Source organism: Microbacterium sp. K24, assembly GCF_004794465.1.
Lineage (GTDB): Bacteria > Actinomycetota > Actinomycetes > Actinomycetales > Microbacteriaceae > Microbacterium.
In genome coordinates, this window is the sequence record NZ_SSDJ01000156.1 from 1 (window position 1) to 113,237 (window position 113,237).

Annotated in this window: 105 protein-coding genes (1 of these 105 running past the window's edge); 37 read left to right on the top strand and 68 right to left on the bottom strand. The window is 69.6% G+C overall.

Annotated elements, in window-relative coordinates:
• Both DW306_RS20415 and DW306_RS20420 read right to left on the bottom strand, forming a co-directional pair.
• Positions 1-286 (bottom strand): NAD(P)-binding protein (locus DW306_RS20415; protein ID WP_136057411.1); only part of this gene is annotated, 286 nt, incomplete at its 3' end.
• A gap of 25 nt (positions 287-311) precedes the next feature.
• A complete protein-coding gene (locus DW306_RS20420) occupies positions 312-644 on the bottom strand; it encodes a metalloregulator ArsR/SmtB family transcription factor (protein ID WP_136057412.1) in 333 nt (110 codons plus the stop codon).
• A gap of 66 nt (positions 645-710) precedes the next feature.
• Here DW306_RS20420 and DW306_RS20425 point away from each other — a divergent pair, with 66 nt between their 5' ends.
• Positions 711-1,634 (top strand): NAD(P)H-binding protein, encoded by a 924-nt coding sequence (locus tag DW306_RS20425; RefSeq protein ID WP_136057413.1) that lies wholly within the window; start codon positions 711-713, stop codon positions 1,632-1,634.
• On the opposite strand, the gene hemE is transcribed toward DW306_RS20425, so the two are convergent.
• On the bottom strand, positions 1,592-2,617 hold the full coding sequence (gene hemE / locus DW306_RS20430; protein ID WP_136057414.1) for a uroporphyrinogen decarboxylase: 1,026 nt from the start codon (positions 2,615-2,617) through the stop codon (positions 1,592-1,594). The genes DW306_RS20425 and hemE overlap by 43 nt on opposite strands.
• 72 nt (positions 2,618-2,689) lie before the next feature.
• On the opposite strand from hemE, the gene DW306_RS20435 reads away from it, so the two are divergent.
• Together DW306_RS20435 and DW306_RS20440 are read left to right on the top strand one after the other, a co-directional pair.
• Entirely contained in the window at positions 2,690-4,012 is a 1,323-nt protein-coding gene (locus tag DW306_RS20435) for a glutamyl-tRNA reductase (RefSeq protein WP_136057415.1), read from the top strand.
• Positions 4,013-4,039: 27 nt separating this feature from the next.
• Positions 4,040-4,615, top strand: a complete 576-nt coding sequence (locus DW306_RS20440) for an HhH-GPD-type base excision DNA repair protein (protein ID WP_136057416.1) — start codon at positions 4,040-4,042, stop codon at positions 4,613-4,615.
• A gap of 80 nt (positions 4,616-4,695) precedes the next feature.
• Here DW306_RS20440 and DW306_RS20445 read toward each other — a convergent pair whose 3' ends face one another.
• On the bottom strand, positions 4,696-5,847 hold the full coding sequence (locus tag DW306_RS20445; RefSeq protein WP_136057417.1) for an epoxide hydrolase family protein: 1,152 nt from the start codon (positions 5,845-5,847) through the stop codon (positions 4,696-4,698).
• A 69-nt stretch (positions 5,848-5,916) separates the two neighbouring features.
• On the opposite strand from DW306_RS20445, the gene DW306_RS20450 reads away from it, so the two are divergent.
• On the top strand, positions 5,917-6,882 hold the full coding sequence (locus tag DW306_RS20450) for a WYL domain-containing protein (protein ID WP_136057418.1): 966 nt from the start codon (positions 5,917-5,919) through the stop codon (positions 6,880-6,882).
• Between the two features lie 4 nt (positions 6,883-6,886).
• Here DW306_RS20450 and DW306_RS20455 read toward each other — a convergent pair whose 3' ends face one another.
• Together DW306_RS20455 and DW306_RS20460 are read right to left on the bottom strand one after the other, a co-directional pair.
• Positions 6,887-7,369: a hypothetical protein gene (locus tag DW306_RS20455; RefSeq protein ID WP_136057419.1), complete on the bottom strand. Its 483-nt coding sequence runs from the start codon at positions 7,367-7,369 to the stop codon at positions 6,887-6,889.
• 120 nt (positions 7,370-7,489) lie between these two features.
• Positions 7,490-8,875, bottom strand: a complete 1,386-nt coding sequence (locus DW306_RS20460; protein WP_136057420.1) for a glycine--tRNA ligase — start codon at positions 8,873-8,875, stop codon at positions 7,490-7,492.
• Between the two features lie 105 nt (positions 8,876-8,980).
• Here DW306_RS20460 and DW306_RS20465 point away from each other — a divergent pair, with 105 nt between their 5' ends.
• Positions 8,981-10,450, top strand: coding sequence for a peptide MFS transporter (locus DW306_RS20465; protein ID WP_136057421.1), 1,470 nt, complete (start codon positions 8,981-8,983; stop codon positions 10,448-10,450).
• A 9-nt stretch (positions 10,451-10,459) separates the two neighbouring features.
• Here DW306_RS20465 and DW306_RS20470 read toward each other — a convergent pair whose 3' ends face one another.
• From DW306_RS20470 to DW306_RS20480, 3 genes are read right to left on the bottom strand one after another with little or no spacing between them, the layout of a single operon-like run.
• Entirely contained in the window at positions 10,460-11,149 is a 690-nt protein-coding gene (locus DW306_RS20470; RefSeq protein WP_136057422.1) for a GNAT family N-acetyltransferase, read from the bottom strand.
• A gap of 48 nt (positions 11,150-11,197) precedes the next feature.
• A complete protein-coding gene (locus DW306_RS20475) occupies positions 11,198-11,818 on the bottom strand; it encodes a hypothetical protein (RefSeq protein ID WP_136057423.1) in 621 nt (206 codons plus the stop codon).
• The gene (locus DW306_RS20480) at positions 11,815-13,149 is read right to left on the bottom strand and encodes an alpha-hydroxy-acid oxidizing protein (RefSeq protein WP_136057424.1); all 1,335 of its coding nucleotides are present in this window, start codon (positions 13,147-13,149) and stop codon (positions 11,815-11,817) included. The genes DW306_RS20475 and DW306_RS20480 overlap by 4 nt, the downstream gene beginning before the upstream one ends.
• A 122-nt stretch (positions 13,150-13,271) precedes the next feature.
• Between DW306_RS20480 and DW306_RS20485 the strand changes: the two genes are divergently transcribed.
• Positions 13,272-14,651, top strand: a complete 1,380-nt coding sequence (locus DW306_RS20485) for an MFS transporter (RefSeq protein WP_275092162.1) — start codon at positions 13,272-13,274, stop codon at positions 14,649-14,651.
• 12 nt (positions 14,652-14,663) lie between these two features.
• Here the strand turns inward: DW306_RS20485 and DW306_RS20490 are convergent, their stop codons facing one another.
• The 5 genes from DW306_RS20490 to DW306_RS20510 form a co-directional block, all read right to left on the bottom strand.
• A complete protein-coding gene (locus DW306_RS20490; RefSeq protein WP_205814223.1) occupies positions 14,664-14,828 on the bottom strand; it encodes a hypothetical protein in 165 nt (54 codons plus the stop codon).
• Positions 14,797-15,195: a hypothetical protein gene (locus DW306_RS20495; protein WP_136057426.1), complete on the bottom strand. Its 399-nt coding sequence runs from the start codon at positions 15,193-15,195 to the stop codon at positions 14,797-14,799. Before DW306_RS20495 ends, DW306_RS20490 begins: the two co-directional genes overlap by 32 nt.
• Positions 15,196-15,223: 28 nt before the next feature.
• Positions 15,224-16,165 (bottom strand): serine hydrolase, encoded by a 942-nt coding sequence (locus DW306_RS20500; protein WP_136057427.1) that lies wholly within the window; start codon positions 16,163-16,165, stop codon positions 15,224-15,226.
• A gap of 115 nt (positions 16,166-16,280) precedes the next feature.
• On the bottom strand, positions 16,281-18,245 hold the full coding sequence (locus DW306_RS20505; protein ID WP_136057428.1) for a M13-type metalloendopeptidase: 1,965 nt from the start codon (positions 18,243-18,245) through the stop codon (positions 16,281-16,283).
• Positions 18,246-18,270: 25 nt separating this feature from the next.
• On the bottom strand, positions 18,271-18,819 hold the full coding sequence (locus DW306_RS20510) for a DUF1992 domain-containing protein (RefSeq protein WP_240747295.1): 549 nt from the start codon (positions 18,817-18,819) through the stop codon (positions 18,271-18,273).
• 47 nt (positions 18,820-18,866) lie between these two features.
• On the opposite strand from DW306_RS20510, the gene DW306_RS20515 reads away from it, so the two are divergent.
• The gene (locus DW306_RS20515; RefSeq protein WP_136057430.1) at positions 18,867-20,189 is read left to right on the top strand and encodes an MATE family efflux transporter; all 1,323 of its coding nucleotides are present in this window, start codon (positions 18,867-18,869) and stop codon (positions 20,187-20,189) included.
• 135 nt (positions 20,190-20,324) lie between these two features.
• On the opposite strand, the gene DW306_RS20520 is transcribed toward DW306_RS20515, so the two are convergent.
• A complete protein-coding gene (locus DW306_RS20520; protein ID WP_136057431.1) occupies positions 20,325-20,792 on the bottom strand; it encodes a VOC family protein in 468 nt (155 codons plus the stop codon).
• 68 nt (positions 20,793-20,860) lie between these two features.
• Positions 20,861-21,529, bottom strand: coding sequence for an RNA methyltransferase (locus DW306_RS20525; protein ID WP_136057432.1), 669 nt, complete (start codon positions 21,527-21,529; stop codon positions 20,861-20,863).
• A 127-nt stretch (positions 21,530-21,656) separates the two neighbouring features.
• On the opposite strand from DW306_RS20525, the gene DW306_RS20530 reads away from it, so the two are divergent.
• The 3 genes from DW306_RS20530 to DW306_RS20540 are packed head-to-tail and all read left to right on the top strand — an operon-like array spanning position 21,657 to position 23,921.
• Positions 21,657-22,907 (top strand): Nramp family divalent metal transporter, encoded by a 1,251-nt coding sequence (locus DW306_RS20530; RefSeq protein WP_240747296.1) that lies wholly within the window; start codon positions 21,657-21,659, stop codon positions 22,905-22,907.
• 37 nt (positions 22,908-22,944) lie between these two features.
• Positions 22,945-23,244 carry a hypothetical protein gene (locus DW306_RS20535; RefSeq protein ID WP_136057433.1) on the top strand — a complete coding sequence of 100 codons (300 nt, stop codon included), beginning with the start codon at positions 22,945-22,947 and terminating at the stop codon, positions 23,242-23,244.
• 44 nt (positions 23,245-23,288) lie between these two features.
• Positions 23,289-23,921 carry a metal-dependent transcriptional regulator gene (locus tag DW306_RS20540; RefSeq protein ID WP_136057434.1) on the top strand — a complete coding sequence of 211 codons (633 nt, stop codon included), beginning with the start codon at positions 23,289-23,291 and terminating at the stop codon, positions 23,919-23,921.
• 21 nt (positions 23,922-23,942) lie between these two features.
• Here the strand turns inward: DW306_RS20540 and DW306_RS20545 are convergent, their stop codons facing one another.
• Positions 23,943-25,370, bottom strand: coding sequence for a Na+/H+ antiporter NhaC family protein (locus DW306_RS20545; RefSeq protein WP_136057435.1), 1,428 nt, complete (start codon positions 25,368-25,370; stop codon positions 23,943-23,945).
• Between the two features lie 22 nt (positions 25,371-25,392).
• Entirely contained in the window at positions 25,393-27,009 is a 1,617-nt protein-coding gene (locus DW306_RS20550) for an amidohydrolase (protein ID WP_136057436.1), read from the bottom strand.
• 64 nt (positions 27,010-27,073) lie between these two features.
• On the opposite strand from DW306_RS20550, the gene DW306_RS20555 reads away from it, so the two are divergent.
• The 4 genes from DW306_RS20555 to DW306_RS21425 are packed head-to-tail and all read left to right on the top strand — an operon-like array spanning position 27,074 to position 29,322.
• On the top strand, positions 27,074-27,760 hold the full coding sequence (locus tag DW306_RS20555) for a TetR/AcrR family transcriptional regulator (RefSeq protein WP_168429395.1): 687 nt from the start codon (positions 27,074-27,076) through the stop codon (positions 27,758-27,760).
• 9 nt (positions 27,761-27,769) lie between these two features.
• Positions 27,770-28,582: an HAD-IIA family hydrolase gene (locus DW306_RS20560; protein WP_136057438.1), complete on the top strand. Its 813-nt coding sequence runs from the start codon at positions 27,770-27,772 to the stop codon at positions 28,580-28,582.
• 3 nt (positions 28,583-28,585) lie between these two features.
• On the top strand, positions 28,586-29,161 hold the full coding sequence (locus tag DW306_RS20565; RefSeq protein WP_136057439.1) for a YdeI/OmpD-associated family protein: 576 nt from the start codon (positions 28,586-28,588) through the stop codon (positions 29,159-29,161).
• Entirely contained in the window at positions 29,158-29,322 is a 165-nt protein-coding gene (locus DW306_RS21425) for a hypothetical protein (RefSeq protein WP_168429396.1), read from the top strand. Before DW306_RS20565 ends, DW306_RS21425 begins: the two co-directional genes overlap by 4 nt.
• Before the next feature lie 12 nt (positions 29,323-29,334).
• Here DW306_RS21425 and DW306_RS20570 read toward each other — a convergent pair whose 3' ends face one another.
• The 9 genes from DW306_RS20570 to DW306_RS20610 form a co-directional block, all read right to left on the bottom strand.
• Entirely contained in the window at positions 29,335-30,966 is a 1,632-nt protein-coding gene (locus DW306_RS20570) for an ABC transporter ATP-binding protein (protein WP_136057440.1), read from the bottom strand.
• Between the two features lie 7 nt (positions 30,967-30,973).
• A complete protein-coding gene (locus DW306_RS20575; protein WP_136057441.1) occupies positions 30,974-32,071 on the bottom strand; it encodes a serine hydrolase domain-containing protein in 1,098 nt (365 codons plus the stop codon).
• A complete protein-coding gene (locus tag DW306_RS20580) occupies positions 32,068-33,201 on the bottom strand; it encodes a dipeptide epimerase (RefSeq protein ID WP_136057442.1) in 1,134 nt (377 codons plus the stop codon). Before DW306_RS20580 ends, DW306_RS20575 begins: the two co-directional genes overlap by 4 nt.
• Positions 33,198-33,686: a GNAT family N-acetyltransferase gene (locus tag DW306_RS20585; RefSeq protein WP_168429397.1), complete on the bottom strand. Its 489-nt coding sequence runs from the start codon at positions 33,684-33,686 to the stop codon at positions 33,198-33,200. The genes DW306_RS20580 and DW306_RS20585 overlap by 4 nt, the downstream gene beginning before the upstream one ends.
• On the bottom strand, positions 33,683-34,873 hold the full coding sequence (locus DW306_RS20590) for an anhydro-N-acetylmuramic acid kinase (protein ID WP_136057444.1): 1,191 nt from the start codon (positions 34,871-34,873) through the stop codon (positions 33,683-33,685). The genes DW306_RS20585 and DW306_RS20590 overlap by 4 nt, the downstream gene beginning before the upstream one ends.
• The gene (gene murQ / locus DW306_RS20595; RefSeq protein ID WP_136057445.1) at positions 34,873-35,778 is read right to left on the bottom strand and encodes an N-acetylmuramic acid 6-phosphate etherase; all 906 of its coding nucleotides are present in this window, start codon (positions 35,776-35,778) and stop codon (positions 34,873-34,875) included. The genes DW306_RS20590 and murQ overlap by 1 nt, the downstream gene beginning before the upstream one ends.
• The gene (locus tag DW306_RS20600) at positions 35,775-36,662 is read right to left on the bottom strand and encodes an ABC transporter permease (protein ID WP_136057446.1); all 888 of its coding nucleotides are present in this window, start codon (positions 36,660-36,662) and stop codon (positions 35,775-35,777) included. Before DW306_RS20600 ends, murQ begins: the two co-directional genes overlap by 4 nt.
• Positions 36,659-37,630 (bottom strand): ABC transporter permease, encoded by a 972-nt coding sequence (locus DW306_RS20605; RefSeq protein WP_136057447.1) that lies wholly within the window; start codon positions 37,628-37,630, stop codon positions 36,659-36,661. The genes DW306_RS20600 and DW306_RS20605 overlap by 4 nt, the downstream gene beginning before the upstream one ends.
• A gap of 64 nt (positions 37,631-37,694) precedes the next feature.
• Positions 37,695-39,242: an ABC transporter substrate-binding protein gene (locus tag DW306_RS20610; protein WP_136057448.1), complete on the bottom strand. Its 1,548-nt coding sequence runs from the start codon at positions 39,240-39,242 to the stop codon at positions 37,695-37,697.
• Between the two features lie 109 nt (positions 39,243-39,351).
• On the opposite strand from DW306_RS20610, the gene DW306_RS20615 reads away from it, so the two are divergent.
• The 3 genes from DW306_RS20615 to DW306_RS20625 all read left to right on the top strand — a co-directional run bounded on the left by DW306_RS20615 (position 39,352) and on the right by DW306_RS20625 (position 41,830).
• Positions 39,352-40,254 (top strand): MurR/RpiR family transcriptional regulator, encoded by a 903-nt coding sequence (locus tag DW306_RS20615; RefSeq protein ID WP_136057449.1) that lies wholly within the window; start codon positions 39,352-39,354, stop codon positions 40,252-40,254.
• Positions 40,251-41,390: a hypothetical protein gene (locus tag DW306_RS20620; protein ID WP_136057450.1), complete on the top strand. Its 1,140-nt coding sequence runs from the start codon at positions 40,251-40,253 to the stop codon at positions 41,388-41,390. The genes DW306_RS20615 and DW306_RS20620 overlap by 4 nt, the downstream gene beginning before the upstream one ends.
• 137 nt (positions 41,391-41,527) lie before the next feature.
• The gene (locus DW306_RS20625) at positions 41,528-41,830 is read left to right on the top strand and encodes a hypothetical protein (RefSeq protein WP_136057451.1); all 303 of its coding nucleotides are present in this window, start codon (positions 41,528-41,530) and stop codon (positions 41,828-41,830) included.
• A gap of 31 nt (positions 41,831-41,861) precedes the next feature.
• Here DW306_RS20625 and DW306_RS20630 read toward each other — a convergent pair whose 3' ends face one another.
• Both DW306_RS20630 and pyrE read right to left on the bottom strand, forming a co-directional pair.
• Positions 41,862-42,764, bottom strand: a complete 903-nt coding sequence (locus DW306_RS20630; RefSeq protein WP_136057452.1) for an ROK family protein — start codon at positions 42,762-42,764, stop codon at positions 41,862-41,864.
• On the bottom strand, positions 42,761-43,321 hold the full coding sequence (pyrE, locus tag DW306_RS20635) for an orotate phosphoribosyltransferase (protein ID WP_136057453.1): 561 nt from the start codon (positions 43,319-43,321) through the stop codon (positions 42,761-42,763). The genes DW306_RS20630 and pyrE overlap by 4 nt, the downstream gene beginning before the upstream one ends.
• Positions 43,322-43,434: 113 nt before the next feature.
• On the opposite strand from pyrE, the gene DW306_RS20640 reads away from it, so the two are divergent.
• From DW306_RS20640 to DW306_RS20655, 4 genes are read left to right on the top strand one after another with little or no spacing between them, the layout of a single operon-like run.
• Entirely contained in the window at positions 43,435-43,866 is a 432-nt protein-coding gene (locus DW306_RS20640) for a heme-binding protein (RefSeq protein ID WP_136057454.1), read from the top strand.
• Entirely contained in the window at positions 43,863-46,055 is a 2,193-nt protein-coding gene (locus tag DW306_RS20645) for a malate synthase G (RefSeq protein WP_136057455.1), read from the top strand. Before DW306_RS20640 ends, DW306_RS20645 begins: the two co-directional genes overlap by 4 nt.
• 9 nt (positions 46,056-46,064) lie before the next feature.
• The gene (locus tag DW306_RS20650; RefSeq protein WP_136057456.1) at positions 46,065-46,910 is read left to right on the top strand and encodes an exodeoxyribonuclease III; all 846 of its coding nucleotides are present in this window, start codon (positions 46,065-46,067) and stop codon (positions 46,908-46,910) included.
• 9 nt (positions 46,911-46,919) lie between these two features.
• Positions 46,920-47,723, top strand: a complete 804-nt coding sequence (locus DW306_RS20655; RefSeq protein WP_136057457.1) for a Cof-type HAD-IIB family hydrolase — start codon at positions 46,920-46,922, stop codon at positions 47,721-47,723.
• A gap of 59 nt (positions 47,724-47,782) precedes the next feature.
• Here DW306_RS20655 and DW306_RS20660 read toward each other — a convergent pair whose 3' ends face one another.
• The 4 genes from DW306_RS20660 to DW306_RS20675 all read right to left on the bottom strand — a co-directional run bounded on the left by DW306_RS20660 (position 47,783) and on the right by DW306_RS20675 (position 51,394).
• Positions 47,783-49,486: a carboxypeptidase-like regulatory domain-containing protein gene (locus DW306_RS20660; RefSeq protein WP_136057458.1), complete on the bottom strand. Its 1,704-nt coding sequence runs from the start codon at positions 49,484-49,486 to the stop codon at positions 47,783-47,785.
• 149 nt (positions 49,487-49,635) lie between these two features.
• Positions 49,636-50,271 (bottom strand): dihydrofolate reductase family protein, encoded by a 636-nt coding sequence (locus DW306_RS20665; RefSeq protein WP_136057459.1) that lies wholly within the window; start codon positions 50,269-50,271, stop codon positions 49,636-49,638.
• A complete protein-coding gene (locus DW306_RS20670; protein WP_136057460.1) occupies positions 50,268-50,957 on the bottom strand; it encodes a helix-turn-helix domain-containing protein in 690 nt (229 codons plus the stop codon). Before DW306_RS20670 ends, DW306_RS20665 begins: the two co-directional genes overlap by 4 nt.
• Positions 50,957-51,394, bottom strand: coding sequence for a VOC family protein (locus tag DW306_RS20675; protein WP_205814224.1), 438 nt, complete (start codon positions 51,392-51,394; stop codon positions 50,957-50,959). Before DW306_RS20675 ends, DW306_RS20670 begins: the two co-directional genes overlap by 1 nt.
• Before the next feature lie 159 nt (positions 51,395-51,553).
• On the opposite strand from DW306_RS20675, the gene DW306_RS20680 reads away from it, so the two are divergent.
• Genes DW306_RS20680 through DW306_RS20700 form a run of 5 tightly spaced genes read left to right on the top strand, consistent with a single transcriptional unit; the run spans position 51,554 to position 56,793 of the window.
• Positions 51,554-52,822 (top strand): sensor histidine kinase, encoded by a 1,269-nt coding sequence (locus DW306_RS20680; protein ID WP_136057462.1) that lies wholly within the window; start codon positions 51,554-51,556, stop codon positions 52,820-52,822.
• On the top strand, positions 52,819-53,496 hold the full coding sequence (locus DW306_RS20685) for a response regulator transcription factor (RefSeq protein WP_136057463.1): 678 nt from the start codon (positions 52,819-52,821) through the stop codon (positions 53,494-53,496). Before DW306_RS20680 ends, DW306_RS20685 begins: the two co-directional genes overlap by 4 nt.
• A 26-nt stretch (positions 53,497-53,522) precedes the next feature.
• Complete coding sequence (locus tag DW306_RS20690; protein WP_136057464.1) at positions 53,523-54,758, top strand: benzoate/H(+) symporter BenE family transporter; 1,236 nt, start codon at positions 53,523-53,525, stop codon at positions 54,756-54,758.
• Between the two features lie 41 nt (positions 54,759-54,799).
• Positions 54,800-55,693 carry an ATP-binding cassette domain-containing protein gene (locus tag DW306_RS20695; protein ID WP_136057465.1) on the top strand — a complete coding sequence of 298 codons (894 nt, stop codon included), beginning with the start codon at positions 54,800-54,802 and terminating at the stop codon, positions 55,691-55,693.
• Positions 55,690-56,793, top strand: a complete 1,104-nt coding sequence (locus tag DW306_RS20700) for an ABC transporter permease (RefSeq protein WP_136057466.1) — start codon at positions 55,690-55,692, stop codon at positions 56,791-56,793. The genes DW306_RS20695 and DW306_RS20700 overlap by 4 nt, the downstream gene beginning before the upstream one ends.
• Before the next feature lie 103 nt (positions 56,794-56,896).
• On the opposite strand, the gene DW306_RS20705 is transcribed toward DW306_RS20700, so the two are convergent.
• Entirely contained in the window at positions 56,897-60,385 is a 3,489-nt protein-coding gene (locus DW306_RS20705; RefSeq protein WP_136057467.1) for a bifunctional proline dehydrogenase/L-glutamate gamma-semialdehyde dehydrogenase, read from the bottom strand.
• Between the two features lie 133 nt (positions 60,386-60,518).
• On the opposite strand from DW306_RS20705, the gene DW306_RS20710 reads away from it, so the two are divergent.
• On the top strand, positions 60,519-61,427 hold the full coding sequence (locus DW306_RS20710) for a LysR substrate-binding domain-containing protein (protein ID WP_136057468.1): 909 nt from the start codon (positions 60,519-60,521) through the stop codon (positions 61,425-61,427).
• 27 nt (positions 61,428-61,454) lie between these two features.
• On the opposite strand, the gene DW306_RS20715 is transcribed toward DW306_RS20710, so the two are convergent.
• Both DW306_RS20715 and DW306_RS20720 read right to left on the bottom strand, forming a co-directional pair.
• Positions 61,455-63,164 carry an amidohydrolase gene (locus DW306_RS20715; RefSeq protein ID WP_136057469.1) on the bottom strand — a complete coding sequence of 570 codons (1,710 nt, stop codon included), beginning with the start codon at positions 63,162-63,164 and terminating at the stop codon, positions 61,455-61,457.
• Positions 63,161-64,633, bottom strand: a complete 1,473-nt coding sequence (locus tag DW306_RS20720; protein WP_136057470.1) for an APC family permease — start codon at positions 64,631-64,633, stop codon at positions 63,161-63,163. The genes DW306_RS20715 and DW306_RS20720 overlap by 4 nt, the downstream gene beginning before the upstream one ends.
• Before the next feature lie 100 nt (positions 64,634-64,733).
• Between DW306_RS20720 and DW306_RS20725 the strand changes: the two genes are divergently transcribed.
• Both DW306_RS20725 and DW306_RS20730 read left to right on the top strand, forming a co-directional pair.
• A complete protein-coding gene (locus tag DW306_RS20725) occupies positions 64,734-65,345 on the top strand; it encodes a TetR family transcriptional regulator (RefSeq protein ID WP_136057471.1) in 612 nt (203 codons plus the stop codon).
• An 83-nt stretch (positions 65,346-65,428) separates the two neighbouring features.
• Complete coding sequence (locus DW306_RS20730) at positions 65,429-66,016, top strand: nitroreductase family protein (protein ID WP_136057472.1); 588 nt, start codon at positions 65,429-65,431, stop codon at positions 66,014-66,016.
• Positions 66,017-66,089: 73 nt separating this feature from the next.
• On the opposite strand, the gene DW306_RS20735 is transcribed toward DW306_RS20730, so the two are convergent.
• Complete coding sequence (locus DW306_RS20735) at positions 66,090-66,824, bottom strand: FCD domain-containing protein (RefSeq protein WP_136057473.1); 735 nt, start codon at positions 66,822-66,824, stop codon at positions 66,090-66,092.
• Between the two features lie 78 nt (positions 66,825-66,902).
• Here DW306_RS20735 and DW306_RS20740 point away from each other — a divergent pair, with 78 nt between their 5' ends.
• Genes DW306_RS20740 through DW306_RS20755 form a run of 4 tightly spaced genes read left to right on the top strand, consistent with a single transcriptional unit; the run spans position 66,903 to position 71,708 of the window.
• Positions 66,903-67,796 (top strand): proline iminopeptidase-family hydrolase, encoded by an 894-nt coding sequence (locus tag DW306_RS20740; protein WP_136057474.1) that lies wholly within the window; start codon positions 66,903-66,905, stop codon positions 67,794-67,796.
• Between the two features lie 34 nt (positions 67,797-67,830).
• On the top strand, positions 67,831-69,240 hold the full coding sequence (locus tag DW306_RS20745) for an APC family permease (RefSeq protein WP_136057475.1): 1,410 nt from the start codon (positions 67,831-67,833) through the stop codon (positions 69,238-69,240).
• Entirely contained in the window at positions 69,237-70,166 is a 930-nt protein-coding gene (locus DW306_RS20750) for an acetamidase/formamidase family protein (RefSeq protein WP_136057476.1), read from the top strand. The genes DW306_RS20745 and DW306_RS20750 overlap by 4 nt, the downstream gene beginning before the upstream one ends.
• A gap of 30 nt (positions 70,167-70,196) precedes the next feature.
• Positions 70,197-71,708, top strand: coding sequence for an amino acid permease (locus DW306_RS20755; protein ID WP_136057477.1), 1,512 nt, complete (start codon positions 70,197-70,199; stop codon positions 71,706-71,708).
• 4 nt (positions 71,709-71,712) lie between these two features.
• Here the strand turns inward: DW306_RS20755 and DW306_RS20760 are convergent, their stop codons facing one another.
• From DW306_RS20760 to DW306_RS20840, 17 genes are all read right to left on the bottom strand, one after another.
• The gene (locus DW306_RS20760) at positions 71,713-73,176 is read right to left on the bottom strand and encodes a nucleobase:cation symporter-2 family protein (RefSeq protein WP_136057478.1); all 1,464 of its coding nucleotides are present in this window, start codon (positions 73,174-73,176) and stop codon (positions 71,713-71,715) included.
• Positions 73,177-73,241: 65 nt separating this feature from the next.
• Positions 73,242-74,609 carry an 8-oxoguanine deaminase gene (locus tag DW306_RS20765; RefSeq protein ID WP_136057479.1) on the bottom strand — a complete coding sequence of 456 codons (1,368 nt, stop codon included), beginning with the start codon at positions 74,607-74,609 and terminating at the stop codon, positions 73,242-73,244.
• Between the two features lie 233 nt (positions 74,610-74,842).
• Complete coding sequence (locus DW306_RS20770) at positions 74,843-76,942, bottom strand: discoidin domain-containing protein (protein WP_136057480.1); 2,100 nt, start codon at positions 76,940-76,942, stop codon at positions 74,843-74,845.
• Between the two features lie 155 nt (positions 76,943-77,097).
• Positions 77,098-78,012, bottom strand: a complete 915-nt coding sequence (locus DW306_RS20775) for an alpha/beta hydrolase (RefSeq protein ID WP_136057481.1) — start codon at positions 78,010-78,012, stop codon at positions 77,098-77,100.
• A 21-nt stretch (positions 78,013-78,033) separates the two neighbouring features.
• Positions 78,034-79,125: a helix-turn-helix domain-containing protein gene (locus tag DW306_RS20780; protein WP_136057482.1), complete on the bottom strand. Its 1,092-nt coding sequence runs from the start codon at positions 79,123-79,125 to the stop codon at positions 78,034-78,036.
• An 11-nt stretch (positions 79,126-79,136) separates the two neighbouring features.
• Positions 79,137-80,135, bottom strand: a complete 999-nt coding sequence (locus DW306_RS20785) for an ABC transporter permease (protein ID WP_136057483.1) — start codon at positions 80,133-80,135, stop codon at positions 79,137-79,139.
• Positions 80,132-81,643, bottom strand: coding sequence for a sugar ABC transporter ATP-binding protein (locus DW306_RS20790; RefSeq protein WP_136057484.1), 1,512 nt, complete (start codon positions 81,641-81,643; stop codon positions 80,132-80,134). The genes DW306_RS20785 and DW306_RS20790 overlap by 4 nt, the downstream gene beginning before the upstream one ends.
• Positions 81,640-82,638: a sugar ABC transporter substrate-binding protein gene (locus DW306_RS20795; protein ID WP_168429398.1), complete on the bottom strand. Its 999-nt coding sequence runs from the start codon at positions 82,636-82,638 to the stop codon at positions 81,640-81,642. Before DW306_RS20795 ends, DW306_RS20790 begins: the two co-directional genes overlap by 4 nt.
• Before the next feature lie 158 nt (positions 82,639-82,796).
• The gene (locus DW306_RS20800) at positions 82,797-84,959 is read right to left on the bottom strand and encodes an AAA family ATPase (RefSeq protein ID WP_136057486.1); all 2,163 of its coding nucleotides are present in this window, start codon (positions 84,957-84,959) and stop codon (positions 82,797-82,799) included.
• 72 nt (positions 84,960-85,031) lie between these two features.
• On the bottom strand, positions 85,032-86,423 hold the full coding sequence (gene allB / locus DW306_RS20805; RefSeq protein ID WP_136057487.1) for an allantoinase AllB: 1,392 nt from the start codon (positions 86,421-86,423) through the stop codon (positions 85,032-85,034).
• A 48-nt stretch (positions 86,424-86,471) separates the two neighbouring features.
• Positions 86,472-87,623 (bottom strand): glycerate kinase, encoded by a 1,152-nt coding sequence (locus DW306_RS20810; protein WP_136057488.1) that lies wholly within the window; start codon positions 87,621-87,623, stop codon positions 86,472-86,474.
• An 8-nt stretch (positions 87,624-87,631) separates the two neighbouring features.
• Positions 87,632-89,419 (bottom strand): glyoxylate carboligase, encoded by a 1,788-nt coding sequence (gene gcl, locus DW306_RS20815; RefSeq protein ID WP_136057489.1) that lies wholly within the window; start codon positions 89,417-89,419, stop codon positions 87,632-87,634.
• A gap of 50 nt (positions 89,420-89,469) precedes the next feature.
• Positions 89,470-90,348 (bottom strand): 2-hydroxy-3-oxopropionate reductase, encoded by an 879-nt coding sequence (locus tag DW306_RS20820; RefSeq protein WP_136057490.1) that lies wholly within the window; start codon positions 90,346-90,348, stop codon positions 89,470-89,472.
• Positions 90,345-91,145: a TIM barrel protein gene (locus tag DW306_RS20825; RefSeq protein ID WP_136057491.1), complete on the bottom strand. Its 801-nt coding sequence runs from the start codon at positions 91,143-91,145 to the stop codon at positions 90,345-90,347. Before DW306_RS20825 ends, DW306_RS20820 begins: the two co-directional genes overlap by 4 nt.
• A 107-nt stretch (positions 91,146-91,252) precedes the next feature.
• Positions 91,253-92,074: a bifunctional allantoicase/(S)-ureidoglycine aminohydrolase gene (locus tag DW306_RS20830; RefSeq protein WP_136057492.1), complete on the bottom strand. Its 822-nt coding sequence runs from the start codon at positions 92,072-92,074 to the stop codon at positions 91,253-91,255.
• Positions 92,071-93,366 carry an aldolase/citrate lyase family protein gene (locus DW306_RS20835; RefSeq protein WP_240747297.1) on the bottom strand — a complete coding sequence of 432 codons (1,296 nt, stop codon included), beginning with the start codon at positions 93,364-93,366 and terminating at the stop codon, positions 92,071-92,073. Before DW306_RS20835 ends, DW306_RS20830 begins: the two co-directional genes overlap by 4 nt.
• A gap of 5 nt (positions 93,367-93,371) precedes the next feature.
• Positions 93,372-94,778: an NAD-dependent malic enzyme gene (locus tag DW306_RS20840; protein WP_136057493.1), complete on the bottom strand. Its 1,407-nt coding sequence runs from the start codon at positions 94,776-94,778 to the stop codon at positions 93,372-93,374.
• A gap of 144 nt (positions 94,779-94,922) precedes the next feature.
• Here DW306_RS20840 and DW306_RS20845 point away from each other — a divergent pair, with 144 nt between their 5' ends.
• The gene (locus DW306_RS20845) at positions 94,923-95,690 is read left to right on the top strand and encodes an IclR family transcriptional regulator (RefSeq protein ID WP_136057494.1); all 768 of its coding nucleotides are present in this window, start codon (positions 94,923-94,925) and stop codon (positions 95,688-95,690) included.
• Positions 95,691-95,794: 104 nt separating this feature from the next.
• Here the strand turns inward: DW306_RS20845 and aceE are convergent, their stop codons facing one another.
• Positions 95,795-98,518 carry a pyruvate dehydrogenase (acetyl-transferring), homodimeric type gene (gene aceE / locus DW306_RS20850; RefSeq protein WP_136057495.1) on the bottom strand — a complete coding sequence of 908 codons (2,724 nt, stop codon included), beginning with the start codon at positions 98,516-98,518 and terminating at the stop codon, positions 95,795-95,797.
• A gap of 83 nt (positions 98,519-98,601) precedes the next feature.
• Between aceE and DW306_RS20855 the strand changes: the two genes are divergently transcribed.
• A complete protein-coding gene (locus DW306_RS20855) occupies positions 98,602-99,348 on the top strand; it encodes an SDR family oxidoreductase (RefSeq protein ID WP_136057496.1) in 747 nt (248 codons plus the stop codon).
• Between the two features lie 8 nt (positions 99,349-99,356).
• Here DW306_RS20855 and DW306_RS20860 read toward each other — a convergent pair whose 3' ends face one another.
• The 6 genes from DW306_RS20860 to coaBC all read right to left on the bottom strand — a co-directional run bounded on the left by DW306_RS20860 (position 99,357) and on the right by coaBC (position 104,534).
• Positions 99,357-100,778: a nucleobase:cation symporter-2 family protein gene (locus DW306_RS20860; protein ID WP_136057497.1), complete on the bottom strand. Its 1,422-nt coding sequence runs from the start codon at positions 100,776-100,778 to the stop codon at positions 99,357-99,359.
• A 154-nt stretch (positions 100,779-100,932) separates the two neighbouring features.
• Complete coding sequence (pucL, locus tag DW306_RS20865; protein ID WP_136057498.1) at positions 100,933-101,826, bottom strand: factor-independent urate hydroxylase; 894 nt, start codon at positions 101,824-101,826, stop codon at positions 100,933-100,935.
• Between the two features lie 7 nt (positions 101,827-101,833).
• Positions 101,834-102,175, bottom strand: coding sequence for a hydroxyisourate hydrolase (gene uraH / locus DW306_RS20870; protein ID WP_116633739.1), 342 nt, complete (start codon positions 102,173-102,175; stop codon positions 101,834-101,836).
• A complete protein-coding gene (uraD, locus tag DW306_RS20875) occupies positions 102,172-102,675 on the bottom strand; it encodes a 2-oxo-4-hydroxy-4-carboxy-5-ureidoimidazoline decarboxylase (RefSeq protein WP_136057499.1) in 504 nt (167 codons plus the stop codon). The genes uraH and uraD overlap by 4 nt, the downstream gene beginning before the upstream one ends.
• A 142-nt stretch (positions 102,676-102,817) precedes the next feature.
• Positions 102,818-103,285, bottom strand: a complete 468-nt coding sequence (bcp, locus tag DW306_RS20880) for a thioredoxin-dependent thiol peroxidase (RefSeq protein WP_136057500.1) — start codon at positions 103,283-103,285, stop codon at positions 102,818-102,820.
• A 34-nt stretch (positions 103,286-103,319) separates the two neighbouring features.
• Positions 103,320-104,534 carry a bifunctional phosphopantothenoylcysteine decarboxylase/phosphopantothenate--cysteine ligase CoaBC gene (gene coaBC / locus DW306_RS20885; RefSeq protein WP_136057501.1) on the bottom strand — a complete coding sequence of 405 codons (1,215 nt, stop codon included), beginning with the start codon at positions 104,532-104,534 and terminating at the stop codon, positions 103,320-103,322.
• 55 nt (positions 104,535-104,589) lie between these two features.
• Here coaBC and DW306_RS20890 point away from each other — a divergent pair, with 55 nt between their 5' ends.
• Together DW306_RS20890 and DW306_RS21430 are read left to right on the top strand one after the other, a co-directional pair.
• A complete protein-coding gene (locus tag DW306_RS20890; protein WP_205814225.1) occupies positions 104,590-105,288 on the top strand; it encodes an NRDE family protein in 699 nt (232 codons plus the stop codon).
• Positions 105,289-105,400: 112 nt separating this feature from the next.
• Positions 105,401-105,562, top strand: a complete 162-nt coding sequence (locus DW306_RS21430) for a hypothetical protein (RefSeq protein ID WP_168429399.1) — start codon at positions 105,401-105,403, stop codon at positions 105,560-105,562.
• Between the two features lie 49 nt (positions 105,563-105,611).
• Here DW306_RS21430 and DW306_RS20895 read toward each other — a convergent pair whose 3' ends face one another.
• From DW306_RS20895 to DW306_RS20925, 7 genes are all read right to left on the bottom strand, one after another.
• Positions 105,612-105,881 carry a hypothetical protein gene (locus tag DW306_RS20895; protein ID WP_136057503.1) on the bottom strand — a complete coding sequence of 90 codons (270 nt, stop codon included), beginning with the start codon at positions 105,879-105,881 and terminating at the stop codon, positions 105,612-105,614.
• 124 nt (positions 105,882-106,005) lie between these two features.
• Positions 106,006-106,851 (bottom strand): xanthine dehydrogenase accessory protein XdhC, encoded by an 846-nt coding sequence (gene xdhC, locus DW306_RS20900; RefSeq protein WP_136057504.1) that lies wholly within the window; start codon positions 106,849-106,851, stop codon positions 106,006-106,008.
• A 12-nt stretch (positions 106,852-106,863) separates the two neighbouring features.
• Complete coding sequence (xdhB, locus tag DW306_RS20905; RefSeq protein ID WP_136057505.1) at positions 106,864-109,236, bottom strand: xanthine dehydrogenase molybdopterin binding subunit; 2,373 nt, start codon at positions 109,234-109,236, stop codon at positions 106,864-106,866.
• Positions 109,233-110,762: an FAD binding domain-containing protein gene (locus DW306_RS20910; RefSeq protein WP_240747298.1), complete on the bottom strand. Its 1,530-nt coding sequence runs from the start codon at positions 110,760-110,762 to the stop codon at positions 109,233-109,235. Before DW306_RS20910 ends, xdhB begins: the two co-directional genes overlap by 4 nt.
• Positions 110,763-110,797: 35 nt before the next feature.
• Positions 110,798-112,312 (bottom strand): NCS2 family permease, encoded by a 1,515-nt coding sequence (locus DW306_RS20915; protein ID WP_136057506.1) that lies wholly within the window; start codon positions 112,310-112,312, stop codon positions 110,798-110,800.
• 23 nt (positions 112,313-112,335) lie between these two features.
• On the bottom strand, positions 112,336-112,848 hold the full coding sequence (locus DW306_RS20920; RefSeq protein ID WP_223622783.1) for a nucleoside deaminase: 513 nt from the start codon (positions 112,846-112,848) through the stop codon (positions 112,336-112,338).
• A 220-nt stretch (positions 112,849-113,068) separates the two neighbouring features.
• A protein-coding gene (locus tag DW306_RS20925) for a helix-turn-helix domain-containing protein (protein WP_136057507.1) crosses the window boundary here: on the bottom strand, positions 113,069-113,237 show its end. It continues 797 nt past the right edge of the window; the window shows 169 of its 966 coding nt (coding positions 798-966); the start codon falls outside the window, past its right edge; it ends in the stop codon at positions 113,069-113,071.

The following is a 113,237-nucleotide window of genomic DNA, read 5'->3' on the forward strand; positions in this document are numbered from 1 at the left end:
CGACGACCCGGTCGGTGAGGCCGAGCTCCGTCAGCAGCGCGCGCACGTGGCCGCCCCTGGTCGCGAAGCTCTCGGCGCCCGCGTCGACCACTACCCCGCCGAGGTCGGCCCGGCGGATCGCCCCGCCGACGGCCTCCGTCTCTTCGAGCATGGTGACCCGCATGCCGACCTTCGCGCACTCGCGAGCGGCGATCAGGCCCCCGATGCCTCCGCCGATCACCACGACATGCGTGTCGGCGGCGCGGGCGGCGAGAGCGGCGGGTTCGTGGGCGGGGTCGGCGGTCATACCGTCGATTCTCCCATCGCGACGATCAGGCCTCGACGGGCGCGGCGCTCCCGCGGCCGCGCTTGCGCACCTCGCGGAGCACGATCTGCTCGGGGCAGACGGTCGAGAGGAAGTCGCCGACCGAGAGGGCCAGCCGCTCGCCGACCAGCGAGTAGAGGATGCGGTTGGCGTCGCGCCGCTCGGTCACGAGACCCGCCTGGCGGAGAACGCTCAGGTGTCGGGAGATCGTCGGGCCGCTGGCGGAGAACCTCGACGCGATCTCACCGGCTGCGAGCTCGCCATCCTTGAGGTCCTGCAGGATCTGCCGACGGGTGGGGTGCGCGAGGGCGGCGAAGATGTCTGACGCGCTGTCTGCCATGTTTGCAATATAGCACTCCTGCTAGATACTATTTAGCCGAGTAGCTCACAAGCGAGGGAGCGCAGCATGAGGGTGGCGATCACGGGCGGCAGCGGATTCGTCGGACGGAACCTGGCCGCACGCCTCGACGATGCGGTGGTGATCTCGCGTCGCAGCGGCGTCGACATCACCGACGTCGACGCACTCGCCGCCGCGTTCGAGGGCTGCGACGCGGTGGCGCACTGCGCCGGGATCAACCGCGAGATCGGCGATCAGACGTTCCGGCGCGTGCACGTCGACGGCACCGCGGCGGTGGTCGAGGCCGCTCGATGCGCCGGGGTCCGGCGCATCGTCCTGGTGAGCTTCCTGTGCGCTCGACCCGACTGCGGCTCCGGTTATCACGAGTCGAAGTGGGAGGCGGAGGAGATCGTCCGTCGTTCCGGCATCCCGCACACCATCCTCAAGGCCGGGATGATCTACGGTCCCGGCGATCACATGGTCGACCATGTCACCCGGGCCGTGCGGACACTGCCCCTGTTCTGGACCGTCGGCTACCGCGAGCGCACCGCCCGACCCGTCCCGATCGACGACGCGGTCGACGTGCTGGTCGCGGCCCTCGAGGGCCGCATCCCCGAACCGACGGTCGCCGTGATGGGGGTCGACGAGGTCACCCTCGGCGAGGCCATCCGCCGGATCGCCCGCGTCGCCGGACGCCGTCCTGCGTTCCTCCCGGTGCCGACGTGGATCGTGCGCATGCTCGCTCAGGTCACCGAGTGGACGATGGTGGTGCCGCTGGTCGCGAAGGCCCAGGCGCGCATGCTGGCCGAGGGCGTGAGCGAGCCCGCTCCCCCGGCGCCCGAGGTGCCGCTCGAGATCCGCCCCTCGCGCCCGTTCAGTGACGAGCGCATCCGCGCGGCACTCCCCGACGGACGGTTCGGCCTCTCCGATCTGCGGCTCGCGCGACGGATTCAGCGCTCGGCGTGGACGAGTTCGACGATGCGGGTGAGCTGATCGGGATCGGTCTCCGGCGGCACGCCGTGACCGAGGTTGACGATGTGGGCGCGCGCCGCGCGGCCGCGTGCGAGCACGTCGCGCACGTGCGCCTCCAGCACTGGCCAGGGCGCCGAGAGCAGCGCGGGATCGATGTTGCCCTGCAGGGTCACGTCGGGACCGACGATCGCCGCGGCCTCGTCGAGCGGCTGGCGCCAGTCGACTCCGACACCGTCGGCCACGCCGTCGAGGCGCATGTCGGCCAGGAACGGACCGGTGCCGACACCGAAATGGATCGACGGGATGCCGATGCCCTCCAGCGCCGCGTGCGAGTGGGGTGCGACGAACGCCCGGTAGTCGGCCGGGCTCAGCGAGCCCGCCCAGCTGTCGAAGAGCTGCACGACGGATGCTCCGGCGTCACGCTGCGTCTCGAGGAACCGCCGCGAGACGCGGGCGAGCCAGCCGGCGAGACGGTTCCACGAGTCGGGGTCGGCGTGCATCATTGCTCGGGCGCGCAGATGCTCCTTCGACGGGCCGCCCTCGACGAGGTACGCGGCCAGCGTGAACGGTGCACCGGCGAACCCGATGAGCGGGGTGTCTCCGAGCTCGGCGGTGACGAGACGGACCGCCTCGGCGATGGCCGTGCCGTCGAGCGAATCGGGGTCGATGGCGGTGATCCGCTCGACATCGGATGCTGTGCGCACCGGGTTCGCGAACACCGGTCCGCGCCCCGGCTCGATCTCCACATCGACACCGGCGAGCCGCAGCGGGATGACGATGTCGCTGAAGAACACCGCGGCGTCGACGCCGTGACGGCGCACCGGCTGCAGGGTGATCTCGGCCGCGAGGTCCGGAGTGAGGCAGGCGTCGAGCATCCGCGTGCCGACGCGCAGCTCGCGGTACTCGGGCAGTGACCTGCCGGCCTGACGCATGAACCACACCGGGGTGCGATCGGGGCGGATGCCGGCGAGGGCGCGCAGCAGCGGAGCGTCGGAGAGGGCCATGCCTCCATCCTCCCATCCGGTCGTGATGAGCGCGCGGAGACGGCGCCCCGCCGAGGCGGGTAGAATCGTGGGGTGCTGCTGTGTGTCACGGCGAGTCACAAGACCGCCTCCTTCGAATTGCTCGAACGCCTGAGCCGCACCCCCGACGACGTCGCTTCCACGCTCGTGGACATGACGCCGTGCGTGCAGGGTGCGGTCGTTCTGGCGACCTGCAACCGCTTCGAGGCCTACGTCGAGATGGACGAGCCCGTCACCGCCGCCGGCGCCATCGGGGTCGAAGCCGTGATCGAGGCCGTCGAGGCCACCACCGGTGTGGCCGCCGCGGAGTTCGACGGCGCGTACACCGTGCACTCGGGCCGCCGTGTCGCCGAGCACCTGTTCTCGGTCGCGTCCGGTCTGGAATCCGTCGTGTCCGGCGAAGGCGAGATCGCGGGCCAGGTGCGCCGCGCTCTGAAGACGGCCCGCAAGGACGGCACGACCTCCCCCGAGCTCGAGCGGCTCTTCCAGCGCGCGAGCCAGGCGCAGCGCAAGGTCAAGAACGTCACGGCCCTCGGTCGCGCCGGCCGCTCGCTGGTGCGTCTGGCCCTGGAGCTCGCCGACAGCCGCATCGCCGACTGGTCCGCGGAGCGTGTGCTGCTCGTCGGCACGGGCGCCTACGCCGCCGTCACCCTCGCCACCCTGCGCGAGCGCGGTGCCGTCGACATCTCCGTCTACTCCCCTTCGGGCCGCGCCGAGGTGTTCGCCGCGAAGCACGGCATCCGTCCGATCAGCGCGGCCGAGTACGCGCGCACCGCCGCGCACTCCAGCCTGCTCATCACCTGCACGACCGCGACCGAGCCCGTGCTCGGACCGGAGCACCTGCAGCACCCCGTCGGCGTCGCCGCCGTCGGATGCCCGGTTCCCTCGGCCGGCTCGGGATCGCACGCCCAGCAGCTCGTCGTCGACCTCGGCATGCCGCGCAACGTCGACCCGGCCGTCGGCGCTCTCGACGGCGTCGCCCTGCTCGACCTCGAGACGATCCGCTTGCACGCCCCGCTCGAAGAGCTGCAGGCGACGGATGCGGCGCGCAGCGTCGTGCGCGAGGCCGCCGACACGTTCCACGTGGTGGGCGCCCGGCAGAGCGTGACCCCCTCGGTGGTCGCGCTGCGCACGCACATCTTCACGCTGCTCGAATCCGAGATCGCCCGCGCCCGCGCCCGAGGCGACGAAGACGGCCGCGTCGAGCAGGCCCTCCGTCACCTTTCGGGAGTGCTGCTGCACACTCCGACGACGCGCGCGCATGAGCTCGCCGCCGCCGGTCGCGCCGACGAGTTCGCTGCTGCCCTCGGCACGCTCTACGGCATCGTGCCCGCGGCGGAGGCGAACGAACCCGGTACCCAGTCCTCGATCGCGTAACGCCCTCCCCGGTGGGAGACTTGAGGCATGGCCCTTCACATCACCGGAGACACCGCCGCCGACGAGCTGCTCACCGAGAACCCGCTGGCTCTGCTGGTCGGGATGCTGCTGGATCAGCAGGTCCCGATGGAGACCGCGTTCGCCGGCCCGCTCAAGATCGAGCAGCGCACGGGAGCGACGGATGCCGCCGCGATCGCGAGCATGGCCCCGGACGAGTTCCTCGAGGCCTTCAAACAGACACCCGCCGTGCACCGCTTCCCCGGATCGATGGCCACGCGCGTGCAGACGCTGTGCCAGACGCTCGTCGACGACTGGGGCGGGGACGCCAGCGCGCTCTGGACCCAGGGGGATCCGGACGGCGCCGAGGTGCTGAAGCGCCTGAAGACGCTCCCCGGCTTCGGCGAGCAGAAGGCGAAGATCTTCCTCGCCCTCCTCGGCAAGCAGTACGGCTTCACGGGCGCGGGCTGGCGCGAGGCCGCCGGCGCCTACGGTGACGAGGGATCGTTCCGCAGCGTGGCCGACATCGTCTCCCCCGAATCGCTGACGAAGGTCCGCGAGCACAAGAAGGCGATGAAGGCCGCCGCGAAGCAGCCGAAGGCCTGACAGCAACGGCGTGGATCAGAAATGCCGCTCACGACGTCGTGTGAGCGGCATTTCTGATCCACGCGGACTCAGCGATTCGTTCAGCGCAGTCCGGCGAAGAACGTGCGGATGTCGCCGGCGACGAGGTCCGGACGCTCGAGGGCCGCGAAGTGCCCGCCCTCGTCGAAGCGGCTCCAGTGCACGATGTTCGAGTTGTCGCGGTCGGCGAACACCCGGATCGTCTGGAAGTCGTCCTTGAACACCGCGACTCCGGTCGGGGCGGCGTTGATCTGCGGAGCCGCGTCCTCCCCGGCATCCGCCCGGGCGTTCTCGAGGTAGCTGCGGCTCATTCCGGATGCCGCGTTGGCGAACCAGTTCACGCTGACTTCGAGCAGGATCTGCTCGAGCGTGACGAGCGAGGTGCCGTTGCCGAACGAGTTAAACAGCTCGCTGTAAGCGAGGAGTCGGATCGGCGAGTCGCTGATGCCGACCGAGACCGTCTGCGGGCGCGAGGAGTTCATCGTGTTGTAGCCGCCGACCGACTGGAACCACTGCATGTGCTCGAGGCCGGCGTAGTCCTGCGGCTCGAGCCGCTCGAACTCGGACGGGTCGCCCGACGGGAACGAGAACAGCTGCAGCACGTGCAGGCCGAGGAAGCCGTCCGGGTTCAGGAGCCCGAGCTCGCGGGCGACCATGGCGCCGTTGTCGGATCCGTGGATGCCGTAGCTGTCGTAGCCCAGGCCGCGCATGAGCTGGTCGTAGGCCGCGGCGACCTTGGCCGTGTTCCAGCCCGCGGACGAGAGCGGCTGCGAGAACCCGTAGCCGGGGGCATCCGGGATCACCACGTCGAACGCGTCTTCGGCGCGGCCGCCGTGCGCCACCGGGTCGACGAGCCGGTCGATCACGTCGAGGTAGTCGACGGCCGAGCCCGGGTAGGTGTGGGCGAGCAGCAGCGGCGTCGCGCCCTCCTCCGCGGAGCGGACGTGGATGAAGTGGATCGTCTGTCCGTCGATCTCGGTCGTGAAGTGCGGGACCGCGTTGATCCGGTCCTGAGCAGCGGCCCAATCGAACGAGCGCCAGGCCTCGACGGCCTCGCGGAGGTAGGAGTTGGGGGTGCCGGCATCCCAGTCGTCCGTCGGCGACGGCTGCGGCAGGCGGGTGCGGGCGAGGCGATCCTGGAGATCGGCGACCTCGGCGTCGGAGACCGAGACGGTGAAGGGGCGGATGCTGAGGGGAGCGGTTGTGTTGTTCATGTCTTCGACGATACGAGCCTATTAGGTAGGATACGTTCCTAATAAAAGCATTCATTCCGAGGAGTCGTCATGGCCGATCCGACCGCACGCCTGCTCGCTCTGCTCGCGCTCCTCCAGACCGGGCCGGAGCGCTCCGGACGCGACCTCGCCGAGCGCCTCGGGGTCTCGACGCGGACCATCCGGCACGATGTCGATCGGCTGCGCGAACTCGGCTATCCCGTCGATGCCGCGCGCGGAGCCATCGGCGGCTACCGGCTCGGCGCCGGCGGAAAGCTGCCGCCACTGCTCCTCGACGACGACGAGGCCGTCGCGGTCACGGTGGGGCTGCGTGCCGCAGCGGGAATCGCCGGCGTCGAGGAGTCCGGCGCCCGGGCCCTCGCCAAGCTCGAGCAGGTGCTGCCGTCGCACCTGCGTCCCGTGGTCGACGCCCTGAAGTCGACCATCGACCGCGCCCCCGAGAACAACGACACCGACGCTCCCGATCCCGAGGTCGACGCGACCGTGCTGCGCGAGATCGCCGGCGCGATCCGCAACGAGGAGTGGCTGCGGTTCGACTACCAGGACTCGCCCGTGCTCGTGGAGCCGTACCGGCTGCTGACCTGGCACCGACGCTGGTACCTCGTCGGTCGCGATCCGCAGACCGGCGACTGGCACACCTACCGCGTGGATTGGATGGAACTGCGGATGCCGACGCGACGCCGCTTCGAACCGCAGCCGCTTCCCGGTGGGGACTACACCGCGTTCATGATGCGCACGATCGCCGAGAGCGGATGGAAGGTGCACGCGCGTCTGCTCATCGACGCGCCCACGCAGCAGGTGCTCGACCGCATCCATCCCGCGGTGGGTGCGGTCGAGCCGATCGACGAGAACCACTGCGTGCTGGTGACCGGGGCCGACAGCCTCGACACGGTCGCCGCCTACATCGGGATGCTGATGATGGACTTCACCGTCGAATCCCCGCCCGAACTCATTCCCCGACTGCAGGTGCTGTCGGAGCGCTATGCGCGAGCGGTCGCGGGGTCGGCCCGCTCCTGAGCGCTCAGCGGAGCACCTCGACCAGCGCAACCCAGGACACGATGATCGCCGACACGATCGCCAGCAGACATCCGGCCGCGCCGAGGTACAGACCGGCCGGGTGCCCGGCCAAGACCAGCACACCGGCGACGAGGTAGGCGACGATCGGCAGGAATCCGACGAGGTACTTCAGCGGGCGTGCCCGATCGGCGGGGTCCGGATCCGTGGCGATGAGCCGCGTCGCATGCACCTGGAAGACCGAAGCCAGGAGGGTGACCAGAATCGTCAGGGTGCCGAACCAGGCCGCGTCGATCTCGGGCACGAGCCCGAGCGCCGAGACGGTGAGAGCCAGGACCAGCGCCGCGATCCCGGCCAGCAATCGGGCCGTGAGCGTGCGCGATTTGATGATCTCGCCGATGTTCACGCTGGAGGCGACGATCACGAGGCCGACCAGAGCGGCGGTGGCCCCCGCCATGGCGACGTTGAACTCGCTCCACTCCGCGATCATGCCGTCAGCATAGCGGCGACGGCATCCCGCCGACCCGGTGCTTTCGACGCGAACCGGCCCCCTGTAAACGCTCGCAGGGGGCCGGTTCGTACGTAGGGGGGCGGCTCGGCAAGATCCGGGTCAGGCCCCCCGGAGACGCTCCGCCAGGTACGCGTGCAGCTCGTCGATCGAGACACGCTCCTGCGCCATCGTGTCGCGGTCGCGCACGGTGACAGCGTGGTCGTCGAGCGAGTCGAAGTCGACCGTGACGCAGAACGGGGTGCCGATCTCGTCCTGGCGACGGTATCGACGACCGATCGCGCCGGCGTCGTCGAAGTCGACGGCCCACGAGCTGCGCAGCGTGTCGGCCACCTCGCGGGCGAGAGGCGACAGCCGCTCGTTGCGCGAGAGCGGCAGCACCGCGGCCTTGACCGGAGCGATACGCGGGTCGAGCTTGAGCACGGTGCGCACGTCGGTGCCGCCCTTGGCGTTCGGCACCTCCTCCTCGCGGTACGCGTCGACGAGGAAGGCCATCATGGCGCGGGTGAGACCGAACGACGGCTCGATCACGTACGGGGTGTAGCGCTCGCCCGTGGCCTGGTCGAAGTACGTCAGGCTCTGACCCGAGGCCTCGCTGTGGCTGGACAGGTCGTAGTCGGTGCGGTTCGCGACGCCCATGAGCTCGCCCCACTCCTTGCCCGCGAAGCCGAACTTGTACTCGACGTCGATGGTGCCGGCGGAGTAGTGCGCGCGGTCGTCTTCCGGCACGTCGAACTGGCGCATGTTCGCGGGGTCGATGCCGAGATCGATGAACCAGTTCCAGCAGGCCTCCACCCAGTGGTCGAACCACTGCTGCGCCTCGGCGGGCGGGGTGAAGAACTCGATCTCCATCTGCTCGAACTCGCGGGTGCGGAAGATGAAGTTGCCGGGGGTGATCTCGTTGCGGAACGCCTTGCCGACCTGGCCGATGCCGAACGGCGGCTTCTTTCGGCTGGCGGTGAGCACGTTCGAGAAGTTCACGAAGATGCCCTGCGCGGTCTCGGGTCGCAGGTAGTACAGGCCGGACTCGTCGTCGACGACGCCGAGGTAGGTCTTCACCAGGCCGGAGAAGGCCTTGGGCTCGGTGTACTGGCCCTTCGTGCCGCAGTTGGGGCAGGGGATGTCGGCGAGACCGTTCTCGGCCTTGCGGCCCTTGCGCGCCTCGAAGTCCTCGATGAGGTTGTCGGCCCGGAAGCGCTTGTGGCACTGCAGGCACTCGACCAGCGGGTCGGTGAAGGTGGCGACGTGGCCCGACGCCTCCCACACGCGCTTGGGCAGGATGATGCTCGAGTCGAGGCCGACCATGTCGCCCCGGCCGCGCACGAACGTCTGCCACCACTGCCGACGGATGTTCTCCTTGAGCTCGGTACCGAGGGGGCCGTAGTCCCATGCCGACCGCGAACCGCCGTAGATCTCACCGGCCTGGAACACGAACCCGCGGTGGCGGGCGAGGGCGATGACCTTGTCGAGGCGGGACTGTTCGGCCATGGTGGCTCCAATGGTCGGATGCGGGAGAACCCGTGAGCACGGGCACTCTCATTCTATCCGCGGTGCCGCTGGGTCCCTGAGCCTGTCGAAGAGTACGGTCGTGGCATGAGCGCAGCGCAGCCGGCCCCCCGCATCCGCGACGAGGACACCCGCTTCTTCGGACACCCCTGGTCGCTGGTCCACATCTTCGGCGTGGAGATGTGGGAGCGGTTCAGCTTCTACGGCATGCAGGGCATCCTGCTCATCTACCTGTACTACTCGGCGACGCAGGGCGGCCTCGGCATCCCCGAGGCGGTCGCCGGCGGCATCGTGGGCGCCTACGGCGGGTCCGTCTACCTCGCCACGATCCTGGGCGCCTGGCTCGCCGACCGGCTCTTCGGATCGGAGCGGGTGCTGTTCTTCAGTGCCATCGTGATCGTCGCCGGCCATATCGCTCTCGCACTGATTCCCGGCGTGCTCGGCGTCGGCGTCGGACTGGTTCTCGTCGCTCTCGGGTCCGGCGGACTCAAGGCCAACGCGACGTCGGTCGTCGGAACCCTCTACGCCCCGGACGACACGCGTCGCGACGGCGGGTTCTCTCTCTTCTACCTCGGCATCAACCTCGGCGCCTTCCTCGGACCGATCCTCACCGGCATCCTGCAGTCGACCCTCGGCTTCCATTGGGGCTTCGGACTCGCAGCGGTCGGCATGGCCCTCGGCCTGGTGCAGTACTCGTTCGGCCGACGATCGCTTCCCGCCGCCGCCCGCGCCGTTCCCAACCCGCTGCCGGCGTCCCGCTACCGTCTCGTCGTGATCATCGCGATCGCCGCCGTCGCACTGATCGCCGTGCTCGTCCTCATCGGGGTCATCCGCGCGGACAACCTCGCCGTCATCGTCATCGCGGTCACGGTCGTCGCCGCGATCGCCTACTTCGCGGTGATCCTCCGCAGCCCGCGGATCGACGCGACCGAGCGCTCACGCGTCTGGGCGTTCGTGCCGCTGTTCATCACGAGCGTCGCGTTCTGGTCGCTGTACCAGCAGCAGTTCACGGTGCTGACGATCTACTCCGACAAGCGCCTGGACCGCTCGCTCTTCGGCTGGGAGATGCCGGTCTCGTGGGTGCAGTCGATCAACCCGGTCTTCATCATCATCCTGTCGGGCGTCTTCGCCGCCCTCTGGACGAAACTCGGCAAGCGTCAGCCCTCCACCCCGGTGAAGTTCGGCCTCGCCGCGATCATCATGGGATCCGCATTCCTGCTGTTCCTCCCGTTCTCGGGCGGCGGCGAGAACACCACGCCGGTGCTGGCGATCGTGGGCATCCTGTTCGTGTTCACCGTCGCCGAGCTGCTGCTGTCGCCCGTCGGCCTGTCGGCGAGCACGAAGCTCGCTCCGGCCGTGTTCCAGACGCAGATGGTGGCGCTGTTCTTCCTGTCGGTCGCTCTGGGCACCGCGATCTCGGGGCAGCTCGTCGCCTTCTACGACCCCGAGAACGAGGTGCCGTTCTTCTCGATCCTCGGCGCCATCGCGATCGTCGTCGGGATCGGTCTGCTGCTGGCTGTGAAGCCGGTACTGAAGCTCATGCGCGGTGTGCGCTGAGAGCAGCTCCTACGCCGTGAAGAGGTAGCCCCGCTCGACGTCGAAGCCGGCGATGCGGAGGCCGCGTCCGAGCAGTTCCTCCATCTCCCCGCGCAGGCGGGTGCGCCATTCGTGAGAGGCGGCCGGGTCGGTCTCACGCAGGGACTCGATGTCGGCCGGGATCTCGAGGGTCTCGACGACCGTGTCGGATGCCGGGGGCTTCGCGATGTCCGCGAGCGCCCACTCGACGTCGAGCCGGTCGCTCTCGTCGCCCGCGTCGCCGCCGCCGAAGATGCCGTAGCGGTTCACCGAGTACCCGGTCGCGCGGGCTCCCAGCACCGTGAAGAAGAAGTGCGCGTTGCGGGCCACGAGCGGGTCGAACGTCCAGGTGATGCGGCCGACGTCGCGCGAGAACGCCCACTGGCGCTGGTGCTCCTTGAGCTCGCGACCCCAGCCGCGACCGCGGAACTCGGGCAGCAGCGCGGTGATGTGCGAGTGCATCGCGCGCCGGGCCGGTTCGCCGAAGAAGGCGATCGACGCGCCGACCATGCGCTCGTCGTCGCCCTCGCCGTCGAAGAAGCCGACGACGTAGTTGCCCGACTGCTGCAGGGCGCGCAGGGTGCCGGCATCCACCACGCGCTGCGGACCCCGGATGGAGTCGAGCAGGCCCTGCGCGTCGAGGATGAGTTCAACGGTGTCGAGATCGCGGATGGTTCGCACGAACCCAGTCTGCCCCTCCTCGGCCCGTTCGAGGAATCGGACCCGCGATCATCGGTAGGGGAATGCCTCCCCGCCACCCGCGGCGAGCGCCTCGGCGACGATGCGCAGGTGCTCCTGAGCCATCTCCTGCGGCAGGGGAGGAAGGATCTCGTCCCAGAATGCGAGCACGGCTCCTCGACCCTGCATCATGCCCGCAGGACGACCCATCGCCCACATGTGCATGTGCGCCGAACCGTCGTTCCAGCGGCCGAAGTGACAGCGGGCGACGCCCGGGACGCTCTTGACCGCCTGCGACACCCGCTGCATGAGCGGCCCCAGTGGTGCGAGCACCTCGGTCGGAGCGTTCTCGAGCAGCCAATGGTCTCGCGGTGCCACCCCGCCGATGAACGGCAGCCCGCCGACGTCCCACCCCGCTCTCACCTGCCAGAGATCGTCGTGCCAGATCGTGTGCTCGCTCGGACCGCAGTGCCCGCATTCCCGCGGGTCGAGCTCGCCCCCGCGCGGCTTCTCGGGCACGAGCATCGGCTCGAGAGGCCGCATGGTGATCTGCTCGAACGCCCACGGCAATCCGTCCGTGATGGCGGAGGCGTCCAGCGCCTCGCCGATCGGGAGGCGGCGGTGGAAGTCGGTGTCTGCGGGATGCTGTTCGAAGGGGGCCTCGTCGCTCATGCCCCCATGGAATCACGCAGCGCATCCCGATCGAGCTGCGACACCGAGGTCAGGCCCGCCAGGCCGAGTGTGATGTCGAGCTCGGCGAGCACGTTCCGGATGACCTCGCGCACACCGGTCTCGCCCGCGATCCCGAGGCCGTACGCGTACGGTCGGCCGAGGGCGACGATCGTGGCGCCGAGTGCGAGGGCGATCACGGCATCCGCCCCACCCCGCACGCCGGAGTCGAAGATGATCGGCACCCGCCCGGCCACGCGCTCGGCGATCTCGGGGAGCACGGCGAGGGTGGGCACGGACTGGTCGATCTGGCGACCGCCGTGGTTCGAGATCCAGATGCCGTCGATTCCCGCGTCCAGGGCGCTCTGCGCGTCGTCGGGGTGCACGATCCCCTTGAGGATGATCGGCAGGCTCGTCCATTCGCGCGCCTTCGCCAGGTCGCCCCAGGTGAGAGCCGGGGTGGAGAACACGTCGAGGAAGGTCTCGACCGCCGCACGCGGCAGCGGCGAGCGCAGGTTGTCGCGCAGCGAGCCTCCTCCCGTGAGCGGGGCTCCCTTGCGGGCGATCGTGAGAGCCGCCGCCACCGCCTTCGGCGTGACCTTGACGGCCGCGGCATCCGCCTTGGGGGCCGACGCCCGCTCGCGCACGAGCTGCTGGAAGACCGGGTCGCTCGTGTACTGCGCGATCCCCCTGCCTCGCGTGAACGGCAGATACGCGAGATCGAGGTCGCGGGTGCGCCAGCCGAGCAGATGCGTGTCGAGCGTGACCACGATCGCCTCGCAGCCGGATGCCTCGGCGCGGGCGACCAGCGAGCGATTCAGCTCGTCGGACGCCGACCAGTACAGCTGGAACAGGCGGGAGCCGTGCGGCGCGGCATCCGCCACCTGCTCCATCGGGAACGAGGCCTGGTTCGACAGCGTGTACGGCACGCCGACGGATGCCGCCGCTCTCGCCACCGCGAGATCGGCCTCGGCGTGCGCCATCTCCATCACCCCGAGCGGGGCGAGGATGAGGGGCGAAGGGCGCCTCTTCCCGAGGAAGTCCACGCCCAGGTCGCGCTCGGACACGTCGCGCAGGGGCCGCGGCCACACCTGCCAGCGCCCGAACGCGGCGCGATTCGCGGCCATGGTGCGCTCGGCCCCCGCACCTCCCGCGATGTACGCGAAGGCCTCGGCGCTCAGCGCCTTGCGCGCCTGGGACTTCAAGGCGGCGGAGGCGACCGGCACGGCGGGCTTCGTCCCGCTGATGCCGGCGCGGTAGATGTCGGACTGGGTGCGCCGGGAGATGCCGCGGCTGGCGGCGGGATCGTCCGGAGCGACGCTGCTCGTGACCATGTCCACATGTTAGTCAGGGCCGATCGGCCCTCGGGTGTCGGAGGCGCCGATAGCCTGGGTCGGTGGGTGCGAACGAGGACAGGGCCAGAAAGCGTCTCTCGAGAACCCCGCCGAAATGGGCGATCGTGGCCGTCCTCGCCTTCGCCGGGCTCTGCTCGTCGTTCATGTTCACGCTGGTCGTGCCGCTGCAGGCCGAGCTGCCGCAGCTGCTGAACGCCTCCCGCGAGGACACGACCTGGGTCGTCACGATCACGCTGCTGGTCGCCGCCGTCGCGACCCCGATCTCGGGCCGCCTGGGCGACATGTACGGCAAGCGGCGCGTGGTGATCGTGCTGCTGGCCCTGCTGATCGCCGGCTCGCTCGTCGCCGCCCTGTCGGGATCGATCGTCGGCGTCATCATCGGCCGCGCGCTGCAGGGCGCCGTCACCGGCGTGGTCCCGCTCGGCATCGCCATCATGCGCGATGTACTGCCGCCGGAGCGACTCGGAACCGCCGTCGCACTGATGAGCGCCACCATGGGCGTCGGCGGTGCGATCGGGCTCCCGGTCGCCGCGCTGCTCGCCGAGCACGCCGACTGGCACATGCTCTTCTGGCTCGCCGCCGTGCTCGGTGTCGCGGGCCTCCTCCTCGTGCTGGCGGTCGTCCCCGAGGATGTGCTGCGCTTCCCCGGTCGCCTCGATGTGCTCGGCGCCATCGGACTCGCGATCGGCCTCACCGGCATCCTGCTCTTCGTCTCCCGCGGTGCGGAATGGGGCTGGACCGCGCCCCTCACCCTCACCTGCATCATCGGCGGGGTCGTCGTGCTGCTGATCTGGGGCTGGTACCAGCTGCGCACGAAGGATCCGCTGCTCGACCTGCGTGTCGCCGCACGGCCCGCCGTGCTCTTCACGAACATCGCGGCGATCGGCATGGGCTTCGCGCTCTTCGGCTCGAACATCACCTTCCCGCAGCTGCTCGAGATGCCCGTCGCGAGCTCGGGCTTCGGGCTCGACATGGTCGGCGCCTCGCTCGTCGTCATGCCGGCCGGGCTCGTGATGATGGTCATCTCACCGCTCTCCGGACGACTCGAGCGCACCGTCGGACCGCGCCCGCTGTTCACGATCGGCGCCACCGCGATCGTGCTCGCCTACCTCTTCGTGCTGCTCTGGTCGAGCGAGGTGTGGCACATCCTCGCCGCCAACATCCTCATCGGCGTGGGCATCGGATTCACCTTCGCCGCCATGCCGATGATCATCATGCGCTCCGTCCCGGCGAACGAGACCGGCGCCTCCAACGGGCTGAACGCGCTGTTCCGCTCGGTCGGCACCTCCAGCGCCTCGGCGGTCATGGGCGGCATCCTCGCGGCGATGAGCGTCGACGCCGGCGGCATCGCGATGCCCACGCGCGCCGCCTTCGACGTGTGCTTCTGGCTCGCGATCGCCGCGGGCATCATCGCCGTCGTGCTGTCGTTGTTCATCCCGCGCCAGCGCAGCGCGGAGCAGCATCCCTCACTGCCGGGCTGACCCCGCGACGGCTCAGACGCGGCGATAGGTGACGTGCGTCACGAGCGAGGTCGCGCGCACCGACGTGCGCTCCAGCTGCTGCGTCGGCACGCCGTCGAAGATCCGCTCCCCCGCACCGAGGATGCAGGGAGTAGTGCGAACACCCTCAGGGTATCTCGCGCGGGTCCGGGTCTCCATCGCGCGGAGGACGCAGCCGGTCGGGGATCGGCCAGGCGAGCACGAACCGCGCGGTGGCCGGACGCGTCATGTCGCCGAAGTCGTCGATCTTCACGACGATCCGCCCCGGAGCATCCTCCTCGTCGGGTGTGACCTCGAGGATGCGAACTCGCAGCGGGCGTTCCCCCTCGCCCTCCAGCATCCACGGATCGGCGAGCCAGGCGATGCCGTGCTCCTCGAGCGCCGCCTCGGCGTCGAGCCATTCCGTCGCACCGGATGCCGGGCGGCCGAGCACGTCGACAGCCACCCAGTCGTCGCCCTCGGGGTGGATCCAGCCGAGCAGCTCGCCGTCGTCGCGGCGGTGCGGAGTCCAGTCAGGTCGTGGCATCCCTCGATGCTAGCGAGACGGCGCAGGGTCAGTGCGTGTACTCCATGAGTTCCACCCCGAGCACGCGGAAGGCATCGTGCGCCCGCAGCCGATGGGTGATCGAGAGGTCGTCGAAGCAGACGATGAGCGAGTACGCGACGCCCGCGCGCGGGCCGGCGAGCACGCCCGCCTCGGCGCGGACGCCGCGATCGCGGCCGGTCTTGTTGATGAAGAGCAGGCCGTGCGCATCGTGATCGTGCGAGAACGGATCGAGACCCGTGGATGCCGCGACCAGGCTCAGATCCTGGTTGAGGCTGAGCCACTCCGAGACCTGCGCGCTCACGGCGGCGTCGACGACCTGCGAGTTCACGAGCGCGGAGAAGAGACCGGCGAGCTCCCGGGCGGAACCGACCGCGACCTGCGGGGCGTCATCGGGTCCGCGCTGGTCGCGGAAGCGGTCGAGCAGCGCGGTGCGACGCAGTCCGAGCGACTCGATGCGCTGGCGCACGCGATCGTGTCCGACCTTCTGCAGCAGCGCGTTCACCGCGATCGGGTCACCGGCGGTCGCCGCGAGCACCGCGAGGTCTTCGAGGGGCAGCGCCGGCGCGTGCAGGTTCCGCCACAGCCCGGACGTCTCCACCGCCTCGACGACGGACCGGTCGACGATCTCCAACGGATCCAGCGAGCCGTTCTCGAAGCCGGCGGCGACCTCGATCAGCAGCGGGACGACACCCAGTCCTGCGACCGGCATCGTGACGTGGTCATCGCCGGAGAGCACGTGCACATGACTGTCGAGGTCGACGACGTGCACCGAGACCTGTGCCCCGGCATCCGCCAGTTCCTCGAGCGAACGGAGGGTCGACGTGAACGAGCGGCGTCCGACGGCGGCCCGACGCGGAAGCCTTCTGCTGGCGCGCTGCGAGCGGCGTCCACCGGCCGGGGCCGATGCCGAGGAATTGCGGAACCCTTCGAAAGGCTCGGGAGCGCCCACGCGTGATCCTTAGGGGGGATGGGGATATTGCGGGTTGCCGAGAGGATGCGCTCCCCAGCGGCAGGGATATCGTAACCCCGCCGCCGGGGGATGCCTCACAGACTGCGGTGATTGGTCACCAGATGGTCACCCGGGACTCCCGCGGCAGCCACAGCGCATCGGCGTCGCTGACCTCGAACGCCTCATAGAACGCGTCGATGTTGCGCACGATCTGGTTGCAGCGGAACTCGTTCGGCGAGTGCGGGTCGATCGTCAGCAGCCGCAGGGTCTCCGCATCGCGGCTCTTCTGCTGCCAGACCTGCGCCCACGAGAGCAGCAGGCGCTGTACGCCGGTGTAGCCGTCGATCACCGGCGCCTCCGCCCCGCCCAGCGACAGCTCGTAGGCCCTGAGCGCGATGCCCAGGCCGCCGAGGTCGCCGATGTTCTCACCGATGGTCAGAGCGCCGTTGACGTGGTGAGCGGCGTCGAGCCCCTCGGGCACCAGTTCGTCGTACTGCGCGATCAGCGCCTTGGTGCGCTCCTCGAACGCCGCGCGATCGGCATCCGTCCACCAGTCCTCGAGGCGTCCGGAGCCGTCGTACCGGCTGCCCTGGTCGTCGAAGCCGTGACCGATCTCGTGGCCGATGACCGCGCCGATGCCGCCGTAGTTCGCCGCGGCATCGCGCTCGGCGTCGAAGAACGGGTACTGCAGGATCGCCGCCGGGAACACGATCTCGTTCATCGACGGGTTGTAGTACGCATTGACCATCTGCGGAGGCATGTGCCACTCGTCGCGATCGATCGGCTTCCCGACCTTGGCGACGGAACGGTCGTGCTCGAAGATCGCTGCACGCCGCACGTTGCCGAACAGGTCGTCGCGGTCGATCTCGAGCTTCGAGTAGTCGCGCCAGACGACCGGGTGACCGATCTTGGGCGTGAACGCATCGAGCTTCGCGAGGGCGCGCTCGCGCGTCTCGGCGGTCATCCACTCCAGCTCGGTGATGCTCTGGCGGTAGGCCTCGATGAGGTTGGCGACGAGCTCGTCCATGGCCGCCTTCGCCGTCGGCGGGTAGTGGCGCTCGACGTAGACCTTGCCGATCGCCTCGCTCAGCGCGCCCTCGGTCACCGACACGCCGCGCTTCCAACGCTCGCGGATGGTGGGGACGCCGGTGAGCTCAGTGCCGTAGAACGAGAAGTTCTCCTGCACGAAGTCGTCGGTCAGGTACGGCGCGGCCGCATGCACGGCGTGCGCGCGCAGCCAGGCCTTCCAGTCGTCGAGGCGCTCGGCGGTGAGGAGCGTTCCGAGACCCTCGAGGAAGCTGGGCTGCGAGACGACGGCCTCGTCGAAGGCCTCCGGGGACGCCGGGGCGACCGCGTCGCGCCACGGCGTCAGGTCGACGCCAGCGAGCTCCTGGATCTCGTCCCAGGTCTTCAGGTTGTAGGTGGCGACCGCGTCGCGGCTCTTCACGTTGTCCCAGTGATGCCCGGCCAGCTCGGTCTCGAGCGCGATCGCGCGGTCGGCCTGGGCGGCGGCATCCGCGAACCCGGCGAGCGCGAGCAGCCGCTCGAGGTGCGCGCGGTAGGCGGCGCGGGTCTCGGCGAACGTGTCGAGCCGGAAGTAGCTCTCGTCGGGGAGCGACAGTCCGCCTTGCAGGATGACCGGCACGTAGCGCTCGGGGTTGCCCGGGTCGCCGTCGACGTAGAAGCCGATCAGGTGCGCGCGACCGTCGCGGTCGTAGGTGCCGACCGTGCGCAGGAACGCAGGGATGTCGTCGATCGCGTCGATCTCGGCGAGGGTATCGGCCAGCGGCGTGGCCCCGGCGGCGTCGATGCGCGCGGTGTCCATGAAGCTCGCGAACAGGTCGCCGATCTTGCGGGCGAGGGTGCCGTCTTCGGCATCCTGCGATTCCTCGATGATCGTGCGGACGTCTTTCTCGGCCTGCTCGGCCAGGAGGTGGAATGATCCCCAGCGGGCCTTGTCGCCGGGGATCTCGGTGCGGGCGAGCCAGGCGCCGTTGACATGGCGGTACAGGTCGTCCTGCGGGCGGATGTCGGAGCTGAACTCATCAAGGGCGAGGCCCACGGGAAGAACGTCAGTCATGCGAACAGCCTATGACCCGCCTCCGTCATTCGGCCTTGCGAAGTCCCCAGCGACGGCGACGGCGGGGCTGCTCGGGAGCGGATGCCGTCGGCCGGGCCGCACGGCGCTCGCGCCAGGCCGCGACCGTCGCGTCGATGTCGCGCGGCGCCGTGACCACGGGCGGCCCGCCCTGGAGCTGACGGCGCGCTTCGATCACCCGTCGGTTGAAGTCCTCGAGCACCTCGCGCACATCGGATTCCCGTCCGAGGAGATCGAGCTGGTCGTCGAGCTCACGGTCCTCGTTGCGCAGCAGGATGGCGGGCGGGCCGAGTCCGGTGAGGTTCTCGGACTCGATCTTGCGGCGGATCCACCAGTCCGGGTCATTATGCGTGCCCAGACCCTCCAGCGGCTTCCCCGCCCCGGGCAGATCGTCGAAATCGCCGCGACGGATCGCGATTTGGATCGCGGCCTCGACGAAGGCCGCGCGATCGACGGCGGCTCCCGCCCCCGGAGCGATCCCCTCGTCGTCGTCTCCCGTCGCGCCCTGCTGCTGCGCCGCGCGGTACCGCGCCGCCGCTTCCCGTGGGTCCGTCATGATGCACCTCCGCCGCATCCGAGTTCCCTCCACCCTAAGCTCGAAGGATGACCGCGCGCCTCTCCCTCAATCGAGAGATCCTGCGCCTCGCCGTCCCCGCCCTGGGCGCGCTGATCGCGGAGCCGGCGTTCCTCATCGTCGACGCGGCTCTCGTCGGGCACCTCGGAACGACGCCCCTCGCCGGACTCGGCATCGCGAGCGCCGTGCTGCAGACGATCGTCGGGCTGATGGTGTTCCTCGCCTACTCGACCACGCCGGCCGTCGCGCGTCGCTTCGGCGCCGGCCAGCCCGGGGAGGCGGTGTCGGTGGGCGTGAACGGGATGTGGCTCGCCCTCGCGCTCGGCGCGGTGCTCGCGGCTGTCGGCACGGTGGCGTCGCCCTGGCTCGTCTCGCTGTTCGGAGCGGGCGACGCGGTCGCCGAGCAGGCGAACGCCTACCTCGTCATCTCGATGTGGGGCCTGCCGGCGATGCTGATCGTGTTCGCTGCGACCGGTCTGCTGCGCGGCATGCAGGACACCGTCACCCCTCTGTGGATCGCCGGGCTCGGGTTCGGCGCCAACGCGCTGCTCAACTGGCTCTTCATCTACGGATTCGGCTGGGGCATCGCCGGATCCGCCGCCGGCACCGTGACGGCGCAGTGGGGCATGGTCGCCGCGTACGTGCTCGTGGTGCGCCGGCTGGCCACACGGCACAGCGCGTCGCTCCGCGCCCAGCGCGCGGGGATGCGGAGCACCGCGACCTCCGGCGGCTGGCTGTTCCTGCGCACCGTGAGCCTGCGCGCCGCTCTGCTGGTCACGGTCGCCGTCGCCACGGGGATCGGCACAGAAGAGCTGGCGGGGTGGCAGATCGTCTTCACCATCTTCTCGACGGCGGCGTTCGCGCTCGATGCCCTCGCGATCGCGGCGCAGGCGCTGATCGGAAAGGAACTCGGCGCCGGCGACGAGGAGCAGGTGCATCGCGTGCTCGGGCGCACCGTGGCCTGGGGCGTGTGGTTCGGTGTCGCCGTCGGTGCGCTGATCGCCGCACTCTCGGGGGTGCTCGGGATCGTCTTCACCGGCGATCCCGGGATCGCCGCGCTCGTGCAGCCGACCCTGATCGTGCTGGCCGTCGCGCAGCCGATCGCCGGCGTCGTGTTCGTGCTCGACGGCGTGCTGATGGGGGCGAACGACGCACGCTACCTGGCGCTCGCGGGCGTTTTGAATCTGGTTCCGTTCCTGCCGGCGCTGTGGATCATCGCGGCCGTCGGAGTCGACGGAAGCATCGGACTCGTGTGGCTCGGCGTCGCCTTCTTCGGCGTGTACCTGCTGGCGCGACTCGCGACCCTCGGCTGGCGGGTGCGGTCGGGGCGCTGGCTCTCGGCGAGCGCCTAGCGCCCGCGGCTACGGCGACGTTTCGCGGAGCCGATGACGTTTCACGGAGAAATCCCCGATGATCCGTCCGCAAAACGTCGGGTGCTCCGCGAAACGTCGGGGCACGAGCGGCTTCGCGGCGGACAGAACTCCTCCTCAGGCGCTCTCGAGCTCCGCGATCACGATCTTCTTCATGTGCATCAGGGCTTGAATCTGCTCCGGACGCTGCTGCAGCCGATCGAGGCCGGCGGGGACGACCTGCCAGCTGACGCCGAACCTGTCTTTGCACCAGCCGCACGCCTCGGCATCCGGCACGGCGGAGAGCGCCGCCCAGTAATGATCGATCTCGTCCTGGTCGGCGCACTCGATTACGAAGGAGACGGCCTCGTTGAACGAGAAGGCCGGTCCCCCGTCGATGCAGCCGAACCGCGCGCCGTTGAGGGTGAACTCGCCGTTGATCACCTTCCCGCCCATGCCCTCGAAGTGCTCGCTGAGGTGCTCATCCGGGTACAGCGTGACCTGGTCGATCGACGAGTTCGGGAACACCGAGACGTAGTACTCCATCGCCTCCTGTGCGGAGTCGTGGAACCAGAGATAGGGACGGATGGGTGCCGGGCCTGTCATGTCGACCTCCTCGATCGGCACTCACGCTACGCCCGGGTCCACCTCCTGTCGAGGGGGTTCCGCGGCCGTCAGTCCGCGTATCTCCGGCACCACTCGTACATGATCACGGCTGCCGCCGCGCTCGCGTTGATCGACCGCGTCGACCCGTACTGCGTGATCTCGATGTGGGCGGATGCCGCGGCGAGCGCCTCGGCAGACAACCCGGGGCCTTCCTGTCCGAACAGCAGGACGCACGAACGCGGGAGGTCGGCGCGGTCGACCGGCACCGCGCCCTCGACGTTGTCGACCGCGATGATCGGGATGCCCTCGCTCGCGGCCCACGCGGCGAACGTCTCGACGTCTTCATGGTGCACGACGTGCTGGTACCGGTCGGTGACCATGGCCCCGCGCTTGTTCCACCGACGGCGCCCGATGATGTGCACGGTGTCGGCGAGGAACGCGTTGGCGCTGCGCACGATCGACCCGATGTTCATGTCGTGCTGCCAGTTCTCGATCGCGACGTGGAACGGATGCCGCTGCGTGTCGAGATCCGCGACGATCGCCTCCATGCGCCAGTACCGGTACCGGTCGATGACGTTGCGGGTGTCCCCCGCGGTCAGCAGCTCGGGGTCGTACCGGTCGTCGTCGGGCCATGCCTCCCGCCCACCCGGCCAGGGCCCGACACCGTACCCGGGCTGGGCCACGGACCCGGTGTGCGCCGACGTCTCGGCATCCGAGGGGGCCGTCTGATCATCCATCCCGCCAGGCTATCCGGCAGCACTCGCGGTGGAGGTCACGTGTGCGCAGGCGCCACTTTTAGGCCGACCGAAAACACGCTAGGGTTTCGGTGTGCCTAAAAGTTCCTCGTCGGTGTTGACGCCCCCCGTGCGCACGGCCCCACCCCGCAGCCTGTGGCTCCTCGGACCCGCCCTCGTCGCAGGCGTCGCCTACCTCGACCCGGGCAACGTCGCGAGCAACATGACCGCGGGCGCCCAGTACGGGTACCTGCTGGTGTGGGTCGTGCTCGCCGGCAACGTGATGGCATGGCTGATCCAGTACCTCTCGGCGAAGCTGGGCGTGGTCACCGGGCAGAGCCTCCCCGAGGTGCTGGGCTCGCGCCTGCGGCATCCGTGGGCTCGCCGCGCATACTGGCTGCAGGCCGAACTCGTGGCGATGGCGACCGATCTCGCCGAGGTCATCGGCGGCGCCGTCGCGCTGTATCTGCTCTTCGACATCCCGCTGCTGCTCGGCGGCGTCATCACCGGCGCCGTGTCGATGGTCCTGCTGGCGGTGCAGAGCCGTCGCGGCGCGCGGCCGTTCGAGTTCGTGATCATCGGACTGATGGTCATCATCACCGTGGGGTTCGTCGCGGGCGTCTTCGTGGCGCCGCCGGATCCGGCGGGCGTCGTCAGTGGCCTCGTGCCCCGTTTCGAGGGAACGGGATCGGTGCTGCTCGCGGCATCCATCCTCGGCGCGACGATCATGCCGCACGCGATCTACGCGCACTCCTCCCTGACCCGCGACCGCTTCGGCGCCACGACAGCGCACGCCGGCGACGAGGCCGCCCGCACCGAGACCTCGCGCATCCGCCGCCTGCTCACCGCCACCCGGTGGGATGTCTCGATCGCGATGGTGATCGCGGGGTCGGTGAACCTCGGCATCCTGCTGCTCGCGGCGGCGAACCTCGCCGGCGTCGAGGGCACCGATTCGCTCGAGGGCGCCCATGCGGCCCTCGCGGCAGGGCTCGGGCCCGTCGTCGCCACCTTCTTCGCCGTCGGCCTTCTGGCGTCAGGGCTCGCCTCCACGTCGGTGGGCGCCTACGCGGGCGCCGAGATCATGCACGGACTCCTGCACGTACGCATCCCGCTGCTCGCACGGCGACTGGTGACGCTCATCCCGGCGCTCGTGATCCTCGGGATCGGAGTCGACCCGACGCTCGCGCTCGTGCTCAGCCAGGTCGTGCTGTCGTTCGGCATCCCCTTCGCGCTCATCCCGCTGGTGGCCCTGACCGCACAGCGGCGCACGCTGGGGCCCTGGGCCAACCGGGTCTGGACGACCGCGGCCGGCATCGTGGCATCCGTTCTGCTGATCGCCCTCAACGGCGCCCTGCTCTGGCTCGTGCTCAGCGGCGCCTGAAACTCAGGGCGTCCGGGGCGCGGATAGGCTCGACAGCATGTCTGTCGATACCGCCCGCCGCACCGTCCGCATCCTCAGCTGGAGCGGACTCGCCGCCGGTGTGATCGGCGGGCTGCTGGTCGCCTTCCCGCAGGTGCTGCCGTTCGGCGGACCCTGGGTGCAGCTCGTGCTCGGCATCGCCACGCTCGTGCTGTCGTTCCGCGCACGGAAGATCGGCATCGCCCAGGTGCCCGACTACGACGGACGGCTGTCGTTGGCGGCGGCGCTCCTCGGGTTCCTCGTCATCTTCTTCGCCGGACAGGTCGCCTGGGGCGTGCTGGTCGCCGTCGCGAACTGAACCCCGCCCGATCCGACCGATTCCCCTGATTTAGACTGGCTCCCGTGGCTTCCCCCGCAGCAGACGACTACCTGAAGACCGTCTACGCCCACACCGAATGGCAGGATGCGCCGATCACCCCGTCGGTGCTGGCCGCGAAGCTCGGCATCGCCCCGTCGTCGGTCACCGAGATGGTGAAGAAGCTCGCGGCGGCCGGCCTGGTGTCGCACGTGCCCTACGGCGCTGTGCGCCTGACGGATGCCGGAGCGCACCGTGCCCTCGCGATGCTGCGCCGTCACCGCCTGATCGAGACGTGGCTGGTGCAGGAGTTCGGCTACGGCTGGGACGAGGTGCACGACGAGGCCGAGGTGCTCGAGCACACGATCAGCGACCGCCTGCTGGAGGGCATCGACGAGCGTCTGGGTCGGCCGCGGTTCGATCCGCACGGCGATGCGATCCCGGATGCCGACGGCTCGGTCGAGCGGGAACCCTTCGTCCTGCTCGCGGATGCCGCAGCCGGACACACCGGCCGGGTGCTGCGGGTGAGCGACCGCGATCCCGATCTGCTGCGTGCGCTCGAGGGCGCAGGGGTGACGATCGGCACCGCACTCGTCGTGACCGGCACCGGCGTGCGCCTGGGTGCGACGGACACCGCGCTCCCCGACGGCAGCGACGGCGTGGTCTGGCTCTCCGCCTGACCCGCCGCCGCCGACCGTCGCTCAGGCCCCGATCAGGCCGACGATGAGGTACATCACGAACGACAGCCCCGCGGCGATGCCGGCATAGGGCAGGATCGCCAGCATCAGGTTGTGCGGTTTGATGCCGATCGATCGCGACGCGAGGATGATCCCGTCGCCGTAGAGGCAGGTGGTGCTGCCCAGCGCCGCACCGGAGAAGACCGCCGCCCCCGCGAGGATCGGGTCGGCGCCGAGGGCGATCGCGAGCGGCAGCACGACCGGCGTGATCACCGCGGCGAGGTCCCAGAACGATCCGGTCGCATAGGCGTAGATGCCGCACACCGCGAACACGATGGCGGGAAGGAGCGCCGGCGTGAGCACGGGCTCGGTGACGGTGATCACCCAGTCGGCGAGGTGCAGGGAGACGTTCATCTCCTGCACCATGAAGGCGAGCACCGTGAGCACAGCGACGAACAGCATGCTCTCGATTCCGGCGAGTGCCGATTCGAGGATCTCGCGGATGCGCAGGCGTCGCTGGATGAGCGTGATCACGATCGTGACGACGAGAGCCGCCGCCGTGCCCTTCACGACATTCGCCTCGGTCAGGATCGTGACCCCGACGAGGGTGACCATCGCCAGCAGGAAGGGCCAGGCCTGCGGACGCTTCGTCGCGACCTCGGTCTCGAGCGCCACGGCGACGCGCTGGGCGGTCGAGCCGTCGGCATCCGTGCTCCTGATCTCCTCGAGGAGCACCGCACCCTCGGCCTCGCGCTCCTCCGCAGTCGTGCCGAGCGGGAACACGTCGCCGTCGCGCTCGGCACGCACGGCGTCGCGCTTGATCGCACCGAACCGCGGAAGCCAGCCGGCGCTCATCAGGAACGCCACCACGATCGCGATCCAACCGAAGAAGATGTACGGGATCGCCTGCAGGTACGCGCCGAAGCCCGATCCCCCGACGGTCACGCCCTGCGCCTCGAAGAGACCGGAGAAGAACAGCGCCCAGGTGGAGAACGGCACGATCACGGCGATCGGCGCCGCCGTCATCTTCATGATCGACCCGAGCTGAGTGCGCGGCACCGCGTACCGATCAGTGAGGGATTTCAGCGATGTGCCGACGGTGAGCACGTTCAAGTAGTCGTCGACGAAGAGGACCACCGAGAGGAAGAAGGTCAGCAGGGTCGACTTGCGCCGCGAGTTGACGAAGCGCTCCGTCCACCGCGCGAAATCCGAGACGATGCCCGAGCGCTCGAACAGCGTGATCAGGATGCCGAAGAGCACGACGATCAGCAGGAGCCATTGCGCCGTCTCGTTCGCGAGCGACTTGCCGAAGTACTCGACCCAGGTGTCGAACGCCCCCCAGCCGGAGAGCAGCAGGGCACCGACGAGGGTGCCGCAGAAGAGGGCGAAGAGCGTCCGGCGCGTCAGGACGGCGACGAGCAGGATCACCAGGATGGGAAGGAGCACGAACATGGTCACCTCGTTGTGATTGCGATCAGGAGACGACGAAGCCGCCGACGGCGGTCTCGGATACGGCGACCTCGACGAGTTCGTCGGGCGACACCTGAAGCGGGTCGGCATCCCACACCGCATAATCGGCGCGGAAACCGGGAGCGAGCCGACCGAGGTCGACGTCTCCCTGGGCGCGCGCCGCGCCGACGGTGTAGCCGTGCAGCGCCTGGTAGGCGGTGAGGCGCTGCTCCGGCTCGAAGACCGGCGCGTCGGGGGCGCCGGGCCGTCGACGCAGCATCGCCCAGGCGAGTCCGATCCTGGCGTCGTTCTGCGCGATCGGCCAGTCCGAGCCGAGAGCGACCGGGGCACCGGCATCCCAGAAGTCGCGCACGCGCCATGCGTGCGCGGTGCGCTCCGGCCCGAGGCGCTGCGCCCAGTCATCGGTGGCGTCGGCTTTGCGCCACTGCAGGTGCAGCGGCTGCATGGATGCGGTGATCCCGGCCGCGGCGATGCGGGCGAAGTCGCGATCGGCGGTGGTCTCGAGATGCTCGATCCGATGCGGAGCGCCGTTCGCGGATCGCACGCCGGCCTTCAGGTACGCGTCCACGGCGCTGCCGATGGCGCGGTCGCCGATCGCGTGCGTGGCCACCTGGAACCCCGCACCCGCATACGCGGCGACGGTACGGACGTACGCGGCGTGGTCCTTCCAGAAGGGCTCGAGGCCCTGCCCCTCGGCATCCGGCTCGTACAACCAGGCCGTGCCTGTCTCGACGACGCCGTCGGCGTAGAGCTTCACGAGTCCGCCGCGCCAGCGCCCGCCCCGTTCGTCCCGCACAGCGAGGTTCTCGGCCATCCGCTCGGCGTCGAACGACGGCTCGTGGTCGACGGCGGAGACGATCCGGACGGGCAGGCGTCCGCTCTCGTCGAGGTCGCGCAGCAGCTCGAGGGTCGCGAACGACCCGTCCATGATGCAGCCGCCGGTGAGGCCGGACGAACCCAGACCGCGCAGCAGCTGATGCGTCGCGTCCAGCGTCTGCTCGCGGCTGAGCGCCGGGGCGGACCGGCGCACGGGCTCGTAGGCGGACATCTCCCGCAGCTCTCCGGTGGGCGCTCCGTCTGCGTCGACGACGATGACGGAGTTGTCGGCGAAGTCACGCGGTCCGGAGATCTGGCCGCGCACGAGCCCGGCCGAGCTGGCGAGCGCGGTATGCCCGTCGTACATGACCAGCAGCGCCGGCAGACCGCGCACGGCGTCGTCGATCGCGGCGGCCGCGCAGGGCAGCTCATGGAAGACGTCGTAGTCGAGATTCCACCCGCGCACCCAGGGGTCCGCGTCCTCGGCCAGCGCGCGGTCGGCCTCGGCGCGGAGCGCGGCGAGCAGAGAGCTCGCCTCGGTGATCCCGCCGAGGTCGGTGCCGACCGCGAGCTCGAGACCCTGGATCGGGTGCAGGTGCGCGTCGATGAGGCCCGGTGTCAGGGTCTTCCCCCGATGATCGCGGATCTCGGTACCCGCGCCGCGGAACTCGGCGACGGTCGCGTCGTCGCCCACGGCGAGGATGCGGCCGTCGCGCACGGCGAGCGCGGAGGCGAGCGGGCGACGCGGATCCATGGTGACGATCCGTGCGCCGGTGATGATCACGTCTGCGGCGACAATGGTCATGGCGGGGTCTCCCGACCGAGGGTTTAATTGAATGAGTTTCAATAAAGTAGCAGAGATCGGTTCCATGACAAAGCAGCAGCGCAGCGCAGGTCGCCCGAGCGCCACCGTCCTGACGGAGGACAAGATCCTCCGGGCGGCCTTGCGCGTGGCGGGTTCACGCGGGCCGGCGCAGTTCACGATGACCGCGCTGGCGTCCGCGCTCGGCGTGCGGACATCGGCGCTCTACCACCACTACGCGAACCGGGATGCCGTCATCCGCGCCATGAGGGCGCGGATCGGAGCACTCACCGAACTCGCGCCGTTGGACCACGCCGACCCTGTCGAGGCGCTCTTCGGGTGGGGCGTCAGCTATCGCGAGGCGATGCTCACCGCACCCGGGGCGATCGTGCTCCTCGCGACGCTGCCGATCGACGCGGACCGGGAGTCCTTCCTCCAGTACGAGGCCGTCACCGACCGGCTCCTCGCCGCAGGCTGGCCGCCGTCGAAGACCCTCGACACGATCGTCGCTCTCGAGTCGTTCATCATCGGGTCCGCGCTCGACGCGCTCGCGCCGACCGACAACATGTCGCCGGGCGAGCTGGCCGAGGACTTCCCGCGCTACGCCGAGGCGGAGCGCCTGCGCGCGTCGGCCGGCGACGACCCGGCCCGCGAGACCTTCCGCATCGGTCTGCGGGCCCTGATCACGGGGCTCGCCGCGTGGGCCGTTCCCTCCGGAGATACCCGCCCTCCGGCTGTCGCCTCGGGCATCTAGGCTGTGCACATGGCTCAACGAGACGACATCGAATGCTGGCTCACAGACATGGACGGCGTGCTCGTCCATGAGAACGACGCCATCCCCGGAGCATCCGAACTGCTCGCCGGATGGGAGAGCGCCGGCATCCCGTACCTGGTGCTCACGAACAACTCGATCTTCACCGCCCGCGATCTGTCGGCCCGGCTCCGCACGAGCGGGCTGCACGTGCCCGAAGAGCGCATCTGGACCTCGGCGCTCGCGACCGCGTCGTTCCTGCAGCAGCAGCTGCCCGGGGGCTCGGCGTTCGTGATCGGCGAGGCCGGCATCCTCACCGCGCTGCATGACGCCGGCTTCATCATGACCGAGACGAACCCCGACTTCGTGGTGGTCGGCGAGACCCGCAACTACTCCTTCGAGGCCATCACCAAGGCGATCCGCCTGATCATCGGCGGCGCGCGCTTCATCGTCACGAACCCGGATGCCACGGGCCCGAGCGCCGACGGACCGCTGCCCGCGACCGGGGCGATCGCCGCGCTCATCACGAAGGCCACCGGCAAGGAGCCGTACGTCGTCGGCAAGCCGAACCCGATGATGTTCCGCTCGGCGCTCAACAAGATCGGCGCGCACTCGAAGCGCACCGGCATGATCGGCGACCGCATGGACACCGACGTGGTCGCCGGCATCGAGGCGGGCCTGCACACCGTGCTGGTGCTCACCGGCATCAGCGACCAGGCCGAGATCGAGAAGTACCCGTTCCGCCCCGACGAGATCGTGCAGTCGGTCGCCGACCTGCTGCCGCGCATCACCGACACGATCACGACCATCAAGACGAAGAAGTGATCCGTGGGGGCGCTTGACGAGGGCGAACGGGTCCGCGCGGCGGATGCTGCGGCCTGGCGCGCCTGGCTCGAGGAGAATCACGAACGCACCAACGGCGTCTGGCTGCTGAGCGTGCGCGGCATCCGCACCGACGGCGACGGCGTCGGCTACGACGATGCCGTGCGGCAGGCCCTGTGCTTCGGATGGATCGACGGCCCGGTGCGCACTTTCGACGAGGAGACCGTCGGGCAGTGGTTCTCGCCGCGGCGCCCCGCGAGCGGATGGGCCGCGACGAACAAGGCGCGTCTCCTCGAACTCGAGCGCGACGGTCAGCTCGCGCCCGCGGGCATCCGCGCCATCGAGGTCGCGAAGGCGAACGGATCCTGGACCATGCTGGACGGCCCCGAGGCAGGCATCGAGCCCGACGAGCTCACCGCCGCCCTCGACGCCGTGCCCGCGGCACGCGAGAACTGGGACGCGTTCCCGAAGTCGGTCAAGAAGTTCGGGCTCACGCACATCGCGATGGCCAAGCGCCCCGAGACCCGCTCGGCCCGCATCGCGAAGATCGTGGCGGATGCCGCGGAAGGAAAGCGCCCATGAACCAGAGCGACGTGCTGTTCCTCGTCGTCTTCCTGATCCTGCTCAGCACTCTGACCGTGATCATCGTGCAGTTCGTGCGCTCCCGCCGCGGCGGACCGGACGAGGGCCGCGGCGGCAACTGGTGGGAAGGCCCCTGGGACGAGGACGACGGCAAGCGCTGAGCGCGCGCCGGTTCACGACGCCAGGGTCGCTCCGGGGATCGCCGCCAGCAGCTCCTTCGTGTACGGATGCTGCGGATCGTCGAAGATGCGCTCCGGCGTTCCGCTCTCCACGACGACGCCTCGCTGCATGACGTGCACCTCGTCGGAGATCATCCGCACGACGGCGAGGTCATGACTGATGAACAGGTAGCTGAGTCCGAGGCGGCGCTGGAGGTCGGCGAGCAGGTCGAGGATCTGCGCCTGCACCAGCACGTCGAGCGCCGACACCGCTTCGTCGAGCACGACGAGCTCGGGCTCGAGGGCGAGGGCCCGGGCGATCGCCACACGCTGCCGCTGTCCGCCGGAGAGCTCGTGCGGCAGACGTTCGGCCATGGCCGCGGGAAGCGCCACCTGCTCGAGGAGCTCCAGGACGCGGGCGTGGCGCGCGGCGGCCGTGCCGATGCGGTGCACGCGCAGCGGCTCCGCGATGGACTGCTCGACGGTGTACCGCGGGTCGAGCGACGCGTAGGGGTTCTGGAAGACCGGCTGGACGCGACGTCGCAGGGCGAACAGCTCCTTGCGCCGCAGGGAGGTCAGATCGAGACCGTCGAACAGGATGGACCCGGACGTGACGTCTTCGAGCCCCAGCACCATGTTCGCGGTCGTCGACTTGCCCGACCCCGACTCCCCCACGATCGACACGGTCGTGCCGCGTCGGATCGAGAAGCTCACGCCGTCGACGGCGGTGAAGCTCTGCGCCTCGCCGGGCTTCGGTGAGCGGAGCGCGAACTCCTTGCGCAGGTCCCGCACCTCGACGAACGGCGTCTCCGACGCGGCAACCTCGCGCTGTGGCAGAGGGTCGCGGCGGGACGCGAGGCTGGGCGCCGCGGCGAGCAGCTGCTGGGTGTACTCGTGCTGCGGGTTGCCCAGCACCTCGGCCGAGGTGCCCTCTTCGACGATCTTGCCGCGGAACATCACGACGATGCGGTCGGCGCGCTCCGCGGCGAGTGCCAGGTCGTGCGTGATGAGGAAGACCGCGGTGCCGAGCTCGTCGGTCAGCTCGTCGAGCTGGTCGAGGATGCGGCGCTGCACCGTGACGTCGAGCGCCGAGGTCGGCTCGTCGGCGATGAGCAGCCGGGGCGTGCACGCGAGCCCCATGGCGATCAGCACGCGCTGGCGCATCCCTCCGGAGAACTCGTGCGGGTACTGACGGGCGCGGTTCGCGGCATCCGCGATCCCGACCATCTCGAGCAGCTCGACCACCCGGGCCGTCGTGGCGGCGCCCGTGGTGCGGCCGTGCACCTCGAGGGCTTCGCCGATCTGGTCGCCGACACGCATGAGCGGGTCGAGGTTCGACATCGGGTCTTGCGGGACGAGGCCGATCCCCGCACCGCGCAGCGAGATCATCGCGTTCTCGCCCAGCTCGGTGACCTCGCGCCCGTCGAAGCGGATGCTGCCCGCGGTGATCACGCCGTTCTCCGGGAGGAGCCGGTTGACCGCCGCGGCCGTCGTGGACTTCCCGGATCCGGACTCGCCGACCACGGCGACGGTCTCCCCCGCGGCGACGTCGATGCTGACGTCGCTGATCGCGGTGACCAGCTCGGAGCCGGTCCGGAAGGCGACCGCGAGGCCGTTGATGCTCAGCACGGGCTCGGTGTTGCTCATGGTGTTCTCATTCCTTCGGTGTCACGGACGTCGCGGACTCACGGGGTGTCTGGCCGCCCAGGAGTGCGGGGAGCGCGGATCGCCACAGCGCCTCGGTCGTGGCCGGTTCGGCCGCGAGGAGGCGGTTGCTCAGCACCACGGCAGCGGTGGCGGCGCCGGGGATGATGCCGAGCGCGCAGCCGGTGAAGCCCGGATGCCACAGCATCCGCTCCTCCCGGCCGTCCAGGCGGACCCTGTCACTGCGCCAGCCGAGCGCCTGGCCCGGATCGGGTCCGTCGCGGAAGAGATCGGCGACCGCCTCCGGATGCCAGAGGTCGGCGTGCTCGTCGGCAGCGGCCAGCGCGAGACCGAGCGTGAGCAGATCATCGGCGGTGCTGAACAGTCCCGCGTGACCGGCGATTCCGCCGAACGCGTGGAAGCAGTTGCCGTCGTTCGCCACTCCGGCGATCTCCTCCTCGCGCCAGGCGAAATGCCGCCGCGAGGTGAGGATCGGGTAGGGCTCGCCCGTGGCCACCATCCGGCGCTCGGCGAGGTCGCCGCGCGCCGTGGAGGCGACGGCCGACGCGATCGGGCCGTATCCGGTGCGGTCGAGTCCGAGGGGTGCGGTCACGAGCTCGCGCACGGCGGCATCCAGGGGCAGCCCGGTGACCGCGGCGACGATGCGGCCGAGCACCAGGAAGCCGAGGTCGGAGTAGTGTCGCCCCTCGTCGAGCGCGTAGCGCAGCGGGAGCGCATCCATGGCGGTGACGGGATCGCGCGGGTCGAGATAGAGCGGCTGCCATTCCCAGAGCCCCGCGCGGTGCTGCAGCAGGTGCCGGAGCGTCGTGGACGGGGCGCAGGCGGTGCCCGGAAGGAAGCGCGAGACGAGATCGTCGAACCGGAGGTCGCCGCGGCTCACCAGACGCAGCACGGCCGTCGTGGTCGCCACCGCCTTCGTCACGGAAGCGACATCGAACGCGGTCGCCGGCGTCATCGGCGTTCCCGCGACGTCGGCGTGACCGCCCGCCGCCACGTCTCGTTCCGACGGCGTTGCGACGCCGACCACCGTGCCGGCGGGGGCGGAAGGCCCGGCGAGCACGGCCTCGACCGCCTGCACGGCGCTCATGCGCGCACCCCTGCGCGGGTCCGCACGTCAGCGAGGACGTCGGCGTCGGCCCCGAGCCCGTCGATGCCGAATCCGCGGCCGGTACCGAGGTGGAGCACGCCCGCTTCGGACCGGATGCCGCCGACCACCGGCGACCGGCGCAGCCACAGGGCCGCGTCGAGGTCGTGCACCACGTCGGGCGCGATCGCGGCGGCAAGGTGCGCGGCCGCGGTCACTCCGACGTGCGACTCCATCATGCAGCCGATCACGACGTCCAGTCCGGCATCGTGGGCGACATCCGCGGCGACAAGGGCCTCGGCGAGCCCGCCGGTCTTGGCGAGCTTGATGTTCACGAGATCCGCTGCGCCGCGGTCGGCGATCATGCGCACGTCCTGAGCGGTGCGCACCGACTCGTCGGCCATGATCGGGGTGTCGACGGCAGCCGTGACGGCGGCGAGGGCGTCGATGTCGTGAGCCGCGACGGGCTGTTCGACCAGCTCGACCGCGAGGTCCGTGTCTTCGAGGGTGCGGATCACCCGGATCGCGGTCTCGGCGTCCCAGGCCTGGTTCGCGTCGATGCGCAGAGTGATCGCGGGTCCGACGGCGGCGCGCACAGCCCGCAGCCCCGCGACCGTGTCGTGCGCCGCGGAGGCTTTGATCTTGAGGCATCCGAATCCGGCGGCGACGTGCGCGACCGCCTGCTCCGCCAGCTCGGCAGGGGTGGCGGTGGACAGCGTCATGTCGGTGCGGAGTCGTGGGACCGCCGCCCTTCCGTCCCCGGAGAGCATCGCCCCGGCCGAGAGCCCGCGCTCCTGAGCCGCGAGATCGGCGACGGCGCACTCCACCGCGCTGCGGGCGGCCGCGTTCCCCCAGACGGATGCCGCGATGTCCGCGGCGAGCGCGGGATCGCCGGAATCCCGCGCGATCACTGTGTCGCCGAGCGGTCCCGCCACCACGGCGGCGACGCTCTGGGGGCTCTCCCCCGTGACGCGCCAGCTCGTCGCCGCCTCTCCCCAGCCGACACGGCCGTCCGCGTCGGTCGCCTCGACGAGCACCACCTCGAGCAGATCCGTGCGACGCACGGCCGTGATGAAGGGCCGCACCAGCGGCGACGATACCCGCAGCACACGCAGCCCCTCCACGACGCTCATGCCCACTCCCTGCGCATCCGCTGCTCGGGCTCGCCGAACTCGGGCTGCGTGCGGGTCGCGCCGTCGGAATGCCAGCCGCGCGACTCGTAGAAAGCGATCGAGGGCGCGTTCGCCGCGAAGACCCAGAGCGTCGCGGCATCCGCACCCGCCGCCCGGAGGGCATCGGCGGCGGACGACAGCAGCCCGGTGCCGACCCCGCCGCCGTGCGCGCGCGGCGAGACGTACAAGGAGTGCACTGCGCCCTCCCCGGCCGTGGTGGCATAGCGTGTGACGCCCACGATCTCGCCGTCGCGGTCGGCGACGATCACCTCGCCGACCGGATCTGCCAGCACCCGGCGCCACAGCGCCTCGGCACGCTCGTCGGTCATGGCCTCGATCGCCGCATCGGGAAGGATGCCGCGGTAGCTCTCCCGCCAGCACGCCAGGAACACGCCGAGCACCCCGGACAGGTCGTCCGGGGTCGCACGGCGCACGTCGGGTGTCACGATGCCGGAGCCTCCGCGAGGATCAGGGACTCGATGCCGGGGACGGGCTGCGGCATCACGAGGGGGCCTGCGCCCGGAGTGATCGTGCCCAGGATGCGCGGCTCCCGCGCGCCGGTGCCGCCGGGGACGATGGCGGCGACCCCGTGCATCGTGCACCAGCCGATCAGCGCGAGCAGGATCGCCTCCTTGCTGTCGGCGGGGGCGCCGAGTTCATCGGCGAGCACGACCTGCGTGCCGGGCAGGGCCGCGCGCAGTCCGTCGAGGATCAGCGGGTTGCGGCATCCGCCGCCCGAGACGGCGAGGAAGCCGATGCCGGCCGCCGACACATCGCGGGCGACGGTCTGCACGGTGAGCTCCGTGAACGTGCGGACGACGTCTTCGACGGGGATCTCGCGCCCCTGCGCCGCGAGATGCTCGTGCACGTAGCCGAGGTGGAAATGCTCTTTGCCCGTGCTCTTCGGCGGCGTCAGCGCGTAGTAGGGATCGGCGAGAAGCGCGGTGAGGAGCGCCTCGTCGACGCGGCCGGTGCGGGCGATCCGGGCGTCGTCGTCGTAGCCGAGCGGGTTGAGGGCGTGCTCGACGATCACCGCGTCGACGAGGGCGTTCGCAGGCCCGATGTCGTACGCGACGAGCCCGTCGGGGCGCACGACCGTCATGTTGGAGATCCCACCCAGGTTGAGGGCCGCGGAGACGCCGCCCCGCGTGCGCAGCAGCAGCTCGTCGAGGAAGGAGACCAGCGGGGCGCCGTGTCCGCCGGCGGTGATGTCACGGATGCGGATGTCGGAGACGACCGGCGCGCCCACCCGCTCGGCGATCCAGGCCGGCTGCCCGATCTGCAGGGTGCCGAGCGCGTGCGCGCCGTCGACCCAGTGGTACACGGTCTGGCCGTGCGAGCACACGGCGTCGACCTCGCCCACCTCGGCGGCGATGTCGGCCGCGACCTCGGCGAACGCCTGTCCGATGAGCGTGTCGAGCTCGGCGACCTCGGCGAGCGTCGTCTGCGCCGGCGGAAGCGCCGCGATCAGTCGCGCGCGCAGCTCCGGAGCGTAGGGCACGCTCGTCGAGGCGAGGACCGTTCCCTGCAGGGCGACACCCGACGCCGCCGAGGCGTCGCCCGCCGTGAAGTCCACGACAGCCGCGTCGATCCCGTCGTGCGAGGTGCCGGAGATGAGTCCCAGGACGCGCATCAGTTCTCCTCCAGTGCTGTCCGCAGCCGTCCGTCGGCGGCGGTGATCCGAGCGGTGGCCGCGGCGAGGTCCTCGCCGCGGCGGAGCATGATCGAGGCGATCTTCACGTCGTAGCCCGCCGATTCGAGTGCGCTGACCGCAGCGTCCCGGTCGACCTCGGCGATGGATCGCACCATGCGGATGGCCCGTTCGCGGAGCTTGTGATTCGTCGCCTTCAGGTCGACCATGAGGTTGCCGTAGGCCTTGCCGTTCCGAACCATGACGATCGTCGAGAACATGTTCAGCACCAGCTTCTGCGCGGTGCCCGACTTCAGACGCGTCGACCCGGAGAGCACCTCGGGGCCGACCTCGACCTCGATCCCGTGCTCCGCGGCCGCGCTGAGCACGGTGCCGGTGTTGCAGGAGAGTCCGACGGTCAATGCGCCGCGCTCGCGCGCCCGCTGGATCGCCGCCACCACGTACGGCGTGCGGCCGCTCGAGGCGATGCCGATCACCGTGTCGAGCGGACCGATGCCCGCCTCGTCGATGGCGTTCGCACCGGCTTCGGCGTCGTCCTCGGCGCCCTCGACCGGATTCACGATCGCCCCGGGTCCACCCGCCATGATCGCGAAGACGAGCTCCGGCGGAGTGCTGAAGGTCGGCGGGCACTCCGAGGCGTCGACGACGCCGATGCGTCCCGGCGTTCCCGCGCCCACGTAGACGAGCCGGCCACCGCGCGCCATGCGCGCCGCCGTCGCCTCGATCGCGGGCACGATCTCCGGAAGGGCGCGCTGCACGGCGCCGGGCACGGTCGCATCCGCGTCGTTCATGGTCTGCGCGAGTTCCGCCACGCTCATGAGATCGAGCTCCGCGTAGCGCGGGTCGCTGGCTTCGGTGGCGAGTGCGCCGAGGTCCTCCATCGTCATCGCTTCCCCCTGTTCCGCGGGTCGAGGCTGTCGCGCAGCCCGTCCCCGAGCAGGTTCAGGCCCACCACGAGGAGCACCACCACCACGCCGGGCGCGATCATCGTCCACGGCGCGATCGTCAGGAGCGTGCGCGCCTCGAAGATCATCGATCCGAGCGACGGCGCCGGCGGCGGGGTACCCAGTCCGAGGAAGCTCAGCGACGCCTCGGTCAGCACGGCCCAGGAGAGCGAGAGCGTCACCTGCACGATGATGATCGACGTGATGTTCGGCAGCACGTGCCGGAACATCGTCGCCATGCGGCTCTGCCCCGTACTCTTGGCCGCCTTGACGTACTCGACCTCGCGGAGCGAGAGCACGGGACCCCGGGTCACGCGGATGAAGATCGGCACGTAGACGATCGCGATGGCGACGGCGATCGTGAACCAGTTGCGCTCGAAGACCGAGGCCAGCGAGAGAGCCAGCAGCAGCGGGGGGAACGCGAACAGCACGTTCGTGACCGCCGTGATGGCGCCGTCCGAGAACCCGCGGTAGAAGCCGGCGATCAGACCGCAGACCGTTCCGACGATCGTGGCGAACGCGACGGCGACCAGGGAGATCAGTGCGGAGTTGGCGACGCCGGCGGCGACCCGGGAGAACACGTCGCGACCGAACTGATCGGTGCCGAACCAGTGTGCGCCCGATGGCGGCTGCAGGCGCGACGGCGGGTCCTGTGCGAGCGGATCGAAGGGCAGCAGCCCGAACGCCGAGACGATGCTGAGCAGCGCGAGCAGCACCACGATGATGAGGCCGGTGAGTCCGCTGCGGCTGCGCAGCAGCAGCCGCACGCGCTCCATGGTGCGTCCGCCGCCGGGGGCGAGGGCCGGGGTCTGAGAGATGTCGGTCATGCGGCACGCACCCGGGGATCGATGACCCGGTACAGCAGGTCGGTGAGCAGGTTGACGATGACGAAGGCGAGGGCGATCACGAGAACGGTGCTCTGCACGAGCGCGTACTCCTTCTGCTGGATGCCGAGCAGCACCTGACGACCGATGCCGGGGAGCGAGAAGATCTGCTCCACCACCACCGCACCGCCGAGGAGGTATCCGAACTGCAGGCCGGTCATGGTGACGATCGGCACGAGCGCGTTGCGCAGCACGTGGCGGATCTGCAGCCGACGCGGCGGCACGCCCTTGGCCCGCGCGGTGCGGATGAAGTCGTTCGAGCGGATCTCGAGCACCGCGGTCCTCGTGGTGCGCATGATCGGGGCGGCGATGCCGAAGCCCAGCACGATCGAGGGCAGCAGCATCTGCTGGAGGTTCAGGAGCGGGTCCTGGAAGAGCGTCACGAATCCCTGGCCGTTGGGGTTGAATCCGAACGAGGATGCCAGGACCGCCAGGAGCGCCGTACCGAGGAGGAACGCCGGGATGGAGAGCCCCGCGAGTCCGACGACCTGACCGAAGCCGTCGCGCACCGAGTCGGGCTTGGAGGCCGACAGCATGCCGAGCGGGATGCCGATGGCCAGGGCGAGCACGATCGAGAAGACCGCGAGCTCGAGAGTGACCGGCAGCGCGGCGGCCGTGAGGTCGAGCACGCTCGTCTGCGCCCGCGACGAGAACCCGAGGTTGCCGGTGAAGATGTTGCCGAGCCAGGTGAAGAACTGCACGAAGAGCGGCTGGTCGAGACCGTAGTAGGCCTCGAGGGCCGCACGCTGGGCGGGGGTGAGGGCGGCGGCCTCGGTGCCGAGGCCCGCACTGATCTGGTCGCCGGGGATGGCGCGCAGCATCAGGAAGACGAACACGGCGACGCCGAAGAGCGTGCCGATCGCTGCGAGGATGCGGCGCAGCACCGTGTTGCGGAGGATCTGTCTGAACATTCGCGTGTGGGGGCCTGTCGTCAGGGAGGGAGGGGGCGCGGGCCGGCCGCGCCCCCTCGATCCGCTACTTGATGGAGGTGGTCCGCAGGTACTGCAGCGAGCCGTTCGCCATCGGGACGAAGCCGTCGACGGATGTCGCCGTGGCGGTGTAGGTGTAGCTGGTGAACAGCCAGATCCACGGCGCGTTGTCCTCGAGGTCCTCGGAGATCTGCGCGTAGATGTCCTTGCGCTCGTCGGCGTCGGCCGTCTGGCGCCCCTCGGCGAACAGCGCGTCGAGCTCGGGCGAGGAGTAGCCGGCGACCTTGTTCAGGTTGCCGGTGCTGGTGAAGTAGCGGCCGTACATGCCGTCCGGGTCGGGGCGTCCGCCGTTGAGGGCGACGGCGGCGTCGAAGTCACCGGCGATCCAGCGGTCGACGTAGGCACCGGACTCCAGCACCTCGATCTCGAGGGTGATGTCGGCGTCGGCCAGCTGGGCTTTGAGGTTCTGCGCCTCGTTCACCGAGGTGGCGTACTCGCCCTGCGAGACGATGGTCTGGATCGTGACGCCGTCCTCCTTGCCCGCCTTCTTCAGGTACTCGGCGGCCTTGTCGAGGTCGCGTTCGGGGCACGGCCGCACGTCGGGGTCGGACTTGTACGCCGGAGACGTGATCGGACCGGTGACCTCTCCCTCGCCGAGTGCGGCGGTGTCGAGCACCTCCTGGCGGTCGATCGCGCACTGGATCGCGAGGCGCACGTTGACATCGGCGAGGTCGCCGCGCGTGGCGTTGAGCTGCAGTGCGTGGTAGCTGAGCTGCGGCGTGGTCGCGACCTCGACGTTCGCGCCCTCGGCGGTCTGCGCGACGAGCGGGTCGTCGAACACGGCGAGCTGCACGTTGCCGGACTGCATGGCCGAGACGATCGAGGACTCATCGGGGATGACACGGAACTCGACCGTGTCGAGCAGGGCGGTGTCGCCCCAGTAGTCGTCGTTCTTCGCCAGCGTGAGCGACTGGCTCGGCGTGCGATCCTCGAGCACGAAGGGGCCGGTGCCGTTCGGAGTCGTGTTCAGCGCCTCCTCGGTGTCGTCCGACGAGAGCATCGCCATGTTGATCACGGCGAGGTTGGCGGGCAGAGCCGCGTCCGGGGCGCTGAGCGTCAGCGTCACGGTCGACTCGTCGGTGGCCTCGACGGCCGTGACCGAGGCGAGCGAGCTGCGTGCCACGGCGGCGGTGGCCTCGAGGGCGATCGTGTCGAGGGAGTACTTCACGTCCTCCGAGCCGAACGTGCTTCCGTCGGCGAAGGTGACGCCCTCGCGGAGGTGGAGCGTGACGGTGAGCCCGTCCTCCGACACATCCCACGACTCGGCGAGGCCGGGGACGACCTCGAGGTTCTCGTCGAACTCGGTGAGGGTGCCGTAGAGGTTCTGCAGGACGTTGACGGCCTGGAACTGGGTCGCCTTCCAGGGGAAGAGCGTGTCGGGGTCGCTGGTGACGCCGATGACGAGGTCGCCGCCGGCGGTGCCCTCGGAGGGGGACGGTTCGGATGCCGGGGCGGAGCACCCGGACAGGACGAGGGCCAAGACGGCGCCCGTCGCGGTGAGAGCGCCCAGGGACGCCCGCCGTGCTGTGCTCATTGCTGATTCCTCCTGCTGGCTGGGACTGAGGGTACCAAAAGTACACGAGTGTCTCTTTTTATGTAACAGAAGTTCCCCTAGTGTTATGAAACATCGATCGGAGACCTCCATGCCCCATCACGCCGCCCTCGACGATGCCGGCGGGCACCCCGTCCTCGTGCGCATGCGCGCGATCCGCCCGGAGCTGCGCCCCAGCGAGCAGCGGATCGCCGACCTCTTCCTCGCGCAGCCGGCGGAGACGGCGGGGCTGTCGATCGCGGAGCTCGCCCAGCGCTGCGACACCTCCACGACCTCGGTGGTGCGGTTCTGCAAACGGCTCGGGTACGACCACGTCCGCGAGCTGCGCAACCACGTGCTGCGCGACGTCGAGCGCGAGACGTTCGACACGGCGGCCCTCCCCGACGTCTCCGGCGACATCGACCGCAACGACACCCTGACCGACATCGTCGCGAAGGTGTCGCTCGCCGAGACGCTCTCCCTCGCCGACACCGCCAAGGTGCTCGACACCGGCGCGCTGCGCGCCGCCGTCGACGCGATCACCGCATCCACGCGGGTCGACATCTTCGGCGTCGGCGCGAGCTCGATCGTCGGGCTCGACCTGCAGCGCAAGCTCACCCGGATCGGCCGCACCGCCTTGGACTGGTCGGATCCGCATGCGGCGTGGACATCGGCGGCCACCCTCGGGCCGGGCAATGTCGCGATCGCGGTGTCGCACAGCGGTTCGACGACCGACACCATCGAGTTCCTGCTCCTCGCCCGCCGCGCGGGGGCGACCACGATCGCGATCACCAACCACGCCGGCGCCGCACTCGCCGATCAGGCCGACATCGTGCTCACCACGGCCGCCCGCGAGACGGGGTTCCGCTCCGGCGCGCTGGGCAGCCGGATCGCCCAGCTCATGGTCGTCGACTGCATCTTCATCGGCGTCGCCCAGTCCAACTACGACCGCTCGATGGAAGCCCTGCGCGACACGTACGCCGCCGTGCACCGCGTCAGAGCGGGCGGCGCGTGACGGGCGCCCGCAACCGGACGGCGCTCTTCGCCGCGTTCGCGAGCCTCGGTGTCACCGCCGCGTTCGTGCCCGCCGCACTCCCCTCGGCGGAGCGGATGCTCTCGGCCGAGCTCAGCGCGGCCGTGCCTGCACTCTTCGCCGGACTGCTCGTCGGCGTGCTGCTCTCGGGGCCGCTGCTCGTGCGTCGACCGGCGCGGACGACGCTGATCCTGGGCAGCGCGCTGCAGGCGATCTCCCTCGTCGCGGGGGTGTGGGCCGGTCATCCGACGGTCTTCCTCGCCGCCGCGGCGCTGGCAGGACTCGGGTTCGGTCTCGTCGAGGCCGCAGGTTCCGTCGCGGCCAAGACGGCGGCGACCGGCAGCGCGACCGGACTGCTCAGTGCGCTCCTGGGCACCGTGGCCGTGTGCGCCGCGCTCACTCCGCTCGCCGTGGCCGCCGGATCCGAGGCGCTGCCCGTGCTCAGCATCCTCGCCGTCGTCCCGCTCGTGACCATCGTCCTCCTCGCCGGAGGGGAAGAACCGTCGCCGTCGGATGCGCCGACGCGTCGAGACCTGCGCGGGCTGGCCGCTCTGCTCCCCTTCGCGGTCGCTCTTCCTCTCTACGTCGGCGTCGAGACCGTGCTGTCCGGTTGGTCGGCGGTGATCCCGGAGCGCGCGCTGGCGCTCGACCCCGCCGCTGCCGCGCTCGGGACCTCCGCGTTCTGGGCACTGATGGCACTCGGTCGGTTCGGCGCGGCGGCTCTGCGGACGGCGTCCGTCTCCCCGGTCGCGATCCTTGCCGTCGGCACGTTCGGCGCGGCCTGCCTGATGGCCGTCGCCGGGACGCTGGTCGACCGGGCGCCGGAGGGCGCTCTCCTCGCGCTCGCGGCATCCGTCGTCCTCCTCGCGCCGAGCTACGGCCTGATCGTCGGGCTCGCCCTCGACCGGCTCGACGCCGCACGCAGCGCAGCGGTGACGGGAGCCCTCGTGGCGTGCGGAGCCGTCGGCGGCACGTTCGTCCCGACCCTGGTGCTGCTCATCGGCCGCGACCCGGCGTCGAGCACGACACTGATCGTCTCGGCTGCGCTGTGCGCCGTCGTGCCGGTGCTGGTGCTGGTCGCCGCGCGGGCGGGGCGACGTGCACCGACCCGGCCCTGACGGCCCGACTGCTCCTCCACGATCGCGCATGTCCCCGGGTTGTTCACCGATACCGATATACAGCGCTTCCGCCGTGGAGAAACAGCGTAGTTTCGCTGGCAAACCCGTCGTTCGCATCGCAGACTGGAGCCGTGTACGTGTCCATCGAAACCCTGACGATCGTGCTCAGTGCGGTCGGCATCGTGCTGACCCTCGGCGCGAGCCTCTTCACCGGCTTCACCTGGGTCGTGCGTCACTTCGACGACCGCATCGACGCCGTCCATGAGAAGCTCACCACCCGCATCGACGCCGTCGAAGAGAAACTCACCACCCGCATCGACGCCGTCGATCTGAAGCTCGCCACGCGCATCGACAACCTCGCGGTCGAGGTCGTCGACGTGAAGATCGCGATCGCGCGGCTCGAAGGCCCCCCTCGTCATCTCGCGACCGCGTCTCGCTGACACCCGGGCACGGTTGCCGACGTCGGAGTCGCTAGCGCAGGACGAGCGCCGCGGCGCCGATGAGCGGACCTTCGTCCCCCAGCCCCGACCGCACGACCCGCGCCTTGCGCGAGTACTCGTGCGCGGCGTTCGCAGTGAGAGCCTGCTGCACGAGGTCGATGTAGTCCGGCGAGACGCGCGAGAATCCTCCGCCGATGGCGACCGTGTCGAGATCGACGAGGGTCGCGGCATCGGCCAGCGCCTCCCCCACCGCTTTCGCCGAGCGCTCGATCGCGGCGCGCGCGACGGCGACTCCGGCCGCGGCATCCCGAGCGAGGTCTTCGCCGGTCGCCCCGTTCCAGCCCTGCTGCTGCGCCCAGGCAGCACTCGCCGGGCCCGAAGCGATCTCCTCGAGCGTCAGGCCGCCCTCCCGGCGCACCTGGCCCAGATGGCCGGCATTGCCGGTGGCGCCGGGGATATACGCACCGTTCACGACGAAGCCGCCGCCGACACCCGTCGACACGACGATCGACAGCGAGGCACCGGCATCCTGCGTCGCGCCGAGCCACGATTCGGCGAGCGCCAGGGCGCCGCCGTCGTGGCCGAGCACGGTCGGCACCTCGCACCCCAGACCGGCGGATGCCGCCTCGCGCACGGCCGCGGCCAGGCCGAAGCCCCGCGCCAGCGGCATGTTCACCGGCATGATCGCACCGGCGATGCGGTCGATCGGTCCGGCGCTCCCCGCACCGGCGCCGACGATGTCGGCCCCCTCCGGCAGCGCGGCGAGCGCATGTGCGACGATCGCCTGCACGGCGGCGGTCAGCGACTCGAACGTGGCCTCGCGACCGGTCGCCTGCCGACTGCGACTGCCCGCGACCAGCACACCGTCTTCGCCGACGAGGGCGGCCTCCATCTTGGTGCCGCCCACATCGACGGCCAGGGCGTAGCGCGTCACTGCGGGTCGAGTCCGAGGTCGTCGAGATCGAAGGCCGCGCGCCATTCGAGGCCCTCTGCTTCGATCGCGGCCTGCGCACCGGTCTTGCGGTCGACGATCACGGCGACGGCGACGATCTCGGCACCTTCGCGACGCAGCGCTTCGACCGCTTTGAGTGCGGACTGCCCGGTCGTCGAGGTGTCTTCGAGCACGACGACGCGCTTGCCCTTGACGTCGGCGCCCTCGATCTGGCGGCCACGGCCGTGGTCCTTCGGCTCCTTGCGCACGACGAACGCATCGAGCGGGCGATCGGCGGCGACCGAGGCGTGCAGCACCGAGTTCGCGATCGGATCGGCGCCGAGGGTCAGGCCTCCGACGGCGACGATGTCGAGGTCACCGATGAGGTCGAGCATGATGCGACCGATCGCGGGAGCGGCGCGGTGATCGAGGGTGAGCTTGCGCATATCGACGTAGTACGTCGCCTTCTTGCCGCTGGAGAGGGTGAAGTCGCCGTGGAACACCGCCTCGTCCTTGATCAGGTCGAGAAGCGTCTGGCGGTCTGCGTCGAGTGCGGTCACGGCATCCAGTGTAGGAGGCGTGTTGGACCTGCTCCGCTCGATGACATATGATTCCGTCATGCGGAAGTTCGCATTCGCTGTGTGAATAGTTGAGATCGAAAAGAGGCGACATCATGTCTACCCACCGCCAGATCGCCGCGATCAACTACGAGACGGCCGCGCGCGCCGTCGCCATCGCGATGGAAGTGGGCGAGAGCCGCGGCGTGAAGACCGTCATCGCCGTCGCCGATCCCTCGATGACTCTCATCGCCTACGGCATGACCGACGGCGCCACCCCGCACAGCGCCGAGACCAGCCGCCGCAAGGCCGCCACCTCGGCATCCACCCGTCGCCGCACCGGGATGATCCCGGAAGCGCTCAGCATCACCCTGCCTCTCGCCACCGGCAGCACGCTCACGACCGTCGACGGAGGCGTGCCGATCTTCTTCGACGACGTGCACGTCGGCGGACTGGGCGTCGCCGGCGGGACGCCGGCGCAGGATGCCGAGATCGCCCTGGAGACCCTGCAGCGCCTCGGCGCCCGAACAGAAGGAATGCTGACATGACGTCGTACCTCACCCGTGCCGACCTTTCGGTGGCTGCACCGATCGTCGAGTTCGCCGAGGCCTCGCTCGCCGACGCCTCGCGCGACCCCGAGGACTTCTGGACCGGCGTGAGCGCGATCATCCATGATCTCGGCCCCCGGAACGCGCAGCTCCTGCAGAGACGCGACGAGCTGCAGCAGCGCATCGACGCCTTCCATCGGGCGAACCCCGGAGCACCCGACCGGGACGCGTACCGGTCGCTGCTCGCCGACATCGGCTACCTCGCGCCCGACCCGGGCGACGTCTCCATCACGACCGAGAACGTCGACCCCGAGATCGCGACGATGGCCGGACCCCAGCTGGTCGTGCCGCTGCTGAACGCGCGCTTCGCGCTGAACGCCGCGAACGCCCGCTGGGGTTCGCTGTACGACGCGCTCTATGGCACCGACGCGATCGACCAGACCGGGGACCTGGCCCCGGGAGCGCAGCAAAACCCGGTTCGGGCGGCCGCGGTCGTCGCTCGCGGCCGCGCCTTCCTCGACGAGATCGCCCCGCTCACCGCAGGCTCGCACGGCGACGCGACCGCCTATCGGGTGGATGCCGACGGGCTGGCGATCGAAACCCCGGGCGGCATCCGTCGTCTGTCCGCTCCCGAAGGATTCATCGGCTTCACCGGCGACGCCGCCTCCCCCACCGCCGTGCTGCTCCGACACCACGGGCTGCACGCCGAGATCGTGATCGACCACGAGGGCGAGATCGGTCGCACCGAAGAGGCCGGCGTGCAGGACATCCTGCTCGAGTCGGCGCTCACGGCGATCCTCGACCTGGAGGACTCGGTCGCCGCGGTCGACGCCGACGACAAGGCCCTCGGCTACCGCAACTGGCGCGGGTTCATGGACGGCACGCTCACCGAATCCGTCACGAAGAACGGGCGCACGTTCACGCGCGAGCTCGCCCCCGACCGCACCTACCGCACGGTCGACGGCGACGAGGTGACCCTGCCCGGTCGTGCCGTGCTCTTCGTGCGCAACGTCGGACACCTCATGCGCACCGACGCCGTGCTCGACCGCGACGGCGAACCGACATTCGAGGGCATCCTCGACGCGATCATGACCGCGCTGGGCAGCATCCCCGAGCTCGAAGGACCGCACGGCGGACGCAACTCGCGCACCGGGTCGATGTACATCGTGAAGCCCAAGATGCACGGCCCCGAGGAGGTCGCCTTCGCGGCTGAGCTCTTCACCCGCGTGGAGCAGCTGCTCGGCCTGCCGCCCCGCACGATGAAGGTCGGCATCATGGACGAGGAGCGCCGCACCTCGGTGAATCTCAAGGCCGCCATCGCGGCGGCATCCGATCGCGTCGTCTTCATCAACACGGGGTTCCTGGATCGCACGGGCGATGAGATCCACACGTCGCTGCACGCGGGGCCGTTCCTGCCCAAGGCGGGGATCAAGGCGCAGCCGTTCATGGCGGCCTACGAGGCGCGCAACGTCGCGATCGGGCTGGCCGCCGGACTCGGCGGTCGTGCGCAGATCGGCAAGGGCATGTGGGCGGAGCCCGATCTCATGCACGACATGCTCGAGAAGAAGATCGCGCACGTGCGGTCCGGCGCCTCCACCGCGTGGGTGCCGTCGCCGACGGCGGCCACGCTGCACGCCCTGCACTACCACCAGGTCGATCCGTTCGCGGTGCGGGAGACGCTCCCTCCGGTCGATGACAGCAGCCTCGACGTCCTGCTCACGCCGCCCCTCGCCGGCGACGGAGACCTCGCGCCCGAGGTCGTGGCCGACGAGATCGACAACAATGTGCAGTCGATCCTCGGGTACGTCGTGCGCTGGATCGATCAGGGCATCGGCGTCTCGAAGGTGCCCGACATCCACGGCGTCGGCCTCATGGAGGACCGGGCGACCCTGCGCATCTCGAGCCAGCTGCTGGCCAACTGGCTGGCGCACGGTGTCATCACCGAGGAGCAGATCGACGACAGCCTGCGCCGCCTGGCACCGGTCGTCGACGCGCAGAACGCCGGCGACGCGGCCTACGAACCGCTGGCGTTCGCCGAGAGTGAGCAGCCCGGGATCGCCTACACCGCCGCCCGACGTCTGATCGTCGAGGGTGCGGCGCAGCCGAGCGGATACACCGAGCCGCTGCTGCACGGCCTTCGGCGCGAGAAGAAGGCACAGCAGGCGGCTGCTGTCGGAGCCCGCAACTAGGCTGGACGCATGCGCTTGGCCACCTGGAACGTCAACTCCATCCGCACCCGTGTCACCCGCACCGTCGAGTTCGCCGTGCGCGAAGACATCGACGTGCTGGCGATGCAAGAGGTGAAGTGCAAGCCCGAGCAGTTCCCGTACGGGCCGTTCGAAGAGGCCGGGTACCACGTCGAGGTGCACGGCCTGAACCAGTGGAACGGCGTCGCCATCGCGAGCCGTCTGCCCATCACCGACGTGCGCACCGCCTTCGGCGGGATGCCGGGCTTCGCGAAGGGGCATGAGGGGCCCGATGCTCCGCTCGAGGCCCGCGCGCTCGGCGTGATGGTCGAGGGAGTCAGGGTCTGGAGCCTGTATGTGCCCAACGGCCGCTCGCTCGAAGATCCGCACCTCGCGTACAAGCTGCACTGGCTCGAAGAGCTCAAGAAGTCGACGGCGGCCGAGCTCGCCGCGAACCCCGACCTGCCGCTGGCGCTCGTGGGCGACTTCAACATCATCCCGTTCGACCACGACAACGGCGACCCCGACATCGTGGTCGGCCGTTCCACGCACGTCTCCCCGCCCGAGCGCGCCGCGTTCTTCGCCCTCGAAGACGCCGGGGTCACCGACGTCGTTCGCCCGCTGCTCCCCGAGGGGTACACGTACTGGGACTACCAGCGGCTGAAGTTCCCGCGCAACGAGGGAATCCGCATCGACTTCGTCCTCGGTTCGCGCACGTTCGCCGATGCCGTCACCGGCGCGTCGATCCACCGGAACGAGCGCAAGGGCGAGCAGCCCAGCGACCACGTGCCGGTCGTCGTCGACCTCGACCTCGGCGGTGCCGATGACGACGACGACATGCCGATGATCTTCTCCTGACACCCGCCCATGCGCCTGATCGCCACGGATCTCGACGGCACACTGCTCGACTCCTCGGCGCGGGTCTCTGCACGCACACGCCGGGCGCTGGATGCTGCCCGTGATCGCGGCATCCACGTCGTGCCTGTCACCGCGCGTCAGCCGATCGGCCTGCGTGTGATCGCGGCGGATGCGGCGTTCGACGGGTGGGCGCTGTGCAGCAACGGCGCGTACGCCGTGCATCTGACCGAACGACGGATGCTGTTCGCCGAAGAGCTGCCCGCGGACACCATCCGCACGCTGGCCGAGGCGCTGCGCGCCAGCATCCCGGGCCTGCTGTTCGCGAGCGTGCGCGATGCCGGAGAGACGTTCGTGGCGCAGGAAGGATATGCGGAGATCGCAGACCTGGCCGACCACAAGCGCGCCCCGGAGACGATGGGCGGCGTCGCTTTCGATGACGTCGTGTCGGCGCCGAGCGTGAAGTTCGTGATCCGGCACGCGGAGCTCGCGCCGGCCGCACTGTTCGACACGCTGCGGTCGCTCGGTCTCACCGGTTTCGAGGCGACGCTGTCGGGTGCTCCGTTCGTGGAGGTCATGGCCGAGGGCGTCACGAAGGCCACCGGCCTCGCGCGCCTCTGCGAGCACCTGGGGATCGATCGCACCGACGTCGTCGCGTTCGGCGATGCGCTGAACGACGTCGAGATGCTCCGCTGGGCCGGGCACGGCGTCGCCATGGCCGGTGCGGAAGACGTCGTGCACGATGCCGCCGACGAGACGACGGCGTCGAACGACGACGACGGGGTCGCCCGCGTCATCGAGCGGATGCTCGGCTGACCTCAGCCCTCACCGAGAAGATGCCGCCCGCGCGAGCCGCACAGGTCGCGCGAGCCGCTTCAGCTCTGCGTACGACGGCGTCGCACGAGCGTCAGCCCGGCGAACAGCAGCAGGAGCGCCCCTGTCGCCGCGAAGACCGGCGCATCCGATCCGGTGCTCGCGAGCGCCCCGCTTGCGCCACCGGTGGTGGCCGAACCGGATCCGTTGCTGCCGGAGCCCGCTGCGGCCGTGACAGTCAGAGGGGTGCTTGCGATCACGGTGGTCCCGGAGAGTGCGACGAGAGTGTGGGCACCTGCGGGAGCACTGGCCGGGATGCGGAACGACCCCCTCAGCACACCGCCCGCGTCGGCCGTGAGCGTCCCCAGGGCGATCGGGTCGGAGTGAAGCTCGAACGCGATCGCTGCGCCCGGAGCGAAGCCGGTTCCCGAGACGGTGATCTCCTTACCGGCGACGACCGTGCCGGCCGACAGCGTGAGAGCGGGCTCGGGCTCCTCGTCGGGGTCGAGGACGAAGTCGATGCCCTCGACGATGTCGCCCGGCGCAAGGGTGAGGGGCGTGGCCTCGCCGGCCGTCGCGACGCCGTCGAAGTACTGCGTCACCGGAGGCGTGCCGTCTGTGAACGTGGCAGTGGCCTGCAGCGTGTACGTCCCCTTCTGAAGGTCCAGCGAGAATGCGCCGGTGTCCGACGTGATGACCCGGTTGGTCACCTCGACACCCTCGCTCCACGCCCGCACCGAGACATCGGCGGGCTTGTCGGAGGCCACGGTCACCGTGCCGTTGACGGTCGCGATCTTGTCGAGCACGGCGTCGATGCCGTCGACCTCTTCACCCGCGGCCACCGTGATCTCGACGGCGGAGTCCCAGACGGGGGCATCGTTCCACCACTCCACGGCCAAGCCGGTGGACATGAACAGCACTTTGTACGTACCGGCAGGGACGCCGATGCGGTACGCACCGTCGCCGTCGGTGAAGTGGAATTCCAGGTCGAACCGCTCCGCCACGTCGTACGCCAGCACCGTGGTGAACACCGGCTCGCCGCCCACCCCGTTCGTGACGGTGCCGGTGATGTATCCCGCGGTGGCGAGCGCGGCGTCCATTCCCGCCGTCGTCTGTCCTTCGACGATGCTCACGGGAGTCGCGGTGTCCCAGTTGTAGGCGCTCTCCCAGAATTCGGACAGGGTCTCTGCATCCGGAGCTCCGAACCTCACCCGATAGGAACCCGTGGGCAGGCCGCCGAGGTCGTACGCGCCGCTGGCATCGGTCTGCGTCGCACCCACGATCTCGTTGCGCTCATCGAGAGCCTGCACTGAGACGTTCTCGAGCGGCGTGTCGTCATCCTCGCGGGTGACGACGCCCTGGATGCCGCCGCCCACGGCGAGTGATGCGTCGATACCCGAGACAGCCCCACCGCCATCGACCACGATCGGAGTCGCCTGAGCGTAGTCGAAGGTGTTCTCCCAATACTCGCGCTTCAGGTCGGTCCCGTCAGGCATGAATGTCACGACGTAGGAATCCGCAACGAGATCGGGGAGGGTGTACGCACCGACCTCGTCTGTGACGGTGTAACCCCAGCCGCCGTTCTCACCGCTCGCGGTGACCATCACGCCCGCTACGGGAGTTCCGTCATCCTCACGGGTCACGGTCCCGGAGATCGTGTCCGTCTCCGGTTCGGCCGCCACCGCCGCCGTCACGCCACCCAGGGCCAGCGCGAAGGCCGCCATCCCGCCCAGTACCGCCCGCATCATCCCGCGACGTCTCGTCATCGTTCCACCCCTCGATGGAGGTCGCGCGCACAACGTTCACGCTGTTCCGCTCGGCCTCAACACTTCTGCCGAAAATGCGGCAACCCATCGAATCTAGATGAATCAGCCATAGGAAGGGAATAGTCGAGTCGCGTGATATATCGCTCCGGTCAGTCGAAAGTCCCTACTTCCGGCACCCGATCGGTGCGCCCGTAGCGCAGCAGCGTCACGCCGCCGTCGTCGCTCTTCGGCGGCTCGAGCAGCGTCAGCACCGACGGCAGCGCGTCATCGTCGAACACCTTCTTGCCGGCGCCGAGCAGGATCGGGTACACCCACAGGTTCAGCTCGTCGAAGAGCCCCTCGGCGAGCAGGGTGTGCACGAAGTCGATGCTGCCGATCACGTGCACCTCGCGGTGGTTGGCCCGCATCGCAGCCACCTCGGCGGCGAGGTCGTCGCCGACGCGGGTGCTGCCCTCCCACTCGAGCGGGAAGCCGGCATCCCGGGTCGCCACGTACTTCGGCACCCGGTTGAAGAGCTTGCCGATGTCGCCGGACTCGCCCTCGGTGTGCTGCGGCCAGTACCCGGCGAAGATGTCGTAGGTGCGACGGCCGAGCAGGAGCGCGTCGAGGCCGCGCATCCCCTTCTCGATCTGGGGGCCGACGCCCGACGACGGATGCCCGGCCTGCCACCCGCTGAAGCGGAAGCCGCCCGAGGTGTCTTCGTCGGTGCCGCCCGGCCCCTGCGCCACTCCATCGAGGGAGGTGAAGAGGTCGATCAGGATGCGACCGGATGCGTCATTGCTCATGTCATGCTCCTTGCTTTCAGTGGTGCGATATGGAACGTGTGCGCGAAGGACTCGAGCCAGCGCTCTTCGCCGCGGACGACGGCGACGACGTCCTGCGCGAGCGCCTCGGCCGGCGACATCTCGCCGCCGATGAGATGCCGGATGCCGGGACCGGCGACGATCACGGCATCCGCTTCGCCCTCCGGCAGCCGGCCTCCGACGGGAGGTGCGGGCGGGGCGAGCTGGGCGACGCGCAGCTCGCCGTCGCGCACGGAAGCACGGAGGGCGACCTCGCCGACGTGCAGCTCGTATTCCCCGTCGGTGGCGGCATCCGCCTGGAATGCCGTGCGCAGCGCCATGGTGAGCGAATCGGGGGTGACGACGTCGCCCTCCTCGGGATCGCCCATCGCCTGGAACCCCCAGCGGCCGAGGGCGATCATGATCGGCTCCAGGGCCCGTCCGTAGGGCGTGAGCTCGTAGGCGAGACCGCGGAGCAGCGGGACGCGTCGCACGACGCCGCCCTCCTGCAGCTCCTTCAAGCGCGTCGAGAGGATGTTGGTGGGAATGCGCGGCAGGCCCTGCTTGAGGTCGGTGTACCGACGCGGCCCGACGAGCAGATCGCGCACGATGAGCAGCGCCCACCGCTCGCCGATCAGCTCGACGGCCGTCGTGACACCGCAGTACTGGCCGTAGCTGCGCGAGGCCATCAGACCGAGGCGGCGTCGTCCGCGATGTGCTCGGGCCCGTTCTCGGCGGCCTCCGGGGTCATGTACAGGAAGCCGAGCGAGTTGCCGTCCGGGTCGTCGAGGTCGCGCGAGTACATGAAGCCGTAGTCCTGCGCCGGCTTCGGCTCGACGCCGCCGGCCGCGAGACCCTTCTCGATGATCGCGTCGACGTCTTCACGCGAGTCGTGGCTGAAGGTGACCGAGACCTGCGCGACCGCATGCGGGTCGGCGATCGGCTTGTCGGTGAACGTGGCGAAGAACTCGCGCTTCAGGACCATGAAGTAGATGTCGTCCGACCAGACGACGCACGCGGCGTTCTCATCGGTGAAGGCCGGGTTGATCTCGCAGCCGAGCGCAGTGTAGAACGCCTTGGCCCGCTCGAGGTCGGTGGTGGGCAGGTTGACGAAGACCTTGGTCATGATGACTCCTTGTCTGTGCGGCCCTGCGACGTGCGGAGCCTGGTGAGACCAAGCTTGTTAAAAACAAGCTTGGTTGTCAATAGCAAGTTTGAGGGAAGGGGGAAACCCATCCCCCACGAGGGGGATGCCGCGGCATCCGCTCCGCCCTACGGTGGAAGGATGTCCGCCGACTTCCGCCGTACGCCGACCGCCCGGGAGCGGCGCAGCGACCTCATCCTCGCGGCCGTGATGTTCGTGGGAGCAATTCTCAGCGCCGCGCTCTCCTCGATCTCGGAGCTGTACGGCGACGAGCAGGCAGAGCTCTGGACGGCCCTCGTCTACGCCGCTGTCGCCACGGTCCCGCTCGCCTTCCGTCGCGTCTGGCCGGGCACCGTCGCGGTCGTCATCGCGCTCGCGTACTTCGCCGCCGTGACGATCCGCGTCCCCGAGATCTACGTCGGCAACATCGCGATGTTCGTCGGCCTCTACACGGTCGGCGCCTGGATGAACGACCGCCGTCGCGCCATGCTCGTGCGCGTCGGCATCATCGTCGGCATGTTCGCCTGGCTTCTCATCACCATGTACCGCGATGCGATCAGTGAGGCCGACAAGGCCGATGTGGTGGCCGGCGCCATGTCGCCGTACGTCGCGTTCATGCTCCTGCAGATCCTGCTGAACCTGCTCTACTTCGGCGGGGCGTACTACTTCGGCGAGCGCTCCTGGATCGCCGCAGCCCAGCGGGCCGTGCTCGAGCAGCGCACCGCCGATCTCGAACGCGAGCGCGAAGTCACTGCGGCGCAGGCCGTCGCCCTCGACCGGGTGCGGATCGCCCGGGAGCTGCACGATGTCGTCGCCCACCACGTCTCGGTGATGGGCGTGCAGGCGGGCGCCGCACGCCTGGTGCTCGATCAGGATCCCGAGCAGTCCCGCCGCATCCTCACCGGCATCGAGGGGTCGGCGCGCGACGCGATCCACGAGCTGCGCCAGCTGCTCGAGACCCTGCGCACGCCCGGCGGCGAGACGGCGGATGCGTCGTCCACCCTCGAGCTCGACGACATCGCCGAGCTCACCGCGGCATCGACCGAAGCAGGTCTACCCACGCAGTACGCGGTGATCGGCGAGAAGGTGCCCGTGCCGTCGCTCATCGCGGTGAACCTCTACCGCATCGCGCAGGAGTCGCTGACGAACGCGCGTCGTCATGCCGGGGTCGGCGCCACGGCCGACGTGCGCGTGCGCTACGAGGACGGGGGCGTCGAGGTCGAGGTCGTGAATACCGGGCGTGCGGTCGCGCAGCTGCGCCCGGGACTCGGACAGCTCGGCATGCGGGAGCGCGCCGCGGCATCGGGAGGCACCCTCGAGGTGACGCCCCGCCCGCTCGGCGGCCTGCGCGTGCGCGCCCGCGTGCCTCTTCCCCTGACGCTGCAGACAGAGGCGAGGAGCCCCCGATGACCGATCAGCCGATCCGCGTGCTCATCGTCGACGATCACGCGATGCTTCGCGCCGGTTTCCGCACGATCCTCGACATCCAGCCCGACATCACCGTCGTCGGCGAGGCGGCGACGGGAGCGGATGCCGTGGCCCAGGCATCCGCGCTCCACCCCGACGTGATCACGATGGACGTGCAGATGCCCGACATGGACGGCATCGAGGCGACCCGACGCATCGTCGCCGATCCCTCCATCGAAGCCGCGATCGCCATCGTCACCACGTTCGACCAGGACGACTACCTCTACCAGGCGCTGGACGCCGGAGCGAGCGGCTTCCTGCTGAAGAACGCGGGAGCCGAAGACCTGATCGCCGCCGTCCGCGCTCTCGCCGCCGGCGACGGGATGCTGGCACCCGAGGTCACCCGCCGGGTGCTGACGCGGTTCGCCGCGGCATCCGCTCCCGCGCCCGCGCCTCGCCCCGTCGTGAACGCGACGGTGCTGGCCGAACCGCTCACCGAACGCGAGGCCGAGGTGCTGACGCTTCTCGCCGATGCACGCAGCAATGCCGAGATCGCGAGCGCCCTCTTCATCGGCGAGGCCACCGTGAAGACGCACGTCTCGCGCATCCTGCAGAAGCTCGGTGCGCGCGACCGGGTGCAGGCGGTCGTGCTGGCGCTCCGGATGGGTCTCGCCTGACCCGCTGCCGCGATACTCTCGGAGCCATGCCCGGCGCTGCTCCCCCGTCCCGCGATTCGAGCCCGTCCCGCGATCCGGGCCTGTCCCGTCCGATCCTGGCGGGGGTGGTGACGGCGCTCGTCGGATTCACCAGCTCGTTCGCGGTGGTGCTGACCGGACTCGATGCGGTCGGAGCGTCCCCGGCGCAGGCGGCGAGCGGCCTGCTCGCCGCCAGCCTCACGATGGGTCTCGCCTGCGTCGTGCTCGCGTGGCGGTACCGGATGCCGATCACGGTCGCCTGGTCGACGCCCGGCGCGGCACTGCTCGCGGCGACCGGTGCGGTCGACGGCGGCTGGCCCGCGGCCGTCGGCGCCTTCCTCGTGACCGCGGCACTGATCCTGCTCACCGCCCTCTGGCCCGCACTCGGCGCCCTGATCGCCCGTATCCCTCCGTCGATCGCCCAGGCCATGCTGGCCGGTGTGCTGCTGCCGCTGTGCCTCGCCCCGATCACCGGCATCGTCGCGAATCCCTGGGGTGTGGTCCCGGTGGTGCTCACCTGGCTGGTGTTCGCACGACTCGCGCCGCGCTGGGCCGTGCCGCTCGCGTTCGTCGCGGCGGCCGTGGTCGTGGCCGTGTCGCTGGTCCGGGAGCAGGCGTCGTTCGATCTCGCGCTCCTGCTTCCGCGCGTCGAGCTCACGGCGCCGACGTTCACGCTCGGGGCGCTGGTCGGTCTGGCGCTGCCCCTGTTCATCGTGACCATGGCCTCGCAGAACGTGCCCGGCATCGCGATCATGCGCAGCTTCGGCTACGAGGTGCCGTGGCGCCCGGCGATGCTCGTGACCGGGCTCGGCACAGCGCTCGGCGCCACCGCCGGCGGGCACGCCATCAACCTCGCCGCGATCAGCGCCGCCCTCGCCGCCTCTCCGGATGCCGACCCCGACCCGAAGCGACGGTGGGTGGCCGGGGTCTCGACCGGCGGGTCGTACCTCGTGCTCGGCGGATGCTCGGCCGCCTTCGCCGCGCTCGTGACGCTCGCGCCCGCCGCCGTGATCCCCGCGGTGGCCGGGCTCGCCCTGTTCGCCGCCTTCGGATCGGCCGTGCAGCAGGCGATCGACGACCCGGGCGAGCGGATCCCCGCCGTCGTGACCTTCCTCGTCGCGGCCTCCGGCATCTCGGTGATCGGCGTGAGCGCCGCGTTCTGGGCGCTCGTCGCGGGACTCATCGTGCGCACGGTGCTCAAGATCCGCCGCGCGGGGGATGCCGCGGGGACCCCTCGTCCCTAGCGTGGAGGCATGCGATGCACTGAGCGAACGGAGGAGACGAAGTGACAGGCAGACTCGAACTCACGGGCATCACCAAGAGCTACGGCTCGCGGCGGGTCCTCGACGATGTGACCTTCACGGTCTCACCGGGGCGGCTGACCGGCTTCGTCGGGGGCAACGGCGCCGGCAAGACCACCACCATGCGGATCGTCCTCGGGCTGCTCTCCTCGGACGGCGGAAGCGTCGCCCTGGACGGCGCACCGCTGACCGCCGCAGAGCGCCGCCGCTTCGGCTACATGCCGGAGGAGCGCGGCCTCTACCCGAAGATGAAGGTGCTCGAGCAGATCGTCTACCTCGCCCGCCTGCACGGCTACGGCAAAGCCGAGTCGACGGCCCGCGCGACCGAGCTGCTCACCGAGCTGGGCCTGGGCGAGCGGCTCAACGACACGATCGAGTCGCTCTCGCTCGGCAACCAGCAGCGCGCGCAGATCGCGGCGTCGCTGGTGCACGACCCCGAGGTCCTGATCCTCGACGAGCCGTTCTCGGGCCTCGATCCCCTCGCGGTCGACGTGGTCGCCGGCGTGCTGCAGTCCAGCGCCGCGAAGGGCGCATCGATCCTCTTCTCCTCGCACCAGCTCGACGTCGTCGAGCGGCTCTGCGACGACCTGGTCATCCTCGCCGGCGGCACGGTCCGCGCCTCCGGCTCGCGCGACGGGCTGCGCGCCGAGCATGCGCGCGACCGCTACGAGCTCGTGTCGACCGGCGACGCGGGATGGCTGCGCACCGAGCCCGGCGTGACCGTCGTCGACTTCGAGGGCGGCTACGCGCTCTTCGACGCCGACGGCCCCGAGACGGCGCAGCGCGTACTGCGCAGCGCGGTGGAGCGCGGCGATGTCGCGAGCTTCGCCCCCCAGCATCCGTCCCTCGCACAGATCTTCAAGGAGGTCATCCAGTGAGCGCCCCGACCCCTTCCAGCGGTCCCACCGTGGCGAACGGCATCTGGCTCGTCGCCGAGCGCGAGATCGGTTCCAAGCTGCGCAGCAAGGCGTTCCTCATCTCCACCGGCATCCTGCTGCTGCTCGCACTCGCCGGCATCGTGATCGGCGGTTTCGCGAGCAAGAACGCCGCGACCGAGGCCATGCCCGTGGCGGTGACCTCCCAGACTTCGGCGGCCGTGTCGGCGCTGCCGAACGTGACCGTCACCGAGGTCTCCGATCAGACCGAGGCCGAGGCGCTCGTGCGCGACGAGAAGGTCGATGCGGCCGTGCTCCCCGGCGACGGCCCCACCGGCTTCACGGTCATCGCACTGAAGGACGCCCCCGGCTCGCTCGTCTCGGGTCTCTCGCAGGCGCCCGATGTGCAGATCCTGGAGCCGGCCACCACGAACCCGCTGCTGCGCTACTTCATCGCCATCGGATTCGGCCTGGTGTTCATGATGGCGGCGGCCACCTTCGGCGGCACGATCGCGCAGAGCGTGGTCGAGGAGAAGCAGACCCGCGTGGTCGAGGTGCTGCTGTCGGCGATCCCGGCGCGCACGCTGCTCGCGGGCAAGGTCATCGGCAACACGGTGCTGGCGATGGGGCAGATCCTCGCGTTGGCCGCGATCGCGACCGTCGGTCTGATCGTCACGGGTCAGCGGGAGGTGCTCTCCACCCTGGGCGCGCCGATCATCTGGTTCGCGGTGTTCTTCCTGTTCGGGTTCATCCTGCTGGCGGCGCTGTTCGCCGCCGCGGCATCCATGGTCTCCCGCCAGGAGGACATCGGCTCGACCACGACTCCGATCACGATGCTCGTGATGGCCCCGTACGTGCTGGTGATCATCTTCAACGACAACCCGCTGGTGCTGACGATCATGTCGTACGTGCCGTTCTCGGCGCCGGTCGGGATGCCGATGCGGCTGTTCGTCGGCGAGGCGCAGTGGTGGGAGCCTCTGCTCAGCCTCGTGGTGCTGCTCGCGAGCTGCGTGGCGGCGATCGCCATCGGCGCGAAGATCTACGAGAACTCGCTTCTGCGGATGGGCTCGCGGGTCAAGCTCGCCGAGGCGCTGCGGGGCTGACGCCCCCGCCGAAACCCCTCCTTCACGCCGAAACCCCCTGCTGCGAACGTACACAGCAGGGGGTTTCGGCGTGAACCGGGGGTCTCGGCGCCGGATCAGGGCCTCAGATCACGCCGTCGGTGAGGGTCGTCGGGTTGCCGAAGCGGTGGTTCGTGATCGACACCGCCTGCTCGTGCAGGAAGGGCAGCATCTCGACGCGGCCGGCGCCGGTGACCGCGTGCGACCACACGGCGACATCGGGGCTCCCGCCCAGCGCTGCGAACAGCGCCGAGGCGTCGCCGCCGACGAGCCGCAGACGCGCCCAGCCCCGGGTCTCCTTGGCGAAGCGCTTGGTCCAGGCGGCATCCTTCTCGTGCCTCACCGGGACTCCGTGGGCACGGAGCGCCTTCTCGACCCGCGAGGGCAGCGCCGGCGCCGACACCGTGAACGGGCTGCCGCTGCGGAGCGCAGCCGCGAGCACGCGGATGCCGTCGACCAGAGGTGCATGCTCCGAGATGCGCACATCGGTCGCGACCGGGCGGTAGCGGAACAGGTTGCGCTCCACCCCGAGCGCGGACTTGTCGGACACGGCGCCGAACTCGTCGACCCAGGCCCGCTCGTCGGACGCCGCGGCCTGATGCAGCCAGGCGATCTCCACCGCATCCAGCTCGGCACCGGCGGCGCCCAGCAGAGCCTCGATCACCGGGAGGACGGCGGCATCCGACGCACTGGCCGGGAGCGGTGCAGGAGCCCACTCGCCCAGACCGAACAGGTAGTTCGGCCCACCCGCCTTTGCGCCGGCACCGACGGCGGAGCGCTTCCAGCCGCCGAACGGCTGACGCTGCACGATCGCTCCGGTGATGCCGCGGTTGACGTACAGGTTGCCCGCCTCGACGCGGTCGAGCCAGGTGGCGACCTCCTCGGAGTCGAGGGAGTGCAGGCCCGCCGTGAGGCCGTAGTCGACGGCGTTCTGCAGGCGCAGGGCCTCGTCGAGATCCTTGGCGTGCATGACGCCGAGCACCGGACCGAAGAACTCGGTCAGGTGGAAGTACGACCCTTCGCGCACACCGGTCTTCACCCCCGGCGTCCACTGCGTGCCGTCGGCGTCGAGCTTGCGCGGCTTCACCAGCCAGCGCTCGCCCTTCTCGAGCTTCGTGAGCGCCGTCAGCAGCTTGCCGTTCGCGGGCTCGATGATCGGCCCCATCTGCGTGGCGGGGTCGTCGGGCAGGCCGACGCGCATCGACGTCACGGCATCCACGAGCTGACGCTCGAACCGCTTCGAGTCGGCGACCGACCCGACGAGGATGACGAGCGATGCGGCGGAGCACTTCTGACCGGCGTGCCCGAACGCGCTGCGCGCGACGTCGGCGGCCGCCAGGTCGAGGTCGGCGGAGGGAGTGACGACGATGGCGTTCTTGCCGCTGGTCTCGGCGAGGAGCGGCAGATCGGAGCGGAACGAGCGGAACAGCTGCGCCGTCTCGTACGCGCCGGTGAGGATCACGCGATCCACGGCGGGGCTCGCGACGAGGCGGGTGCCCAGGTCGCGGGATGCCAGGTCGACGAGGGCGAGCAGGTCGCGCGGCACGCCCGCGGCCCACAGCGCCTCCACCATGACGGCGCCGCAGCGCTGCGTGAGCTTGGCCGGCTTGATGATCACACCGGAGCCGGATGCCAGACCCGCGAGCACGCCGCCGGCGGGGATCGCGACCGGGAAGTTCCACGGCGGCGTGACGACCGTGACCTTCGAGGGCACGAACTCGGCGCCCGAGACGGCCTCGAGGTCGAGCGCCCGCTCGGCGTAGTAGTGCGCGAAGTCGATCGCCTCGCTGATCTCCGGGTCGGCCTCCGCGATCGTCTTGCCCGCCTCGTGGGCCATGATCTCGATCAGCTCGCCACGGCGGGCGGCGAGCTGATCGCCGGCGCGGTGCAGCACGGCGGCGCGCTCGGCGGCCGGCAGCGCAGCCCACCGGTCGGCGGCGGCCGCGGCCGCGGCGAAGACGTCGTCGAGCTCGGCATCCGTCTCGACCTTGCCGATCGCGATGGTGTCGAGACCCAGAGTCGAGCTCACCGAGCGCGCGAGGATGTCGCGGCCCCAGGTGCGGTTCGCGTCGATCGCCGGGTCGGTGTCGGGCTGGTTCGCGAAGCCGGTGGTGCCGGCATCCGCCGCGTTCTCGGTGGCGCGGTTCTGCACCCGGTGGGGTGCCGGAACGGAGCGGTCGGCCTCGAGGCCTGCCAGCGAGCGCTCGAAGCGCTCCCGCTCACGGGTGAGCAGTTCCGGGTTCGAGGCGAGCTCGAACACGGCCGACATGAAGTTCTCCGGGCTCGCGTTCTCCTCGAGACGGCGCACCAGGTACGCGATGGCGACGTCGAACCCCGCCGGGTTCACGACCGGGGTGTAGAGCAGCAGCTGGCCGACGTCCTTGCGGACCGCGGCGGCCTGGCCCGTGGCCATGCCGAGCAGCATCTCGTACTCGACGAGGTGGTCCGCTCCGCCGGTGACTCCGCGGGACTTCGCGAGCAGCCAGGTGTACGCGATGTCGAAGAGGTTGTGGCCGGCGACACCGATGCGTACGGCATCCAGGCGCTCCGGGGTCATCGCCCAGTCCAGCACCCGCTTGTAGTTGGTGTCGGAGTCCTGCTTGGAGCCGTAGGTCGCGAGCGGCCAGCCGTGGATCGCGGCGTCGACCTCTTCCATCGCGAGGTTCGCACCCTTGACGACGCGCACCTTGATCGGCGCTCCGCCCTTCGCGCGCCGAGCCGACGCCCAGTCCTGCAGGTGCTGCATGGCGCCGAGCGCGTCGGGCAGGTAGGCCTGCAGCACGATGCCGGCTTCGAGGTTCTCGAGTCCCGGCTGGTCGAGGATGCTGGTGAACGCCGCGATCGTCAGATCGAGATCGCGGTACTCCTCCATGTCGAGGTTGATGAACTTGGTCTTGCCCTCGACCTCGGAGCGCGCCGCGAGTTCGTACAGCGGGGTGAGCTTGGCGACGACGTCCGCCACGGCCTCGTCGAACGACCACATCGAGAGCTGGCTGACGACGCTCGACACCTTGATCGAGACGTAGTCGACGTCGTTCCGGGCGAGGAAGTCGCGGGTGCCCTGCAGGCGGCGTCCCGCTTCCCGTTCGCCGAGCACGGCCTCGCCGAGGAGATTGAGGTTCAGGCGGTTGCCGGTCTTGCGCAGTTTCGCGATCGCGGGGCCGAGCTTCGAGGGCGTGGCGTCGAGCACGAGGTGCCCGACCATGGCGCGCAGCACGCGGCGGGAGATCGGCACGACGATGCCGGGGAGCTTGGGCGCCCAGAACCCGCCGGTCTTGATGGCGGCGCGGAGGTAGCCGGGCAGCAGGGTCGGGGTCATCTCCGAGATCTCGGCGAGCTTGCGGCCGGCGACGCGCAGGTCCTCGGGGCGCATCACACCGTCGACGAAGCCGACGGTGAAGGCGAGGCCGTTCGGATCCTTCAGCACCTCGGAGAGGCGCTGGGCGGCCGGCTCCACCGGGTACGACTCGCTCTCGGCGAGCCAGCGCTGCACGAGGGCGGCGACGTCTTCGGTGCGCGGCGAGTCGGTGCGCGGGGTGTCGGTGTGCAGGGAGGTGTCGACGTCGACAGACATGGGCGGTGCCTTCCGGAGAGTTCGCACACCCGGGACGTGTGCGGCTGGATCATTGTCCGCCCGCTCGGTAGGCTCCGTCTATCAACCGAATTGCGTGAATTCTGTTCACTCAGACTGAACGAACGGATCCGACGTGCTCGACGTCAATCGCCTGCGTATGCTCGTGGAGCTCTCCCGCCGCGGCACCCTCTCCGCCGTGGCCGACGCCCTGTCGTACAGCAAGGCCTCGGTATCGCAGCAGCTCAGCGCGCTGGAGCGCGACGTCGGCGTCCCCCTGCTCCGCCGCGTCGGCCGGGGCGTGCAGTTCACGCCGCAGGGCAACGTCCTGGTGGCCCAGGCCATCGGCATCCTCGATCAGCTGGAACATGCCGAGGTCGCGGTCGCGGAGTCGCTCACCGAGGTGACCGGAACCGTGCACATCGCCGTCTTCCAGTCCACCGCCCACTCGCTGCTGCCGCGCGCGCTCGACTCGCTGAAGGAGCGGCATCCGGCGCTGCGGGTGCAGGTGACCGAGCGCGATCCCGAGTCGGGACTCGTCGGCGTCTCGAGCCGCGACTTCGATCTGATCCTCGCGGAGCAGTACCCGGGCCGCACCCGCCCGATCCACGCCGACCTCGACCGGGTGGTGCTCGCACACGACGCGATCGCCTTGGCGCGGCGGCCGGGAAGCGCGCAGGAGGCGGATGCCGTCGCCGCCCTGTGGTCGACCCGTGACGAGCCCTGGGTGCTCGAACCCGCCGGCACGGCGTCGCGCGCGTGGGCGGAGCAGCTGTGCCGCACCGCCGGATTCGAGCCGGACGTGCGCTTCGAGATCGCCGACCTCACCGCCCATGTGCGGCTGATCCACGCCGGACTCGCGGTCGGACTGCTGCCCGAACTCGTCTGGGCGGGTGACACCCCCACCGTCGACCTGACGCCCCTCCCCGATGAGCCGCGTCGCGAGATCTTCTCCTCGGCCCGGCGGGTGTCGGCCGATGCGCCGTCGATCCAGGCGGTGCGCCGCGCGCTGACGGACGCCGCGTCGCACAACCTGCCGACGTGACGCGCGAACCGTGACCCCGAGCGGCGGTCAGTGCGCGTGCACGTGCTTCTCGCCGGTCCCCGCGGCCACCGGATCCTCCGCACGCAGCGCTGTCGGCGACGCGAGCGCTCCCGCGGAGTGAGCGATCCGCCCACCGACCATCGTGACCTCGGCGTGCTGGTCGAGCAGCCCGGCGGGGTCGTCCTCGTGCCGGTACAGGTCGTCCGACCACACGACGAGGTCCGCGAGCATGCCGCGCTGCAGTCTCCCCCGATCGCCCTCCGCGTGCCAGGCTCGCGCCCCGTGCACGGTGTACGCCTCCAGTGATCGATCGATGCCGACGCGCTCCTGCGGGGTCCACGCATCGCCGCCGTCGAGCCCGGCCCGTGTCGCGGCCGAGTACACCCCGACCAGCGGATCCATCTCGCCCACCTGCCAGTCGCTCGAGAAGGCGACGGTGGCCCCGCTGTCGAGAAGACTGCGGAACCGCCAGGCCCTGCCCCAGCGCTCCTCGCCGACGTTCTCCATCCAGGTGCCGGCGACGAGATCCGGGGAGCAGTGCCGCGGCTGCATGGCCGCGGTGACCCCGAGCGCCCGGAACCGCGGCAGATCGTCGGGATGCAGGCACTCGACGTGCACGACGCCATGACGACGGTCCTTCGTGCCGTTGCGCCGGGCGGCCTGCTCGATCGCGTCGAGCGCGAGGCGGATGCCGGCATCCCCGGTCGCGTGCGTGTGCGTCGGGAATCCGAGTCGGTCGAGCTCGCTGATCACCTCGACGAGCTCGCGTCCCGGGTAGCTCGGACGGCCGCGCACACCCGGACGGTTCGCGTAGTCGTCGAGCATCAGCGCGGTGTGCGGCTCGATGACGTCGTCGGCGTAGAGCTTCAGAGGCCCCAGGCGCAGCAGTCCGGCGGCATCGGCATCCGCCTCGGCATCCTGCACCGCCTGGAGCAGGCGCAGACGGAAGTCCCCGTCGGCCCCCACCGGGTGGAACAGCGCCGTGATCACCCGGGATGACAGCTCCCCTGCCGCGAGCGCGCGCTGGAACAGGCCGAGCTCGGCGAGGGGCACCTGCGGCTCGACCGCGGTGGTGATGCCGCTCGCGGTCGCCATGCGCATGCTGGAGAGGAGCTTGCGGTAGCGGCGCTCGGGTGAGTACATCGGGATGTCGCGCTGCAGCTCGGCGAGCCCGGCCGTCGTCATCGCGCTCGTGTAGAAGTCGGTGACCCAGCCGGTGGGCTCGCCGCTGCGGTCATCGCGTTCGGGCCGCCCCCAGGCGATGTCGACACCGGCGGCGATGCCGAGGACGCGGAGCGCGGCCCCGTTCACCCAGACCGAGTGCTGGTCGTAGGTGGTGACGAACACGGGGCGATCGGTGAGGCCGTCGAGATCGGCGGCATTCGGGCGTCGCCCGTCCACGATCGAGTACACGGCGTTCTCGGCGCAGATCCAGGTGAGGTCGGGGCGCCGGGCGGCGAAGTCGGCGATGCGCCGCCGCACCTCGGCGAGGGTGGTCGCACCCTCCAGCGACACCGCATCCTCGTCGAACCCGAGGAGGAGGTGGTTGTGGCTGTCGATGATGCCCGGTGTGAGCAGCCGCCCGTCGGCCTCGATCGTGCGGCGGGCCGCGGGGGCATCGGATGCCGGTCCCACATAGGCGATGCGATCGCCGTCGATGCCGACGGCCTCGGCCCAGGGCTGCGTCGGGTCGAAGGTGCGCACGCGTGCGCCCGTGATCAGGGTGTCGACGGTCATGCCGGGTGCTCCTCGGTGGTGTGATCTGAAGGCGTGTCGAGGACCGCGTCCGCCTCGAGCAGGTGGATGGCGCCGGGGTGTGCGCGAAGATACAGCGCGTAGTAGAGGAATCCGGCCGCGACGATGCCGGCGGCGATTCCGAGGCTGAGCCACTGACCCGGGTCGAGGATGCCGATGACGAAGATCGTGGCGATCGCCGCCAGCGCGACGACCGGCGGCGCGGGCCAGAGCGGCATCCGGTACGTGCCCGGCACGGCATCCTGCTGCCGCCGCACGACGAGGGCGGCGAGCGCGATGAACCCGTAGGAGAACGCGAGGGTCGACCCGGTCGCGTTGAGCAGCACGTCGAACGGCACGAAGCATCCGATGAGGGCGATGACGCCCATCGTGATCGTCGCCGCCACCGGCATCCGGGTGCGGGGCGAGACACGGGCGAGCGGCCGCGCGAGCACGCCCGGCAGGGCCTGGTCCCGGGCCGCCGCGAACAGCAGGCGTCCCGCCTGCAGGGCGATCGCGATGATGGCGTTGATGATGGCGAGGGCGATCGCGATGAGGATGATCGTCGACACCGTGTCGCCGCTGCGCGCCGAGAGGAACGACTCGACCGGCAGGTCCGCCCCGAAGAGGTCTTCCAGGGAATCGGCGCCCAGCATGATCGCCGTCAGCGGGATGATCTCGGCGAGCACGGTGATCGCGGCGCTCCACAGCAGCGCCTTGGCGATCGTGCGGCGGGCATCCCTCGTCTCCTCGGCGAAGTAGATGGCCCCGCCGTAGCCGTTGTACGCGAAGATGCCCTGCGTGACGGCGAGCACGAGACCGGCGATCCCGAGCGGGGCGAGGCCGCCGGCGGCATCGAGGGCCTGCGGATCGAACAGGTCGGTGATCGGGCGCTCGATCTGGATCACGCCGAGGACCGAGAGGTAGACGAGGGCCGCCATCTCGATGAAGAGGAACGCTCCGGTGACCCAGGCGTTCGTGCGGATGTTGAAGCAGGCGGTCACGGTGGCGAGCACGATGACGATGACCGCGGTCCACAGCGGGTCGAGCCCGGCGATCGCGACACCGAGGTAGTCGGCCACCCCGAGAGCGAAGATCGCGATGATCAGCGGCAGCGTGAGGAGGCTGATGAAGAACACCGCGGCGCCCGGCGCCGGCCCCAGCACGCGGCTCACGAGGGTGTAGTCGCCGCCGGCGAGCGGATGCCGCGACCCGAGCTCCGCGTAGCAGAACGCGATGAGCAGGCTGATGACGCCGGCGAGGATGAATCCCCAGAAGACGCCGGTTCCGTATCCGGCGAAGGCGGCGCCGCCGAGGATGAAGACGCTCGATGCCGGAGAGATGCCGGAGAGCGTGATGAGCACGTTGCCGCCGACGCCGAGCGAGCGCGAGAGCTGACCGCCGTGGGTGGTCATGGCTGCGGTGTCGAGCGCGGGCGCCGGGGCGCTCGAGGGCGGAATCGGGTGGGACATCGTCGGGACTCTCTTCGTCGTGATCCGAGGCGAGGAATTCTTTGACTCCAACGTCAAAGAATCACCCGAGTGTGACACGGCCCTCGGGTAGTGTCAAGGAATGGCGCGACCACGACGACAGGAAGAGCGGCGCGCGGCACTCATCGAGGCGACGTACGCCGCGGGCAAGGAGCACGGTCTGCGCTCGCTCTCGCTCACCGACGTCGCCGCCACCGCCGGGCTCACCCGCGGCGCCATCCTCTACTACTACGAAGACCTCGACGCCCTTCTGGTCGAAGCCCACGCTGCCGGCATCCAGCGGTTCTGCGACGAACGCGACGCGGCGCTGGCCGCTCTCGCCGACCCGCGCGAGCAGCTCGCCGCGGCGATCGACGCCGGACTCCCCGACGGTCCGGATGACGCGCTGATGAGCCTGCTCTACGAGTTCGACGTGCTCGCCGGCAACTCCGCGCTGCACGACGAACTCGTGCAGAAGCTCTACCTCCGCCAGCTCGCGACGTACCGTGGCGTGATCTCCGCCGGACGCGAGAGCGGCGTCTTCGTTCCGGCACTCGACGACGAGCAGCTCGCCATGACGATGGTCGCTCTCGAAGACGCGTACGGGCTGCACATCGTGGGCGGAAATGCGCTGATGACGGTACCGAAGGCGGCCGCGGCGATGCGCGCCGTGGCGGACAGGCTGGGCTGCCCGTCCACGACCTTCGAGCGCTGAGGAATATACATGCACATGCATCTGTTCTGCTCTCTGTAAGCCGGACGACGGGGTCCGATCGACTCCCTCCGAAAGGCATCACCGTGAGCATCTCTGTCATCGATCGCACCGCACCGACCGAGCACCCCGTCCTCGACGTGCTCGCCGCACGCTGGAGCCCCCGCGCCTACGACGCGCAGAACGCGATCGACGAGGCCAAGCTCGCCACCGCCCTCGAGGCCGCCCGCTGGAGCCCCTCCGCCAACAACAGCCAGCCGTGGCGCTTCATCGTCGCCCGCCGCGGCACCGCGCTGCACGCGCAGGTCGTGAACGCCCTGATGGGCTTCAATCAGGCCTGGGCGGGCAACGCCGCCGTCCTGGTCGTCGCCATCGCCGAGACGGCCACCGCCGACGGCACCCCGATCACCCACGCCGTCTACGACCTCGGCCAGGCGGTCGCGCACTTCTCGGTGCAGGCGCACCACGACGGACTCGTCGTGCACCAGATGAGCGGCTTCGACCCCGAGGCCGTGCGCGAGTTCGCCGACCTCGAGCCCCGCTTCGTGCCGATGACGGTCATCGCCGTCGGCGAGTTCGGCGACGTCGAGAGCCTCCCCGACGTGCTGCAGCAGCGCGAGGTCGCTCCGCGCGTGCGCCGCCCGATCGACGAGACGGTCATCCTCAGCGCCTGAGCGCTCTCCTCACGACGTCCCCGCGGAGTCACAACTTCCCCGCCCTCGCCGCGGCGTCCGCGCCGCCGGCCGGTCAGACGGTCAGCGCGCGCCGACGGACGGCCTCGAGGAGCTCGAGATCGATCTCCACGTGATGCTGCGCGATGCGACCGGCGTCATCCGTCCGGCCGTCGGCGATCGCGTCGACCAGTTCTGCGTGCTCCCGCGCTGCGCGCTCCTCCATCGCCGGACGACTCTCGGCGTCCCCCCAGAGGTGGGCCGGAGCGATGATCGTGAAGCGGCGCTCATGCTCTCGCACGATGGATGACAGGGTGTCGTTGTGCGCAGCGGCGATGATGGCGAGATGCAGCAGGCTGTCGGCGTGCTGGCGGGCCGCGCCGGTCTGCGCCTGATGGAACCCCTCGAGGTGCGACCGCAGCAGCGCGATGTCCTCCGGCGTGCGATTGGCAGCCGCCAGGCGGGCGACGGCGCCGTGCAGGTGCGTCGCGGCGATCGCCGCGTCGACGAGCTGCGGCCACTGCTCCTCGAGCCATCGGGCGACCGCGGCGACTTCTGAGGTCGGCCACTCCTCGCGCACGAACGAGCCGCCGGCCCGCCCCCGCTGCTTCTCGAGGATCCCCCGGCTGACCAGCCGTTCCAGGGCGGCGCGCGTCGTCGTGCGCCCGACGCCCAGCGAGCGGGCGAGGTCGCGCTCGGCCGGCAGACGGGTCCCGGGAAGGAACTCCCCGATCGCCACGGCGGTGATCAACCGGTCGGTGATGCGATCGATCAATGTCTCGTCGGACGCGTTCTCGTCGTTCTCCGTCATGACCCTCCCCGTGTTACATCAACGTTAACTTGTCGACTAATGGTTTACTCGCGGACCATTTATCGCCAACATGTCTTCATGCACGTTCACGAGTCCACCGTTCCGTTCCGCGACGGCTTCACCTGGTTCCGCGTCACGACGCCCGACGAGAGCCGCGACCTCGCTCCCGTCTTCGTACTCCACGGCGGCCCGGGCATGGCGCACGATTACGTGCAGAACATCGCGCACCTCGCCGATCTCACGGGGCGAACGGTCATCCACTACGACCAGATCGGCTGCGGCCGAAGCTCCCACCACCCCGACGCCCCCGTCGACCGTTGGACGCCCGCGTTCTTCGACGAGGAGTTCCACTCCCTGCGCGCGCACCTCGGCATCGAGGAGTACCACGTGCTCGGTCAGTCCTGGGGCGGCATGCTCGGCGCCGAGATCGCCGTCCGGCAGCCCGAGGGCCTGCGCGGGCTGATGATCTGCAACTCCCCCGCCTCGATGCCGCTCTGGGTGAGCGAGGCCGGGCGACTGCGCGACGCGCTCCCGGATGCCGCGCGCGACGCCCTCGCGGAGCACGAAGCCGCCGGAACGCTGGATCACCCCGATTACGTCGCCGCCACACAGCTCTTCTACGAGCGCCACGTGTGCCGCGTCGTGCCGATGCCGCAGGATTTCATCGACAGCGAGCAGCAGATGCTCGCCGACCCGACGGTCTATCACACGATGAACGGGCCCAACGAGTTCCACGTGATCGGCACGCTCCGCGACTGGTCGGTCATCGACCGACTCCCGCTGATCGAGGTCCCGACGCTCGTCGTCGCCGGCGAGCACGACGAGGCGACGCCCGCGACCTGGCAGCCGTTCCTCGAACGCATCCCCGGCGCGAGCGGGCACGTCTTCCCCGGGGCGAGCCACTGCGTGCACCTGGAACAGCCCGACGAGTTCCTCGACGTGATCGCCGTCTTCCTCGCCCACCGCCCGTGAACCCTCTCGACACCCGACACACCTCTGGAGCATCATGACCACCACCGCCGCCTCCGACGGCCAGCCGCGGCTGGAATCCTTCGGCTACAAGCAGGAGCTCAAGCGCTCCGTCTCGACCTTCGACCTCGTCGTGTACGGCCTGGTCTTCATGGTGCCCATCGCACCATGGGCGATCTTCGGGGTGGTGTTCAACGAGTCGAAGGGCATGGTCCCGCTCGTCTACCTCGTGGGCCTCGTCGCGATGATCTTCACCGCGCTCGGATACGCGCAGATGGCGAAGTCCTTCCCCCTCGCCGGATCCGTGTTCTCGTACGTCGGTCGCGGCACCCATCCGATCGCCGGCTTCTTCGCCGGCTGGGCGATCCTCCTGGACTATCTGCTCGTCCCCACCCTGCTGTACGTCTTCGCCGCCTCCTCGATGCGCGGGATCTTCCCCGACAGCCCGGAATGGCTGTGGGCGATCCTGTGTGTGGCGATCAACACCATCATCAACGTGCTCGGCATCGGCTCGATCAAGGTCGCGAACCGCGTCTTCCTCGCCATCGAGCTCGTCTTCGTCGCGATCTTCGTGATCATCGCCGTCTCCGCCCTCACCGGGCAGACGATCGAGGGCTCCTCATTCTCGCTCGCGCAGCTCTGGGATCCGGCGAAGGTCGACCCGGCCCTGATCGCCGCCGCACTCTCGATCGCCGTGTTGAGCTTCCTCGGCTTCGACGGCATCTCGACGCTGTCGGAGGAGACCACGGGCGGGAAGAACCCGGCAGGCCGGGCGATGATCATCGCGCTGTTCATCGTGGCGACGCTCTTCATCCTGCAGACCTGGCTCGCGAGCGCTCTCGCCGCCGGCACCGTGTCGTTCTCGGACGACGAGGTCAACAACGCGTTCTTCTCGATCGTCGCGCAGGCGGCCGGCAGCGGCTGGGCCACCGCCTTCCTCGCGGTCAACGTCGTCGCGGTGGGTATCGCGAACGCGATCGCCGCGCAGGCGGCGACCTCGCGCCTGCTGTACTCGATGAGCCGCGACCGGCAGCTGCCGGCCTTCTTCTCGAAGATCAACGCGCGTCAGGTTCCGGTGTACGCGATTCTGGTGGTCAGCGCCCTGAGCGTCGTGCTCGTGCTGTTCTTCGTCGGACAGATCGGAGTGATCTCCTCCCTCGTCAACTTCGGCGCACTGTTCGGATTCCTCCTGCTGCACGTCGCGGTCTTCTGGCACTACATCGTCCGCAAGCGCTCGACGAACTGGCTGCTGCACCTCGTCGTGCCGCTGTGCGGGTTCCTCATCATCGGCTACGTTCTGTTCAACGCCTCGGCGGAGGCGAAGATCGGCGGCGTGATCTGGCTCGCCGTCGGGGTCATCGTGTTCGTCATCTTCCGCATCCGCAACGGCGCCAACCCCGAGATCCTGTCCGAGCACGCCGCCACGAGCGAGGGGGACACAGAATGAACGGGATCGATCACTTCCTCGGCAAGGAGCTCGGTCGCCCGGGATTCCGTGCGGATGCCGAACCGGTCCTGCGCATCCGCCCCGGCACGGGCGAGCGCATCGGCTTCGAGACCGATGACGCGGTCTACCGCGAACTGCACGACCACGGCGACCTGGCGGCGCTCTCGGCGCCGATCAACCCGGTCACGGGCCCCGTCTGGATCGAGGGGGCCCAGCCGGGCCACACGCTCGCGGTCACGATCCACGAGATCCGCCTGAAGGACTGCGGGTGGTCGCAGAGCCTCCCCGGCATCGGCGCCCTGCGTCATCGGATGGGCGACACGGTCGCGTCGCGGCGCATCCCGATCGACGAGGACGGCGTGCATCTCACCGACCGGCACGTCGTCGCGCCGCGGCCCATGATCGGCTGCATCGGCACGGCCCCGGCATCCGGCGTGAACTCGACCGTCATGCCCACCACCGCGCTCGGCGGCAACATGGACGTCACCGAGGCGCGTCCGGGATCGATCGTGTACCTCCCGGTCGAGGTCGAAGGGGCGCTGCTCTCGATCGGCGACATCCACGCCATCATGAGCGAGGGCGAATCCTCGTTCGTCGCGATCGAGGCGGAGGGCGTCGCGATCGTGAGCGTCGACCTCGTGCCCGACCTCTCGCTGCACGCGCCCCGCATCGAGACGCCCGACGAGTGGGTGTTCGTCGGGCTCGGCGACCCGGTGCAGGAGAGCATCACGCGCGGCTACGAAGACGCGTTCGACTTCCTCGTGACCACGCACGGGTGGACCTCCATGGACGCGTTCGCGGTGATGAGCGCTCTCGTGGACTCGAAGCTGGGCGGGCCGACCGGATCGAGCGAGCCCGACCCGCTGCATCCGTTCGCCGCGATCGGCGCGGTGACGCTGCATCGACTCCCGAAGTCGGTGCTGTAGCCCGACACCCGTCCTTCTAGACTCGTCGGCATGGCGATTCAGCGAAGGATCAAATCCGTCGAGCAGTCGATGGCCGAGACGCACGACGAGAAGCGGTCGCTGAAGCGTTCGCTCGGAGTATGGGATCTGGCCGTGATGGGGGTCGCCGTCGCGGTCGGCGCCGGCATCTTCTCGGTCGGTGCCGAGGCGTCCGCGCGTCACGCCGGGCCCGCCGTGATCATCTCGTTCATCATCGCGGCCGCCGTCTGCGGTCTCGCCATCCTCTGCTACGCCGAGTTCGCCTCGTCGATCCCGGTCGCCGGATCCGCCTACACGTTCACGTACTCGACGCTCGGCGAGTTCCTCGCCTGGATCATCGGCTGGGACCTCATCCTCGAGATGCTGATGGCCTCGGCCGTGATCGCGAAGTACTGGGGCGTGTACCTCGGCGACGCCGTGTCGCTGTTCGACCTCGACATCCCGATGACGATCGCGATCGGCCCGCTGTCGTTCGACTGGGGTCCTGTCGTCATCGTCGCGATCTTCACCACCCTGCTGGCACTCGGCACACAGCTGTCGAGCCGGGTGAACAGCGTCTTCACGGTGATCAAGGTCGCCATCGTGCTGTTCGTCATCGTCGTCGGCTTCTTCTTCATCAACGGCGCCAACTACACCCCGTTCGTCCCGCCGGAGCAGGCCGGAGCGGCATCCGAGAGCGCGTGGACCCAGTCGCTGTTCTCGCTGATGACCGGGTCCGACCCGACGGTCTACGGCGTCTTCGGCATCCTCAGCGGCGCGGCTCTGGTGTTCTTCGCGTTCATCGGCTTCGACGTCGTCGCCACGAGCGCCGAGGAGACGAAGGATCCGAAGCGCACGGTGCCGCGCGGCATCATCCTCGGTCTCATCATCGTGACCGTGCTCTACGTGCTCGTCGCGATCGTCATCACCGGCATGGTGTCGTACACCGAGCTCGCGAAGCTCGAGGAGCCGTCGCTCGCGAGCGCGTTCGAGCTCGTCGGGGCGACCTGGGCCGCGCAGGTCATCGCGATCGGCAGCCTGGTCGGGCTCACCACCGTCGTGATGGTGCTGCTCATGGGGCTCGCGCGCGTCGTGTTCGCGATGAGCCGTGACGGCCTGCTCCCCCGCGCCCTGAGCGTGACGGATGCCAAGCGCGGCACCCCGATCCGCATCCAGCTCATCGTCGGCGTCGTCATCGCGATCATCGCCGGGTTCACCGACGTGCAGGTGCTGGGCGACATGATCAACATCGGCACCCTGTCGGCGTTCGTGCTCGTCAGCATCGGCGTGCCGATCCTGCGCAAGAGCCGCCCCGACCTGGAGCGGCCCTTCACCGTGCCGTTCTCGCCCTGGCTGCCCTGGATCTCGGCGATCGCGTGCTTCTGGCTGATGCTGAACCTCAGCTCCGAGACCTGGTTGCGGTTCGCCGTCTGGCTGGCTCTGGGCCTGGTGATCTATTTCGCCTACTCGCGGCGGCACTCGATCATCGGGCAGGAGCTCGCGGCCGACACGATCGCCGGCCGCGGCACCCGCCCGCTGCGCTGACCGGTCAGTGCTCGGGGCGCTGGACCTCGACCTCTTTGCCGTCGCGGTCGACGATCTTGCCGTCGACGATCGAATCCCCGTCCTCGAAGGCGTCGAGGTACGCGATAGGGATGCTCCGGGTCGGGGCGGCCGCGAGCACCGAGGCGTCTTTGCCCGACGGCTTCCCGAGGTGGTTGAACAGCAGGTTCAGCAGGATCGCCGCGACGGCCGCTGAGCTGATGCCCGAGTGGAAGATCGTGATGAACCACGCGGGCATCTGGTCGTAGATGGTCGGGGCCGCGATCGGCAGCATCCCGATGCCGATCGACGACGCCACGATGATGAGGTTCATGTTCCCGCGGTAATCGACCTTCGCGAGGGTGCGGATGCCGCTGGCCGCGACGCTGCCGAACAGCACGATGCCCGCGCCGCCCAGCACCGGGGTCGGGACGGCAGCGACGACGCGGCCGAGCACGGGGAGCAGGCCGAGCACGACGAGCACGACACCGCCGGCGGTGACGACGAACCGGCTCTTCACTCCGGTGATCGCGACGAGTCCGACGTTCTGCGCGAAGGCGGACTGCGTGAACGAGCCGAAGACGGGTGAGACGGCGCTCGAGAGCATGTCCGCGCGAAGGCCGGCGGCGATGCGCTTCGAGTCGACCTTGGTGCCGACGATCTCGCCGACCGCGAGGATGTCGGCCGTCGTCTCGGTGAGCGTCACCAGGATCACGATGAACATCGAGATGATGCCGGCGATCTCGAACGTGGGCATGCCGAACCCGAAGACACTGGGAAGGGCGAAGATCGGCCCGTCACCGACGGCGCCGAAGTCCACGCGGCCGAGGATGGCGGCGATGATCGTGCCGAGCACGATCGCGAGCAGGATCGCCAGGCGCGAGATCGCGCCGATCCGCACCTTGCTGAGCGCCAGCACGATGACGAAGGTGATCGCCGCGAGCAGCAGGTTCTGCGGGTCGCCGAAGTCGTCGGCCTGACTGTCACCGCCCATCGCCCAGCCTGCCGCCACGGGAAGCAGGGTCAGGCCGATCGTCGTGATGACCACGCCCGTGACGACCGGCGGGAAGAACCGGATGATCGTCGCGAACACCGGAGCGATCAGCAGGCCGATGATCGACGCCACGATGACCGCGCCGAACACCGCGGGCAGGCCGCCGCCGCTCGTCACGATCGCCCCCATCGTCGCGACACCGGCGAACGAGACGCCCTGCACGAGCGGCAGCTGGGAGCCGAAGAACGGGATGCCGACAGTCTGCAGGATCGTCGCGAGCCCGCCCATGAACAGGCAGGCGGTGATCAGCACGCCGACCTCGGCGCCGCTCAGCCCGGCCATCGAACCGATGATGAGCGGCGGGGCGATGATGCCGCCGTACATCGTGAGCACGTGCTGGATGCCGTAGGCGATGGTGCTGCCGAGCGGCATCCGCTCGTCTTCGGGTCGCCGTGCGACCGTCTTCTGCTTGTTCATGTCGACCTCTTCGTCGGTTTCGGGGTGTGCGGCGGGTTCGGGGTGTGCGGCGGGTTCGCGGGGCTTCAGGAGTGTCGGGCGAGGAGGCTGCGGGCCGCCTCGCTGTGATGGGCGATGAGCTGGGGAACGTCGAGGCCTGTGATCTGACCGTCGAGCACCCGCCAGCGACCGCCGACCATGACGCGGTCGGCGCGCTCCGCGCCGCAGAGCAGCAGCGCGGCTACAGGATCGTGGCTGCCCGAGAAGCGCAGCTCGTCGAGGGTGAACATCGCCAGATCCGCCTGCTTTCCGGGCGCGAGCGTGCCGATGTCGGAGCGTCCGAGCGCCCGCGCCGATCCCGCGGTCGCCCAGCCGAGCGCCCGCTCGGGGGTCACGGCCGCGGCTCCGTAGCGGAGGCGCTGCAGGTAGAGCGCCTGCCGGACCTCCTGGATCATGTTCGAGCCGTCGTTCGAGGCCGAGCCGTCGACGCCGAGTCCGACGGGCGCGCCGGCCTGCTCGAGTTCGATCGCGCGGGCGATGCCGGAGGCGAGCCGCATGTTCGAGGTCGCGCAGTGCGACACGGCGGTGCCGGCGGCTCCCAGCCGCGCGATCTCGGCATCGTCGAAGTGGATGCCGTGGGCAAGCCAGGTGCGGTCCGACAGCCAGCCGACGCTCTCGAGGTAGTCGACCGTGCGCAGGCCGAACATCTCGCGGCAGAAGTCCTCCTCGTCGAGCGTCTCGGCGAGGTGCGTGTGCAGGCGCACGTCGAGCTGTTCGGCGAGGGTGGCGGTGTCGCGCATCACACCCGTCGTCACTGAGAAGGGTGAGCAGGGCGCGAGCCCGATCTGCACGAAGGCGCCGTCGCCGCGCTCATGGTGCGCCGCGATGAGCCGGGCGCTGTCGGCGAGGATCGTGTCGGCATCCTGCACCGTGCTCTGCGGCGGCAGGCCGCCGTCTTCCTCTCCGAGCGACATCGATCCGCGGGTCAGCGTCGCGCGCATGCCCAGCTTCTTCACGACGTCGACCTGCACGTCGATGGCGTCTTCGAGGCCGTTCGGGAAGAGGTAGTGGTGATCGGCGGCCGTCGTGCAGCCGGAGAGCAGCAGCTCGGCGAGCGCAGCGGTCGTGGCGAGCTCGAGGTCGCGCGGAGTGAGCCCCGCCCACACCCCGTACAGGCCCTTGAGCCAGGGGAAGAGCTCGGCACTGACGACAGGCCTCCAGGCACGGGTGAGCGTCTGGTAGAAGTGGTGGTGCGTGTTGATGAGGCCGGGGATGACGACGTGCCGTGAGGCGTCGACGACCTCGTCGACCGGGGCCTCGGGGGCGCCACCCGCGGGGATGATCTCGCGGATGACGGCCCCTTCGACGACGAGCCCGCCCGAGGCGTCGGTGTCGGTGCCGGTGAAGATGCCGAGCGGGTTCTTCACCCACGTGCGGGGCGTGTGCTGAGACATAAGAGCGACTCCATCCATCGGGGGTGGAATCGACCGTCGATCCACCGGGAGTCAGCTCAGTTTCGTCCTGTCTGCTGATCCAGGAACCCGTCATCGGGATGTACTCAGGTCTATCAGCGTCGATGGAGAAGGTCAATGAAAAGTTTCGTCTATCGAACTATCCCTTCCGTATCATGGAAGAAGACGGGCAGCCGCGAGGGATCGAAGCCGCCCGCCTCCCTCTCCGGGTCAGGTCACCGGGTGACCCACACCTCCGCCGCCGAGGCGTAGCCGTTCACGCCGGCGAGCGATGTGAGCCGCACGTATCGCGCCTGGACTGCGGTGAATCCGACATGCTTCGTCGTCAGGCTCGCCGCCCAGGTGCCGGTCGCGACGTCGGTGAAGTTCACGCCGTCGGTGCTCGTCGCGATCCGGTACGACGTCACCACGCCGTTCGTGCCTCCCGAGGGGTTGCTCACCTGGTCTTGACGAGGAAGGTAGGAGAAGCCGTTGACGTTCCCCAGCTGCCCGAGATCCACCGTCAGCGTCGGATTCGCCGCCGTCGTGGCCGTGTGCCAGATCGTCGAGGGGTTCCGGTCGAAGGACCGGGTCGCCTCGAACCCCGCGTACTGCGTGCTCGCGACCGCAGAGGAGATCGGTCGCGCCGATGCCCCTGTCGCGCCCGCTGCATCGACCGAGATCTCGGCCGCCGACGCATAGCCTCCGACGCCCGACAGCACGACCAGACGGACGAAGCGTGCATCTCTCGTCGAGAAGACCACGTTCTTCACCGACCGGTCGTTCGGCCACGTGCCCTCGGCTGCCGTCGACCACTTCTCGCCGGGCTTGCGCGTCTCGACCCGGTAACTCGTCACGATGCCGTTGCTGCTGGCATCCTGCCGCGGGGTGTAGCTCAGGTGATTGGTCGGGGTCGTCGCACCGAGGTCGAGCCCGAGGAACTGCGGGAACACGTTGGTGTCCCCGCCCGACGAGTGCCACATCGTGGCCGTGCTGCCGTCGATGCTCTTCTTCGCCGTGTAGTCCGCGGTGTGCTCGCCGGTGGCCTGCGCCATCGGAAGGGCGGCCGAGCCCGCGACCTTGTACATCACGGACCCGTGCGAGGGAACCGAGGCGGCCGTGTACGAGTTCGAGAACGAGCCCAGATTCTGATGGCCGTACAGATCGCGGACGGATGCCGAGCCTGCGGCGATCCCGATGTCCGACCAGTTCACCGTGATGTTCGCCGCAGAGGCGCCCTTGTTCACGACGAGGACCGCACGAGTGCCGTCAGCGGCCATCGGCTTGGACCAGACCTCGGTCGTGCCGACGGCGCTCACCAGCGAGGCCTGCGCGTACGCCGAGTCCTGGTTCACCGCGATCACCTCGGTGTTCGCGACGATGTTCTTCCGTGCCGGCGTCAGCTCCCGGACGTCGGTGGCGAGCACCAACGGCGCAGCGGCGATCGCCCACATGCCGAAGTACGACTGCTCTTCGGTCAGCGTCAGCCCGAAGCCTTCACCGATCAGGAGGTAGTCCGGGTCGTTGTAGGCGCCGGGACCGGCGGAGCCGGGGTGGTTGTTGTCGCGGAAGTTGTTCACCACCTGATCCCAGGTGATGTGCGACCGCGGCTCCGGCGCATGCCCGTTGTCGAAGGTGATGTCCGGGCCGCTGCGCCAGGTCGCCCCGGTCGCCGGTCCCCAGGTCCACGGCGATTCCGTGCCCCAGATGCAGACGTCGAGGGTCATCGCCCGCCCCGATGCGGCGATCGCGTCGCGCCACGCCGCATACGACTGCGGGGTGGTCCGTCCGTTGACGTTGCCGCCGCAATGGTCGACCTTGACGTGGTCGACTCCCCATGCGGCGAACTGCGCGGCATCCTGCGTCTCCTTGCCACCGCTTCCCCAGACCACGTTGCCGCATCCGACCACGCCCGTGTCGGTGTAGATGCCGAACTTCAATCCGCGCGCGTGGACGTAGTCGACGACCTGCTTCATCGTGTTCATCGACGTTCCGTTGAAGAAGTCCGAGTTCACGATGATGTTGCCGTTCGCGTCGCGCCCGGGGCTCTTGTCATTCGTCCACCATCCGCCGTCGAGGCCGACTGTGTTGTACCCGACGTCGCGGAGTCCGGTGCTGACGAAGGCATCCGCCGTCTCGAGGATGTCCTTGGCCGTGAACTGGGTGTTCAGGTTGTACCAGGTGTTCCATCCCATGGGCGGGGCGAGCGACGAGCCGTCGGGCACGTGGGCGCTGGCGGGTGTGGCGGTGACCACGGTGCCGGTCGCCGTCAGGCCCGCGGCCACGGCGAGGGTCGCCAGCCCCATCGCCATCAGTCGACGAGATTTCTTGAACATGAGACTCCATCCTGTGCGTCGTTGCACACGTCAGATCGTCGTGTCCTTCCATGCTCATCACCCGCGATCGACCCGTCATCCGCCGAGCGGAGCGATCTGCCCCGACAGATGTCCGCCCGCCTCGGCCGCGGCGGCGCGAGCGACTCGGGCTTCGACTACGGCCGAAGGGTGCGCCGCAGGAAGCGCACCTGGTCGGCGAGGCTGGCGCGCGAGATCGCGGCATCCGGCACGAGCTGATCGAACACGTGATAGGCGCCCGCCCACAGTCGGATGTCGACGGAGACGCCCTGTTCCAGCAGCCGCGCGCCGAATCGGAGCGCCTCATCGCGGAGCGGATCGAGTTCCGCCGTGACCAGGTACGTGTCGGGAAGACCGCGCAACCGCGGCCGCCGCGCGGGGGCCGCGTAGTCGTCCGCTTCCGCGCCGGCGAGGTACAGCCGCCACATCGCCTCGTTGTTGCGGTTGTCCCAGACCGGCGTCGAGTCGAAGAGCTCCATCGACGCGGTGGTCATGCGGTCGTCCAGCACAGGGAAGAGCAGCAGCTGCGACCGCGGCAGCACCTGCCCCTCGTCGAGGGCCAGCATGCTGACGCCTGCGGCGAGCGCCCCGCCGGCGCTGACCCCCGCGACCGCGACCCGGCCCGGATCGATCTCGAGCTCCGGTGCGTGGGCGATCATCCAGTGCAGCACCGCGTAGCAGTCGCGGAGGCCGTGAGGGTACGCGAACTCCGGAGCGAGACTGTAGCCGACCGATACGACCAGGCAGCCGGCCTCGCCCGCATAGCGCATGCAGCGCGCATGCTCGGAGAGAGTGTCGCCGGCGATGAACGCCCCGCCGTGCAGGAAGAGCATGGCCGACCCGACGGACGCGGACGGCCGGTACAGGCGGAGCTCCACATCGTGACCGTCGATCGACACGGAGATCACCTCCGTCGTGATGACGGCTCCGAACTCGGCCTCCGCCGACGAGGGCATGTCGACGGACGAGGCCATCAGACGACGAGTCTCCGCGTAGTCGTTGACGTCGGGCCGCACCATCAATTCGGTGGCCGCGGCGAGCTCAGCATCCATGACAGTCCCCCTGCCCTGAGATCAGGCTTCGTCGGTCTCCGAACCGGCCACCCGCAGGAGTTGCAACGCCAGCCAGGCGTCGTTCCGCTGCGCGGCATCGAACACGTCGATCGCGAGTTTCGCCCCCACGTTCTTCAGCCGATGCGCGAGAGAGCTGTGATGCAGCGAGAGCTCGGTCGCCGCCGCGCGCACGTTCGAATGACGGCAGTAGGAGTCGAGTGCCAGGATCTCCCCCAGCCCCGCCGCGGAGCGCAGCAGGACGTCCATCTTCTGCACGAGCTCGGTGCCGCGCGCGACGGGAGGCTCGATCTCGGCGATCCGCCGCAGCGACCCGAGCCCGTCGTAGGACAGCATCCGCGGACCCAGCGTGCTCGAGCAGAGCCGCAGGGTGCGCAGCGCGGCGAGATACGAATCCCTCGGCGCCAGCGCGGAACCGGCAGCGCCGACGGCCATCAGATCGGCGCCGTCCATCGGCGATCCCGGGAGCCGGTCTCCGTTGTGCACCATCACGACATGCGCGTTGCCGATCAGCACCGGCGCTGTGCACCTGTTCTCGGGTCCGAACCACTCGCGCCAGGTCCGGGGCTCGCTCAGCTCCGACTTCGAGCCGCGGGCCACGACGACCCGCACTCGCCAGTCCGACCGGAACCCGAGGCGCCGAAGCGCTTCCTCCCGCAGTTCCGAGATCGACGGCAGCGCCTCGATGAGCAGTCGCAAGGGCTCGCCGTCGCCGAGTCTCGAGGCCTCCGCCTGCCGGACGAGGATCGTTCCCGCCGCCAGCGCCATCCGTTCGAGGATCAGCTGCGCCATCTCCGCGTCGTTCGGTTTCGGAACGACCCACACCAGACCGGATTCGGCATCGCTGCCGCTCAGCAGACTGGCCACCGCCTCCTCGGGCGGATCCTGCGGCCGCATGCGTCCCAGGCTGTTGAACCCGCAGCCTCCGCCCGGGCCGTTGTATCCCGCCTCCGTGCCGATGAGCATCGCCGTCGAACGGACCAATTCGTCGATGCCCGCTCGGAACTGCAGGAGCTTGTCGAAGTAGTTCACGACACGCAGAGCGTCCGCGCTGCCATCCCCCTCTTCGGAGAGGCTCCGCAGCAGTCCCTCCATGGGTCACCGCCTTACTCTTCATCACGGGCGCGCCACCGGTCGATCGCCAAGGCCAGCAGCAGCACCGTACCCGTGGCGATGCCCTGCCAGTATGAAGATACGTTCAAAATCACCAGGCCGTTGCTCAATGTCGCCAGGAAGACGATGCCCAGCGCGGTGCGGGGAATGCTGCCCCGGCCGCCGAAGAGCGACGTGCCGCCGAGCACCACGGCGGCGAAGATGTCGAACTCGGCACCCTGACCGTTGCTCGCGGCCCCCGATCCGAGTCGCCCCGCGAGCAGGACGCCGGCCGCGGCGGACAGGGCACCCGCGACGACGAACACCTGGATCGCATGGAGGTTGACGCGCAGTCCGGCGACCCGCGACGCGCGACCCGACGACCCGATGGCGTAGGACCGCAGGCCCCAGGTCGTCTTCCGCATGACGAACCATGCGACCACATAGAGGATGGCGACGAGGATGACCGCCACGGGGATCGGGCCGATCGACCCCGTGCCCACCCACGACAGCAGGTCGAAACCCTCTGTCACAGGCGCCGCGATCGACTGCCCGCTCGTCCACACCTGCGCCGCACCGCGGACGATGAGCGCAACGGCCAGCGTCGAGATGAACCCGGGGATCCGCGTGATCTCGGTCAGCACCCCGTTCACGAGACCCAGGAGCGCGCCGAGCAGGATGGCACCGGCGATGGCGATGAGCGGGTGCAGCCCGGCTTGCGCGAGGGAGACGCAGATGATTCCGGATGCTGCGATGAGTGCGCCTTGGCTGATGTCGAGCCGGCCGGAGATGAGGATGATGGTCGCGCCGATCGCCGCGACCCCCAGCACCGCCGACTGTCGCAGCACGACGAACAGGTTGTCGATCGTGAAGAACGTGGTGGAGCTGACGGCGAAGACGACGATCATCGCGACGAGCGCGACCGGGAGCACCAGCGTCGTGATCAGCTCCGGGTCGACGGTGCGGCGGGACCTGCGCGTCGATCCGGTCTCGAGCACGTCGCCACGGGTCATGATGCTCCCCCTGTTGCTGCGGACATGAGTTCTCCTTCGGTGGCGGTGACGGCGGACAGCTCGCGGACGATGGTGCCGTTGCGCACGACGATGATGCGATCGCACGCGGCACGGAGCTCGGCGATCTCCGAACTGATGAGCACGACGCCGAGGCCCTCGCGCGTGAGGTCCCAGACGGTGTCGATGAGGTCTGCTTTGGCACGCACGTCGATGCCGTGCGTGGGTTCGTCGAGGACGAGCAGCGAGAGATCCTCGGCCAGCAGCCGGCCGACGAGCACTTTCTGCTGGTTCCCCCCGGAGAGGGAGCGGATATCGAGACTGTCGCTCGCCGCCTTGATGTTGAGCCGCTGCATCATCTCCCGGACGAGCGCCGTGACCGCTCGACGGTCGAACACTCCTCTGCGCGCGACGCCGCGCGGGGCTCGAACGACCATGTTCTCGCGCACGCTGAGGTGGGGCAGGATCCCCTCCGACCGACGGTCCTCGGAGAGGTAGGCGACGCCGCGGGCGAATCCCGCTGCGGCCGAGCTCGGCTGGTACGGCGCTCCGTCGAGGCGCATCGTGCCCGCCTGCGGCTGATCCAGGCCGGCGATCACCCGGCCGATCGACGACTTGCCGGCCCCGACGAGCCCGAAGACGCCGAGCACCTCGCCGCGCCGCACCTCGATGTCGATCGCCGGTCGCCCCTTGATGACGAGCGCCGACGCTTCGAGGACCGATGCGCCCAGCACCGCGACCCGATCGGGCCTCGTGACGGCGGCGGATCCCGGCACCATCGCCTCGACGACCTGCGGGAGCTCGGCTGCCGTCGCGGCGAATTCCCCCGCCACCTGGCCGTCGCGCAGGACCACGATACGGTCGCACAGTTGCACGACCTCGTCGAGTCGGTGGGAGATGAAGACGACGCCGACGCCCTCGTCGCTGAGCGCGCGCATCACCCGGAACAGACGGGCGGATTCGAACGGTGTCAGCGATGACGTCGGCTCGTCGAGGAGGAGCACGGACGCGGCGTTGCGCAGCGCCCGTGCGGCCGCCACGAGCTGCCGGTCGCCGATCGACAGGTCGCGAACCAGGGTGTCGACGTCGTTCTCCAGCCCCATGCGCTGCAGGAGCTCTCGCGCGGCCTCCCGCATCCGCCGCCGGTCGAGTCGAAGACCCCGCTGGAACGGACGCTCTTCTCCGAGGGCGAGGTTCTCGGCGATCGTGAGGTCGGGGACGAGGTCGAGCTCCTGACGCACGACGCCGATCCCTCGACGCTGTGCCTCGCGCGGTGTCGAGAAGCTCACGGCGTCGCCGTCCACGCTCAGTTCGCCGCTGTCGGGCTGCAGCTGTCCGGTGAGGATGTTGATGAGGGTGGACTTGCCGGCGCCGTTGGCACCGGCAAGTCCGAGGATGCTTCCGCGATGGATGACCAGATCGACCCCGGAGAGCGCTGCGACACCGCCGAAGGACTTGTTCACGCCGCGCACCCTCAGCACCACGTCCGTGGCGGCGGGCGACGAGATCATCCGACCGAATCCAGGATCTCCTGCGCGTTCTCGCTCGTGACCAGTTCCGCCGGGACGATCTGTTCACGCTCGACCTCGGCGCCGGACGCGAGTTCGAGGATCGCCTTCGCGATGATCTCGCCCTGCTTCACCGGGAACAGGCCGACGGTCGAGGCGACCTGACCGTCGATCACGTACTGCAGGATGCGGGCGTCTTCGCCTCCGGTGACGACGCCGATGTCTTCTCCGGGCGTCCGCCCCGAGGCCTTGATCGCCGATACCGCGCCGAGCGCACTGGCGTCGTTGAGGCCGATGATGAGGTCGAGGTCGGGATGCGCCTGGAGGATGGTGGAGGTCTGGGTGTTCCCGGTGTCTTCCTGATAGGCCTCCACCTCGCTCACGAGTTCCCAGTTGCCTTCGCCGAGCACGGCGTCGAGACCGGCGACGGCTCCCTCGTGACGGGCGATCAACGGCTCGCCTCCGGAGTCCTGGTGCAGGATCGCGACCTTCGGCGTCTCGCCGTCGCGGTTCGCGGCGAGCCAGTCGCCGGCGCTCTGGCCTTCGAGCTCGCCGAACGCGTGGTCGTCGAGGTTGAAGGTGACATCGGCTTCGGGGATGTCGGTGGCGAGTCCGATCACCAGCACGTCCTGATCGGTCAGGCGGCTGGCGACGGGGCTGATCGCCTTCGGGTCCGTCGGGCAGACGATGACGGCTTTGGCGCCGGCCGAGACGAGGTTCTCGATCCCGGAGACCTGCTTGCCCGACTCGCCGTCGGGGTCGGAGGTGACGACCTCGATGCCGCATTTCTCGAGGACCGTGTTCAGACCTTGCTCGACGAACGGGAAGTACCCGCCGGAGTTCGTGTAGGGCGAGTAGCCCACCCGTGTCAGCGAGACGCCATCGCATTCCGCCGGACGGTCGGCGGCGGGTGCGGATCCGGCGCCCTGGCAGCCGGTCAGGGCGAGGAGGAGGGCAGCTGCCGCCGCGACGACGAACGAGGAACGACGAGATCTCATGATGTCTCCTTCGACATGGGTGAGTCGGGTTTCGAGATCACCGGTCGAGGAAGGACCGTGCGGGCTCACGACAAATATCTCCAGCCGAGCGCACCGTGTCATCCGTGGATCGCCGCACGTCCGTCCGACAGATGTCGGACGGACGCGACAGAGTCTCGCTACGCGCCCTCGGCCCTGGTGAGCACGAGGCCCGCGCCGTCAGCCGCGACGTCGACGAGCACCGTGTCGCCGTCGTGGACTCCGCCGGACAGCAGAGCCGTGGCGAGCTTGTTCTGCACCTCGGACTGGATGAGCCGCCGCAGCGGCCGGGCGCCGAACATCGGGTCGTAGCCGCGCTCGGCGAGCCAAGACCGCGCGTCGGGCGTGACCGCGAGCGTGAGACGACGGTCGTGCAGCCGCTTCTGCAGCTGATCGACCGAGAGCTCGACGATCTGCGCGAGGTCGTCTTCGGTGAGCGCCGCGAACATCACGATGTCGTCGAGGCGGTTGAGGAACTCGGGGCGGAACGCCTGACGAACGAGAGCCATCACCTGCTCGCGCTTCTCGTCGGGCGGCAGCACCGGATCGATGAGGATCGGAGACCCGATGTTCGAGGTGAGGATCAGGATCACGTTCGAGAAGTCGACCGTGCGGCCCTGACCGTCGGTGAGGCGACCGTCGTCGAGCACCTGCAGCAGCACGTCGAACACCTCGGGATGCGCCTTCTCGACCTCGTCGAGCAGGATCACGCTGTACGGACGACGCCGCACGGCCTCGGTCAGCTGACCGCCCTGCTCATAGCCGACGTATCCCGGAGGGGCACCGACGAGCCGCGAGACCGAGTGCTTCTCGCCGTACTCCGACATGTCGATGCGCACCATGGCGTGCTCGTCGTCGAAGAGGAACTCCGCGAGCGCCTTCGCGAGCTCGGTCTTGCCGACGCCGGTCGGTCCGAGGAAGAGGAACGAGCCCGTCGGTCGGCCGGGGTCGCTGATGCCGGCGCGCGAGCGCCGGACGGCATCCGACACCGCCTTCACGGCATCCTTCTGACCGATCAGGCGCCTGCCGAGTTCGGTCTCGAGATGCAGGAGCCGCTCGGACTCTCCCTGCAGGAGCCTGCCGACCGGGATGCCGGTCCACGCGGCGATCACACCGGCGATGTCCTCATCGGTGACCTGCTCGTTGACCATGCGACCCTCGGACGACGTCGCGGCCTCGGCCTGCTCGGCCTCGGCGATCTCGCGCTCGAGGCGCTTGATGGTCTCGTACTCGAGCTTGGACGCCCGCGTGTAGTCGGCCTCGCGCATCGCGAGGTCGCGCTGCGTGATGGCGTCGTCGAGCTGCTTCTTGAGGTCGCCGACGCGGTTGAGGCCCTGACGCTCGCGCGCCCAGCGCTCCTCCAGCGCGGCGAGCTCCTTCTCGAGGTCCTTCAGCTGCTCGCGCAGCGTGCTCAGCCGCTCCTTCGACGCGGCATCCTTCTCCTTCTTGAGCGCGAGCTCTTCGAGCTTCATGCGGTCGACCTGACGCTTCAGCTGATCGATCTCGACCGGCGACGAGTCGATCTCCATCTTCAGCCGCGACATGGCCTCGTCGATCAGGTCGATCGCCTTGTCGGGCAGCTGGCGGGCAGGGAGGTACCGGTTCGACAGCGCGGCCGCGGCCACGAGGGCGCTGTCGGCGATGGTCACTCCGTGGTGCGCCTCGTACCGGCCCTTGAGGCCGCGCAGGATCGCGATCGTGTCTTCGACCGTGGGCTCTCCGACGTAGACCTGCTGGAAGCGGCGCTCGAGCGCGGCATCCTTCTCGATGAACTCGCGGTACTCGTTGAGCGTGGTCGCGCCGATCAGGCGCAGCTCGCCGCGGGCCAGCATGGGCTTGAGCATGTTGGATGCCGCGACCGAGCCCTCGCCACCGCCCGCGCCCATGAGCACGTGCAGCTCGTCGATGAACGTGATGACCTTGCCGTCGGACTCGGTGATCTCCTTGAGGACCTGCTTGAGCCGCTCCTCGAACTGCCCGCGGTACATGGCACCGGCCACCAGCGCCGAGATGTCGAGCGTGATGAGCTCTTTGTCTTTCAGCGACTCGGCGACGTCACCGGCGACGATGCGCTGGGCGAGGCCCTCGACGACGGCCGTCTTGCCGACGCCGGGCTCGCCGATCAGCACCGGGTTGTTCTTGGTGCGACGCGTGAGCACCTGGCTGACGCGGCGGATCTCGCTGTCGCGCCCGATGACGGGGTCGAGCTTTCCCTGGCGAGCGCGGTCGGTGAGGTTGATCCCGAACTGCTCGAGGGCGGACTGCTGATCCTGGTTCTGCGCGCCGGTCTGCGGATTGGACATGGTCCCTCCTGGGGAGACTCCTTAAAAGTTGAGTGGGCTTGACTCAACTTTACTCCCGGCGGAGATCACGCGTCAATCGGTCATGCCGCGACGCAGGAGCCTCCCGCGCGGGGTCTCGAAGTCGATGGCCGCGCCGTGCAGCCACGTCTTGCGCACGACGCCGGCGAGCGCCTTGCCGTGATACGGGGTGAGCGGATTCTTGTGATGCAGCTTCGTCACGTCGACCACATACGCGTCATCCGCGGCGAAGATCGAGAAGTCCGCGTCGTAGCCCGGGGCGATGCGCCCCTTGCCGGTGAGTCCGGCGAACTGCGCCGGACGCTCGCTCATCCACGACACCACGGTCTCGAGCGTCAGGCCGCGCTGCCGCGCCTCGGTCCAGATCAGGGAGAGACCGAGCTGCAGCGACGCGACGCCGCCCCACGCGACCGCGAAGTCGCCGTTGTCGAGGTCCTTGAGATCGAGCGTCGACGGCGAGTGATCCGAGACGATGAAGTCGATCGTGCCGTCTTCGAGCCCTTCCCAGAGCAGCTCCCGGTTGCCGGCCTCGCGGATGGGCGGGCAGCACTTGAACTGCGTCGCGCCGACGGGGATCTCCTCGGCGGTGAGGGTGAGGTAGTGCGGACACGTCTCGACCGTGAGCTTGAGGCCGTCGCGCTTCGCGCTGCGGATCATGGCGAGCGCATCCGACGACGACAGGTGCAGGATGTGCGCGCGGGCGCCCGTCCAGCGTGCGCGCTCGATCACCTCGGCGATCGCGAGGTTCTCGGCACCGCGGGGACGCGAGGCGAGGAACTTGCCGTAGTCGTCTCCCTCGGGCGACGGGGCGCGATCGATCGCGCGCGAGTCCTCGGCGTGCACGATCATCACGGAGTCGAAGGATGCGAGCTCGCGCATGTCCTTCTCCATCTCGTCGGCGTCGAGCGGCGGGAACTCGTCGACACCGGAGTGCAGCAGGAAGCACTTGAAGCCGAACACCCCCGCGTCGTGCAGGGCCCGCAGCTCGGCCGTGTTGCCGGGGATCGCTCCGCCCCAGAAGCCCACGTCGACGTGCACCTGGTCGCGCGCGACGTCGCGCTTGATGTTCAGGGCGTCGACGTCGACGGTCGGCGGGATGCTGTTGAGCGGCATGTCGACGATCGTCGTCACGCCTCCCGCCGCGGCGGCCTTCGTCGCCGAGGCGAAGCCCTCCCACTCGGTGCGGCCGGGCTCGTTGACGTGCACGTGGGTGTCGACGAGTCCGGGGATGAGCGTCTCGTCGTCGGCGAGGTCGATGATCTCGTCACCCGAGAGGTTGTTGCCCAGCGGCTGCATCGCGACGATGACGCCGCCGCGCACGCCGACCTCGCGCGGACTCACGCCGGCCGAGGTCAGCACCCGCTGACCGCGGATGACGAGGTCGTAGTGCTCGCCCGTCGGGTCGGTCGATGCGACGGCATCCTGCTGTTCGTTCTGCTGCGACATGTCGCCTCTTCCCTTCTGCCGGCTGCACGCCGACCGGCTGACACCTGCTCAGCCCATACTGGACCACGATCCCACCGGGGATCGCGGGATGATCTCGGCGGCGATGCGTCGACCGACCTGCGCGAGCAGAGCCGTCGCGTTCGCCATGCTCGCCGCTGCATCGGGCTCGAGCTCGCTCAGAGGAAGCACGGCGACGAAACCGGCATCGGCCGCCTCCTCCGTCGTCAACGTCGACCGCCCGCACACCGCCACGACAGGCACTCCCGCGGCCCGCGCCGCAGCGGCGACGCCGAGCGGCGTCTTGCCCCCGAGACTCTGGTCGTCGAGGCTGCCCTCCCCTGTGATGACGAGGTCGGCCGCGGCGATGCGCTCACCGAGTCCGGTCAGACGCTGGATGACGTCGACGCCCGGCTCTCTGCGCGCGCCGAGCACGGCCATCGCCGCGTAGCCCACTCCCCCGGCGGCTCCCGCTCCGGGGCGCTCCGTCGACGGACGCACTCCCGCCTGCCCTTCGAGCAGGGCGGCGAAGCGCGAGAGGCCCGCCTCGAGGGCGGCGACATCGTCGGCGCTCGCCCCCTTCTGCGGTGCGAACACCGCAGCGGCCCCCCGGTCTCCCAGAAGAGGGTTGTCGACGTCGCTGGCGAGCACGATCGTCGCTTCGGCGATGCGCGCGTCGAGCCCTGTCACGTCGACGGAGCTCAGATCGGCGAGGGCTGCTCCGCCCGGTGGGACGCTCCCTTCCGCGGTCTGCAGCGCGACACCCAGAGCCTGCAGCATCCCTGCCCCGCCATCCGTGCAGGCGCTGCCGCCCACACCGAGCACGATCGTCGTGCACCCGCGATCCAGCGCGGCACGGATGAGCTCTCCGGTCCCCCGGCTCGTCGCCGTGAGCGGAGCCTTCTCACCGTCCGGCAGCACATCGAGCCCGCTCGCGGCGGCCATCTCGATGATCGCCTCCGCGTCGCGCACCGCGAAGCGGGCGGACACGAACTCGCCGGTCGGACCGGTCACGCGCGCGTCCACCGCCTGGAAGCCGCTCGCGAGAGCGGCCTCCACCGTCCCCTCCCCGCCGTCGGCGACGGGAACCGCCTCGATCTCGGCATCCGGAATCACTTCGCGGATGCCGAGAGCGAGCGCTTCCGCCACCTCGGCCCCGGTCGCCGAGCCCTTGAACTTGTCCGAGGCGATGAGGATGCGCATGCGACGGATCAGTCGAGCAGGGCGTAGACGGCCTCGGGAGCGTCGGCGGGCGACGTCGCGAGGTCTTCGAACTCGTTCATCGTGTCGAGGTCGGCGCCCATCGCGATGTTCGTGACCCGCTCGAGGATGACCTCGACGACGACCGGCACCTGGAACTCGTCCTTCAGACGCTCAGCCTCGGCGAAGCCGGCCGCGAGGTCCTCCGGATGCTCGACGCGGATCGCCTTGCATCCGAGTCCTTCGGCGACCTTCACGTGATCGACGCCGTAGCCGACGGCCACGCTCGACGAGTCCTGCGGGGTGTTGATGTTGTCGAACGCGAGCGAGACCTCGTAGTCCATCTCGAACGGACGCTGCGACTGGCGGATCAGGCCGAGGTAGCTGTTGTTCACCACGACGTGGATGTACGGCAGCTTGTGCTGCGCGCCGACCGCGAGCTCCTCGATCATGAACTGGAAGTCGTAGTCGCCGCTCAGCGCGACGACCGGCTGCTCCGGCTTGCCGCGCACGACGCCGAGGGCGGCGGGCAGCGTCCAGCCGAGGGGTCCGGCCTGGCCGGCGTTGATCCACTGGCGCGGGCCGTAGACGTGCAGCAGCTGCGCGCCGGCGATCTGGGACAGCCCGATCGTGGTGACGTAGGTGGTGTCGTGGCCGAAGGCCGAGAGCATCTCCTGGTACACGCGGTGCGGCTTCATGGGAACGTTGTCGAAGTTCGTCTTGCGCTGCAGCTTCGCCTTGCGGCTGCGGCAGTCCTCGGCCCAGCCCAGGTAGTCGGGCAGCGCCTCGACGCGGTCCCGCGCGGCGGCGAGCAGCGCGTCGATGAACGCTCCGGCATCCGACACCACACCGTAGTCGGGCGCGAACACGCGGCCGATCTGCGTGGGCTCGATGTCGACGTGCACGAAGGTGCGGCCCTTGCGGTAGGTGTCGAGACCGCCGGTGTGGCGGTTCGCCCACCGGTTGCCGATGCCCAGCACGAAGTCCGACTCGAGGAAGCTCGCGTTGCCGTAGCGCTGCGAGGTCTGGATGCCCACGAGTCCCGCGGCGAGCGGGTGGTCGTCGGCGATCGCGCCCCAGCCCATCAGGGTGGGGACCACGGGCACGCCCAGGGTCTCGGCCAGCTCGACGAGCTTCTCGGACGCGCCGGAGTTGACGATGCCGCCACCGGCGACGATCAGCGGGTGGGCGGATGCCGTCAGCATGTCGAGCACCTTCTCGGCCTGCGCGCGCGTCGCGACCGGCTTCGCCACGGGGAGCGGCTCATAGGTGTCGATGTCGAACTCGATCTCGCCCATCTGCACGTCGAACGGCAGGTCGATGAGCACGGGGCCGGGGCGGCCGGAGCGCATGATCTGGAACGCGGTCTGGAACGCACCGGGAACCTGGGCCGCTTCGAGCACGGTCTTGGCGAACTTCGTGACCGGCTTCGCGATCGACGCGATGTCGACGGCCTGGAAGTCCTCCTTGTCGAGCTTCGCGACCGGCGCCTGGCCGGTGATGCAGAGGATCGGGATGGAGTCGGCGATCGCGGCGTAGAGCCCCGTGATCATGTCGGTGCCGGCGGGGCCGGACGTGCCGACGCAGATGCCGATGCGGCCGTCGCCCGTGCGGCTGTAGCCGTCGGCCATGTGCGAGGCCCCCTCGACGTGACGGGCGAGGGTGTGCCGGATGCCGCCGTGGGCACGCATCGCGGCGTAGAAGGGGTTGATCGCCGCTCCCGGCAGGCCGAACGCCTCGGTGGCGCCCTCCTTCACCAGGATCTGGCAGATCGCGTCGACTGCACGCATTCGAGTCATGAGAAGTCCTTGTTCTTTCGGTCGTTGGGCGAGCGAAGCGAGACGAAACGTCAGCCGCGGCCGGAGAGTTCGTTGGTGAGGGTGAAGAGCCCGGAGTGGTCGAGCGCACCGTCACCGCGGGCGACGAGGGCGTTCACGAGCTGTGCGACGGCGGCGCCGAGGGGGATGGTGACCCCGACGGAGCGGGCGGCGGCGGTGACGATGCCCAGATCCTTGTTGTGGAGGGCGAGACGGAATCCGGGGGCGAAGTCGCGGTCGAGCATCTTCTGCCCCTTCTGGTCGAGGACCTTGGAGCCGGCGAGACCACCGCCGAGCACCTTCAGCGCCGCGTCGGTGTCGACGCCGAATGCCTCGAGGAAGACGACGGCCTCACTGAGCGCCTGGATGTTCACGGCGACGATGAGCTGGTTGGCTGCCTTGACGGTCTGGCCGGCGCCCGCGGGGCCCACGTGCACGATGGTCTTGCCGATCGCGTTCAGGATCGGCTCCGCAGCCGCGAAGTGCTCGGGGGATCCGCCGACCATGATCGACAGCGCACCGTCGATGGCACCCTGCTCTCCTCCGGAGACCGGGGCGTCGACGGCACCGAAGCCGGCGGCCACGGCCTCTTCCGCGAGGGTCTTGGCGACGTCGGGGCGGATCGAGGAGTTGTCGATCCACAGGGCGCCGGCCTTGGCGTGGGCGAACACGCCGTCCCCGCCGCGGACGACTCCTTCGACGTCGGGAGAATCCGGGACCATGGTGAGGATGACGTCGGCATCCTTCACGGCATCCGCGATGCTGGATGCGCCGGTGCCGCCGGCCTCGACGAGCGCGTCGATGGGTTCCTGGCTGCGGTTGAATCCGGTCACGTCGTGGCCGGCCTTGACGAGGTTCTTGGCCATGGGGAGGCCCATGATGCCGAGTCCGATGATGGCGATGTTCGTCATGCCGTCGCTCCTTCGTGGTTCAGCCAGGCGAAGGCGTCCGCCTGGGTGGCTTTGTACTCGAGGCCGATGACCCCGGTGTATCCGCCGGCGCGGGCGGCGTCGAGCCACTCGGCCAGCGGCAGCTCGCCGGTGCCGGGCTCGCCGCGGCCGGGGGCGTCGGCGATCTGGATGTGGCCGAACTCGTCGGCGTGCTCGGCGATGACCGCGGCGACGTCGTCGCCGTTCACGGCGAGATGGTAGAAGTCGGCGAGCAGGCGGATGTTGTCGACGCCGTGCTCGTCACGGACGCGGTCGATGATCGCCAGCGCGTCGGCGGCCGTCTTGAGCGGGTACGCGTCCATGCCCGAGACCGGCTCGAGCAGCACGATGCCGCCGATCTTCGCCACGGCAGCTCCGGCGATCGCGAGGTTCTGCACCGCGAGGTCGTCCTGCGCCTGGGCGTCTGCACCCTCGATGCGGTTGCCGTAGAGGGCGTTGAAGGCCTTCGTGCCGAGACGCTCTCCGATTCCGACGACGATGTCGACGTTGGCCCGGAACTCGTCTTCGCGACCGATCCAGGAGACGAGACCCCGGTCACCCGCGGGCATGTCGCCGGCGAAGAAGTTGAGGCCGGTCAGCTGCACGCTGGCGTCCTGGATCGCGGCGACGAACGCATCGACCTCCTGCTGCGCGGGGACGGCCGAGGCGAACGGCCACCAGAACTCCACGGCGTCGAAGCCGGCAGCCTTGGCGGCCGCCGGACGCTCCAGGGTCGGCAGGTCGGTCAGCAGGATCGAGGCGTTCACGGTGTAGCTCATGGATTCATTCCTGATTTCGGATTGTGGAAGTAAAGTTTCTACTAGTGAAAAGAGTACGCGGAACTCCGCGGCGATGTCAACGGCATCCCCGCGGAGCGTCCGCGGCGTCAGGTGAGCCGGATCTGCCGGTTCATGTCCTTGTACAGCAGGTAGCGGAAGTCCTCGGGACCGCCCGCGTAGCAGGCCTGCGGGCAGAACGCACGCAGCAGCATGTAGTCGCCGGCCTCGACCTCGACCCAGTCGTCGTTCAGGCGGTAGACGGCCTTGCCCTGCAGCACGAACAGCCCGTGCTCCATGACGTGGGTCTCGGCGAACGGGATCGTGCCGCCGGGCTTGAACGTGACGATGTTCACCTGCATGTCGTGCGCGACGTCGCTCGCGTCGGAGAAGCGGGTGGTCGCCCACACGTCGTCGGTGTCGGGCATCGAGACCGGCTCGATGTCTCTGTCGCTCGTGACGAAGGATGCCGGTGCGTCGACGCCGTCGAGCCACTCGTAGGCCTTGCGGATCCAGTGGAAGCTCGTGATCTCGTCACCCTCGTTGGCGAGCGACCAGGTCGCTCCCGGTGCGAGGAACGCGTAGCCGCCCTCCTCGAGCACATGCCGCTGGCCCTCGAGGGTCAGCGTGAGGGTTCCCGTCGTGACGAACACGACGCCCTCGACACCGGCCTCGGCCTCGGGCTTCGTCGCCCCGCCCCCGGGACCGATCTCGACGATCAGCTGCGAGAACGTGGTGGCCGAGCTCGGCGTCGGCCGGGCGATGATCCAAGCGCGGGTGTTCGTGAAGCCGGGGAGGGTGCTGGTGACGATGTCGCGCAGCACGCCCTTCGGGATGACGGTGTACGCGAGCTTCACGACGGCGCGGTCGGTGAGCAGGGCGGACTGCGGGGGAAGCCCGCCGGTCGGCGTGAAATAGGTGTGCGTGCTCATGAGGTCTCCTCCTCGGATACGGCGAGCTTCGGGTGCGCGAGCCGGATCAGCTCCGCGGGAGCGGCGGCAGCGGCATCCCGCACCTCCGCCTCGGTGACGGCTCCGCACTCCAGGCCGCGCACGACGAAACGCGCGAGAGCCCGGGCGGTGGCCGGTTCGTCCATGATGGTCGCGTCGCTGCCGTGCAGGTAGTTGTCGAGGCGACGCGCGGCGGCGGCGAACCCCTCGCGGTAGAACGCGTATGTGGCGAGGTATCGGGTCGGCAGCTGAGCGGCGTGCAGGTCCCAGCCCTGGTAATAGCCGCGCTCGAGCGATCGCCGCACGAGGCGGGCGTGCAGCTGCCAGGCGCTGCGGACGTGATCCGGCTCCCCCACGGGGATGACGTTCGTCGACCCGTCGGACAGGCGCACGCCGGTCTCGGCGACGGCGACCTGCATCACCTGCTTCGCGTAGTCGGCAGCGGGATGCTCCATCGACTGATGCGCCGCGGCGATCTGCAGCGAGGCGCTGTAGTCGTAGGTGCCGTAGTGCAGCGCCGTGACGCGCCCCTGCGCGCGGTGCAGCAGCGTCGCGACCGGCACGGATCCGTCGGCGGCGATGATCAGCTGCGGCGTCTCCATCTGCACTTCGAACCGCAGGCGTCCGGGCGCGAGACCCAGCCGCTCCTCGAAGCGCTCGCAGAGCGCGACCATCGCCTCGACCTGCGCGACCGTGGTCACCTTGGGCAGCGTCAGCACGAGTCCGTCGGGCAGCGGGCCGGCGGCGGCGAGGGCCGTCAGGAACAGATCGAGAGTGCGGATGCCGCGGCGACGCGTCGGCGCCTCGAAGCACTTGAACCGGATGCCGATGAACGGCGGCGCACTCCCCGCAGCCACGGCCTCGGCCACGCGCTCCGCGGCGAGGATCGCATCGGCATCCTCCTCGGCGTCGGGTCGGGCTCCGTAGCCGTCTTCGAAGTCGAGGCGGAGGTCTTCGATCGGCTCGGTCCGCAGCTTCGCGTCGACGAGCGGCGCGAGTTCATCGGCGAGGTCGCCGAGGCCCACGGCATCCGCCACCGCCGCCGTGCCGCCGAACGCGGCGACGGCCGCAGCGGCGTCCGCGCCCCACCGCGCGGCCAGGTCGGGCGTGAACCGGTCGGCCGGAACGTAGAGAGTGTGCACCGGCTGCCTGCTGCCGTCATCGCCCGGATACGAGGTCGCGAGCAGCGCGTCGGTCGCCGCGAGCCGGGTGTCGATGTCGGCGAGGTCGTCGTCGCCCAGGGTCGTGGTGCGCGGATCGACGCTGGCGGCCACGGTGCTCACTCCTTGCTCGAGGCGACGGAAGCGGAGGAGGCGACGCGGACGATCGCCTCGGCCACCGCGCCGGCCACCAGCGGATCGAACACGCTGGGGATGATGAAGCTCGCGTTGAGCTCGTCGTCTCCCACGCGCGAAGCGATCGCCTCGGCGGCTGCGACCAGCATAGGCGCGGTGATGTCGGACACGCCCGCGTCGAGCAGGCCGCGGAAGACGCCGGGGAACGCCAGCACGTTGTTGATCTGGTTCGGGAAGTCGCTGCGGCCGGTCGCCACCACCGCGGCATGCTTCGACGCGACGATCGGGTCGACCTCGGGAGTCGGATTCGCCATCGCGAACACGATCGCGTCGTCGGCCATCGCGGCGATGTCGGCCTCGTCGAGGATGTTCGGCGCACTCACGCCGATGAACACGTCGGCGTCGACCATGGCCTCCTTCAGCGTGCCCTGGAAGCCGCGCGGGTTGGTGGTCGCCGCGATCTCGGTGCGGTGCGCGTCGGTGTACTCGGCACCGGCGTGGATCGCGCCGTCGCGGCCGCAGGCGACGATGTCGTGCGCTCCCTCGGCGAGCAGCAGCTGCACGATCGCGTTGCCGGCGGCGCCGACGCCGGAGACGACGATCCGCACGTCGCCGATCTTCTTGCCCACGACCTTGAGGGCGTTGCCGAGCGCCGCGAGGGTCACGATGGCGGTGCCGTGCTGGTCGTCGTGGAAGACCGGGATGTCGAGCTCTTCCCGCAGTCGCGCCTCGATCTCGAAGCAGCGGGGCGCCGCGATGTCTTCGAGGTTCACGCCGCCGTAGACCGGGGCGATGGCCTTGACGATCGAGATGATCTCCTCGGTGTCCTTGGTGTCGAGGCAGACCGGCCAGGCGTCGACGTTCGCGAACTGCTTGAACAGCGCGGCCTTGCCCTCCATCACCGGAAGGGCGGCCTCGGGTCCGATGTCGCCGAGGCCGAGCACGGCGGTGCCGTCGGTGACGACCGCGATGGTGTTGCGCTTGACGGTGAGCTGTCGCGCCTTGCTCTTGTCTTCGGCGATCGCCATGCAGACGCGGGCGACGCCGGGCGTGTACGCACGGGACAGGTCGTCGCGGTTGCGCAGCGGAACCCGCGGGACGACCTCGAGCTTGCCGCCGAGGTGCATCAGGAAGGTGCGGTCGCTGACGAGGCGCACCGTGACGCCGTCGAGCGCGTCGATCGCCGCGCGCACGCGCTCGGCGTGCTCCTCACCCGTGGTGTTGCAGGTCAGGTCGACGACGATCGTCTTCGGGTGCGACTCGACGACGTCGAGCGCGGTGACCGCCGCCCCCGCGTCGGCCGCAGCGGCCGCCAGCTCGCTGGTGACGCTGAAGTTCGAGGGAGCGTCGATCCGCAGCGTGATGGAGTTCCCGGGTCCCGGATTCGCCATGTTTCCTCCGTCTAAGTTTTCGTATCGTGGATTCTATTATCTACTCTATGGAACTTTGTGGCAAGCGCGGTAATCTTTGTGCGCGTCTGTTTCGACATGCCTCTCTCGCATGATGGAATGAACCAGACCCTGACGGAGGATCCGATGACCGATACCAAGCCCGCCAAGAGCGCCGGATCCGGCGTGCAGTCGGTCGAGCGCGTCTTCGAGCTCCTCGAGCTGGTGACCGACGCCGGCGGTGACGTGACGCTCAGCGAGCTCGCCGCCTCCACCGACCTGCCGCTGCCCACGATCCACCGGCTGCTGCGCACGCTCGTCTCGCTCGGATACGCGCGACAGCTGCCGAACCGTCGCTATGCGCTCGGGCCCAAGCTCATCCGCATCGGCGAAGGCGCCTCCCGGCAGTTCGGCGCCCTCGCCCGTCCGCAGCTCAAGCGCCTCGTCGACGACCTCGGCGAGAGCGCCAACATGGCCGTGCTCGACGGCGACATGGTCGTCTACGTCGCCCAGGTGCCGTCGCTGCACTCCATGCGCATGTTCACCGAAGTCGGCCGCCGCGCGAACCTGCACGACACCGGCGTCGGCAAGGCGATCCTGGCCCAGCTCCCCGACGAGACCGTACGCGGCATCGTCGGCCGCGCCGGGATGCCGACACCCACCGAGCACAGCATCGGCACGATCGACGACCTGCTCGCCGAGCTCGATCGCATCCGCGAGCGCGGCTACGCGATCGACGACCAGGAGCAGGAGATCGGCGTCCGCTGCTTCTCGATGGCCGTGCCCGACGCACCGACCCCGACCGCCGTCTCGGTGTCGGGGCCGATCTCGCGCGTCGACGAGGCCTTCGGCGGCCGAGCGGTTCCCCTGCTGCGACGGGCGGCCGAGGCGATCAGCGCCGAGTTGACCGCCTGACAGCATCCTCCGGCCCCGTCCGCACGGGCGTATCGGAGGGGATCTGCGCTCGGGAGGGCCGATTCTCGCATCCTCGTCCTCCGGAACGCAGATCTCCTCCCGAATCACTCCGCGTCCGACCCACTGGTCCCGGCGTTCACGTCGGACAGCCGGTAGCGCTCGGCCGCCTGCGCGGGGGCCGCGGCATCCACCTCCCCGCGTGCGGCGAGCAGCTGCAGCATCCGCACGACGATCGATGCCCCGTCGACCTTGAAGAAGCGTCGCGCCGCGGCCCGTGTGTCCGAGAACCCGAAGCCGTCGGCGCCGAGCGTCGCCCAGTCGTTGGGCACGAACTGGCGGATCTGGTCGGGCAGATCCTTGGCGTAGTCGCTGACGGCGACGATCGGCCCCTCGGCCCCGGCCAGCTGGGACTGCACGAAGGGGGTGCGGATGCCGCGCTCCGGATGCAGGAACGCCTCCTCTTCGGCCGCGACGGCGTCGCGGCGCAGCTCGGTCCACGAGGTGACCGACCACACGTCGGCGGCGACACCCCAGTCGGCGGCGAGGAGCTCCTGCGCCTCGAGCGCCCAGGTGACGCCGATACCCGACGCCAGCAGCTGCGCGCGCGGCCCCTCACCCGTGGCGGGCGCGATGCGGTGGATGCCGCCCAGGATGCCGGTGATGTCGACCCCTTCGGGCTCGGCCGGCTGCACGATCGGCTCGTTGTAGACCATGAGGTTGTAGATGCGGTCGCGGTCGGTCGAGTCCGGGCCGTACATCCGCTCGATGCCGGCGCGCATGATGTGGCCGATCTCGTAGCCGAACGCGGGGTCGTAGGTGACCACGGCCGGGTTGGTGGCGGCGAGCAGCGGAGAATGGCCGTCGGCGTGCTGCAGCCCTTCTCCGGTCAGCGTGGTGCGCCCCGCGGTGGCCGAGATGAGGAAGCCGCGGGTCATCTGGTCGGCCGCCGCCCACAGCGAGTCGCCGGTGCGCTGGAATCCGAACATCGAGTAGAAGACGTACACGGGGATCAGCGGCACGCCGTGCGTGGCGTATGCCGTACCCGCCGCGGTGAATGCCGCGATGGATCCGGCCTCGTTGATGCCGACGTGCACGATCTGCCCCGACGTCGACTCCTTGTACGAGAGCACGATGTCGCGGTCGACGGCCAGATAGTTCTGGCCCTTCGGGTTGTAGATCTTCGCGGTGGGGAAGAACGCGTCCATCCCGAAGGTGCGGGCCTCGTCGGGGATGATCGGCACGATCCGCCTGCCGAACTCCGGGTCGCGCATGAGGTCCTTCAGCACACGGACGAACGCCATCGTCGTCGCCGCCTGCTGCTTGCCCGAGCCGCGGGCCGCAACCTCGTAGGCCTTCGGGTCGGGCAGCGCGATCGCCGCGTGCTCGGGCCGACGCTCCGGCACGAAGCCGCCGAGCGCGCGGCGACGTTCCTGCAGGTACGCGATCTCCGGGGCGTCGGCGCCCGGGTGGTAGTACGGCGGCAGGTACGGGTCGGCCTCGAGCTGCGCATCGGTGATCGGCACGCGGAGATGGTCGCGGAAGTCCTTGAGGTCCTGCAGCGTCAGCTTCTTCATCTGGTGCGTCGCGTTGCGCGCCTCGAAACGCTGACCCAGCCCGTAGCCCTTCACGGTCTTCACGAGGATGACCGTGGGCCGGCCGTTGTGCGCGAGCGCCTGCTGATACGCGGCGTACACCTTGCGGTAGTCGTGGCCGCCGCGCCGGAGGTGCCAGATGTCGTCATCGCTGAGGCCGTCGACCAGCGCGCGCGCCCGACGGTCGCGACCGAAGAAGTTCTCGCGGATGAATGCTCCGGACTCGGCCTTGTAGGTCTGGAAGTCGCCGTCGACCGTCGTGTTCATGATGTCGACGAGCGCGCCGTCCTGATCGCGCGCGAGCAGGTCGTCCCACTCCCGGCCCCAGATCACCTTGATCACGTTCCACCCCGCACCGCGGAAGAAGCCCTCCAGCTCCTGGATGATCTTGCCGTTGCCGCGGACCGGTCCGTCGAGCCGCTGCAGATTGCAGTTCACGACGAAGGTGAGGTTGTCGAGCCCCTCGTTCGCGGCGAGCTGCAGCAGCCCGCGCGACTCCGGCTCGTCCATCTCGCCGTCGCCGAGGAACGCCCAGACATGCTGCTCCGAGGTGTCCGTGAGGCCACGCCCCTGCAGGTAGCGGTTCGACTGCGCCTGGTAGATCGCGTTCATCGGGCCGATGCCCATTGATACCGTCGGGAACTCCCAGAACTCCGGCATCAGCCGCGGATGCGGGTACGACGACAGTGCGTGCCCTTCGCGCGACTTCTCCTGGCGGAAGCCGTCGAGGTCCTCTTCGCCGAGCCGGCCCTCGAGGAAGGCGCGGGCGTAGATGCCGGGCGAGGCGTGTCCCTGGAAGTAGATCTGGTCGCCGCCGCCGGGGTGATCCTTGCCGCGAAAGAAGTGGTTGAAGCCGACCTCGTACAGCGTCGCCGCCCCGGCATACGTCGAGATGTGACCGCCGACCCCGATGCCCGGACGCTGGGCGCGGTGCACCATGACCGCCGCGTTCCAGCGCATCCAGGCGCGATAGCGCCGCTCCAGCTCCTCGTCGCCGGGGTACGCCGGCTCGTCGGCGGCGTCGATCGTGTTCACGTAGTCGGTGGTCACGGCCCCCTCTGCCGTCGAGACCGGATCCGCGCGGAGGCCGGCGCGATCGACGAGGGTCCGCACGATGTGCGCGCCGCGACCGGTGCCGCGCTCGCTGATGAGCGCGTCGAGGGATTCGAGCCACTCGGCGGTCTCCTCGGGATCGAGGTCGGCGGATGTGACGGCGGAGTCGCGAGTGTCGGTCACGGTACGGCCTTTCTTGTTAGATGGAGGGGTCTGCCTCACCGGCGAGCGGCGTGGGCAGCGGATCAGATTCGGGAGGTGTCGGCATGAGCGGACGCACAGCCGTCGTGACAGGTGCAGGTTCGGGGATCGGCCGCGCGGTCGCCCGTGCCCTGCTCGAGGCGGGCTTCCGGGTGGCGCTCGCCGGCCGGCGGGAAGACGCCCTGCTCGAGACGGCCGCGGGTCACCCCGACGCCCTCGTCGTGCCCACCGATGTGACCGTCGAGTCCGAGGTCGAGGCGCTGTTCGCCCGCACGGTGGCCGAATGGGGCCGGGTGGACGTGCTGTTCAACAATGCCGGGGTCTTCGGCCCGACGGCATCCGCGGCGGAGATCTCGCTCGCCGACTGGCAGAGGACGCTCGACGTGAACGTCACCGGGTCGCTGCTCTGCGCAGGCGCGGCGATGCGCACGATGATCGCGCAGCAGCCCTCCGGCGGCCGCATCATCAACAACGGATCGATCTCGGCGCACGTGCCCCGACCGCTTTCCGTCGCCTACACGGTGAGCAAGCACGCGATCAGCGGACTGACGAAGTCGATCGACCTCGACGGCCGCGCGCACGGCATCTCGTGCGGCCAGATCGACATCGGCAACGCCCGCACGTCGATCATGACTGACCTGGGTGTGGGCTCCGGTGCCCTGCAGCCCGACGGCTCGCGGCGGGTGGAGCCGACCTTCGACGTGGCGGATGCCGCGCGTGCGGTGCTGTTCATGGCGCAGCTGCCCGCCGATGCGAACGTCTCGACGCTGACGGTCGCGGCATCCGGCATGCCGTTCGGGGCCAGGGGCTGACACGTTCGTCAGCGCCTCGATCCGCCGCGCAGCGTTCGGATCACATCGGTCTTCACGGCCCGGACGGGGCTGGCCGCGAACACCGAGGGGTCCTCGGGAGTGCCCCTCGTGAAGTGGTTGAACACGAGGTTCAGCACGATCGCCATGATCGCGGCCGAGCTGATGCCCGATCCGAAGATCACCTGGAACCAGGTCGGGAAGTTCATGTAGATGTCGTGGTTGACCTCGGGCAGCACGCCGAACGACAGGGAGGCGGCCACGATGATGAGGTTCATGTTGCCGTCGTACTTCACCTTCGAGAGCGTGCGGATGCCGCTGGCGGTCACGGTGCCGAACAGCACGAGGCCGGCGCCCCCGAGGACGGCCGTGGGCACGGCTGCGACGACCCGGCCGAGGATCGGGGTCAGGCCGAGGACGATGAGGATGACGCCGCCGGCCGCCACGGCGTAGCGGCTCTTGATCTTCGTCACGGCGACGAGTCCGACGTTCTGGGCGAACGCGCTCTGCGTGAACGAGTTGAAGATCGGGGAGATCGCGCTCGACACCATGTCGGCGCGGAGACCTGCGGCGATCCGCTTGCGGTCGACCTTCGAGCCGGTGATCTCGGCGACGGCGATGATGTCGGCCGTCGTCTCGGTGAGGATCACCAGCACGACGATCGTCATCGACACGATCGCGGCGAGGTCGAACGTCGGCACTCCGAACGCGAACGGCGTCGGGAACGCGAAGACCGGACCGTCGAGCACCGTGGAGAAGTCCGCGCGACCGATGACGGCCGCGAAGATCGTGCCGACGACCATGGCGATGAGGATCGACAGGCGGGAGATGGTCGCGTTGCCGAGCTTGCTCAGCAGCATGATGACCAGCAGCGTGAATCCGGCGATGCCGACGAACACCGGATCGGCGTAGGTCGGCGCCTCGGGGTCGGCCCCGGTGATCCAGCGCGCCGCCACCGGCACGAGCGACAGTCCGATCATCGTGATGACCGTGCCCGTCACGACGGGCGGGAAGAAGCGCACGATGTGCGCGAAGAACGGTGCGACCACCAGCCCGATCAGCGAGGCGACGATCACCGCGCCGAACACGGCGGGGAGGCCGCTGCCCTGATTGACGATCGCGAGCATGGTCGCGACGCCGGCGAACGAGACGCCCTGCACGAGCGGCAGCTGCGAGCCGAAGAACGGGATGCCGAGGGTCTGCAGCAGCGTCGCGAGGCCGCCCATGAACAGGCAGGCGGCGACCAGCACGCCGACCTCGGCCGACGTGAGCCCGGCCGCGGCGCCGATGATGAGCGGGGGCGCGATGATGCCGCCGTACATCGTCAGCACGTGCTGGAGCCCGAACATGAAGGCGGTTCCGGCACCGAGGCGTTCATCCTCGGGCCGGCGCGATCCGGTCGTGGTCTTCTGGGGGTTGCGAGATGCAGTCATTCGGGGACCTCCTTGTCCGGACCCGCTTTTCGGGGTGGGCGTATCGGGCGATGGGCATGCGGTTCGTGGGCATGGTGAACAGCGGGGTGAGCCCGGTGCGTCGGAGACGGGCTCACCCCTGGTCGGAATGGATCAGGTGCGACTCAGGTGCGACTCAGCAGAAGCCGGGCACGCTGTCCCACACGCGGTGGTCGGCATCCGCTCCATCACGGAGGAACGACGCCTCGATCAGGCCGTACGGCCGGTCGGCCGCGTAGAACACCTCGTTCGGGTTCTCCAGGCCGAACGGCGACAGGTCGACGACGAAGTGGTGGCTGTTCGGGGTGGAGAAGCGGATCTCGTCGATCTCCTCGTGCGCTTCGAGAACAGCCTCGGCCATGTCGTGCAGCGTGTTCTGCAGGGCGTACGAGTAGTTGGCCGAGAAGCCCTCGAGCAGGAGGCGGCGCACGTCGGCGAACACCTCGTTGAAGTCGATGTCGGTGCGGTTGTAGCGCCACTTCGCCGTGACCGAGGTTGCGAGGATGCGGTCGGTCGTCTCCTTCAGTGTCGTGTACCGGTCCTTCGGGTAGCCGACGAATCCGCTCTCGGTCGACTTGAGGACCTTGAGGTCCGTCAGCCCGGCGATGATCGTGGTCTGCTCGCCGTCGATCTCGACGAGGGCGGTCCGGGTCTCGGTGCCGCCGCGCACGAACGAATGGTCGTGGCCCTGGCCATCGACGTCGATGCGCTGCCAGGTGTACTGGTCGGCCTCCCAGCGTCCGCCGGTCACCCAGTCGAACTCGCCGGTGAAGTGGCGCCCGAGACGCAGCAGGTACTCCTCGGGGCTGCCGATGCCGTCCTTCGCGAAGGCGTAGACCGTGTTCTTCTGCGTGTCGGTCGCGACGACGTTGGTGTTGTCGCCGGTGAAGTGCGCGTCGGCGAAGTCGCCGCGCAGCTGTGAGGTGACGTTGAGATCCTCGATCTCGTGGCGGGCGGTGTCGCGCGTGACCCGCACGACGCGGACCTCGGCCTTGCCGTACTGGTTCTTGCCCAGGGTGATGGTCGTCATGTTCTTCTCAGCTTCCTCGGTAAGTGGAATAGGCGAACGGGCTGAGCAGCAGCGGCACGTGGTAGTGCGCCTGCGCAGTGTCGACCAGGAAGGTCAGCACCACCTCCGGGAAGAAGGTGTCCGTTTCGATGCCGGCGAAGTAGGTCCCCGTGTCGAACCGGAGGCGGTACGCACCGCTCTCCAGCCGTTCGGGGCCCAGGTCTTTCACCCGTCCGTCGGCATCGGTGAGGCCCGTACCGATCCCGACCCATCCGTCGCCGTCTCGGGCCTCGAGTACGACGGCGACGCCGGGCGCAGGACGCCCGATCGATGTGTCCAGGATGTGGGTGGTCACGTGAGAGACGCTCATGCGCGTGCTCCTTCTGTCTCGATGGCTCCGGCGAGGCGCAGGGCCGCGATCTCGCGCAGCTGCTGGTCGATGACCGCCAGTTCCTCTTCGGGGGTGTTGCCGAGCCGCTGCTGCAGCAGGGCGAGGATGTCGTCGGCGGATCGCCCGGCGGCACGGACGAGGAAGACGCGGTCGAAGGTCTCCTCGTAGGCACGGTTGCCCGCGGCCAGAGCGTCGGCCGCCGAGGCGTCGACGCCGGACTGCTCGCTGCGGGCGTGGGCAGCCTCAGCGCTCTGCCCTTCGGCGCGTTCGCCGATGCGCGGGTGATGCGCCAGCGCCCGGTCGATCTCGTCGGCGGTGAGCGGCGCCGCGACCTGCGCAGCGGCATCCGTGAGCGCCTCGATCGAGGCGTACGGCCGGCCGTCGACGATCGCGTCGTACCAGCGGGGAATGTCCAGTGCGGGTTTCACGACGTCGACAGCGGCGTCGCGAGTGCGGGAGTTGAACTCCGTGAGCAACATCTTCGATCCTCAGCACATGCTGGCATCCGGCGCGTAAGACTATACGGATCACTTCCCGAGAGAAGCACCACTTCCGTATGCCGGAACTGTTATTTCAGCATGCGTAACCAGTCTGCGGATCGCAGACCGAGTTGTCAACCCTTCATACACCGAGTTCGTCGCGAAGGCGAGCGACGTGCCCCGTCGGGTCGACGCCGTACTCGGCCCGCTGCACGACGCCGTCTCCATCCAGCACGAAGGTCGAGCGGATGACACCCTCAAACGTGCGGTCCCCCACGGTCTTCTCGCCCCAGGCGCCCCACGCGCGGGCGGTGGCGGCATCCGTGTCGGCGAGGAGCGGGAAGGTCAGCCCCTCGGCGTCGGCGAACGCGCGGATGTCGGCGACCTCATCGGGCGAGACGCCGAGCACGGCGTAACCGGCCGCAGCCAGCGACGAGAGGTTGTCGCGGAAGTCGCACGCCTCTGTCGTGCAGCCGGGAGTCGCGGCCTTCGGGTAGAAGTACACGACGACGCTCTTGCCGCGGTAGTCGGCGAGCGCTGTCTCGGCGCCGTCGGCGTCAGAGAGGCGGAAGTCGGGTGCGGTGTCGCCGGCGGCGAGTCGTTCGGTCATGATCGCTCCATTCATTGATTCCGCATTGCGGAACTCAAGTTCTGTATGACGAGAGTGTATCGCGAAGGGCATCCCAGATCGCCGCCGCGACCTCACCCTTGGAGCCCGCTGCGGCCCCCGCGATCACTCCCGACGGGCCGAGGATCTGCACGGCGTTGTCGCCGCTCTCGAACCCGTGCTCCCAGCCGACCTCGTTGACGACCAGCACGTCCACGCCCTTGCGCTGCTGCTTGCGGCGCGCGCGATCGAACAGCTCCTCCTGGTTCTGCGGCGTCTCGGCCGCGAAGCCCACGACGAGCTGGCCCGGACGCCGTGCCGCCGCGAGCGACGCGACGATGTCCTCGTTCTCGACCAGCTCGATCGGCGGGATGCCGCCACCCTCCTTGGTGAGCTTGCGCTCGGATACCGCGACCGGGCGGTAGTCGGCGACGGCCGCCGCCATCACCACGACATCGGCGTCGGCGGCCGCTTCCCTCATCGCGACGGCGAGATCGGCCGCGGAGCCAGCGGGCACGATACGGATCGACGGATGCTGCGCCCCGGCGAGCACATCACCGGAGACGTTCGCGGCCACGAGCACCACCGCGGCGCCGCGCGCGGCCGCCTCGGCGGCGAGCGCCGCCCCCTGCCTGCCGCTCGAACGGTTGCCGAGGAACCGGACGGGATCGATCGGCTCCCGCGTGCCGCCGGCCGACACGACCACGCGCAATCCGTCGAGATCGCGCGGAGCGAGCAGCTGCTGCGCGGCGGCGAAGATCTCCTCGGGCTCCGACATCCGTCCCGGCCCGCTGTCGCCGCCGGCGAGCTCGCCGTTGGCCGGACCGACGATGTGCACGCCGCGGCTGCGGAGCGTCTCGATGTTCGCCCGGGTCGCCGGATGCCGCCACATCTCGGCGTGCATGGCCGGAGCGATGAGCACAGGGGCCTCGGTGGCGAGCAGGGTCGTGCCGAACAGGTCGTCGGCGAGACCGGCCGTCATCTTCGCGATCGAGTTGGCCGTGGCGGGGGCGACGATCACGAGCTCGGCCGCCTGCCCGAGGGCGACGTGGCGCACCTTGGCGACGTCGTCGTGCACGCTCGTCGTCACCGGATGCCGGCTGATCGCCTCCCACGTGGGGGTGCCGACGAAGCGCAGGGCGTCTTCCGTCGGCACCACCGTCACATCGTGCCCTGCCTTGACCAGCAGGCGCACGAGGTGCACGGTCTTGTACGCGGCGATGCCGCCGGTTACCGCCACGACGATGTTCACCCTCCGATTCTGCCCCAGCATCCCCGCCCCGGGGGCACGACCTAGACTGGCCACCGTGTGCACGGTCGTGATCGATGTGGCGGATGCCGGAAACGCGCGGCTGCTGGCGGTGCGCGATGAAGACCCGGAGCGGGACTGGGATGCCCTGGGTCCCTGGTGGCCGGAGCAGTACCCCGGCGTGATCGGCATCCGTGATCGTCGCGCGGGCGGCGCCTGGCTGGCGGTGAATCCCGACGAGCGCCGGCTCGCAGTCCTGCTGAACCGCGAGGACGTGGGCGGCCTTCCCCTGGACCGAGCGGTGTCCCGTGGGACGCTGGCGCTCGAATCCGTCGCGGGGCGCTCCCCCGAGGCGCCGCTTCCGATGCACGGCTTCAACCTGCTCGAGGTGCGGCCGGAAGGCGCACGCGTGCTCAGCTGGGACGGTGCCGCCCTGCGCACGACCCCCATCGAGCCGGGGACGCACATGATCGCGCACGACGACCTCGACGACCCGGCCACCCCGCGCATCTCAGCGTGGCTTCCGGAGTTCCGGGCGCTAGGGCCTGCCGCGGAGGACGCGCACTGGGTCGATTCGTGGCTCGCCCTGCTCGCGGCATCCGCCCGCCTGTCTCCTGAAGACGATCGTGCGATCATCCGCGACAACCGCCCGCACGGCTATCCGACGCAGTCGCTGCTGTACGCCACCGCCTCCGTCACCCCCGCCGGTGTCGAGGTGCGCGACCACACCCTCCCCCGCCCCGGCCACTGGTCCTGACCCGGAGCCGCACCACCTCTTGACGCGATGCGGCGATCGTCATACTCTTTTCGTAAAGCAGAACTTCCTTTCCATATTGTGGAATGTGAGAGCAGGCGAGAGAAGGACTGAGGTGACCATCATGCTGACCCCCGAGATCGCACCCGCGGCAGACGACGCGACCGAAGAGCGGTCGATCGTCCACATCGATCCCGACTTCTACGTCCCCTCGCACGGCGAGCGCGGGAACAGCTACGTCCGCGCGTTCCGCATCCTCTTCCCGAAGGCGACCTGAACGGCACGGCTTCCTGCGGTCGATGATCGGACTCGATCATCGATGGAGGCTACTTCTGCCGACCCGCGTCGGTGCCGTACCGGTCCTCGAAAGCGCGCACCTTGCGGCGATAGTCGAACAACAACTTCACGCCGTACAACGCGAGCGCCAGAGAGAAGATGAGGACGATCCAATCGAGAACTTTGGTGGCGTCAAGTCCTACGACCCGGAGCGCGGCCAGTGCGCCCCAGCCGATCATCATGAACAGCGCAGTCAGACGCAAGCGTCCGAGCGCGAGCCGCTGCTGAATCAGCGACGGGGTCGGCTCAGCCTCGGGCATGCTCACGGCTTGGCCCGTTTCCGAGGTTCGTCGGCTGCGGAATCTCCCACAGATTCGCTCATGAAGAGAGCATAGGCCGGAAGGACCCGGTGATCATCTGCAGCAAGGCCGGCATCGCGCCAGCTCAGTCAGACGACCCCGCACCCTCCTCGGCCGCCGCCTCGTCGATCAGTTGCAGCATCCGCGCCGCGACGCTGACCGCGATCACGGCCGGCTGCTTGCCGGCGACCTCGGGCACGCCGATCGGAGTGACGACCCGCGCCAGGTCACTCTCCCCATGACCGAGCTCGTCGAGCTTCTTGCGGAACCGCGCCCACTTCGACGACGAGCCGATCAGCCCGATCGAGGCGATGCCGTCGGTCCGCAGCGACATGTCGACCACGGCGAGGTCCTCGACGTGGTCGTGGGTCATCACGAGCACGTGCGAGCTCTGAGGGAGCCCGGCCAGCGCCGACTCCGGCACCGGCGCGAGAGTGACGTGGATCCTCGCGACGCTGTCGGCGAAGACGCCGCTCTCGCCGGGCACCCCGATCCGCTCCGCCGCGAGCATCTCCGGTCGTGAATCGATGAGATGCAGCTCGACCTCGTGCCGGGCGAGGATGCGCGCGAGCTCGAGCCCCACGTGCCCCATCCCGAAGATCGCGATGCTGGGTATCACTCGCACCGGTTCGAGCATGATCGTGACCTCTCCTCCGCAGCACTGCACACCGTACTCGGTGACCGCCTTGTCGCTGAGCGTCAGCACCAGCAGCTCGGGTTCCGCCGATCCCGCGGCGAGCATCGCCCTCGCGCGGTCGACGGCCGTCGCCTCGAGGTTGCCTCCTCCGACCGTGCCGAACACCGCGTCGGGAGAGACGACCATCTTGGCACCCCCGTTTCGCGGTGCATGCCCGCGCACCAGCGCGAGCGTGACGATCACCGCGGGCGTGCGCGCGGAGCGCAACGCCTGCAGCGCATCGACCCAGTCCATATCGCGTCCCGGTCAGATCGAGGCGAGGAGTTCCGGCTCGGGCGCCCTGACGGCCTCCGCTGCCTGCTGCGCGCTGCGGATGGCCCAGAACACGGCCTCCGGCGTCGCCGGCGACCGCAGTTCGACCATGTGCCCCGCGGGAGCGAACTCCCCGACCGCCTGACGGAGCGCCTCACGTGCACTGAAAGCCAGCATGAAGGGCGGCTCTCCGACGGCCTTCGATCCATACACGGCACCGTCTTCGCGGGCGTTCTCGAACAGGCGCACGTGGAACTGCTCCGGCATCTCCGAGAAGCTCGGCAGCTTGTAGGTCGACGCGGACTGGGTCTGCAGACGGCCACGGTTCGGTCCGTCGCTCTCGTCCCAGCGCAGCTCTTCCAGGGTCAGCCAGCCGACGCCCTGCACGTACGCGCCCTCGATCTGCCCGATGTCGAGCATCGGCGACAGCGAGTCACCCACGTCGTGGATGATGTCGACGCGGCGCACGCTGTACAGCCCGGTGAACTCGTCGACCTCGACCTCGGTCGCCGCAGCGCCGTAGGAGAAGTACTTGAACGGCGAGCCCTGCATGATCTCCGGGTTCCAGTGCAGGCCCTCGGTGCGGTAGTACCCGGCGGCGAAGAGCTGCACGCGCTGGAGGTACGCGGCGTTCGCGACCTCGGCGAACGTGAGGCGCTGCGACAGGTTGCCGAAGGCCGTGACGTACCCGCCTTCGAAGACGACATCGCGCTCGTCGGCGTTCAGCAGGCGACCGGCGACCGCCGCCATCCGCCCACGGATCTGCTCGCAGGCGTTCTTGACCGCGCCGCCGTTGAGATCGGTGCCCGACGAAGCCGCCGTGGCGGAGGTGTTGGGCACCTTGTCGGTGCGGGTGGGGGCGAGCCGCACCTGATGCAGCTCGAGCCCGAGCGCGGTGGCCGCGACCTGCATCATCTTCGTGTGCAGGCCCTGGCCCATCTCTGTGCCGCCGTGGTTGATCAGCACCGACCCGTCCTTGTAGACGTGCACGAGCGCTCCGGCCTGATTGAAGGCGGCGAAGTTGAACGAGATCCCGAACTTGATGGGCGTGAGGGCCAGCGCGCGCTTGATGTGCGGGCTGCGGGCGTTGAACGCGGCGATCTCCGCGCGGCGCTCCTCGACATCGGCCTCCTCGCGCAGCTCGCTCCAGATGGCGCCCATGCGCGGAGCGTCCTTCACGAGCTGACCGTAGGGGGTCGTGTGACCGGCCTGGTAGAAGTTCTTCTCGCGGAGCTCGATCGGGTCGATGCCGAGCGCCGGGGCGACGCGACCGAGGATGTCCTCGATCAGGAAGACGCCCTGCGGTCCGCCGAAGCCGCGGAACGCGGTGTTGGACGCCTTGTTGGTCTTCGCGATGCGGCCGTAGGCGTGCACGTTCGGGATCCAGTACGCGTTGTCGAGGTGGCACAGCGCACGGCCGAGCACGGGCTCGGACAGGTCGAGACTCCACCCGCCGTCGCAGGTGAGCACGGCATCCAGTCCCTGCAGCATCCCGTCGGCGTCCAAGCCGACCTTCCACGAGATGTGGAACGGATGCCGCTTGCCCGTCATCGTGATGTCCTGCGTGCGGTTCAGGCGCAGGCGCACGGGACGACCGGTCAGCTTCGCGCCGAGCGCGGCGATCGCGGCGAGGCCGTGCGGCTGCATCTCCTTGCCGCCGAACGCGCCGCCCATGCGCAGCGACTGCACGGTCACCTCGCTCGAGGTGATCCCGAGCACGTGCGCGATGATCTCCTGCGTCTCGGACGGATGCTGCGTCGAGCACTGCACGAAGTACTGGCCCTCGGAGTCGCGGATCGCGAGCGAGGCGTGCGTCTCGAGGTAGAAGTGCTCCTGGCCGCCGAACTCGGTGACGCCCTCGAAGACGTGCACGGCGGAGGAGAGGGCGGATGCCGCATCGCCACGCTGCACGGTGCGGGCGATCCCCTGGTAGGACTCGGCGTCGATCGCGTCCTGCACCGTGATCAGCGACGGCAGCGGCTCGTACTCGACGGTCACGCGCTCCGCGCCGAGGCGTGCCGCCTCCTGCGTCTCGCCGAGCACCCATACGAGCGCGTGCCCGTAGAACATCGCCTCGCTGGGGAAGAGGGGCTCGTCGTGCTTGATGCCCGCGTCGTTGATGCCGGGAACATCGTCGGCGGTCAGCACACGGACGACGCCGGGCACCTCGTAGGCACCGGAGACGTCGATGGTGACCTTCGCGTGGGCGTTCGTCGACTGCACGGGCCACGCCGTCAGAACACCGGCGGTGTGGGCGGCGAGGTCGTCGGTGTACATGGCGGCGCCGGTGACGTGGAGGGCCGCACTCTCGTGCGCGGCCCGGTGTCCCACGATCGGGTTGGCCGGTCGGTCGGCGAGAGCACTCATGCCGACACCTCCTTCGAGCTGATGACCGTCGTGCTGTAGAGCTTGAGCAGCGCGGTGTTGAGCATGAGCGAGCGGTAGTCCGCGCTCGCGCGGTGGTCCGACATCGGGGTGCCCTCCGTGCCCAGCACCTCGGATGCCGCGCGCACGGTGGCGATGTTCCACGGACGGCCGATCAGCGCCTCCTCGGTGGCTGTCGCACGGAGCGGTGTGGCGGCGACGCCGCCGAGTCCGATCCTCGCCCCGGTCACGATCCCGTCCTCGATGTCGAGCGCGAAGGCGATCGCCACACTGGAGATGTCGTCGAAGCGCCGTTTGGCGATCTTCTGGAAGGCCGTCACAGGCGCGAGCGGCAGAGGAATGCGCACGGCGCGGATCAGCTCGTCGGGGCGGCGGATCGTCTGCCGGTAGCCGGTGAAGTACTCCGACAGCTCGACCTCCCGCTCCCCCTCGGCGGATGCCAGGACGAGCCGGGCGCCGAGAGCGAGCAGTGCGGGCGGGCTGTCGCCGATCGGAGAGCCGGTACCGAGGTTGCCGCCGAACGTGGCGCGGTTGCGGATCAACCGGGACGCGAACTGCGGCAGCAGCTGAGCCAGCAGCGGCACCGCGCCGTCGAGGCGCTTCTCGATCTCGGAGAGCGGGAGCGCCGCTCCGATCTCGAGGACGTCATCGGTGTGATGCAGGGTCCGGAGCTCGTCGAGCTGCTCGATCGCGATCACGAGCGGTGCCCGGCGGCCGCGGATGTTCACCTCGACGCCCCAGTCGGTGGAGCCCGCCACGAGCAGAGCACCCGGCTCGTCACGCAGCAGACGCAGCGCCTCGTCGAGGGAGGCCGGGCGCAGGAACCGCGCCCCGTCGACCTCGGCATCCGTCGGGACGGCGGCGGGAGCCGGTGCCGCGAGTCGCTGCTGCAGCGGGTCGTCCTCCTGCGGCTCACCCAGCGTGTACGCGGCGTCGCGGATCGGGCGGTACCCGGTGCAGCGGCAGAGGTTGCCGCTGAGCGCGTGCAGGTCGAAGCCGTTCGGCCCGTGCTCTGCATCGTGCGAGGGGATGCCGTCGTCGTGCCCGGTACCCCCTTCGGCCGGGGTGCTCTCGACGGGCGTGCGGGCGGAGCGGTAGTACTCTCCCGCCATGCTGCACGCGAAGCCGGGGGTGCAGTAGCCGCACTGCGATCCGCCGGCCTCGGCCAGCTTCTCCTGCACCGGATGCAGGGCGTCCGGCGACCCGAGCCCCTCCGCGGTCACGATCTCCTGACCGTTGAGCGCATAGACCGGCACGAGGCACGCGTTGACGGGGGTCCACTCGGTGCCGCCGTCCGGAGTCGGCGTCGCGAGCAGCATCGCGCAGGCGCCGCACTCGCCCTCGGCGCAGCCTTCCTTGCTGCCCGAGAGGCCGGTGTCGCGCAGCCAGTCGAGGGCCGTGGTGTGGGCGGCGGTCCCGTCGAGCGAGCGCACCCGTCCGTTGACGTTCACGGCGATGTCGCTCGCGGTGATGTCCGTCGCGGTGATGTCGTTCATGATGTCGGTCATTGTCGAACTCCTCAGTACAGCTGTGGTGCTGCCGCTCAGCCGGCGAGCAGCACCTCGATCGGGCCGCGCACGAAGTACAGCGCGAAGCCGACGGATACGACCCACATGAGCCAGTGCACCTTGCGGGCGCGGCCCGAGAGCGCGTTCACCAGGGACCAGGCGATGAAGCCCACGCCGATGCCGTTGGCGATCGAGTAGGTGAGCGGCATCGTGACGATGGTGAGGAACGCCGGGAGAGCCACGGCGAAGTTCGTGAACTTGATCTCCTTGATCTGCGCCATCATCATCGCGCCGACGACGACGAGCGCTGCCGATCCGACCTCGATCGGCACCACGAGCGTGAGCGGCGTGAAGAACATGGAGAGCAGGAAGAGCAGACCGACGACGACCGACGCGAGCCCGGTGCGGGCGCCTTCCCCGATGCCGGACGCGCTGTCGACGAACACCGTGTTCGACGAGGTCGACGTGGCTCCTCCGGCGACGGCCCCGAGGCCCTCCACGACGAACGCCGAGCGGAGACGCGGGAACGTGCCGTCCTTGTAGGCGAGCCCGGCGTTCTTCGCGAGCCCGGTCATCGTGCCCATCGCGTCGAAGAAGTTGGAGAACACGAGGGTGAACACCAGCATCGTGGCCGCGAGGGCGCCGACGCGGCTGAACGATCCGAACAGGTCGAACTGGCCGATGAGCCCGAAGTCCGGGATCGTCACGAACGACGACGGGATCTCGGGGATGGTCATGTGCCATCCGTTCGGGTCCTCGAAGCTCGGGCCGAGCTTCAGGAACGCCTGAGCGATGATGGCGACGACGGTCGACGCGACGATGCCGATCAGGATGCCGCCCGGCACTCTGCGCGCGACGAGCACGCCGATGACGAGCAGGCCGAGCAGGAAGATCAGGGTCGGGACCGAGGTGATCGATCCGCCGTCGCCGAGCTGCACGGGCGGGCCGCCGGGCGTGCGGTTGACGAACCCGGAGTCGACGAAGCCGATGAAGGCGATGAAGAGTCCGATGCCGACCGTGATCGCCGCCTTCAGCGGTGCGGGCACCGCGTTGAAGATCGCTGATCGGATGCCGGTGGCGCCGAAGAGCACGATGAGGATGCCGTTGATCACGACGAGTCCCATCGCCTCGGGCCAAGTGACCTGACCGACGACCGACACGGCGAGGAACGAGTTGATGCCGAGACCCGCGGCGAGCGCGAACGGCAGTCGGGCGATCAGACCGAACAGGATCGTCATGACGCCGGCGGTGAGACCGGTGGCCGCACCGATCTGCGCGGCCTGCAGGGCGTTCCCGGTGACGTCGTCGACGCCGCCGAGGATGAGGGGGTTGAGGATGACGATGTACGCCATCGTCACGAACGTGACGATCCCGCCCCTGATCTCGCGTCCGAAGGTCGACCCGCGCTGGGTGATCTCGAAGAAGCGGTCGAGGGCGTTACGAGGCTCGGCGTCGACGGTGGTGGTCGCCCCGGTGGGCAGCGGCGGCTGCTTCGCCGCCGGGGTGACTCCGGTCTCGGGCTCGTCGGGCAGGAAAACTGATGAAGACATCTTCGGCTCCCGTCGTCGTCGCGTCAGTAGTCGACTCGAGTGGACGTGGTGCTCCACTCCGTGAACGGAGCGATGCGAGCGGTGGGCGGCAGAGGCTCCTGCGCGACCGGCATGATCGCCCTGTCCTCCTCACCGCCTTCGAAGTAGCGGTAGAACACGGCGTCGTCGAATCCGGCATCCGCGGCGTCATCGCGATCGGCGGCGAAGTAGACGCGGTCGATGCGGGCCCACAGCGAGGTCGCGAGGCACATCGGGCACGGTTCGCAGCTGCTGTAGAGGACGGCGCCGGTGAGGTCGAAGGTGCCGAGCCCCTGGCAGGCGGCGCGGATCGCGGTGACCTCGGCGTGCGCCGAGGGATCGAGGTTCGCGGTGACGCGGTTCACGCCTTCGAAGACGCGGCCGTCGGCCGTGACGACGATGGCGCCGAACGGGCCGCCCTGGTTGCGGACATTGTCGGTCGCGATCGCGACTGCGCGGGCGAGATACTCGGCCGGAGTCGAACGCAGACCGGTTTCGGGCATAGCGGTGCTGGTCATGACGGAGAGCTTCCTTGCTGTCGTCGCAGTGATACGGCTTATCTGGTCTGGCCTTGATCAGGCCGTTCCGCGAGATATACGTCGAACCGCTAGGTTGTGCTGCTTCCTGCCCGGAGGCCCCTGTTGGGGTGCGGGCTGGGAACGACTGTAACACCGGATTCGCTGCACGTCCACTCTTTCGGAATCTCTCTTCCACCATGCGAGAGGGATGTGACGATTCTCAGGCTGCGGAATCCTCTGCGCAGGAGAAGCGCGCGCGGTACGAGGTGGGGGTGACGCCGAGCACGCGCGCGAAGTTCTGCCGCAGCACGGCCGCTGAGCCGAAACCGCATTCGTCGGCGATCTGCTCGAGGGGCAGATCGGTGCGCTCCAGCATCCGTTGCGCGTGG

What these genes read in the sequence shown, in the direction of transcription:
- DW306_RS20420 (WP_136057412.1), bottom strand. Translation starts at nt 644, where the DNA reads ATGGCAGACAGCGCGTCAGACATCTTCGCCGCCCTCGCGCACCCCACC.
- DW306_RS20425 (WP_136057413.1), top strand. Translation starts at nt 711, where the DNA reads ATGAGGGTGGCGATCACGGGCGGCAGCGGATTCGTCGGACGGAACCTG.
- hemE (WP_136057414.1), bottom strand. Translation starts at nt 2,617, where the DNA reads ATGGCCCTCTCCGACGCTCCGCTGCTGCGCGCCCTCGCCGGCATCCGC.
- DW306_RS20440 (WP_136057416.1), top strand. Translation starts at nt 4,040, where the DNA reads ATGGCCCTTCACATCACCGGAGACACCGCCGCCGACGAGCTGCTCACC.
- DW306_RS20445 (WP_136057417.1), bottom strand. Translation starts at nt 5,847, where the DNA reads ATGAACAACACAACCGCTCCCCTCAGCATCCGCCCCTTCACCGTCTCG.
- DW306_RS20450 (WP_136057418.1), top strand. Translation starts at nt 5,917, where the DNA reads ATGGCCGATCCGACCGCACGCCTGCTCGCTCTGCTCGCGCTCCTCCAG.
- DW306_RS20455 (WP_136057419.1), bottom strand. Translation starts at nt 7,369, where the DNA reads ATGATCGCGGAGTGGAGCGAGTTCAACGTCGCCATGGCGGGGGCCACC.
- DW306_RS20460 (WP_136057420.1), bottom strand. Translation starts at nt 8,875, where the DNA reads ATGGCCGAACAGTCCCGCCTCGACAAGGTCATCGCCCTCGCCCGCCAC.
- DW306_RS20465 (WP_136057421.1), top strand. Translation starts at nt 8,981, where the DNA reads ATGAGCGCAGCGCAGCCGGCCCCCCGCATCCGCGACGAGGACACCCGC.
- DW306_RS20475 (WP_136057423.1), bottom strand. Translation starts at nt 11,818, where the DNA reads ATGAGCGACGAGGCCCCCTTCGAACAGCATCCCGCAGACACCGACTTC.
- DW306_RS20480 (WP_136057424.1), bottom strand. Translation starts at nt 13,149, where the DNA reads ATGGTCACGAGCAGCGTCGCTCCGGACGATCCCGCCGCCAGCCGCGGC.
- DW306_RS20490 (WP_205814223.1), bottom strand. Translation starts at nt 14,828, where the DNA reads ATGGAGACCCGGACCCGCGCGAGATACCCTGAGGGTGTTCGCACTACT.
- DW306_RS20495 (WP_136057426.1), bottom strand. Translation starts at nt 15,195, where the DNA reads ATGCCACGACCTGACTGGACTCCGCACCGCCGCGACGACGGCGAGCTG.
- DW306_RS20505 (WP_136057428.1), bottom strand. Translation starts at nt 18,245, where the DNA reads ATGACTGACGTTCTTCCCGTGGGCCTCGCCCTTGATGAGTTCAGCTCC.
- DW306_RS20510 (WP_240747295.1), bottom strand. Translation starts at nt 18,819, where the DNA reads ATGACGGACCCACGGGAAGCGGCGGCGCGGTACCGCGCGGCGCAGCAG.
- DW306_RS20515 (WP_136057430.1), top strand. Translation starts at nt 18,867, where the DNA reads ATGACCGCGCGCCTCTCCCTCAATCGAGAGATCCTGCGCCTCGCCGTC.
- DW306_RS20520 (WP_136057431.1), bottom strand. Translation starts at nt 20,792, where the DNA reads ATGACAGGCCCGGCACCCATCCGTCCCTATCTCTGGTTCCACGACTCC.
- DW306_RS20525 (WP_136057432.1), bottom strand. Translation starts at nt 21,529, where the DNA reads ATGGATGATCAGACGGCCCCCTCGGATGCCGAGACGTCGGCGCACACC.
- DW306_RS20535 (WP_136057433.1), top strand. Translation starts at nt 22,945, where the DNA reads ATGTCTGTCGATACCGCCCGCCGCACCGTCCGCATCCTCAGCTGGAGC.
- DW306_RS20545 (WP_136057435.1), bottom strand. Translation starts at nt 25,370, where the DNA reads ATGTTCGTGCTCCTTCCCATCCTGGTGATCCTGCTCGTCGCCGTCCTG.
- DW306_RS20550 (WP_136057436.1), bottom strand. Translation starts at nt 27,009, where the DNA reads ATGACCATTGTCGCCGCAGACGTGATCATCACCGGCGCACGGATCGTC.
- DW306_RS20555 (WP_168429395.1), top strand. Translation starts at nt 27,074, where the DNA reads ATGACAAAGCAGCAGCGCAGCGCAGGTCGCCCGAGCGCCACCGTCCTG.
- DW306_RS20560 (WP_136057438.1), top strand. Translation starts at nt 27,770, where the DNA reads ATGGCTCAACGAGACGACATCGAATGCTGGCTCACAGACATGGACGGC.
- DW306_RS21425 (WP_168429396.1), top strand. Translation starts at nt 29,158, where the DNA reads ATGAACCAGAGCGACGTGCTGTTCCTCGTCGTCTTCCTGATCCTGCTC.
- DW306_RS20570 (WP_136057440.1), bottom strand. Translation starts at nt 30,966, where the DNA reads ATGAGCAACACCGAGCCCGTGCTGAGCATCAACGGCCTCGCGGTCGCC.
- DW306_RS20575 (WP_136057441.1), bottom strand. Translation starts at nt 32,071, where the DNA reads ATGAGCGCCGTGCAGGCGGTCGAGGCCGTGCTCGCCGGGCCTTCCGCC.
- DW306_RS20580 (WP_136057442.1), bottom strand. Translation starts at nt 33,201, where the DNA reads ATGAGCGTCGTGGAGGGGCTGCGTGTGCTGCGGGTATCGTCGCCGCTG.
- DW306_RS20590 (WP_136057444.1), bottom strand. Translation starts at nt 34,873, where the DNA reads ATGCGCGTCCTGGGACTCATCTCCGGCACCTCGCACGACGGGATCGAC.
- murQ (WP_136057445.1), bottom strand. Translation starts at nt 35,778, where the DNA reads ATGACGATGGAGGACCTCGGCGCACTCGCCACCGAAGCCAGCGACCCG.
- DW306_RS20600 (WP_136057446.1), bottom strand. Translation starts at nt 36,662, where the DNA reads ATGACCGACATCTCTCAGACCCCGGCCCTCGCCCCCGGCGGCGGACGC.
- DW306_RS20605 (WP_136057447.1), bottom strand. Translation starts at nt 37,630, where the DNA reads ATGTTCAGACAGATCCTCCGCAACACGGTGCTGCGCCGCATCCTCGCA.
- DW306_RS20610 (WP_136057448.1), bottom strand. Translation starts at nt 39,242, where the DNA reads ATGAGCACAGCACGGCGGGCGTCCCTGGGCGCTCTCACCGCGACGGGC.
- DW306_RS20615 (WP_136057449.1), top strand. Translation starts at nt 39,352, where the DNA reads ATGCCCCATCACGCCGCCCTCGACGATGCCGGCGGGCACCCCGTCCTC.
- DW306_RS20640 (WP_136057454.1), top strand. Translation starts at nt 43,435, where the DNA reads ATGTCTACCCACCGCCAGATCGCCGCGATCAACTACGAGACGGCCGCG.
- DW306_RS20645 (WP_136057455.1), top strand. Translation starts at nt 43,863, where the DNA reads ATGACGTCGTACCTCACCCGTGCCGACCTTTCGGTGGCTGCACCGATC.
- DW306_RS20650 (WP_136057456.1), top strand. Translation starts at nt 46,065, where the DNA reads ATGCGCTTGGCCACCTGGAACGTCAACTCCATCCGCACCCGTGTCACC.
- DW306_RS20655 (WP_136057457.1), top strand. Translation starts at nt 46,920, where the DNA reads ATGCGCCTGATCGCCACGGATCTCGACGGCACACTGCTCGACTCCTCG.
- DW306_RS20660 (WP_136057458.1), bottom strand. Translation starts at nt 49,486, where the DNA reads ATGACGAGACGTCGCGGGATGATGCGGGCGGTACTGGGCGGGATGGCG.
- DW306_RS20665 (WP_136057459.1), bottom strand. Translation starts at nt 50,271, where the DNA reads ATGAGCAATGACGCATCCGGTCGCATCCTGATCGACCTCTTCACCTCC.
- DW306_RS20670 (WP_136057460.1), bottom strand. Translation starts at nt 50,957, where the DNA reads ATGGCCTCGCGCAGCTACGGCCAGTACTGCGGTGTCACGACGGCCGTC.
- DW306_RS20675 (WP_205814224.1), bottom strand. Translation starts at nt 51,394, where the DNA reads ATGACCAAGGTCTTCGTCAACCTGCCCACCACCGACCTCGAGCGGGCC.
- DW306_RS20680 (WP_136057462.1), top strand. Translation starts at nt 51,554, where the DNA reads ATGTCCGCCGACTTCCGCCGTACGCCGACCGCCCGGGAGCGGCGCAGC.
- DW306_RS20685 (WP_136057463.1), top strand. Translation starts at nt 52,819, where the DNA reads ATGACCGATCAGCCGATCCGCGTGCTCATCGTCGACGATCACGCGATG.
- DW306_RS20690 (WP_136057464.1), top strand. Translation starts at nt 53,523, where the DNA reads ATGCCCGGCGCTGCTCCCCCGTCCCGCGATTCGAGCCCGTCCCGCGAT.
- DW306_RS20705 (WP_136057467.1), bottom strand. Translation starts at nt 60,385, where the DNA reads ATGTCTGTCGACGTCGACACCTCCCTGCACACCGACACCCCGCGCACC.
- DW306_RS20715 (WP_136057469.1), bottom strand. Translation starts at nt 63,164, where the DNA reads ATGACCGTCGACACCCTGATCACGGGCGCACGCGTGCGCACCTTCGAC.
- DW306_RS20720 (WP_136057470.1), bottom strand. Translation starts at nt 64,633, where the DNA reads ATGTCCCACCCGATTCCGCCCTCGAGCGCCCCGGCGCCCGCGCTCGAC.
- DW306_RS20725 (WP_136057471.1), top strand. Translation starts at nt 64,734, where the DNA reads ATGGCGCGACCACGACGACAGGAAGAGCGGCGCGCGGCACTCATCGAG.
- DW306_RS20735 (WP_136057473.1), bottom strand. Translation starts at nt 66,824, where the DNA reads ATGACGGAGAACGACGAGAACGCGTCCGACGAGACATTGATCGATCGC.
- DW306_RS20740 (WP_136057474.1), top strand. Translation starts at nt 66,903, where the DNA reads ATGCACGTTCACGAGTCCACCGTTCCGTTCCGCGACGGCTTCACCTGG.
- DW306_RS20745 (WP_136057475.1), top strand. Translation starts at nt 67,831, where the DNA reads ATGACCACCACCGCCGCCTCCGACGGCCAGCCGCGGCTGGAATCCTTC.
- DW306_RS20750 (WP_136057476.1), top strand. Translation starts at nt 69,237, where the DNA reads ATGAACGGGATCGATCACTTCCTCGGCAAGGAGCTCGGTCGCCCGGGA.
- DW306_RS20755 (WP_136057477.1), top strand. Translation starts at nt 70,197, where the DNA reads ATGGCGATTCAGCGAAGGATCAAATCCGTCGAGCAGTCGATGGCCGAG.
- DW306_RS20760 (WP_136057478.1), bottom strand. Translation starts at nt 73,176, where the DNA reads ATGAACAAGCAGAAGACGGTCGCACGGCGACCCGAAGACGAGCGGATG.
- DW306_RS20765 (WP_136057479.1), bottom strand. Translation starts at nt 74,609, where the DNA reads ATGTCTCAGCACACGCCCCGCACGTGGGTGAAGAACCCGCTCGGCATC.
- DW306_RS20770 (WP_136057480.1), bottom strand. Translation starts at nt 76,942, where the DNA reads ATGTTCAAGAAATCTCGTCGACTGATGGCGATGGGGCTGGCGACCCTC.
- DW306_RS20775 (WP_136057481.1), bottom strand. Translation starts at nt 78,012, where the DNA reads ATGGATGCTGAGCTCGCCGCGGCCACCGAATTGATGGTGCGGCCCGAC.
- DW306_RS20780 (WP_136057482.1), bottom strand. Translation starts at nt 79,125, where the DNA reads ATGGAGGGACTGCTGCGGAGCCTCTCCGAAGAGGGGGATGGCAGCGCG.
- DW306_RS20785 (WP_136057483.1), bottom strand. Translation starts at nt 80,135, where the DNA reads ATGACCCGTGGCGACGTGCTCGAGACCGGATCGACGCGCAGGTCCCGC.
- DW306_RS20790 (WP_136057484.1), bottom strand. Translation starts at nt 81,643, where the DNA reads ATGATCTCGTCGCCCGCCGCCACGGACGTGGTGCTGAGGGTGCGCGGC.
- DW306_RS20795 (WP_168429398.1), bottom strand. Translation starts at nt 82,638, where the DNA reads ATGAGATCTCGTCGTTCCTCGTTCGTCGTCGCGGCGGCAGCTGCCCTC.
- DW306_RS20800 (WP_136057486.1), bottom strand. Translation starts at nt 84,959, where the DNA reads ATGTCCAATCCGCAGACCGGCGCGCAGAACCAGGATCAGCAGTCCGCC.
- allB (WP_136057487.1), bottom strand. Translation starts at nt 86,423, where the DNA reads ATGTCGCAGCAGAACGAACAGCAGGATGCCGTCGCATCGACCGACCCG.
- DW306_RS20810 (WP_136057488.1), bottom strand. Translation starts at nt 87,623, where the DNA reads ATGCGCATCCTCATCGCCTCGGACAAGTTCAAGGGCTCGGCGACCGGG.
- gcl (WP_136057489.1), bottom strand. Translation starts at nt 89,419, where the DNA reads ATGACTCGAATGCGTGCAGTCGACGCGATCTGCCAGATCCTGGTGAAG.
- DW306_RS20820 (WP_136057490.1), bottom strand. Translation starts at nt 90,348, where the DNA reads ATGACGAACATCGCCATCATCGGACTCGGCATCATGGGCCTCCCCATG.
- DW306_RS20825 (WP_136057491.1), bottom strand. Translation starts at nt 91,145, where the DNA reads ATGAGCTACACCGTGAACGCCTCGATCCTGCTGACCGACCTGCCGACC.
- DW306_RS20830 (WP_136057492.1), bottom strand. Translation starts at nt 92,074, where the DNA reads ATGAGCACGCACACCTATTTCACGCCGACCGGCGGGCTTCCCCCGCAG.
- DW306_RS20840 (WP_136057493.1), bottom strand. Translation starts at nt 94,778, where the DNA reads ATGGCGAATCCGGGACCCGGGAACTCCATCACGCTGCGGATCGACGCT.
- DW306_RS20845 (WP_136057494.1), top strand. Translation starts at nt 94,923, where the DNA reads ATGACCGATACCAAGCCCGCCAAGAGCGCCGGATCCGGCGTGCAGTCG.
- DW306_RS20855 (WP_136057496.1), top strand. Translation starts at nt 98,602, where the DNA reads ATGAGCGGACGCACAGCCGTCGTGACAGGTGCAGGTTCGGGGATCGGC.
- DW306_RS20860 (WP_136057497.1), bottom strand. Translation starts at nt 100,778, where the DNA reads ATGACTGCATCTCGCAACCCCCAGAAGACCACGACCGGATCGCGCCGG.
- pucL (WP_136057498.1), bottom strand. Translation starts at nt 101,826, where the DNA reads ATGACGACCATCACCCTGGGCAAGAACCAGTACGGCAAGGCCGAGGTC.
- uraH (WP_116633739.1), bottom strand. Translation starts at nt 102,175, where the DNA reads ATGAGCGTCTCTCACGTGACCACCCACATCCTGGACACATCGATCGGG.
- uraD (WP_136057499.1), bottom strand. Translation starts at nt 102,675, where the DNA reads ATGTTGCTCACGGAGTTCAACTCCCGCACTCGCGACGCCGCTGTCGAC.
- bcp (WP_136057500.1), bottom strand. Translation starts at nt 103,285, where the DNA reads ATGACCGAACGACTCGCCGCCGGCGACACCGCACCCGACTTCCGCCTC.
- DW306_RS20895 (WP_136057503.1), bottom strand. Translation starts at nt 105,881, where the DNA reads ATGCCCGAGGCTGAGCCGACCCCGTCGCTGATTCAGCAGCGGCTCGCG.
- xdhC (WP_136057504.1), bottom strand. Translation starts at nt 106,851, where the DNA reads ATGGACTGGGTCGATGCGCTGCAGGCGTTGCGCTCCGCGCGCACGCCC.
- xdhB (WP_136057505.1), bottom strand. Translation starts at nt 109,236, where the DNA reads ATGAGTGCTCTCGCCGACCGACCGGCCAACCCGATCGTGGGACACCGG.
- DW306_RS20910 (WP_240747298.1), bottom strand. Translation starts at nt 110,762, where the DNA reads ATGACCGACATCATGAACGACATCACCGCGACGGACATCACCGCGAGC.
- DW306_RS20915 (WP_136057506.1), bottom strand. Translation starts at nt 112,312, where the DNA reads ATGTCTTCATCAGTTTTCCTGCCCGACGAGCCCGAGACCGGAGTCACC.
- DW306_RS20920 (WP_223622783.1), bottom strand. Translation starts at nt 112,848, where the DNA reads ATGACCAGCACCGCTATGCCCGAAACCGGTCTGCGTTCGACTCCGGCC.